The organism is uncultured Pontibacter sp. (genome assembly GCF_947499215.1).
Lineage (GTDB): Bacteria > Bacteroidota > Bacteroidia > Cytophagales > Hymenobacteraceae > Pontibacter.
Window position 1 is genome coordinate 518581 of the sequence record NZ_CANMNI010000001.1, and the last position, 115343, is coordinate 633923.

Here is a 115343-nt window from a genome sequence, read left to right on the forward strand (position 1 = left end):
TTCCGGAAACTACAAAATAGCGGTGGATGCGACCGGTACTTATGAAGTATCACAGGTTATACCCAAAATACAGGGAATAGAAATAACACAAACCTCCCCGGAGGCCAATCAACCACATTCAGTTACCATCTCCAAAGGTAAAACCACAGTACTAGGCCTAAACTTCGGCAACCAAGTTACCCTTTCCCCTCGCCTTTCTGTTAGCGTTTCCTCCACCCGCCGGCGCCGCTGCTTTGAGAGCACTACTACTGTTCGCTACAACAACTCCGGCTTTGCCGCTGCCCCGGACGCCAAAGTATACCTGCAGCTGCCCAAGGAGGTGGAACTTCTCTCGGCCGATAAACCCTATACCTTGCTGCCTGACGGCACCTACGAGTTTGCCGTAGGCGATCTGGCGGCCGGGCAGAGCGGTGTGATAATGATAGAGGACAAGGTAACATGCGGCGACGAGTCAGTACGCAACCGCACGGTCTGCACCCGCGCTTGGATCACGCCCTCCAACAACAAGCCAGTCACTCGGGTGGCGACCGTCACCATTACCGGCCAGTGCAACTACGATCTGGGCATGGTGCGCTTCGTTATCAAAAACACCGGCACTGCCAACATGGAGACCGCCGAGCTCTTTCGCAAATACATAGATGGGGACCTTGCTTCCATTGAGCAGTACAGACTGGCCGCCGGCGACAGCATCGTGCTGTGGGTGCCGACCAGCGGCATGACCGTCCGCTTGGAGGCCGACCAGCCCGACGGAAACGGCGACAACACCAAGGCCAGCGTAACAGTGGAAGCCTGCCGCACCTCCGCCACCCAATCCGGCTTCAGCACCGGCTTTGTCAGCACCCTGCCAACCGATGACGAGGAGGCCGAGGTATCAGAAGAGTGCATGTTGATTACCGACTCCTACGACCCGAATGATAAGCTGGTAACACCGGTGGGGCGTACTTCTGAAAACTACACCCCAACCAACACGGCGCTCAAGTACAAGATCCGCTTCCAGAACACGGGCACCGACGTGGCCTACCGCGTGGTGGTGGTTGACACCCTCTCCGAGCATCTCGACCTCTCCACGCTGCAGGTAGGCGCCACCTCGCACCCTTCCCGCTTCGAAGTGAGTGGCAAGGGACAGCCGGTGCTCACGTGGACCTTCGACAACATTATGCTGCCCGACTCCACGGCCGATGAGCCGGGCAGCCATGGCTACATACAGTTCAGCATCAAACCGAAGGCCGATTTGCCGGAGAAGACCTCTGTGGAGAACTTTGCCGACATCTTCTTCGACTTTAACTCCCCGATCCGCACCAATGTCACGATTAACCGCATCTACGACATGCCGCCGGTGATCAATGAGGCGGTGCGCATCAATCTGGAGGAGGTGCTGGCCACGCCTAGCATTACGGAGTTCTCCCCCGCCGCCGGCAGGTATGGCAGTGAGATCACCATCACGGGTAAGCGCTTCTCTGCTGTGGCCGCTGACAATAAGGTATACCTAAACGGAAAGGTCGCCACCGTGGTGACTGCCTCCCCGACAGAGCTGCGCGTGCTGGTGCCAGCCAACTCATCGACCGGTGAGCTAAAAGTGATCACGCCGGACGGTGGCGTTACGGCATCTGAAATGTTTGAGGTATACCATCCACCGATTTTCTCAGACTTTAGTCCGGTTGAAGGTAAAATAGGCACAACCGTTACCATTACCGGCGAGCACCTGCAGACTAACTTGATAGAGGATGTAAAACTAAACGGCTTGGACTGCGAGGTGCTCAGCGCTATCGCCACTTCCCTGACGGTGCGAGTACCGACAGGCGCAGAAACCGGCAGCTTCGAGCTGCGCACCAAGGGCGGAGAAGTGATGAGTGCCACGCCTTTTGTGGTGTGGCACCAGCCGATCATCAATTCCCTCAGCTCAGAAAATGCGATAGTGGGTGCGACGATCCATCTAAACGGTGCGCATTTTGCCAACGACAAGACACGCAACAAGGTGAAATTCGGACAAACGCTCGCCACCGTACTTGAGGCCACCCAACATCAGCTAACAGTGAAAGTGCCGGAAGGTGCCGAGTCTGGACAGATCAGTCTGGAAACGCCCGGCGGTATGGCTTGGAGTGCCACGACCTTCGAGGTGATTCCGGGCCCGAAGTTCACGGCCATGCAACCAGCCAAGGGCACGGTGGGCACGGTGGTGGAGCTCACGGGTGAGCACTTCGGCGTGCAGGGGCACCAGGACGTGATCCGCTTTAACGGAGAGCAGGCGCTCGTACTTGAAACCTCTGAAAACAGGTATAAGGTTCGCGTACCCCGTGGTGCCCAAACCGGTAAAGTGACGATTAGCGGCTATGGCGGCGTGGCTCAGAGCACCGCGGATTTCGTGGTGGAGGAACTGGCGCCTGCCGAGGCCATACAGGTATACCCTAATCCGAACAACGGCCAGTTTACAGTCAATCTGCGTCACGCCGACTTTGACGTGCAGCTAATCGAGGTATACGATGCGGTTGGCAAACGCCATCACCAAACGCACATCACGGGACCTCGGCCTGAAACGGTAGAGATTAATTTACCTTCCGCTAAATCAGGGCTGTACTTTCTGCAGATACAGACCGAACGCGGTTTGATCACCAAAAAACTGACTGTGATGTAACTTTCAGCCATTTATATTTTGCAAGGCGAAGCCGCTTATTCTATAGATTGAGCGGCTTCGCTTTTTCCTATTCATTATACCTGCCGCTAGTGAGACTTCCGGTACTGCCGCTCCGCCCGCTCTTTAATGCCAAGCAGCATCTTCCGCTCCATCATAAAATGAATCGGGTCGAACAGCAAAAAGACCAAGACGTTGTAGAGCAGGTTAAATTTACGTCCGTGCGAGCGAATGATGAATCGCGTATTATGGGCATCGATCGGTTGAAGCACAAAAGCACCCCAGCCTTCGAGCACGATGTAGTGGTTCTTCTCAAGTGCAACTACTTTCAGCAGCGTTTTGTCACCATACACCTTTTTAGAGCCAAGCCGTATCGTGTCGCCAGCCTTCAGGTGCTGCCACTCCGGCACAATTCGGTCGGCATTGTGGATGTCTGCCCGTACCAAGTTCTCCAGAAAGGAGTAACTGTAAAAGCCGGCTTTGTCTTGTCCGATCTGTACTAGCCAAGCCCACACCACCTCCACGGGCGCATGTATGGTAACAGCATGATTGGACGCGGCATATGCCATGATCTCATCACCAGGCAGGGGCTGCGCCGCCTCTGCATCGGTAGCTCCCCACTGCACGTACTGACGCCTGAATATCGCCAAAGCCGCCACATAGCCTAGTAGTGCGGCAACAGCCAACGTCCCTTTTCCCATCTTCCTCTTCGTCATAGCCATTTTTTAAATATTATCTGCATTCTGCTATCAACTTCCTGTGGCTACCGCAACACAGCCAAACAATTATTAAGACAGTTTTTTGTCTTTCTCCTACTACATACGTATAACTTATCAAATAATATTTATCAATATAGTAAACACACCTATTACGTAGTATCACGGCTACCCAAACGCACCCTTCATACTTCTTTATACAAAGTAGCTTCAGCTACTCCTGCTAGAAGTAGTCAGAAGACCCTTGATGTTAAGTTTTCCTAAAGATCTCCATTGCTATACTACTATTATGGAAAGAGAATTTGAAAACAAAGTAGCCATTGTAACCGGGGGAAGTTTCGGTATAGGCAGAGCCACGGCCATTATGTTCGCGCAACGGGGTGCCAAAGTGGCCATAGTAGATTGGGTGGAAGACCAAGAAGCTTTGAACGCTATCCAACAAGGTGGTGGTGAGGCGATTTTTATCAAATGTGATGTCTCCAAAGCCGGCAATGTACAGGCCATGGTCGAGAAGACGGTCACCACCTTTGGCAGACTGGACTATGCCTTCAACAATGCGGGTATAGAGGGTGAATCGGCTCCTACCCATGAGGGTACGGAGGAAAATTTTGAAAAAGTAATCGGCATCAACCTGAAAGGTGTCTGGTTGTGCATGAAATACCAGATTCCGCACATGCTTCGTCAGGGAAAGGGCGCTATTGTCAATTGCTCTTCCATAGCCGGCGTGATCGGCTTTCCGGGTATACCTGCCTATACCGCTTCGAAACACGGGGTGATCGGCCTCACCAAAACCGCTGCACTCGAATACGCCACCACAGGCATACGCGTTAATGCCGTTTGCCCCGGCGTGATCCAGACACCGATGATTGACCGGTTCATCGACAAAAATAAAACAACCAAAGAAGCCATGATCAGCGGTGAGCCTCTAGGCAGAGCAGGCACACCCGAGGAAATTGCGGAAGCCGCCCTCTGGCTCTGTTCCGATGCCTCCTCTTTCGTTACAGGCCATGCACTGTTGGCAGACGGCGGCTGGGTAGCAAGATGAATTAAGATTGAGGAATTAATCATTATCCAATAATAATTATTCATTAATAAAATGTCTGTAGCGCCGAACTTACCTGACTACACCTCTATTACTTCCGGCTTCAGTTGGGAGAAGGAAATGGAGAACCTAAGCGGTTTGCCAGACAGACGAGGACTGAACATCGCGCACGAGGCCATTGACCGGCATGCTGCGGAAGATCGGCGCGATCAGGTGGCCTTTCGCTTCATACACAAAGACCGGTCTACGACAGACTGTACTTATCAGGATTTTAAAGAACTGACTAACCGTTTTGCCAATTTGCTGAATGAACTCAATGTCAACAAAGGCGACAGGATGTTCTCTTTTCTAGGGCGTATACCTGAGCTTTACTTTTCCGCGCTGGGCGCGCTCAAAAAAGGGGCTGTTTTCTGTCCCTTGTTCAATGTATTCGGGCCCGAGCCCGTGTTCCAGCGACTGAGCCGCGGCAACGCTAAAGTGCTCGTCACAACCCAAGACCTATTCGAGAAAAAAGTACGCCAATTGCTGGAGCGCCTGCCGGAGTTACAGTACGTTCTGCTCACCGACATTGAAGAGGACGAAAGTGATAAAGTCCGCTCGCTGCCCCGTTTGATGGAAGACGCTTCGGACGAGTTCACCATCCCTCCTACCGACCCCGAAGATCCAGCTTTGCTGCACTTTACCAGCGGCACGACCGGTATGCCCAAAGGGGCGCTGCACGTGCACAAGGCCGTGCTGGTGCATTATGTCACGGGCAAATACGTGCTTGATTTTCACCCCGACGATGTGTACTGGTGCACCGCAGATCCGGGCTGGGTAACGGGCACTTCCTACGGCATCATTGCACCGCTCGTGAATGGGGTCACCAACATCGTGGATGAAGAGGAATTTGATGCCACCCGCTGGTATTCTATACTGGAAGAACAGAAAGTGAACATCTGGTATACCGCCCCCACAGGTATACGTCGGCTCATGCGCATGAACATCAACCCGCGGGAACAATTTAAGCTGGACAATTTACGGCTGATGCTGAGTGTGGGCGAACCGCTGCACGCTGAGGCCGTGGTATGGGGTGAGCAAAACTTCGGGATGCCTTTTCTGGACAACTGGTGGCAAACCGAAACCGGCGGTATCATGATCGCCAACTACAGGGCGATGCAAGTGCGACCGGGCTCCATGGGCAAACCATTGCCGGGTGTGGAGGCTGCCATAGCCGAAGTGGTAGACGATAGTTTCCGGATCATAGACGAACCTGATAAAGACGGACATTTGGTGCTGAAGCGGGGCTGGCCCTCGATGTTCCGCACCTACCTGCACGACGAGGAGCGCTACAACAAAAGCTTCCGTGGCGACTGGTACATGACCGGCGACTTGGCACGTCGCGATGCCGACGGTTACTACTGGTTTGTGGGTCGCGCCGATGACATCATCAAAACTTCCGGCCACATGGTGGGCCCATTTGAAGTGGAAAGCGCCTTGATGGAACACCCCTCCGTAGCCGAAGCCGCAGTGATAGGTAAGCCGGATCAGCTGATCGGGGAATTGGTGAAGGCCTTTATCGTGCTGAAACCCGACATAAAACCAGATGCGCAAGTTGAAATGGACATCAAAGCACATGCCCGACGAAAATTGGGTCCGGCTGTGGCTCCTAAAGAGATTTCCTTCATCGATAACCTGCCCAAAACCCGCAGCGGCAAGATTTTGAGGCGCTTGCTCAAAGCAAGAGAGTTGGGCTTGCCTGAAGGAGATTTGTCGACGTTGGAACAGCCGTAGACTGTTCCGAAATAAGTATTAGGAATTAGAAAAGAGTGGCAGGATAAAATACTGAGGTCAAAACTGTCCCCTTGAGGGGACCGCAGGGGTGTTTACACCTGTGAAGTTAAGTGTTGGGGATTTTGGCTCAAATATTAACACCCCTATTGACCTAAGGTCGCAAGTTTCGAACTACCGTTCTCACTTGTCCTCAAGGGGATATTTTTTAATACCAATGGTACTGTACATCCGAAAAGACTAAAGTTTGAAAAGTTGCTAGATAGCATATGGCAAGGTCGCTCAAACTATAATTGACCAACTAATAAACCAACAACTGCTGCAAACTATGAACCTCAATCCAGACCAAGTCAAGAAACTCCTTTCCCAGATGCTCTTAATCAGACGGTTTGAGGAGAAGGCGGCGGAGATGTATACCAAAGAAAAGATTAGGGGCTTTCTGCACCTCTACATCGGGGAGGAAGCCGTGGCGGTGGGTGTGCTGCAGGCTTTGCAGCCGGATGACAATGTGATGTGCACCTACCGAGAGCATGGGCACGCGCTGGTGCGGGGTATGGAGCCGGGGGTGATCATGGCGGAGATGTATGGCAAACTTGAAGGCTGCAGTCGCGGACGCGGCGGTTCGATGCACCTTTTCGATGCCAAAACGAAATTCTACGGCGGCAATGCGATCGTGGCGGGCCATTTGGCGATGGCTGTCGGCTTAGGATTGGCGGATAAGAAACTGCAGCGTAATCAGATTACCTGCTGTTTTTTCGGGGAGGGCGCCATGGCTGAGGGCGCCTTCCACGAAGCCATGAACCTAGCAGCGCTTTGGCAAGTGCCCGTGTTGTTTGTTTGCGAAAACAACCTCTACGCCATGGGCACCGCCCTGCGCTATACCCATGCCCAACAGGATTTAGAGAAAAAAGGAGCCGCTTATGGTATTGCCTCGTCCTCTGTTGACGGCATGGATCTGATGGCCGTGATGCAGGCGGCCAACGAGGCGGTTGATTCGATACGTCAAACCGGTCAGCCGCACTTTCTTGTCTGCAACACCTACCGTTTCCGAGCGCACTCCATGTTCGACGCCGAACTCTACCGCGAAAAGAAGGAGGTAGAAGAATGGAAGCAACGCGACCCGATTACAAGCTTTAAGGAGCTGTTGCTTCAGCAAAAAATGCTAAATGACGAGGACTACCAAGCCATAGAGAAACAGGTGCAACAGGAAGTAGAGCAAGCCGTGGCCTTTGCGGAAAGCTGCAGCTTTGAGCCTGTGGAAGAACTGTTGAAATATACCTATAGCGAAAAGGCGAACTAATGGCAGGTAACCTGATCACATACCGCGAGTGCATCAAACAGGCCATCCGGGAAGCCTTGCTGGCCGACGAGCGTGTGTTTATGATGGGCGAAGATGTGGGCCACTACGGGGGTGCTTTTGCCGTGAGCAAAAACCTGCTGCAGGAATTCGGACCGGAACGCATCATGGACACGCCTTTGTCGGAGGCCGGGTTCGTAGGCGCAGGTATAGGCGCTGCTTTAGGTGGCATGCGGCCTATTGTCGAGATCATGACCGTCAACTTCAGTCTGCTGGCCTTGGACCAGATCGCCAACAATGCCGCCACGCTACTGCACATGTCCGGCGGACAGTTCAACGTGCCGCTCGTCATCCGGATGAGCACGGGTATAGGCCGGCAGTTGGCGGCGCAGCACTCTCACAGCTGGGAGCCGCTGTTTGCGCATCTTCCGGGTTTGCGGATACTTTCTGCCGGTACGCACGAAGACGCCCGCCACATGCTCGCTCCTGCCCTCGCTGATCCGGACCCGGTCATTATCTTCGAGTATACCTCGCTGCTGAATATGGAAAAGGAATTGCCCGAGGATCTTACGGGTGTAGACATCCAAAAAGCCAAAGTGCGGCGCGAGGGTAAGGATATTTCTATTTTCACCTATGGTACCGGCGTGTACAAATCCCTGACGGCGGCGGAGGAGTTGGCGCAGGCAGGTATAGAGGTTGAGGTGGTGGATTTGCGTGTATTGCGCCCTTTAGATGAAGAGACGATTGTGGCTTCGGTTACGAAAACCAACCGGGCCTTTGTGGTGGAGGATGCCAGCAAATCGGTGAGCGTGTCGTCGGAGGTGAGCGCTCGAATCATGGAACGCTGCTTTTACGAACTCGACGCGCCCGTGCAGCGTCTATGCGGTGCAGAGGTGCCTATACCTTATCCCAAACATTTGGAGGATGCCTCGGTGCCACAGCCGGCGCAAATTGTTTCAGCTATCAAAACTCTGCTACAGCATGCTTGAGTATAAAATGCCCAGCCTTGGTGCCGACATGGAAAGCGGCTTCCTTAGAGAATGGCACGTGAAGCCCGGCGACCGCATCCGGAAAGGCGACATCATCGCCGAAGTCGAAACCCAAAAAGGCATCATCGAGATTGAGGTGTTTGAAGAGGGCATCATCGGTGAGCTGCTGGTGAACCTCGATGAACAGGTACCTGTGGGCCGGTCCATGGCCACGATCCTGACAGAAGAGGAGGCCGCCAGCGGAAAGGCCATACCTGCCGCTGGAGTTAAAGCCCCTATACCTGAAACAGCAGCGCAGGCTGTACCTGCAGAAGAGGGAGCACAAAGGGCTGAGGGACCTGCGATACCCGAGCACGCACCGGAATCGCATCATATTCGCGCTTCTCCCTTAGCCAAGCGCGTTGCTGCCGAAAAAGGAATTGATATTGCCACTGTACACGGCACCGGTCCCGAAGGCGCCATTACCCGTGATGATGTAGAGCATGCCATTGCAGCGCAGGCTGCGCCAGCAAAGGCTGCCCGGGAAGCTAAGGAAGAAGCACCAGCCAAACCTGCTATACCTAAGGAGAAGACCCCAACTCCGGCTACTATACCCGACACCAAGGCAGAAGTTGCCTCCCCTTCTATACCTGAACCAGCTGCACCTATACCTACTGCCAAAGCTTCTGCTTCTGCTGATACCATCCGTATGGCAGTGGCCGCCGCGATGGGCAAGTCGAACCGGGAGATACCGCATTACTATCTGGAGACAAAGATTGACATGAGCAAAGCCTTGGCTTGGCTCTCGGAAACAAACAAACAGCGTCCCGTGAAAGAGCGCCTGCTTCCTGCCGCCCTGCTGATCAAAGCGGTGGCGAAAGCGCTGAACGACATACCGGAGCTGAATGCGACATGGGAAAATGGCTTGCAGCGAAAAGAGCTAATTAACGTCGGCTATGTGGTGGCGCTTCGAACGGGGGGCATCATGGTGCCCACCATTCACGAAACCGACACTAAAACGCTGGACGAGATCATGCAGGCGCTAAACGACCTCATTCCGCGGGCCCGGGCCCTTCGGCTGCGAAGCTCCGAGCTCGCCGACTCCACCATCACGGTAACCAGTCTCGGAGAGGCCGGGGTCGAAGTGGTATACGGGGTGATTTATCCGCCACAGGTAGCGTTGGTAGGTTTTGGAGGCATCACCGAACAGCCTTGGTCCGAGAATGGCATGCTCACCGTACGGCCTATCCTCACGGCCACCCTCGCCGCCGACCACCGTGCCTCAGACGGCAGCACGGGCAGCAAATTCCTGACGGCCATCAAAAACTACTTACAACAACCCGACAAACTATGACATCAGAAGAAATCAAACAGACACTGCTGCAGCAACTAAAAGGGATAGCCCCGGACACAGAACCCGAACAGCTGCAGCCTGACGACAACATCCGACAAACCTTAGGTATAGACTCTTTCGATTACCTACAGTTTATGGTGGCGCTAGATGAAAAATTTGGCATACAAACGCCGGAGGAAGATTACGGGAAGATTCAGACGCTGCGGGAATTGACGGAGTATATCGAGGCAAACGTTAAGAATTAAAAGAAAGCCACGCAGAATTCAAACTACGTGGCTTTCAAACTTTAAAAACGTCTCATGACAATCACTCACGATTGACTGTCTTCTGGATGATTTATGGCGTCATAAAACACAGGGCTTAAAAAACGCAGGTTCTCTATTCTGCTGGCCTCACTATAAAACTTCTCGGGTTTAACTTCGGAGCTATTAGCAAGGGCGTTTAAGATCGTGTCAAGGATTTGGGTAAAGTTTGCTTCAAATTCGTCTGAGTTCATAGGTAAGTGGCTAAAAGTTTATCTATCAAAAAGATACAAATTTCACTTTAAAATAATTCGATTTTAGCAAAAAAAAGCGCCGTACATATCTGCACGGCGCTTTTGTATTTTAATTGCATCAAGAATCTATAGCTTCTTCAGACCTTTTTGCTCCTGCTTGCTTCCCTCTTTTACACTTACCGCTACACCACCGCCTGAGGCCAAGTGCTGCTTGAGTACGCTCTTCGAGTTCACCAGCACTTTGCGTACGGTATGCTTCTGTGGGTTTTTGTTCCAACTGGCATCTTTCGCATCAGCGTAGATTGTCGCAATGTAGGTTTTGCCTTTTGGCAGATAGTCAAAACGAACGTTGGCTGTGCGGGTGTTCTCATCGGTAATACCGCCTACATACCACTCATTTTTGCCTTTCGCTTTGCGGGCAATCGTTACATAGTCGCCCGGCTCGGCTTCCAATACCCACGTGTCGTCCCAGTCAAGCGCAACATTTTTTATGAACTGGAAAGCCTCCGGGAAGCGGGTATAGTTGTCCGGAATATCAGCGGCCATTTGCAGCGGGCTATACATAGTCACGTAGTAGGCCAGCTGCTTCACTAATGTGGTGTTCACACGCTGCTCTCCGCCGTGGTAGTACGACAGGTCCGTCTGGAAAATACCCGGTGTGTAATCCATTGGGCCACCCATCAGGCGGGTAAACGGCAGAATGGTAGCGTGGTCAGGGGCCAGACCGCCCATCGCCTCAAACTCAGTACCGCGTGCAGACTCCTGCGCCAGCCAGTTCGGGAAAGTACGGTGCAAACCTGTTGGGCGAACCGCCTCGTGGCTGTTGATCATGATCTTATACTTGGCCGCTGTTCTGGCTACGTGGTTGTAGTGGTTTACCATCCACTGTCCGTCGTGGTGCTCGCCGCGCGGGATGATCTTGCCCACATAGCCAGTCTTCACAGAATTGTAACCATGGTCCTGCATGAACTGAAATGCTTCGTGCAGACGCCGCTCATAGTTGGTGGCAGAGCCGGAGGTTTCGTGGTGCATCATCACGCGCACGCCTTTCGACTCAGCATATTTCTGCAACTCTTTCACATCAAAATCAGGGTATGAAGTTACGAAGTCAAATACTTCTTCTTTCCAGTTACCGAACCAGTCTTCCCAGCCTACGTTCCAACCTTCGATCAGCACGGCGTCAAAACCATGCTCCGCTGCGAAATCGATATGCTTTTTGGCATTCTCGTTTGTTGCGCCATGGCGTCCGTTCGGCGTCAGTTGCGAATGGTCATCGGTCAGTTTCACGTTCGTTTCCTTGCCGTAAGCCCAAGAGCTTTTGCCGGCTACGAAATACTCCCACCAGATACCGATGTACTTCACCGGCTTGATCCACGACACGTCTTCGTATTCAGTCGGTTCGTTCAGGTTGAGGATTAGTTTAGATTCTAGAATGTCGGTTGCTTTGTCGCTCACCACAATAGTTCTCCATGGGGTATGTGTCTCGGTTTGCAGGTAGCCTTTGTTACCTACGGCGTCCGGCGTTAGGTGAGAGCTAAACTTGAAGGTCTTCGGATCCACGTTCAGATGCATGGCCGGGTAGTTGAGCAAAGCAGCCTCGTGAATGTTAATGTACAGTCCATCAGATGATTTCATCATGGAAGGGGTCTGTACAGAAAGCGCTTTGATCGGGTGCTGGGCATGCACGTCGATGGTCGCTTTCTCCATCAGACTCGGAATCTGAGAAATCTGTGACGTGGTATAGGCATACTCATTGGTGTCGTAGTCGCCCGGAATCCAGAAAATCTTGTGATCGCCGGTTAAGTTAAACTCCGTATGTTCCTCTTTGATGATAAAGTACTTAAGTTCCTCCTGTTCCGGAAACTCATAGCGGAAGCCCAGTCCGTCGTTGAACAAACGGAAGCGAATGCGGATGTGGCGGTCTTTGTGCTCTTTTTGGTTCAGCGTCACCAGCAACTCATTGTAGTTGTTGCGAATGGTTTTTTGCTCGCCCCATACCGGCTCCCACGTGTCGTTCACCGTGTTCTGCTCAGTTTTAGCTACGGCAAAACCGTTCATCATCGAAGGTACGTCCTTCATCTCAAAACCCATTTTGCTTTGCTTGATCACCGGCTTCTTTTTGTAAGTCAGCTGGTAAGTGGGCACCCCGTTGGCGGCCAGTTCAAACTTCATGGTCAAGTTCTTGTCCGGGGAGGTGATGGTCTGCGCCTGCACTAGCACGGTGATCAGGAACAGGAAAAGGAAAAGGGATAGCCGCTGCGAGAAGCGACCGATCAGGTTAGCGTGTTGCTGCATAGTGTAGAAAAGTGACATGAGTGTGTTGGGTCGCTGATTGTACTCCAGAAGCCCGCCACGGGTTGTAAATCTTAAGACTGCAAATTACATTAAAAATCGCTTTCTTCCGCACCATCCTGTCTAACACGTGTCCCTATATGCCGTATACCTGTTCCGGACTACTTATTTAATTCCCTATGGAAATCATTCACGACGAAGAAGATACAAGATTTTATGCGCCGCTTGAGAGCGGTCAGGCGGAACTTACCTACTCCATTACGGATGAAGGCCACATGGACTTCGATCATACCTTTGTGCCTGAGAATTACCGTGGTCAGGGAGTGGCCGACAAACTGGTAAAAGCCGGACTAGAGCACGCCAAGTCGCAGAACTGCCAGATTATCCCCTCCTGCCCGGTAGTGGAAACATATGTGAAGCGCCACAAAGAATACGAAGATATCGTGTGCTGGAAGTAGGCTATACCTGTTGCTCTACTTTTTGGGGGCGGAGCATCAGCCAGAGGACCAAGCCGACGGGCCATACCATAAACAGCACCATCAGGGCCACCAGCCAAGGGGATTTTCCCCGGCGGCGGGCATCATAGTAGGACCAAATCACACTCCATACCACAAACACCAACAGCATCATACCGATCAGGATGCCGATCAACCCTAAACCTGTAAAAAAGGAAGTAAAACTGTGCTCCATATTTGTCAATGTCAATTACTTATAACGCACGCGCTATTGTCTGGTTGAGTTACAAGTATACCTGAAAATGACGCGAGTCGAAGATTCCGTACTAGACTTTTGCCGTCCCCACTCGCGCTATGGCTTATCCAACGAGGGTTCTGTCATACCCCGCCTCCACTTTCTCCCGTACATGAATCATTAATAAAGATAATACCGGCCAGAGGCCGTTTTGAAGACCAAACCAACAGACGATGAAAGACGCGCAGCAAAAATACCTGTGGTGGCAGGAAGGAGTTATTTACCAGATCTATCCCCGTTCTTATCAGGACAGCGACGGCGATGGCGTGGGCGACTTGCAAGGCATCATCCAACGACTCGATCACATCAAATCACTGGGTATAACCGCTATTTGGATATCCCCCATTTTCTCCTCTCCCATGGCCGATTTTGGCTACGACATTTCAGATTACTGCGGCATCCATCCGCTGTTTGGCACCATGGACGATTTCGATGAGCTCTTGCAGGCGGTGCACGACCGTGACATGAAGCTGATTCTGGACCTTGTGCCCAACCACACTTCCAATGAGCACCCGTGGTTTAAGGAGTCGCGCTCTTCTAAGGACAACCCGAAGCGCGACTGGTACATCTGGGAAGATGCCAACGAGGACGGCTCTGAGCCAAACAACTGGCTCAGCGTGTTCGGCGGCAGTGCATGGGAATGGGACGAGAAAACGGAACAATACTACTACCACGCCTTCTTGAAAGAACAACCCGATCTGAACTGGCGCAACCCGGAGGTGCAAGAGGCGATGATGGATGTCATGCGCTTCTGGCTAGACAAGGGCGTGGACGGTTTTCGGGTGGACGTGATGTGGCACATGATCAAAGACGACCAGCTGCGCGACAACCCTACCAATCCCGATTACAAATCGCACCAAGCCACCTACGAAAAGCTGATCCCGGCCTACTCCACTGACCAGCCCGAGGTGCACGACATTGTGCACATGATGCGCAAGGTGCTCGACAGCTACGACGAGCGAATGATGATCGGTGAGATCTACCTGCCCATACACAAGCTGATGACTTATTACGGAACGGACAAGAACGGGGCACACCTGCCTTTCAACTTCCTGTTGCTCTCCACAGATTGGGATGCTGATAAAATCGCCTCCAACATCAACCAGTACGAGGCTGCTTTGCCCGAAGGAGGATGGCCTAATTGGGTACTCGGAAACCATGACCAGTCGCGCATCTCCAGCCGCGTAGGTCAGGACCAAGCACGCGTGGCGGCCATGCTTTTGCTCACCTTACGCGGAACACCTACTATATATTATGGCGATGAGATTGGTATGCGTGACGTGCCTATACCTGAGGAAGAGGTACAGGACCCACAGGGCATCAACATGCCCGGTCTCAACCTGAGCCGTGACCCGCAGCGCACGCCCATGCAATGGGATGACAGCGAAAATGCCGGCTTCAGCAAAGCCAAACCATGGCTACCCCTGCCTGAAAACTACCGCCGGGTAAACATAAAAGTGGAGACTGATGATCACAGCTCTATGCTCGCACTTCATCAGCGCCTCATGACCCTGCGCCAGAAAGAAGATGCCCTTCGCATCGGAGACTACAAACCTTTGGAAGCGCAAAAACCATTGTTGGCCTACATGCGCTATACCTCCGAAACCCGCTTTCTGATACTGCTGAACCTGAGCCATAAGACATGCCACTTTAAGCCAGGGCATTTTCAGTTTGAAGGCACTATCGAGATTGATACACTGCCGGAACGGGAAGGCACTGAAGTGAAAAACCGGATAAGTTTGAGTGGCGATGAGGGAATGGTGATCAGACTGAGATAGCGCCATTTGCAGCACATGAAACAAGAAATAAGCTTTATCATTAGCCGTGATCTAGACAGACTAGCAGAAGAAATCCGGGCTTTTAAGCGGGAGGAGGACCTATGGAAAGTGACCGGTCATGTGACAAATCCGGCCGGTAACCTCTGCCTGCACTTGGTCGGCAACCTGAACACTTATGTAGGCGCTATACTTGGCGGGAGCGGTTACGTGCGGAACCGGGAAGCGGAATTTAGCCAAAAGAACATCCCCAAGGATGACTTGCTTCATCAAATACAGGAAGTGAAAGCGACAGTTACCTATACCTTAGAGAAGCTTTTGGAAAGACAGCTGCAAGGAGCTTACCCGCAACAAGTACTGGGTTATGAAATGACAACGGGCTTTTTTCTGCTCCATCTCTCAGGCCATTTAAACTACCACCTTGGACAGATTAATTACCTGCGGCGAGTGCTAACTTAGTTTCAAACACTTGCATAATTTCTCCATAGAACTATATCTAAAAATTAGGTTCTGTAAATTATGAACTAATGAAACTAAGTTATACCTTTGTGCCGTTATAGCTATAGAATTAAAAAAGCAAAGATATGAGTCTTAGCGAAAAACAGCGCGAACTGATCGAACAAATCGGGATTTATCATGAAAACAACGGCTTTCAACCGGCAGTAGCCCGGGTGGTGGGGCTGTTGCTAGTGTGCGATAAACCTGAACTCACTTTTGAGGAGATCAGCGAAGCGCTCAATATCAGCAAAAGCGCCACCAGTAATGCACTCAACATGCTCCTGAACACCGGACATATCGAGTACACTACTTTTTCTGGTGACCGCAAACGGTACTTCCGTATTAAATCCTCTAATTGGCGTGAGTTATTTGCCAAAAAGATGGAGGATCTGAGCCACCTTAATTCTCTTTTAAAACGGGTATTGGAAGTCAGAAAACGCGAGAACCCTGTTTATGACACGAAGCTAAATGACTTCATCAGCTTTTTGGATTATATGAAAGCGCAAATGCCCCGCCTGATTGAGGAGTGGGAAAAAAGTAAAGCCTAATTTTTTTAGTTAATAAGTTCACAATTTTCAGAACTAACTACTCATATCTAAACATAATAAACAAAGACGTGAAAATCAAATATTTAGTAGTCGGATTGGCCATGCTTTTTGTGCAACCGGTTGTGGCGCAGGAAAAGCCGGACGTGCAGACGCTGAGTCTGCAGGAGGCCATTACGTATGCGCTAGAGCATAGTGAGGACATGCAGAAAGCCTCCTATGACGAACTGAGCGCCAAATACATGGTGAAAGAGGCCAAGAGCAACGGTCTGCCGCAGGTGAATGGTTTTGGAAACTTCAACATGTACCCGGCCATACCGGTGCAGGTGATTCCCAACGTGTTTGAGGGCAAACCGGATGAGATGATTCCGGTGCAGTTCGGGACCAAGTACAATGCCTCAGCAGGTATACAGCTGTCCCAGCTGCTATTCAACCAATCTTACTTTGTAGGCCTGAAGGCAGCTAAAAGCAGCGAAGACCTATACCGTCTGCGCAAAACCATGACCGAGGAGGAAGTGATCTTCAACGTGAGCTCTTCCTACTTCCAGATTTTGCAGACGAAAGAGCAGTTCCAGATCATCAACGCCAACTTGGCCCGTCTGGAGCAGCTGGGTAAGATCCTGCAGTTGCAGTACGAAAACGACTTGGCCCGCAAGGTGGATGTGAACCGCATCAGTGTGAACAGAACGAATCTTCAGACGCAATTGCAAACCCTGACCAGCGCGCTGGATCAGCAGATGAATATTCTGAAGTTCTTCATGGGGATGCCGCTGGAAGAAGGTATCGCATTGACGGACGCCAGCATTATGCTCGACACGGGCGCCGCGGCTTTCAACAGCAGCAAGGATCTTGTGAAAGGGCAGACGCAACTGCAGTTGCTGACCAAACAGACAGAGCTGACCAATCTGCAGATGCAGAACATCAAGGCGGGCTACTACCCTACTCTGGCTGCCACAGGTACCTACCAGTCCAATGCCATGCGCAAGGAGTTCAACTTCTTTGACACTAACCAGCCTTGGTTCAGCACAGGAATCATCGGCCTGCAACTCAACATCCCGATTTTCGATGGCATGCGCAAGCACTCGCAGGTGAAACAGACAGAATATACCTTGAAGTCGCTGGAGGCTGATCGTCAGAAGCTGACGAAAAATTTGGAAGTGGCACTCGAAAACTCGGTGAGCCAGTTGCAGAACAGCTCAGCCGCCATTGCAGCACAAGAGGGCAATGTAGCCTTGGCACAGGAGGTATACGACACTACCAACGACCTGTACAAAGAAGGCATCTCACCGCTGACCGACCTGCTGGAGGCAGAGGTAAGCCTGCGCGAAGCCAAAACGAATCTAAACAACGAAATGCTGAAGTACCAGCTGGCCCAACTTGGCTACCTGAAAGCTACCGGCGACCTAAACACATTAATTAAATAAGCATCACAAAGAACAAAATGAAAAAGCTGATTTATATCGTAGTCGTTATCGTGATTTTGGGCGCTATAGGCTTTAAGCTGATGAGCAACAAAGAGCAAATGGCCGCCAATGCCGCCGTAGCCTCCATCAAAAGCGAAGCCATACCTGTTACCATTACTGAAGTAGCTTCCGCTAAACTAGACAAGTCGTTTACGGCACAAGGCAACTTCGCCCCGATCCAGAGCCTGACACTTCTATCTGAAACACAGGGCCAGATCAAAAGCGTGCTCAAGCGCAAAGGCGACAAAGTGAAAGCAGGCGAACTGCTAGCACAGGTAGAGAGCAACACCATGGCTGCTGACTTGGCCACCGCGCAGACTAACGCCGAGAAAGCCAAGCGGGACTTAGAGCGTTTCGAGAACCTGGCCGCCGGCGACGCGATCACCAAACGTCAGTTGGAGGATGCCCGCCTGAATGCCAAGTCTACGGAAGCGCAATTGGTAGCCGCTCGTCAGCGTCTGACTAAAACGCGTATCACGGCCCCTATCGGTGGCGAAATCAACGAGATCTATGTAGAAGTAGGTTCTTTCCTGAACCCGGGCACAAAGCTGTATGACATTGTGAACGTGGACAAGCTGAAGCTGAAAGTGAAAGCCTCTGAAAGTGAAGTACTGCTGATCAACAAAGGAGACAAAGTGAAAGTGAAAGCCGATGCCGGTGCCGGTCAGGAATATGAAGGTACAGTGACAGCCATTGCCGCACAGGCTGATGCAACTCTAAAGTTTGACGTGGAGGTGGAAGTGAAAAATGCAGCCAATAACAACCTGCGCGCCGGTATGTATGGCACCGCTTTCTTCGATGTAGCCGATCAGCGCGACGCCATGCTGTTGCCTCGTGAAGCGATCGTGGGTAGCATCCAGAACCCGCTTGTGTATGTCGTGAAAGACGGACAAGCCAGTCAGCGTCCGGTACGTGTAGGCGTGGTAACGCAGGACAAAGTAGAGATACTGGAAGGTGTGCAGCCAGGTGAGCAAGTGGTTCGTAGCGGCCAGATCAACCTACGTGAAGGCATGAAAGTAACGGTGCTGAAATAACAGACAAACTTCTTTCTCAAGAATATTTAGAAATGAACATAACCAAAATATCTATACAGCGCTCAACCTTGGTGGTAGTGGTCTTCACGGTCCTCACACTGCTGGGTGTTGCGAGTTATAGCGCACTAAACTACGAGCTTCTTCCGAAGTTCAACCCGCCGGTGCTGACCATCTCTACCATCTACCCGGGTGCCTCTCCTAATGAGGTAGAGAACTCAGTGACAAAAGAAATCGAGGAAGCCTTGTCGGCACTCGAAAACGTGAAAACGATGCGCGGCACCTCCCTAGAGAGTTTCTCCATTATTGTGGTGGAGCTGAACCAAGGGACCAACGTTGACTTGGCCCTGCAAGACGCGCAGCGAAAGATCAACACCATCCTAGCCAATTTGCCGGACAATGCGGAGTCGCCAACGCTCAACAAATTTGACCTCGACGACCTCCCGATTATCAAGATGGGTGCCACGGCCAACATGTCGCCGACAGAGTTCTATGACCTGATAGACAAAAAAATCAAGCCGGAGCTGTCGCGTATACCTGGTATGGCCGCCATCAAAATTTTGGGCGGTCAGGAGCGTGAGATCAAAGTGAACATCGACGCCAACAAACTGGAGGCTTACAACCTCTCTATCCTGCAGGTACAGCAGAAAATACGCAACTCCAACCTTGACTTCCCTACCGGAAAGATCAAGCAGGAAAGCGGACAGACACAGATCCGACTGGCTGGTAAGTTTGCGTCGCTGGACCAACTACGCGGACTGATCATACGAGAAGACCAAAATGGTATTGTGCGCCTTGCTGACGTGGCCGAAATACAGGATACGCAGAAAGATATTGAAGTACTAACCCGTGTAAATAGCAGTCCATCAGTGGGTATCACGATTCAGAAGCAGTCAGATGCCAATGCCGTAGAGGTAAGCCGTTTGACAAAAGAAGCCCTTGCTGACTTGGAGAAGACCTACGCTGATGTTGGGTTGAACTTCAACATCGCCAACGACTCTTCTGACTTTACGCTTGAAGCGGCCGATTCAGTACTGCATGACTTGATGATCGCAGTAATTCTGGTAGCGGTCGTGATGTTGCTGTTCCTGCACTCTTTCCGAAACGCGGTAATCGTGATGATCTCTATACCTGCGTCTTTGGTAGCGACCTTCATTTTCATGTACCTGTTTGGCTATTCACTGAATCTGATGTCCCTGCTGGCACTCTCGCTCGTGGTGGGTATTCTAGTGGATGACGCTATTGTGGTAATCGAAAACATTCACCGCCACATGGAGATGGGCAAAAAGCCGGCACAGGCCGCTTATGACGGTATCCGTGAAATCATGGCAACTGTTACGTCCATCACACTGGTAATTACGGTAGTGTTTATTCCGATTGCCCTTTCTTCGGGTCTGGTGTCAGACATTTTGCGTCAGTTTGCGGTGGTGGTGGCCGTTTCAACGATGATCTCGCTCTTCGTAGCCTTTACTCTGATTCCACTACTGGCCAGCCGCTTCTCCCGTTTGGAGCATATTTCGGATAAGAACATTTTCGGACGCTTCATCTTGGCTTTTGAGCGCTTCTTGGACCGCATCATCGACGGCTTCACGGCAGCACTGAAGTGGGCCTTTAACCACAAGTTTATAACGCTGGGCGTGACCATGATCTTGCTGGTTGCATCTTTTGCGCTAGTACCACTCGGCTTTATCGGTTCGGCCTTTATACCTGCCGGTGACCGTGGTGAGGTGAGCCTGCAGCTGGAGTTGCCAAAGAACGCGACTGTAGAGCAGACCAACTTTGCCACACGCCAGGTAGAGCAATACTTGGAGGCATTCCCGGAGGTATCGAAAGTATTTACCACAGTGGGAACTACCTCTTCGGCACAGCAGGGACAGAACACGGCATACAAAGCGGAAGTATCGGTAACACTGGTAGATGTGAAAGAACGTACCTTTAGCACCGACCAATTCAGTCGTCAGGCCAAAGCCGACATCGAGAGCAAACTGCCAAACGTGGAGGTGACGCCAGTGCCGGTAGGTCTTGTGGGTAACTCACAGGCCCCTATCCAGCTGATCATCTCGGGATCTAACTTGGACAGCGTAATGGCTTTCTCACAGCAAGTAATGGGCGTTGTAGAAGGTGTATCAGGTACAGCCGACGTGGAAATGTCAGTGGAAGGCGGTAACCCGGAGATTGAAGTCGTAGTGGATCGCGATAAAATGGCCAACGTAGGCCTGTCGCTGGAGAACGTGGGTGCAAGCATGCAGCTGGCCTTTAGTGGTAACTCCGATGTAACCTTCCGCTCCGGCACCGAAGATTACGATATCAACATCCGCCTCGATGAGTTCGACCGCCGCAACGTGACTGACATTGCCAACCTGTCATTCGTGAATAACACGGGTCAGTTGGTGCGTCTGGGTCAGTTTGCAGACATCCGCCAGTCTACTGGCCCATCGCAGCTGGAGCGTTACAACCGCGTGACTTCCGTGAACGTGAACTCACAGGTAATTGGTCGTCCGTCTGGTTCGATCGGTGCAGAGATTCAAGAGAAGCTGGCAGCAGTAGAAGCGCCAAAAGGTGTGAGCTATGAGTTCGGAGGCGACATGAAAAACCAGAGCGAAGGTTTCGGTACGCTGGGTATTGCTTTGCTGGCCTCGATCATCTTCGTGTACCTGATCATGGTGGCCCTGTACGACTCTTATGTATACCCACTGGTGGTACTGTTCTCTATACCGTTGGCCATCATCGGTGCCTTGCTGGCCTTGGCGCTAGCATCGCAATCCCTGAGCATCTTCTCGATACTGGGTATTATCATGATGATCGGTCTGGTAGCCAAAAACGCCATTATGGTGGTGGACTTTACCAACAAGCTGAAAGATGAAGGTGTGGAGGTGAAAGAAGCCTTGATCGAAGCGGTAAGAATTCGTTTCCGTCCGATCTTGATGACGACGCTGGCGATGGTGATCGGTATGTTGCCGATTGCCTTGGCAGGTGGCTCGGTGGCCGCGACCAAGAACGGTCTGGCATGGGCTTTGATTGGTGGTCTGAGCTCTTCCATGTTCCTGACGCTGATTGTGGTGCCAATCATCTACTATGGTTTTGACCGCATCTTGGCCAAGTTTGGACTGGATAAGAAAACGGTTATTCACCTCGAAGAGAAATCGCTGGAAGAACTGGAGCATGAAACCAGAGAGCTCGAAGAAAAGAAAATGGCGCATGAGTTTGCGCACTAAGATCTTGTTTTAATTTTCCTCTCCTCCTGCTTGGCTAAAAGGCAGGAGGAGTTCAGGGAAATGCGAGGTTCAATACTACCCTTTATTTTTAAGCATATGGCAGATCCTAGAACTACCTTGTACAAAGAGGTAATTAATCTGATAAGCAGATTAAAAGCAATCGCCCCCCATAAACTATCCGGTCCCAAAGGTCTTTGGGAAAATGGATTGGATATAGTTGACGTAGTGGATATTATACTAGCCGTGGAGAAAAGGTATAACGTCGTGATTCCGGACGAAATACCCGTGTATTCGATAGACGACTTGGTTAATTATCTGCAGCTAAGCACTGTCAGATAAGTAGAGTAATTTCCCATTAGATAAAAAAGGTGCCGGATTAAGTCCGGCACCTTTTTTTATGCACACGCACAAACCATGGTTCAGCCAAAAGCCTGCACACTAAAAGAGATCGAAGACAAGGGGAACGCTACAGGCGGTAACGGTCATAGTCTCGCCCGGATCGCTCCTTTTTTCCATACATGTAGTAAATGAAATAGCTTACCGCATAAATTGCCAGTACTGATAAGATGATCATCTTTTCCATATCCGTATTGCTTTTTAATTTTCATAAACTGTACGGAAATTTGCCGGCTTTCCCAGCTTTTCCCGCGGCCTAAACCCCAACTTTCTATTTCCCTTCACTCGGCTTATACCTATTTTTTCACCTTTTACGGGTAAAACATATACTTTCGCCAGTAAATTAATAATTTTTTTAGTAAATCTATACTTTTTTCAATCAAAAAAGCTAACCTTTATGATAAATCTAAGTTATTATATTAATATATAAACCATAATACTTCAGTCGATTGCCTGCCCCCTACTCTACCTGATACCCTTGCGTTTTGAGCGTCTTAACACGTCGATTTCACTAGTTAACAGAAGCCTATGCAAACTAAAACTCACGGGAAGCTATACCTGACTAGTGCTGCATTTCAGCAAGGGGAACGTATACCTACCCGTTATACCTGTGATGGTGAAAATATCAGCCCTCCCTTGGAAATAAGAAATCTCCCAAAGTATACAGAGAGTTTGGTGATTATTGTAGAGGATCCGGATGCGCCACGGGGTATCTGGACACACTGGCTGGTATGGAACGTGCCGCCCACGAACCTCATAGAAGAAGGAGAAGTACCCGGCATACAGGGCACAAACGACTTTGGCAAGTTACACTATGGGGGGCCATGTCCGCCGCAGGGCACGCACCACTATTATTTTAAAGTATACGCCCTCGATGTGATGCTCAATATAAAAGAGGGCACGGGCAAGCAGGGGCTACTTAGGGTAATAGGGCCGCATGTGCTGGCCACGGGCGAACTCATGGGCGTTTACAACCGCTACAACGTCATGATGGCGTAACAGGATGCCACTGCGCCATGTGGTTTGCATGAGTATGCAAGTAGGCGCCGGGCTTGTAGAACTTGTCATAGAAGGCCAAATCCAGATGGTGCGCCTGCAGATAGGTACAGATAAACAACGAAGGCACTGTACCCGGAAATTTCCCAAAGGTATCGAACACGTACTGCGCCTGCAGGGCCACACATTCCCGGAACTTCTCGTCATGCACTTGGGCGGCACCCCTCACTTTAGCCGCATCCCGCCACGGACCGGGTGTCTCTGGGTTAAACGGACCTCCTTTTCCAAATTTTCTGTCACACACCGCCTCCACGGCGGCGCGCATGTCCGGATAGTGCGGCGGACAGTAAGCCTCCATCACCCCTGTTAAGCCAGTAGGGTTCGGGTATGGCCACCGATCATCCGTATCGTAGCGAAAACCCAAGCCTTCTACACCCTCCACCCCACTCGCCCCCAGCACGCTAAAGGGGTCTATCCCATCATAAAGCCACCCTCCAAGCCCCATGGCCTGCAGCATGAGCGAGCCGGCGTAGCAGGAAGTTGACATTTCCACGGTCACCTCGGCCAGCGACAACTGCTCCACAAAAGTGATCGGCCACACATTGTTAATGTCCACCATGTCTTTGAAGCGCTCTATACCCGGTATAGCACTTTTGTTGATGTCATCAAAAAGCACGAGGCCGTTCTGTAGCATGTAACAAATCGCCAATAGCGTATGCTGCGCCAGATCCGCCACCGGAATCACTAGCAGCGTGCCCGGCTTGTTAGCTACCCACGTATTATGCGCTTCAACAAAGGGCACCTCGGCCGGAAGTTTCAATCGACCGTCCTGCAGTTTTCTGACGTGTTTTTGCATGGCCTGCACCACGGCATCCAGATCAACTGAGCCGTCTGCCGCTCTGTCAGCGGCGGCTGGCGCGTCCCGGTTGTCCAGCACGTACACACCCGTATCGTCCGTGAAAAAAGTCTTGGAGGTATGGAAGCCAGCCGCGGAAGGAAAAGTACGGCCACCGGCGGCGGCGGCATAGTTAGAAAGGTGGGGCGCATAGCGCTGCGCGCGGTATATCATGTTGTGCCAACCTGTATTACCCGCGCAAGCGGTTACTACCAGCATTTTCTCCAGCTCTGAAAGCGGCACCGGCTCATGTTGCGACTTGTAGGCAAACACGCCGTCGGGTATCTCGGCTCCCATAAAAAAGCGGCGGGACCGACGCCCCAACAGGGCTTCCACCAGTCCAACTTGTAACATATCCTGAAATCCGGGAGGTATAGTAGGTTCTGCCATGCGTTTAGCTAATTTACATCTCTGATAATTTTACTTAAACAACACCTAGTTGTTTGGCTATTAACTAGTTATAACACCGCTTTAGCAAAATACTCTATACCTGTCCACATACCGCTGTGGCTAATTTGCTGCGTTACTTTTAAATCCGGTTGAAGCAAACATATGCAGCCACCATAGCCATTAGTAAAAAATTCTATCCTTGTTAGCATTCTTCCGTAAAGGCTTACAGTAAACCCTATACACATATCGCATCAGCTAAACATATCGGAAAGACCATCGCCAAGGTCATACTGTGGTTTCTCGCCATTGTAGTGGGCCTATTATTATTGATTATCATCGCACTGCAGTTCCCGAAAGTGCAAAATTTTGCCGCCCAGAAAGGGGCCTCCTATTTGGAGGGCATGCTTGACACCCGGGTAGAAATAGGGCGCTTCAAAACCGACTGGCGCAATGCCCTTGTGCTGGAAGAGGTATACCTTGAAGATCAACAGCAGGATACGCTCTGGTATAGCCAGCGCTTGGGGGTGGACATCAAAATCTGGTCCTTGATCAGAGGGGAAGTAAACATCAGCAAAATAGACCTGCAACAGGCCACACTCAACCTGCACATCCGGCCAGACTCAACCTCAAATTTCGATTTTTTAGCCGAGGCTTTTGCCACCGACACTACCGCAGCCCAGCCCGCCGATACGACCTCGGCCATGAAGATCGAACTCGGACACATAAATCTTGAAAAGGTGTATGTCAACTTCAACGACGAGGCGGGCGGCAATCATATAAGGGCTCGGGTCGGGCAACTGACCACAACCATGGAGGAATTGAACCTCGAAGAGGAAATATACCGCCTTGATAACATAGAATTGCGCAATTCAGGCGTGAACTACGTGCAATCCAAACTACCCCCCGATGAAGAGTCTGAGCCAATTACCTTTGACTTTGGGTTGAACGGAGTAGACATAGAGAATTTCGCACTTAGCTACATCAGTATACCTGCCGATCAGCGCATCGAGCTGAAGCTTGGCAAAACGGAACTGGCTGTTAACGACATCGACCTGCCCAATGCCAACATCGACCTCCGCAGTCTGGATCTGCACGACTCCAAGGTGCTGTATGTGCAGGAGAAGTACAAACCCAGTGACTCACTAGCCGTGAATCCCGCTGAAACGGTGCGCAAGCTAGACGAATCGGTGGAGAAAACACAGGGGCAGCCCGTAAAATGGGTAGTCACCTTGGGTAAACTGAACGTCACGGACTTGGAGGCAGGCATGGACAATGCAGACGCCCCGCGACAGCCACGTGGCATGGATTACGACCATCTTAAGTTCAGCAACATCGAAATGGATGCAGAGGATATCCGGTATAGCCTCAACCGCATGGGCATGCAGCTCAACCAGCTTAAACTGGAAGAGCAAAGCGGCTTCCGTGTCAACAATTTTCAAGCGGCTATCACTCTCGACTCTACCCATGCACGCTTAGCCGACCTTGACCTGCAGACCGGGCATAGCCGCATCTCCAAGGACTTGGCCATGCGCTATACCTCTTGGGACGACCTCACCGACGACCTCGAGTCTGTTCGCTTGGAGCTCGACATCGACAATTCCCGCATCGGCATGCAGGATGTGCTGTTATTCGCGCCTGATCTGGCAGACAACCCATCGTTCAGAAAGATAGCCAAGTCCACGATTCAAGTAGATGGCCGGGCGCAGGGACGCATCGACAACCTCAATATCCAGCGCCTGCAAGTGGCCGGTCTGCAAGGCACTACCGTGGACGTAAGTGGCAACGTGCGCAATGCCATGGACCCTGACAGGCTGCGCCTTGACCTCGACATTAACCGCATGGTCACTACCCGCACCGACATACTGGCCCTCTCCCCTCCCGGCACCATCCCACCCGAGATTAGGATTCCGGCTAACCTGAGCATGACCGGCAGGTATAGCGGCAGTTTGGAGGACTTTGACTTGCGAGCCGATCTGCGCAGCACCTTTGGCAATCTGAACGCAGTTGTAGATATGCAGCCCGGACCGGCAGGATCAGAGCCGTTCCAAGCTACTGTCAAAACCACGGGCTTTGATCTTAAGCAGCTGTTTACAGAGGATTATGGTGTCGGCCGTGTTGCTTTCGAAGCTACCGCTAAAGGTACTGGCCTAAGCCCCGAAACCATGCGCGCCAATGTGCAGGCCCGAATTAGGGAAGCCACTTACAACAACTACGCTTACAACAACGTGGATGTTGATGCCCGTATTGACCGCAACCTGTACCATGTTGTGGCGAAAGCACGCGACGAAAACCTGAACTTCGACCTGAAGGGTGACTTTAACATGCGCGATCCAAACCGGGGCGTGTATGTGTTTGACTTGGACCTGAAAGGCGTAGACCTGAAAGCCCTCAACTTTTACGAGGAAGAGCTCGGCCTGCGCGGACAGTTGCGGGGTAATTTCGCAGGCAAGGACGCCAGCGACATCAGCGGCACGCTGGAGGGCGACAATGTCCTGCTACGCCATCAACAGGTATCCTACCCAGTCGACTCGCTCTACTTGGTGCTAAATCAGCAGGCTCCGGGAACGGAAGTCGAGCTGACCTCCAGCATACTGAATGCAGACATGCGTTTTGCAAACGATCTTAGCGAGCTGCCTACCGCATTGGCCAAGCATTTCTCCGCCTATTTCGATCTGCAGCCTGACCCGCCTTATCCGGCAAACCTGAACCTCGGCGATTTTGAGGTGGAACTGCAGGTACGGCGACCAGACATCATCGCCTCCTTTGTACCCGGCCTTGAGGAATTGCAGGTCAGAGGTCCGATCACAGCCAACTACGACGGGCAGAGCCAGCTATTCGAAATGGATGCCGATGTGGGTCAGCTCACCTATACAACGTATAATTTGCGGGATATTGACCTGCGGGTACGGGGCAATCGCGAACAGATGGGCTACCATGTGGGTGTAAACGAGATTCGCTCCCCTTCCCTACTCCTGAACAATGTGAGCCTCGACGGAGCGGCACGCGACAACGACCTGACCCTGCGCTTGGCGATGCTGGACAATGACAGCACAGCACAGTTTGTGATTGGGGGACTCCTCAACAGCCTAGGCACCGGCTACCGCTTCTCTTTCAACCCAGAGCAGCTGGTGATTAATGGGGAACCTTGGTCAGTGCCGGAGGACAACTACCTGCAATTCGACACCGATCTGCTGTACGCCAACAATATCCGGCTGGAGCGAAACGGCAACTACCTGCTGCTCAACAGCACGGGTCCGGTACGGCCGGAGGCGCCGCTACAGGTGGAGTTCGGCAATTTCGAGATCGGACATATCATGCAATCCTTCCAGCAGCAGGACAGCCTGCTGACCGGTGTGATCAACGGGACCGCCACCATTACCGACCTAATGGCTGGCAACCCAGGCTTCACCTCTGACCTGACCGTTAGCAACTTTGCCTATACCGGTATACCTGTGGGTGATATTGCCTTGAAGGCCAACAGTGCGGGCGGCAACCGCTACAACCTCGACTTGGCCCTTACGGGGAATGGGAACCAAGTGCAGGTCAATGGTTTTTATGAAGCGCAGCCCGATGCCAGCCTGCTCAACCTCGACGCCAACATCGCCAACCTGAACATCGCCTCTTTCGGAGGCTTTACGGCAGGCATGGTGGACGATTTGGCCGGAAGCGCCAAAGGCAAGCTGCGCATTACCGGCACACTCAATGAGCCGAACGTTCGGGGCAATCTGGACTTTAACCAAGCCCAGTTTAACCTGACCATGCTCAACTCGGTGTTTACCCTGCAGAATGAGCGACTCGACTTTACGGAGCAGGGAATCAGCATGCAGAATTTCACTATCACAGACTCTCTCGGGAATAACCTCGACATCAATGGCAATATCCTGACGCAGAATTATACCGACTATACCTTTGATCTGAAGGCCAACACCGAACGCTTTTTGGCGATGAACTCCACGGCAAAAGACAATGACCTGTTCTATGGCACTGTACAGCTAGCCGCTGATGCCACCATTACAGGCAGTATGCTGGAGCCTACCATCGACGTGCGCGCAACAGTGCTCGATAACTCTACCTTTACCACCGTTATCCCGGCTGACGATGTGGCCGCTGCGGAACGGGAGGGTGTGGTAGAGTTTGTGACGCTGAACGATTCCCTCAATGCCATCATAGGTAAAGCAATAGAACAAGCCACTACTACAGGCTTTGTCGGAGCCAATGTGGACGCCCAGATCACAGTGACCGACGCGACAACCATCACAATCATTATCGATCCGACTACGGGAGACAATCTGGTGGTGCGCGGCAGCGCCTCTCCGCTCTACATCGGCATCACCCCAAGTGGACAAATCAGCATGAGCGGGCGCTATGAGATTACTGAGGGCATGTATAGCATGGACTTCTACGACCTCGTATCGCGCGAACTTGAAATAGCGGAAGGCAGCTACATCAACTGGACCGGTGACCCTCTACTAGCTGATATGCAGATCTCTGCGATTTACAGAATACAAACCGCTCCCATGGAGCTGGTAATGGACCAGATTGGTAACTTGGAGCAGGCTGCTCAAAACCGCTACCGCACCCAGCTTCCGTTTGAAGTCTTTGTTAACCTCAATGGAGAAATGCTAAAGCCTGAAATCGGCTTTGACATACAACTGGAAGAGCAGCGCCGCGGCGCCTTGGACGGAACTGTGGAGAGCCGGCTGATCGCTTTGCGACAGAATGAGTCGGAGCTGAACAAACAGGTGTTCGCACTGCTCGTTCTAGGACGCTTTTTGGCACAGGACCCGCTAGCCAGTGCAGGCGGAGGCGGACTCGGATCAACAGCCCGTAACAGTTTGAGCCAAGTAATGTCCGACCAGCTCAACCAGTTAACCAACCGCTACGCCGGTGGGCTTGGCTTGGAGTTGGGCGTGAGCTCTTATGAAGATTACTCTTCAGGATCAGCTGAGGGCCGCACCGACTTAAATGTGGCCATGCGCCAGCAGTTCCTCGATGATAGACTGACCGTGCGCGTAGGTACCGATATCGGCTTGGAGGGGCAGCGGGAGCAGCAGCGCAACATGAGTGGCTTCGGTGGCGACGTGTCAGTGGAGTACTCCCTTACCAAAGACGGCATGCTCAGGGTGCGCGCTTTCCAGCGAAACCAGTACGAGGGCTTTTTGGAGGGTGATGTTAGAGCAACAGGTCTGGCCCTCATCTTTGTGCGCGACTACGACAATTTCTCTGACCTGTTCCGAAGTCTCGAACGCCGCGAGGCCCGCAAAGAAGAGCGCCGCATGCAGCAGGCCCTCGAACTAAACGAGCGAGAAAAACGCAAAGAGGAAGAAGAGGCCGAAGAAAAAGTAGAAGAAACAGTTAAAGAAGAATAAGCCAAATATGACAGCAGCTTTACGCTATACCCTATTCGCTTTGAGTCTGGCGCTGTGCTGGGTATTGCCCGGTTGCAGCAGCACCAAGACCGTGCCCGAGGGGGACGCCCTGTTTGCCGGATATGATGTAAAAATTAACGATGAGGGAGACAGCAGCAACCGCAGCGGCGATTTGCAAACCGAACTGAGCGCCACCGTACGGCCACAACCCAACGCGTCTATACTGGGCATGCGCCCTAAACTGTGGATCTACAACGCCTTCTACACCGATAAGGAAAAAGGCCTGAAGAATTGGATACAGAACAAGCTGGGAGAACCGCCCGTGTTGCTCTCGGAGGTGGATACATCCAGCATCAACGAAGTGATGCACGCACGCCTACACAACCGCGGCTATTTTTACAATACCGTGCAAAGCGACACCACTGTCAAAAAGAAAAAAGCGACTATATCTTGGACGGCCACCGTGCAGGAGCCATACCGCATCCGCAACATCGAGTACACCCGAAGCGACTCGCTGCCCATTCACGCTGAAATCAGTAAGATGCAGGAAAACTCCCTGCTGGTAAAAGGTGAGCCCTATGATTTAGATAAGATGATCGCTGAGCGCGCCCGCATAGACCAAGCGCTCAAAAACAGAGGCTACTTCTATTTCGCACCGAACATGCTTATTTTCAGCGCCGACACTACCGTGGGCAGCAAGGAAGTGGATGTGCTCCTGCGTCTCAAGCAAGATCTTCCCTCCCAAGCGCTGCGCCCTTATAAGATTGACAATATTTTCATTAACGCAAATTATACCCTCAACGACAGCCTCTCAGTAAGCGACACCCTGCGCTTCGATGCCTACAATTACATCCCGAACGAAAACTATGTGCGGGCCAAGCATGTGGTGCCGGGCCTTTTTGTAGCGAGGGACAGTGTGTACAGCCGGCGCAATCATTTGCTCACCGTAAGCAGACTGTCGGGCTTGAGCGCTTACAAATTCGTGAACCTGCAGTATGAACGTGATACTGCAAGAGACGACCGGCTCGATGCTTTTATCTACATGACGCCGGCTCTGAAGAAGTCTATTCGGGCGGAGGCGCAAATGGTGAGCAAATCAAACAACTTGGCGGGGCCGGGCGTAACAGTTTCGTTTCGCAACCGCAATGCGTTTAAAGGGTCCGAGATGCTCACCCTTGACCTGACGGGACGCTTCGAGAACCAAGTGGGTGGCCGTAGGGTTGTGAGCGGTGAGGAGGCAGGTTCGGAGAATCCGGTTGGATTGAACTCCTACGAATTGGGGGCACAGACAACCCTTACTTTCCCAAGGTTGGTGGCTCCTTTCAATCTGCCCAACCTACGCTCAGCGTTCGTGCCTAAAACCCGAATCACCTTAGGATACAACTTCCTCAACCGGGTACAGTTCTTTCAAATGAGCTCCTTCAACGCTTCCTATGGGTATAACTGGCGACCTAAACAAACTATCACCCATGACCTCACGCCGATCAACTTGCAGTACGTGCGCTTGGGCCGGCAGACAGAGGAGTTCGAAAACTTGCTGGAGGTTAATCCCTTTTTACGGAGTAGTTTTGAGGAGCAGTTTATTATAGGCTCTATCTATCAGCACACGTTCAGTACGCTGGCTCTCGAGAAGAAAACGCATCAGTTCTTTAATGCCACCACCCTCGATGTGTCGGGTAACCTGATTAGCGGGGTGCAAGCACTGTTGGGAAACGACAGCCGCGATGACGATGCGGATCCGCCCGTGCCACCGCGTACCATTGCGGGTCAGCCTTATAGCCAGTATACCCGCATTGACAACGACTTCCGCTACTACCTAAACTTCTCGGAGAAGAGTCAGCTGGCGACGCGCCTCTTAGCGGGTGTGGGCGTGCCCTACAGTAACTCTAGGACGATGCCTTATGTGAAGCAGTTCTCTATCGGCGGGCCCAATAGCATCCGGGCCTTCCGGGCGCGCAGCATCGGCCCGGGCACATACAATGTGCCGGATACCTTGGCTTTCTCTTTTTTCGACCAAGTGGGCGACATTAAGCTGGAGGCCAACGCCGAGTACCGTTTTCCTATTTTCGGCTTTTTCAGGGGGGCGGTGTTTGTGGACGCAGGTAATATCTGGCTGATAAACGAAACCTACGACCGCAATGGCAATCTGGAGAAACCTAAGTTCAAAGCCGGGAACCTGATCGAAGAACTGGCGGTAGGCACTGGATTCGGACTGCGCGTGGACATAGAGTTTTTCGTGATCAGGTTTGACTTAGGTATACCGGTACGGGTGCCCTACCTGCCACAAGGCGAACGCTTTGTTCTCAACGACTTTAAATTCCGTTTCAATCCCGAACCGGGGGAGCAAGGCGTGGTGCTGAACATCGCCATCGGCTACCCATTCTAGCACACGGGTATAGGGTTAAGAAGTTGCTCTACCCTATACCTGTAAAAGCCTGTAACCCATCCCCCGCTTATAGGATAGCCAATACATTTTCAGGTGGCCGGCCAAGAGCGGCTTTGTTGCCGTTCACCACAATGGGGCGCTCGATAAGAGAAGGGTTTTCGACCATGATCCGGATCCACTCATCATCCGTATGGCTTTTCCCCGCGAATTGGTCTTTGTATACCTGCTCCCCTTTCCGGATGAGCTGCTCAGGTTTTAGGTTGAGTTTAGAGAGCACATCTTTCAATTCTTCTGCAGAAGGCGTGTTTTTGAGATATTCAACCACTTCAACCGCTTGCCCCTGTTCTTGCAGCAGTTGCAGCGTCTGGCGGCTTTTGCTGCACCTGTTATTATGATAAATCCTAACCATTGCTTTGCTTTTGCTTTTTCCAAATATACGTAAAAGCAGGTATAGGCTAAACGCTGCCTTTGCGGCTATTTCGCCACAATTGCTTAACTTTGTGAAAGCTGCTCCATTAGCAGCCATTTTAGAAAGTAGCATCAACTATACCCTAACTGTTTAAACCAATGAAAAAAACGACCTTATTTGCAGCGCTAGTGGCTATGTTTGCCTTCGCGTCCTGCTCGTCTGACGGCAACCAAGAAACCGCTGAGTCAACTGAAGCACACGACCATGAACATCACGATGGTATGGCCCACGGAGACAATATGCCCACTGCCGGCACTGTGGTTGTGGAAACACCTACGTTCGACTCGGTAGCCGAGCCTATGCAGCGCAACCTCGCCCAGTTGTTGGATGAATACATTGTATTGAAGGACGCAATGGTGGAGTCGGATGCCGCCGCCGCTAAAGAGGCCGCCGACGCTGTGCTTACCTCCGCTAATGCGATGCCGGTAGCTGCGCTACAGGTACCTGAGCAGAAAGAATACGCTGAACAAAAGGTAGAAATGGTGCGTAAGAGCGCCGCTGCCATCGCCGGCACCAATGACCTTGCTGAGCAGCGCAACCAGCTCGAGGACCTGTCGGAGGCTGTGTTTTCGCTGACGAAGGCTTTTGGTGCAACCGATAAAAAAGTATACTACCAGCACTGCCCGATGGTAAACAATAACCAAGGCGCCTACTGGGTGAGCACCAATGCTGAAATTCGCAACCCATATTTCGGAAGCAGCATGCTTAAGTGCGGCAGCAACGAGGAAGTGGTGAACTAGTGATGAATTTAGGAGTTTGAAGGTTTAGAAATTCATATAAGCACTATACCTAGACTCAGCAGCTCTATAAATCAAAATCATATGTTACAAATGCCCGATCTTGTTAGATCGGGCATTTATACTTTTATACATCGCCTAAACGGAACTGCTCAACTCCAAAATTCTTAAACACCTAAATTCTATACATAACAATCAATCCAGTCGAGGATAATATGGATGACGAGCCCTAGTCCGACAAGCCTTGTTTTAGGGAAAAGAGCTAAGAATACGTAAAATGGGATGATCCAGTACTGGTGTAGCAAATGAAAACCCACGCTGCAGCGCCAAGGATCTAGAATGGGCCTCACAAGCAAATGATCGGCGTCTATGGCTAGACCAGCCAGCATGAGCAGCGAAGCCCGCATAAACTGCTCTCTGTAAAAAAGGGCTGCTACCAGTAAGGGCACTCCTACGTGCAGCAGCATGTGTATGGCAAATGATAATGTCATACAGCAGGGTACTCTTTCTGTTGACTGAGGGTTACTAGTATCAGCATAAGACGAGCACAAACAAAAAGCCCTCCGCAAGAAAATTGCGAAGGGCTTTTTGTACAGCTATGGAATTCACTATTTCAAGGCATCTAATAACATTCTGGACTTAACACGAAGTGCGAACCAGTCATAGGTATTTTTAAGCCGCTCAAAATTCAAACCCTCCACAATACCGTTTAAGCTTGTTTCATGAAGCGCTGAAGCCAGCACTTTATTTTCTATTTGAAAATTGTCGTACACAAGCCCCTCTTTGATAAAGGAGCATTCCACTTTTTTCTCTTTGTCTTTAATTACAAGGGTGTTGCTGTGGCGTAGGGCATTCTGGATTCTTTCGAGCTCTTTCATAGTCGTGCGTATGTGCTAATCGTTGTTAATAAATACCAAGATTAGTACAGCCTTCAACAACCAAAAGTTCAAACTAAATTATAATATTATTCTATTTTTAATTAAATATAACTCTTCTACCTCTGAATTATGTCATTATACCCACCATACTTATACATTTACCATGTAATTGAGCTATGTAAATGCCTTATGAAATGTCTTCCCTAAAAAGTCCTTCTGAGTCTTTCCTAGACAATAGCCATTGAAAAGCAGACGCATGGCTATTGAAGTAGGCAATTTGAATTTGGTTTTTTGTCATGCGCACTACCTGCTCTCCTATTTTCTCCACCACCACTTCTAAGAATAGATCGTCCGGTAGCACCAGCGCTATTTTTCGTAAACGTGTAGCGGACATGCGCTTGCCTAACAATTCTGCCGTCCACTTCTGATCTATCATGTTCGGCGAACTAAGGCGGGTAATGTCCGCTAGCCAGCATACTACACTGTTTACTTTTATAGCGTCATAGGTTTTCTTTAAAGATCTCCGATACTCTGCGCTGTCAACCGCTCTGAGCCATTGACTTTGAACCAAATTATACTCTGGATTCAGTTCGATATTAATATAGGGGGTGCTAGGCATATCTTTATAACAGTAAATTATTTACTGTTATATTCATAAACGTATCAAAATCGTGCCTCGTTTTGATTATTAAGTGGAGACTCCGATTTAACAGCCTTAACTCACTGTATTTCAATGTAAAAAAAATTAGTGCCTTATTTTTTTGAGCTGATATTATGCATTCACCAAGTTTTCAGACCCTTTAAGCTATAAAGTGATATCAGTCATTTTTTCATGGACAAAGCTGTTGTAGTTTTAAATTTCAACAACGTCATAACCAGCTTGTAATCATAAACATAGGGTCTTACCATGGAGAATTTAAAAAAAGCAGTATGTGAAGTTACAGGCTTAAAGGTAAAGCCTTCTGCAGCGAAGAAATATTTCTACAGAGTTTACAGTTACTTACTGTATCAAGACACAGCCGGACTTCTGGAAACGCTTGACTATCGCCAATCACTCGATAAAGATGAAAAGCAACATGAACGCTATTATGTGTTCCGCTACATGCTGCGCCTGCTCCGTGAGCGACACCCTAACCACTTTAGGACTTTGAATCCGATCTCAAACTGAGACAATCCCGCTTGTCCTAGCCGCTGAGTAGCAAATTCTCTTTCCTACTCTCCTCCCCTATAAATATTGTTCCCACCTCGAGCAACCGTTTGCCCCTCTTTCGCATCTATTCTATATCCACATCGTGCAAAAGGCCTGTGCTTACCATAGTATCCATTTCGTCCAGATTTCCAGTTACGCAAAAACATTCGTCGGAAATTTAGGGCAGTTGGCGGAGTAATTTGATTGATTCATATAATAAACTAAACAGTACCTTGCATTACAAAGTACTATACATTAGCTTTGCATCATTCAATTACCATACACGCTAACAAAATAATACTATGAAAAAGTTATTCTACTTATTCGCATTAACACTTATTACAACGCTCACAACCAATGCTTTAGCACAATCTGTGGGAATGCTAGCCGGAACGGTGATCGACGAGAAAGGCGAAGCCTTGGGCTTTGTCAACGTAGCGGTGCTCTCCGCTTCTTCCGATGCTGTTGTAACAGGCGCGATCGCTGAAATGGATGGAACCTTTCGCATCAAAACGCCGACGAAAGGCAGCTACAAACTGAAGGTAAGTGGCTTGGGCTACTTGCCGGTTGTCACGGAAGTGTTTGACGTATCCGGCACTGATTTTAGCAGGAACTTCGGCAAACTGCAGTTGCAGCCCGATGTGAAAACCCTAAAAGAAGTTACCGTGCAGGCCATGCGCCCCACAATTACCAACGATGCCGAAAAGATGGTAGTAAGTGTGGAAGGCACGGCACTGGCTACAGGCAGCACCGCTTACGAAGTATTGGAGAAATCTCCCGGCGTATGGATCGATCAGGACGGTAACATCTCCCTGAACGGCAAGCCCGGGGTGCAGGTCATGATCAATGGGAAGCAGTCTTTCCTTAATGGCAAACAGTTGCAGAACCTGCTGCAAGGTATGGCCGCTGAAAACCTGAAAGACTTGGAGATCATCACCAATCCATCCGCCCGCTACGATGCGGAGGGCTCCTCAGGCATTATCAATATCAACCTAAAAAAGAATGAAGCTTTTGGCATGAACGGCAATGTGTATGCCGGCTACCAGTATAACCGCCTCAGCACCTATACCTCTGGTTTCGACCTGAGCCACAAGCAGGGCAAGTGGAACACGACAGTTGGCGTGGATTTGTCCCGCCGCATGTCTTTCCGCGACATGGACATGGAGCGCATCTTTAACGACCCGGCAGGCAAAAGCTTCTTCGATCAAGAAGGCTACGAAGAACGCGAGCGCCTTAACTCCAGCCTTAGAATTGGCACGGACTACGATATAAACGACCGCCACAGTGTCGGCTTTATGAGCAACATGTTCTACTCTGCCAATGAAGGGATCTTTAACACCGCATCGAACCTGCGCCGCCCTATGGCAGCGGACAGCCGCTTCATAGATGCCACCAACGAGCATGAGAGCACTTATCGCAACGGTACTTTTAACCTCCACTACAACGGCAAACTCGACACCTTGGGCACCACCCTTACTGCAGATTTAGACTACGCCCGTATTACCGATGAAACAGACTTTGTTTTCAAGAATGATCAGTTCTTCCTGAGCGATGGTAAGCTGGCAAGTCAAGAGCACCTGACAAGCTATAACCCAGCAGGCTACGACATCCTATCTGCTAAAGTGGATTTCGGAAAGAAAATAGGTCAGCATGGCAAACTGGAGTTAGGTGCCAAAGGCAGCCATGTGGTATCAGACAACGAGCTGCTGTTCTATGAGGTAACCGACGGCCGTAAAACACTTGACCCGAAGCGCACCAATCACTTCATTTACACCGAAAATATCTTGGCTGGCTATGTAAACTACTCCACCAAAATTAATGACACTTGGAAAATCGTGACAGGCCTCCGTGCGGAGCAGACTTTTTCAGAGGGAGACTTAATTTCCCTAGAAGACCCAACCGAGCGCAGTTACCTTAACTTTTTCCCAAGCGTTTTCCTGCAGCAGAAGGTGAGCGACAACTACGAGGTGAGCTACAAGTATAGCCGCCGCATCAACCGCCCGTTCTACGGACAGCTGAACCCTTTTATCTTCTACCTCGACCCTTATACTTGGTCACAGGGCAATCCGGAACTGAAGCCGCAGTACACCAACTCGTTTGAGGTAACGCAGACCCTGAAGCAGCGCTACAACCTGATGATGGGCTACGCAGTAACCTCTGACTTTATCGGTGAGGTACCGGTATACAACAGCGAAGACAACACCACGGTGTTCAGCCAGCGCAATGTAAGTAATTATAAGAACGTGTATGGTACGCTGGTAGCGCCGGTGCAACTATCAGGCAAGTGGGAAATGAGCAACACGGCCACACTGGCCTACCAGCGATACACTCAGGAGGTGAAAACCGAAAACATTGTAAACGACCAAGTGTTCGTCATGCTGCAGTCTAATCAGAACATACAGTTGCCAAAAGATATCCGGCTCGAGTTGAACGCTGGTTTCCATGGCCCTGGTGTATATGGCCTGTATGAGATAAAAAGTCAGTGGTGGCTGGATGCCGGTGTGAAAAAGACTTTTATGGATGACCGCCTGACGCTTTCAGTAAATGCCACGGACATTTTCAAAACCCGCATGCTGAAAGTTAGAACCGAAATGGATGGCAACCTGAACTCGATCGTTCAGTACCAAGGCAACCAAAGCATACGTATTAATCTCCGCTACAATTTCGCTAAAGGCAAATCCTTTGAAGCCAAAAAGCGCAACATCAACCTAGAGGAAATCAACAGAACCGGAAACTAGTTAATTATACTTGTTAGCTTACTCAGCCCTCGCATCAACCTATGCGAGGGCTGTTTATTTTGAGGGCAGGTTTAAAGCATCTCACCTATCCTGAGGCGGACTTGTCACGTAGTAATACTTCCAATCAAAAGAAACACAATGCAAGACGCAACTACAGAACATAAAAAACTACGCATTGCAGCCGTAGGCGACATACATGTAAATGAGCAAGATGCAGGCAAGTGGGTTGATTTTTTCAAGCAAGTGTCAGAAGAGGCGGATGTGCTGCTGCTCTGCGGTGACCTGACCGATACCGGTCGTGAGAGCGAAGCAGAAGTGTTGGCCGAGGAATTAAGAGCCTGCTCTATACCTGTGTTAGCAGTACTAGGTAATCATGATTATGACCACGACCAAGTGAAGAAACTGCGCAAAATTTTTGCCCAGACCAACCTCAAGCTGCTCGACGGTGACTTTACGGTGATAGAAAATGTCGGTTTTGCAGGTGTCAAAGGCTATGGCGGCGGTTTCGATAATTACATGCTGGGCATGTTTGGCGAAAAACTGAACAAGGACTTCGTACAGGAAACAGTGACCGAAGCGCTAAAGCTCGATGCCGCACTGGCCCAGCTTGATAGCGAACAGAGTGACATGAAGAAGGTCGTGCTACTACACTATGCCCCGATCAGAGCCACCGTAGAGGGCGAGCCAGAAGCCATTCACCCCTTTCTTGGCTGCTCCCGCTTGGAAGAGCCGCTTAACCGACGCAGTGTGCTGGTTGCTTTTCATGGACATGCGCACGTGGGTGCACTAGAGGGCGAAACATCTACTGGTGTGAAGGTATACAATGTGTCCAAACCGGTGCTGCAGAAGGCTGGATATGATAAGCCCTTCTTTTTGTATGAGGTATAGGTATAAGCTTTCTTTCCAAAAAATGAATCACCTATAACCAGTCTAATGATAGGTTTTCAATTTATAAAAGCTACTGGAAATAAAACACTATTGCCGATGCAAGTAGCCAAAAGCTCCCTGCACCGGCATTAGTATTTTAGCCGATTTTAGAAATAAGGTCGGCTGTCCTACTTGAGTACCCTACTTCGTTGTCGTACCAGCCAACCACTTTCACCAATGTGCCGTTAGCCGATGTCATCTCAGCGTCTAAAATGCAGGAGTGTTTGTTGCCCACTATGTCGATGGATACGATCGGATCTTCTGTATACTCCATGATTCCTTTCAAAGTGCTGTCTGCGGCATCTTTCATAGCGGCGTTTATCTCCTCTTTGGTAGCAGGCTTCTTTAGGATACAAGTTAAATCTGTCAGCGAGCCGGCAGGTATAGGCACCCGTATGGCGGCACCGTCCAGCTTTCCTTTCAGGTGAGGCATGACCAGGCCAATGGCTTTGGCAGCACCGGTTGTGGTAGGTATAATGGAGTAGGCGGCAGCCCGGGCCCTTCGCAGGTCTTTGTGTGGCGCGTCCTGCAGGTTCTGGTCCGCGGTGTAGGCATGTATGGTAGTCATGTATCCTTTCTCGATACCGAAGGCATCGTCTAGCACTTTCGCCATAGGTGCCAGACAGTTTGAGGTACAGGACGCATTCGAGATAATCCTTTCGTCGCCTGTCAGAATGTGTTCATTCACACCCAAAACCACTGTTGGTATATTGCCTTTTGCAGGGGCCGAGATCACCACCTTTCTCGCGCCGGCTTCCAAGTGTCCGGAGGCGCCTGCCTCGTCTACAAAACGACCCGTGGATTCGAGTACCACGTCTATCCCTAATTTTTCCCATGGCAGGTTTCTGGGCTCCCGTTCCGCCGTTACGCCGATTTCCTGTCCATCTACGATCAAACCGTTTTCCGTGGCTTGCACTATGCCATTAAAGCGACCGTGCACGGAATCATACTTCAGCAAGTGAGCCAGTGTTTTGGTATCGGTTAGGTCGTTTATGGCCACCACCTCTACATTTTCTTTTCGCAGGAGCGCTTTGAAGGTGAGCCTACCGATACGGCCGAAGCCATTGATTGCAACTTTTATCTTCGCCATAGTTTTCAGGTTAATTTAAGTGTGTGGTTAATAATTTCAGTTCTAGAGTGTGCTTAACAACCCTACTTTAGTTATACTGCAAAACCGCTGGCGTAGACATATATTCACAAGGTTTTGGGATTCAATGGAATATTAGTACTTTTGCATCCTGAAATGTACGCCTTACTTTTACATAGCGTCCCTACTCCACCCTGATTCTTATTTTACCCATTCTGGGTAAAGAGTTATTCTATATCATTTTTTTCAATAAAGGTCCGTAAGGATCTGCCTTATTCTAAGCTTCATGGTTTCAGAAGAAATCCTGCGTAGACGCACGTTTGCCATTATCAGTCACCCCGATGCCGGTAAGACGACCCTTACTGAGAAACTACTCTTGTTCGGGGGAGCGATCAACACAGCGGGAGCTGTCAAGAGCAACAAAATCACTAAATCCGCCACTTCTGACTTTCTCGAGATCGAGAAACAGCGCGGTATATCCGTTGCCACGTCGGTGATGGGTTTTGATTATGCCGGGCACAAGATCAACATCCTGGACACACCAGGTCATAAGGACTTTGCAGAGGACACCTACCGCACGCTCTCGGCTGTGGACAGTGTGATTCTGGTAGTGGACTGCGTAAAAGGTGTGGAGGAACAGACCCGCAACCTAATGCAGGTATGCCGCATGCGCAACACGCCAGTGATCGTTTTCATCAACAAGATGGACCGTGAGGGTCGCGACCCCTACGAGTTGCTGGACGAACTGGAACGGGAGCTCAATATACACGTGCGGCCGCTGAGCTGGCCAATCGGAATGGGCTCTACTTTCAAAGGCGTATACAACCTGTATGATAAGGACCTTCGTCTTTTCACAGCCAACAAACAACAGCTTACCAAGGACGTCATCGCCATCGAGGACATTAATGGAACGGAGCTGGACGAGATCATTGGAAAGCAATCCGCTGACACCCTGCGTTCCGATGCCGATTTCCTGAACGAGTTTTACGAGGACTTCGATCTCGGTCTGTATAAGGAGGGTTACTTGGCACCCGTGTTTTTCGGCAGTGCCATCTATAACTTTGGCGTGGGCGAACTGCTCGACACCTTCGTTAAGATCGCTCCTTCGCCGCAAACGATTGAAGCGTCGCAGCGGGAAGTGCGGCCAGAGGAAAACGCGTTTACGGGCTTCATCTTTAAGATACACGCCAACCTTGACCCGAACCACCGCGACCGCATTGCTTTTTGCCGTATCTGCTCTGGCAAATTTGAGCGAAACAAACTCTATTACCACACAAGGTTAGACAAGCGAATCCGCTTCTCCAGCCCCACCAGTTTTATGGCCAACGAAAAAAGCCTAGTTGAAGAGGCTTGGCCCGGCGATGTGGTGGGTTTGTATGACACGGGATCTTTCAAGATTGGCGACACGCTCACGGAAGGAGAATTGTTGCAGTACAAAGGTATACCGAGCTTCTCTCCTGAAATCTTTAAGGAAGTGGTGAACAAAGACCCTTTCAAGACGAAACAGTTGGAGAAAGGTATACGCCAGCTCACCGACGAGGGCGTAGCGCAGCTGTTCATGCAACAGCCGGGTAGCCGCAAGATCATCGGAACGGTGGGCGAACTGCAGTTCGACGTGATCAAGTTCCGTCTGAAACAGGAGTACGGCGCTACCTGCGATCTTTACCCACTCAACTACTACAAGGCCTGTTGGATCACTTCTGACGACAAAGAGGCGCTGGCACGTTTCATCGCGATCAAAGGCAGCCACATCGCCTATGACAAAGATGATAACCCTGTGTTTTTTGCTGATACGTCATGGGTATTGCGCTCCGTGCAGGAGCACTATCCAAAGCTGAACTTCCACTTTACCTCCGACTTCAAATTCGAAGCGGCAAGGCAGGGATAAATGTACTAAGTGTGCCTAGCAGCTCAGAAAATAGAAGCGAATTGGTTTGTCCCTTGTGTAGCAAAATGCAACAAGCAAAGGAGGTGCAGGGACCGGAGAACCGGTTACTATACCTGTGCCAGCAATGCCAGCTTCTATTTTCTGCTAAGCAAGACTTCCCCTCTGCGGAACTGGAAAAAGCGCATTATATGCGACACGAGAACACGGTCAGCAATGCAGGCTATGTGCAATTTCTGAACAAAGCCATCGTGCCGGCTCTCCCCTTCCTGCATGCAGGTATGCGCGGGTTGGACTATGGCTGCGGGCCCGGTCCTTCGCTGTCAGTGTTGTTGCGAGAAAGGGGCTATGTTATGGATGATTATGACCCTTTCTTCTTTCCATATCTCAAAGAGGACCAAGTCTATGATTTTATTTTCTCAACCGAGTGCTTTGAGCATTTTTTTGATCCGGACGCTGAAATGCAGCGACTCAGCCTGCTACTTAAAACAGGTGGCTTTCTGATCGTGATGACGCAGCTTTGGCAAAACCTGAGCGAGCTGCCGACGTGGTACTATGCCAAAGACCCCACACATGTGGTCTTCTACCATCTACATACATTTGACTGGATCGCAAAGCATTATGGGTTTGAAGTAAAGTATACGGATAGTATCAGAGTAATTATTTTAAAAAAATTAGACTGAAGAGAAGCCTATGAAAGATTGATTTTACTTAAACCAAAGACCATTTTCAGTATACTACCTTATACACCTTATTCTATTTCCCAATACTAGAACACTTTTATGAATCAGAATTCATTACCCGATCAGAAAAGAATCAACGACGGGTTTTTCTCTCATGTCAAGACCGACTTACCTGCCGGTCTTGTTGTATTTCTCATTGCGCTTCCGCTTTGCCTTGGTATTTCACTAGCTTCAGGTGCGCCACTCTTCTCGGGCATCATCGCAGGTATAGTAGGCGGTATTGTGGTGGGTCTGCTAAGCGGCTCCAAGGTAAACGTGAGCGGACCGGCTGCCTCTGTGGCCTTAGTTGTACTTATGGCCATCCAGTCGCTGGGCTCTTTCCAAGCTGTGATGGTGGCCACCATCATCGCTGGTATTTTCCAAATCATACTGGGTTTCCTGCGAGCGGGCACCATCGCCTATTTCTTCCCTTCTTCCATGATCAAAGGCATTCTGGCCTCCATCGGCCTAATCTTGATCATCAACCAGATTCCGCACGCTTTCGGGTACGCGGGTAAGGAGTTGTTCGGCAGCATGGAAGACGGTCTGAGCGCTAATCTGTTTACAGGTATACTGGACCAGATCAGCTTGGGAGCCACCATCATCACGGTGCTCTCGCTTATCATTATCTTCGCATGGGACCAGCCGGCCCTCAAGCGCTATACATTCTTCAAATTTGTGCCTTCTGCCCTAATCGCTGTGATCGTGAGTGTGCTCCTGAACCAGCTCTTTGTGGCATATTTCCCGCATCTGGCGCTGAGTGGCAACCGTCTGGTGCAGCTTCCTGCGGCAGGTAGTCTGGGTGAGTTCTTCTCTTTCTTCACCTTCCCGGACTTCTCCCAAATCACCAATCCGGAGGTGTACACCGTGGCGCTTAGCATTGCCTTTATCGCCTCATTGGAGTCGCTGCTTAGCACCGAGGCCGGTGACAAACTGGACCCGTACAAGCGCAAATCCTCTACTAACCGCGAATTGAAGGCGCAAGGTATAGGTAACATTGTATCAGGTATGATTGGTGGTTTGCCAGTAACAGCTGTGATCGTGCGAACTTCTGCCAACGTATCATCAGGCGGCCGTACCCAATTGTCTACAATCACACACGGTACCGTGATGCTGATCTGTGTGATGGCCATTCCGCTTATTCTGAACATGATTCCACTGGCTTCGCTTTCTGCTGTTCTGTTTGTGGTAGGTTACAAACTGACTTCTATCTCCCTGTTCCGCAGCATGTGGAGATCGGGCAAGCGCCAGTTCGTACCGTTCTTTGTAACGATCGTGGCTGTTATGCTAACCGACCTGATCACGGGTATTATGGTTGGTGGTGCCGTGTCAGTGTTCATGATCCTGCGCGACAACTACCGCACACCGTTCTTTATCGACAAAAAAGCGCACCACGAAGGTGAACGCGTTGAACTGGTGCTGTCAGAAGAGGTGACATTCCTGAACAAGGCCAGCATTATGCTTACGCTGGACCACGTGGCTCCAAACTCCACGGTTGTGATTGATGCAAGCCGCTCTGTGAACATCGACGACGATGTGCTGGAGATTTTAGAAGAGTTTAAGGCAACGGCAGCTTACAAGAACATTCGTATAGAACAAATTGGCCTCGACAAGTTTTACCAGCAGCGTAAGCTGGCTTAATTTTAATACAATTTTTTGAGAACAATCCTATAAGAGAATCAGTATATAGAATCAGATTGATTTATGATACTGATGATAGGTTACGTTCCAATAAACTCAACTCCTACTCCCCCTTAAATGGCAGCATTTGCTGATGAAGGGGAGTAGGAGTTTTTTATAACTCCCCCTATCAATTCCCGTTTAGTCAACTTGTTCAGTTAGGTACAGGCCATACAAATTAATCTCTACCTTATTCTATCATATAAAAGCAATAAGCTGCTTCAAGACTTAGCCCTTACGAAAGGCTATAACTGCCTACTGCTCACCCTAACCCGAATACCATGAAGCTACTCTTCCAAAAGATCAAAAAACGCCTGGGGAAAATCGCAGGAAGATTTATATCGCACAAAATCAGGTATAGGCCGCAGAGCATTTATAAGATAAACGCTGACCTCGCGATAGCCAAGAGTCAGAATGAGGTGAAAGTATACCCTATTTACCCAGACCTTCGAACTACTTTAGATATTCCAGAAGAACTGTTTCAGGCTTGCTCCTCCTACTGGAAGCCGCAGCGGGAAGTCACTACGGACTATGTGGTAGTAGAAGCGCCCAATGGCAGAATCTATACGGACAACGAAAGCTGCGTGGCAATTATCAGCAAATACAACCACCTGATAGAAAATGTGTCCTTGAGTTTAAAAGACGGGAAAGTAACTGAGGCCGGGTATAGCAACATCTTTGAGCAGCGCTATTTCACGAGTCCCACCAAGTTTGACGGCACGGTGTTCTCCTTGCTGACTGGCGGAGCCGGTCTCAATAACATCTGCCATTGGTTCATAGACGTGTTGCCGCGCCTGCATTTGCTCAAAAAGAGTGGGCTATATGATAAAGTGGACTGGTTTCTGGTACCGAGCCTGCGCTATGGCTACCAACTCGAGACCCTGCGCCTGTTGGGTATACCGGATAGCAAGCTAATCGCCGGCGACAAGCACCCGCACCTTACAGCTGACTGCATTATTGCCTCCACGGCTCCGCGTGGCAACCACACGCTGGTGCCGCACTGGCTCTGCGACTACATACAAAGTTCCTTTGTGCCACTTGCCGGTGAAGACGAAGACGCGCAGCAAAACGTAAAACTGTACATCAGCCGAAGCGACTCCAAGTTGAGGCAGGTAGAGAACGAGGCGGAACTAGTGGAAGCCCTGAAGCCTTTTGGCTACCGCTCGGTTGTGTTGAGCCAGCTGTCTGTGCTAGAGCGAATCAAGCTATTTTCGAGGGCCAGCTCCGTCGTATCGGCTACGGGAGCCGGTCTGGTGAGCATGATGTTCTGCAAACCAGGCACTAAAGTGATTGAACTGTTCAATGAAGGCTTCGTGATCGAGCCCTTCTACGACATTGCCACCAAGATGGGAATGGACTACAGCTACATTATCTGCAAAAGCAACAGTCTGGTAAAAGACGCCGGCCAAGGACAGCATGAAAATCTGCGGGTGGAGCTTCCTGAACTGATTGCCCTGATTAGGGCGGACAAAAGGGCCAAACAAACGGTTCAGGTGCAACCGCGCCAAAACCTAAAGCTCAATTAATGCGCTATACCTAGCTGAGTTAGGGAGCATAATAAAGAAGAAGAGCATGGAAGAAGATAAAAAGAAATACTTAGAGGCTTTACGCAAGAACAACGGAAAGCTGGATGAAAGGGCCCTTGGCGAGAGCCTTGGCTTTACCAAAGAGTACACAGACGAGCTGATTGAGGGTCTGTTGTCAGAAGAGAAAATTGAGTACAGCTCCGACCAAAACAGTAGTTACAAAGTAAAGAAATAGCACCAAAACAGGCTATTGCCGCTTGTTTTAAATACAAATAAAGCCATTGGCTGACGGTATAACTACTACCGCGGCCAATGGCTTTTTACATTTAAAAGGAATCTTGGATTATACTTACAAATGAATATATTTGCATATCAGTAAAAGTACTTATACATCCAACCTATAAATTTTTATTAAATATGAGTGTTATGAAAGAATTCAAAGAGTTTGCCATGCGCGGTAACGTAATGGACCTCGCCATTGGTATTATCATTGGTGCGGCCTTCAGCGGCTTGGTTAATTCCGTTGTAAATGATTTGGTTATGCCCTTGGTGGGCAAGGCGATTGGCGACATGGACTTTTCGAACCTCTACGTGCCGCTTTCTGATGCCGTGCCGGAAGGTTTAGCGCTGGAAGAGGCCCGCAAACTGGGAGCCGTGTTCGCGTGGGGCAATTTTATAACAGTTCTGCTCAACTTTCTCATTCTGGCCTTCATCATCTTTCTGATCGTGAAAGGCATGAACCGCATGATGCGCAAAAAAGCCGCCGCCCCGGCCGTACCGCCTGCCCCTACCAAAGAAGAAGTGCTCCTCACCGAAATGCGCGACGCCCTGCGCACCATCGCGACGAAATAAGATAGGTTTCATTTGTAGGGACAGGTCGCGACCTGTCCCTAGGGCAGTTTCATACTCTATGGCTATCCCCTTGAGGACTACCTTCGAACTCCCGTTCTCGGTAGTCCTCAAGGGGAGAATTCGCAAGAATGAAACGGCCTTACGACCTGTCCCTACGAATTAACCTCCCGGTTATACCTGTCTTTCGGGTCGACTTCGGCGAGCTCCACAAGCAGCTGAGCTATATTGCGGGTGGTGGCTTCGAAAAAGGCTTTGCCTTTGGCGGGTGTGGCGGCGGTGGGGTTGCCGATGCCGGTATCGTCGCTTACCTGTGACCATAGACGCTCCGACCAAGCCCAGCCCTCCCGTATACCTGTTAGGCGCGATTTGTACTCCCAGCCCTCCCCTGCCTCGCTGAGCGGCAGCACTAAATCCGGGCGCAGGTGTTGCATGATGCTGGTCTCCATCTCATCGGCGTGGTCGCCGGGACTGTTGAAGAACACCTTGCGATCAGCGGCCAGAAACCAGTTGCAAGTGAGCAGGAACATATCCGGAAACTTAAGACCCAACTCTCGCAGCAGCGGCTTGAAATCGTTGCCACCATGGCTGTTAAGTACCAACAGCTTATGTATACCTTGCCGATTGAGTACTTCCACAATATCGCGCAGGATGGCCAGTTGCGTGCTTGGATTCAGATTGATGTCGAGGGTGATGTCTGCTTGGCCCGTATTGACACCAAAAGGGATCACTGGAAGCACCATCACCTTGGTATCCTTCTCCCACGCTAGCCTCGCGGCCTCAGCGGCCACTGACTCCGCCTCTATGTTATCGGTACCGTAAGGCAGGTGATAGTTGTGGGCCTCTGTAGCGCCCCAAGGCAGTATGGCGATTTCGACCTGCTGGTCTTTGATAGCCCTCCAGTTTGTTTCGGCAAGTATGTAAGGTCTCATAGATTGGCTATACGGGAATACCTTTATTCAGTAAGCCATGCTATCGCTTCTTCCACGTTGTCGAAACTGCGGTAGGTTATAGAACCTACCACCAAGGCTGCGGCATTGCTGGCAATAGTGTTGCGTTTCGGGTCGGGCGATTGCAGGCGGGCGAACTTCTGCAGCCGGGTGGTGGCCAACTCCAAGGCTAATTGGTTGATTACTTTGGCGTAGTCCTCCATCGGAATTGTTACAGCAGACTGACGGGTATTGGTTAGAATGCGCTTGATGTCGTAGTTCCTGACGGCATCCACGACCTCGTTGATGATGTACTGCACCTCGGGCAAGGTATAGTCATGCATGTTTGGCCACTCCAGAAACAGAATGTCTTGAGTGGGGTTATAGTCTAGTTTTAGAAACTTGTTAGGTATAAGCATGCGATAAACTAAGGTATAGGGGCTTTATAACACAGGCCACCACAAATTTAGGCATTGGGAGCTATCATCCCAACACCCACTCCCGCGCCGCGTCATATTCCTCAAACTCTTTAAAATTGAAGGGCATCTGGCTAGGGCTCATGTACTGGGACATGTTATCGAAGCTGATCCGTGCCGACACATCAGTGGCTTTTACGCGTGACATCTTTTCGAGCTTCATGCAATGCGGAAAAAATAGCGCCCCCCACTCCCGTGTGGTCCAGTTTTGATCGGCTACACGTACGACACGCGCTTGGCGATAATCGCCTAGCCAGCGTCTTACCTCGTAGTGCTTGAGTGCCTCCACGTATTGCAACAAGGCTGCTCGGTATTCCTTACTGGCAGCATAGGTATGCCAAGTTGCCTCTATCAGTTTATCGGCTTCGTGGTAAGTTAAAGTTATGCAGTCAGATTTGTATATTATCATTGGTAAAAAGCTATACTGTGGGCATGCGGGAAACGCTAAACGACACTATCGTTTCCATAAATAATGTATTCCGGATCAGCTGCCTGCTTATTTTGTCAAAGAATCGCAATTAACAGTTTCCGAGTTAAATTACAAAACCGCTTTTTAATTTTAGTATAAAAAAGTGAAATAACTAGGTAAAAACTTGTCTTGTTCTCCCTGCTAACTTATCTTTATCCGATTTTAATCTGAATAGTTTACCGCGCATACCTACATGATTCTCTTAGAAAACGGTGTATTACGATTGGAGTATGACCCCGCCACAGACATACTTCAGGTTCGCTATCCGGATTTAAATAGTTTTCTGCTGTCGGAGATCAAGCATAGTCTGAGGATTATGGCAGACACCATACGCAACTACGACGTGCGCAAACTCCTGCTCGACGCGAGCAATACCGCTATTGACGTAAGTGAAGATGAAAACCGCCAGCTGACCATAGAGCTCGCCTCCTTGCTGGCAAACACACGCCTGCTCAAAGTAGCCCGCGTGCAGCCTTTTGACGCGAAGAAGGAACTGCGGGCGCAGGAAAACATTGAAGCCGCGCGCCGCGCTGGTCTGCTGCCCTATGAAGTAGGAACGTTCACAAACCGAATGGAAGCCATTCACTGGCTGAAAAACTAATATAAAAACCCCATAAAACAAAACAGTCCCGGTCGTTCACCCCCGGGACTGTTTTCACTATAGCAAAATGCTCTAAAGGACTTTTGACATATATACGTAGCTATATAGAATTTGTTGTATCTAGTTGGAATTATTCTTTCGGGCAAATGTAGGTATAGTGGCGCTCCTGCACACGGCCGTCGCCGTAGGTGGTGAACTGTAACTCCACGTAGTCCCTGCTGTTGTACTCGGCTCCACGCGCATAAGATTCGGCGGCGATCACATTACCGGTTGCGTCCTTTACTGTTTTGGTCATCACGTTGTGCTCGTGCGGAAAACCGTCGCCGATGCGCTGCGCTCGATATGCAGGCAAGCCGCGCATATAGGTCTTTTTATCGTCGTAGGTCAGCACGGTTTCCTTGATTAGCTGCTGGGTGCTGTCATAGTTGCGCACCTTGGTTATCAGGCCGCTGGTGTAGGTATACTCATTAGAGGAATGGTACTCGAGGGCTCCATTCGCAGGTCTGTAGTGGCGCAGGGTAGTCAGCTCGCCAGCCGCGTTGTAGGCAAAATCGCTCTTTCTGTCGAGGGTGGCTTTCTGCTCGTGGTAGTTATAGGTATAGTAGGTGAAGCTCAGCAACTGGCCGGTTGTGCTATAGGTTTGGTCGTAATAGCCACTCAGTTCCCCATCATTGTCAAACCAATTTTCGCGCACCAGTAGACCTTTTTGGTCGTACTCGTAGGTGTCTTCCAACACCATGTTGCCGCTCGCGTAGTATTTAATGCCGGTCAGCTGGTTTTGCTCATCATAAACAAAGCGCTGCTCCAAGGTATAGGGCTCACCGTTGTGTGGCCGCGTGTGCTCCACAATGCGCTCAGGGAAACAGAAGAGTTCGGCGGGTTCCTCTGGTTTGTTTTCGTCGGCGTCTTTGGCGCATCCTACCAGTACCAGCAAGGCTAGCAAGTAAAGTAAACGTGTTTTCATGTAAGGGTGTAAAATAATTAGTTGAAATTGTGATACCAGATATAAGTCACTACAGAAAACCAATGCAGGCTTTGACTTCAGTCTAAGTTTTTGGTTTAAAACCTGTGTTACCAAAAATCCTTTGCTGTTGTAGGTATAGGTGCATTGGAGGCTTCTTTATGAAGTTTTCAAATCTTCAAATTAATGCCCCTACAGCTTATTCTTTAAATCCATCGCGTAGCTCTTTTGATCGCGCGTAACACACCGGACTATTATTTTCTGATGGCTCCTCATTTACGAAGGACTCTTTGAGCAGGTGCGGCGGCGAGAACAGTTTGTAGAGCTGCACCAGTTTCACATCGTCTTTCAGGTCGCGGTTGCGCAGGGCCTTCTCGCTTTCGCGCAGGTCGAAATAGGTATAGCTGATGCCCTCGATGAGGCTGGCGATGGCCGATGCGGCGATCTTTTTGTAGAAAAAGTTGGTATGGCTGCTGGCCTTTCGGCCCTCGCTCCAGTCGGTAAATTCCTTAAGCAGCAGGCTGTTTCTGTAAAACGCCCGGTCAAACTCCAAGGCATCAAACACAAACCACTCGTGCACATTGGTCACGATGAGGTGGCGCAGATCGTAGTTCTTGTGCTGCACCCGCTCCTGCAGGTAGAAGAGTAGCAGCTCGTGCATGGCCTTGTAGTTCAGGTTGTCGGTGCTGGGCATGTCGGCCCTGTTGCCGGGGCGCTTCACCTCCAGCAGTACGCCGGCGCTGCTGGAGGTGCTGTAGCCGGTATGGATCACAAGATCGGTCTGTCCCTTGGTACTGATGCCGTAACCGCTGTAAAAAGCCGATTTCAGGAAATCACGCAAGTGGTTTTTGGCGTGCTCATCCGTCTCGTTCGTGTTAATTCTGTCGAGCAATGTGCGCAGCGCCACTTTGAAACGCTCCATATCGGAACTTGACGTTTCCATTCGCAGGTAAGCCTTGTTTAGGGCCTGCCGTGGTCGTAGTTTATTGTACTGCATGTAATGCTCGATTTCTTACATACAAGGTACAGAAAGTACCCCGAATAACGAACAGTTCACAGTCGAACAGTTTAATAATTATGTATTGTTATATAGCAAAATTATATATAAAATTATATTTCAAATTACTATAACCATATTACAACCCATTCCGTAATGTTAAAATCTAATTCTTATAACAACCTATAAATTATTGGTATCATATCAATTTCGGTAAGAAACCCTGTCTGAGACGGTGAGTGACGATTACGACAGGGAATGATGTTGCCAAACAGAGCGGGTCTGTCTGCACAGGTCATCCAGATTGTGTTTTAACTATTACTAACTATAAAACCTTTACCATGACTAACAAACTATTTACCCGCAACAACCTGCTCCTTGCAGCGGCTTTTGCCTTTATTGGCTTAACAGGCTGTAATCCAGAAGAAGACATGAGCCCTGATGGAGAATTAAGCGCTGCTGAAACAAACGCAGCAGTGACTGAAGCAGCATCAAACGTAAAGTACCGAGGCAATCACTACATCGTATTATCAAACACAGAAACACTTCCTGCAGGTTTAGAAAACCAACTGACTGCTGTGAATGGCAAGATGACGAACAGGTGGTCAGAAGCAGGGGTGGCTACTGTGTATTCAGAAGAGCCGGATTTTATTGCCAAAGCTTCTAGAATACAGGGCGTACGGTCCGTTGTTCGCGACCTAGAAATTCAGTGGATCAATCCCGAAACCCGAAAAGTGATCGCAGACGAACAATTCGGGAACCCACCACATAGTGGAGACAATGACACAAGATTTGACTTACAATGGGGACATGCCGCAATAAGTGCATCTGCAGCATGGAACACAGGCGTGAGAGGGAAAAATGTGAAAGTAGCCGTACTAGACACCGGTTTTGACATGGACCACCCCGATTTGGCTCCAAACATAATCCAGAGTGCCAGCATAAGTTTAGTGCCTGGGGAACCGGTAGATTACATATACCCCGATCCGTTTAGCCATGGTACCCATACTGCTGGAACAATAGCAGCGGCTGACAACGGTTATGGTATTATCGGTGTAGCACCCGAGGCGAAGCTTATCCTAGTTAAAGTGCTTAGTGATGTTTCAGGCTCAGGTGCATTTTCATGGATCATGGCTGGCATCGTGCACGCAACGCATGAAGGCGCCGATGTTATAAACATGAGTTTGGGCGCCTCGTTACTTCGTAATGGCTGGTACACGAATGACAATGGCACCCCGGATGACCCTACTGATGATTATCTCGAAAAAGGAGATACTAAAGGCATCCAAGAACTCTTAATCGCTTTGGACCGGGTAACCAAGTATGCCAACAAAAATGGTGTAACAGTAATCGCCTCTGCTGGTAATGATGCTAACAATGGCAACAAAGATGGTTCTTTGATGCATGTGCCATCCGCATCCTCTCATGTCATTTCCATTTCTGCCACAGCTCCCCGCGGTTGGGCTTTGAACCCGTATAGTGTTTTCATGGACAACCTAGCTTCCTATTCCAACTACGGCACATCAGACATACATTTTGCGGCGCCTGGTGGTGACTTTATGTTCGCCTATGATGAAAAAGGCTTTGATATAGTCACAGTGGGGCCAACCACCCACTATGCTTATGTTTTTGACTACGTGTATAGCACAGGTAGTAGTCATACTCCTGGTGCAGGAGCTTTCTATTGGTCCGCTGGCACTAGCATGGCCTCCCCGCATGCGGCAGGTGTTGCAGCGCTCATCATCAGTAAAAACGGCGGCGGTATGGACCCTACTCAAGTGCTAGCCAAAATGCGCGCCACAGCCGACGATTTAGGCAAGTCGGGCCGCGACCCTCACTACGGTTATGGTCGCCTGAACGCCCATCGTGCCGTCACAGAATAAAACCACTCGGTTTCCAAACAAAAAGCCGGAATGCGCAGCGCATTCCGGCTTTTTGTTTAATGCTTAACTGCAATTTTAACTGAATTTTAATACAAACCCCAACTCAATATTATCCATAATACGCCAAGAACGCATAAGTACCGGAGGGCTAACAACAGAGAAATGCTCAAGTGCGCATAACACAGGATATTTGGACATTAAACAGCCAACTTACTACAATTACAATAATTTCTGCAAAAAAAAGGGGCAATTGAACCCATATTACTTTTTTACAATTACATTCAGGAAGTTTTTAGTCATACCACCTGCATGAATGTAAATTTTACGCAAGACACAGGGCTGGCCCTTACGCCAGATTTTTACAGCTCCATTGTACGCCACGGTTCCGAACTGATTACAGTTCTGAGTTGGGAGGGCATCTATCAATATGCATCCGATTCGATAAGCACTATCTTAGGTTTTGATCGCGAGGAGTTGCTCGGTACAGATGTGATGCACCACATGCACCCAGATGACCTTGCGACTGTGCGAGAGGAACTTTACAAGCTTACGTATGGCGGTGTGAAACAGATAGCCCTGTCCCCCTTCCGGTATAGGGCTAAAAATGGGGATTGGCACTGGCTCAGCTGTGTGGCAACTAACATGCTCGACAACCCCCATGTGCAGGGCATCGTGACAAACTCCCGTGACGTTACCTCCAATATGGAAGCGCTGCAGCATAAAAAAGAAAGTCAGGCCTACTACAAAGCGCTCTTCTTCAACAACCCCGACCTTGTTGCCACGCTCAATCTGAATGGACAGATAGAGGCCTGCAACGAAGCGGTTATAACCCTCACTGGTTACTCCCGCAAAGATGATGCAAACCGTCATTTCACGGATTATGTACTGCAAGAGTACCTTCCGGTCGCTTATGGGGCTTTTGAGAAGGCGCTTCAGGGAGAGTCATGCACCTTTGAAATCTGTATAAACACGCTGGAGGGATACAAGCGCCACCTGACCGCCACGCTTGTACCCGTGATACTGGAAGGCCGCGTACGCGCTCTGCAGTGCCTTGCCAAAGACACCACCAGCGAGAAAGAGGCCCATATGCTGGTGCAGACGCAAGCCCAGAAGCTGCACAACATTCTCGAAAGCATGACCGAGGGATTTTTCGCACTTGACAGTGATTGGCGATACAGTTTTGGAAACAAAGTTTTCGCTAAATTTCTCAATCGCAACCTCGAAGATCTCATGCAGCGCCACATTTGGGAGGAGTATCCGTGGTTACTAGACACACTCTTCTACCAGAAATGCTCCGAGGTCGCCGCTACCCGCAAACCTGTGGTGTTTGATGAAACCATGTGCGACATGAAAGTGACATTACGCTTTTCCCTTAATCCTTTCGAGGGTGGCATCTTGGTGTCCTTTGTCGACATAACGGAGCAGATAGCCGCACAGGAGGAGCTTCGCAAGCTCTCGCTTGTGGCTAGCAAGACAACAAATGGTGTCATCATCACAAACAACGATGCTCGGATCGAATGGGTGAACGAAGCCTTTACAAAAGTTACGGGCTATACCTTGGAAGAAATAAAAGGGCACCGGCCAAGCGAGTTTCTGGCCTCTCCCGACACCGACCCAAATGAGATCATTTGGATAAGGGAGCAGCTGACAAAAGGCATTCCGATGCGCAAAGAGCAGCGTGGTTACAAAAAAAACGGGGACCTTATATGGTCTGACATCACCATTTCGCCTATCTCCAACGACAAGGGAGAAGTGATAAAGCACGTATACATCCACACCGACATAACAGAGCGCAAGCTTGACCAAGAGCAGCTGCTGAAAGCGACCGAGCACTTATACCTGCAAAACCAAGACCTGCAGCAGTTCAACTACATTGTGTCGCATAACCTGCGGGCTCCCGTTGCCAATCTGGTTGGCCTCTCCACCATGCTGCAGAAACTGGAACCAAACGGCCCCCGCTTTGAGTTGGGCCTTCAGAACTTAGAGAAATCGGCACGCCGCCTTGATGACGTGATCAGTGACTTGAACAAGATCTTGGCGGTCCGCGCCGCGAATGTAGATGAAGCCCGTGAACTGGTGCGTGTGCCGGAAGTGGCAGCCGAAGTGATACAAAGTCTGCAGCACCTGCTGGATCAAGCTGGCGGAAGCATACAGCTCGATCTCTCGGACGAAGATATGCTTTGGGCGAGCCGCGCCTACGTCTACAGCATTCTGCATAACCTGATTACTAATGCCATTAAATATAAATCTGGGCTGCGTGAACTACTTATTGAGCTCACTAGCGTAAGGGATAAGTACGGTCTGCGTCTGCAGGTGCGAGACAATGGAAGCGGCATGGATTTGAACGTGGTAAGACCGCGCCTTTTTCAGCTTTACAGACGTTTCCATGCAGGCCCCGAAGGAAAAGGGATAGGTCTATATCTTGTAAAAATGCAGGTAGGCGCTATTGGAGGAAAAATTGAAGTGGACAGCCAACCTGAGGCTGGTACCATCTTCACCATTCAATTTGATCAGGCTGCTTATGGTCAACAAGGTATACATAATTGATGACGACGACATCAGCCTCTTTCTCTCATCTTTAGTGCTGGAGGAGTCCGGCTTTGCTGCCAAGGTCCTTACCTATACCTCTGCCGACTCCGCGCTGCGGCAGCTGTCTGATTCCAACCACACAGATTTGCCGGAGGTGATTCTGCTTGACCTGAACATGCCGGGTAAAAACGGATGGGACTTTTTAGAGACCCTGCGCCAGTGTGAACAAAAATTCCAAGGCAGAACCAGCATCTTCATCCTGACCTCTTCCATTGCGGCCAGTGACAAGGCTCGCTCTAAAAACTACCGTCTGGTGCAGGGCTTTCTGCACAAGCCCCTCGACGACGAAAGTTTAGATTTTATCCGGCAGGCACACAGGGCATCGAATCGTTGAGTCTATCTATTACTCCAGCAAAGGCAGTCTGATGGTAAAGGAGGTGCCCTCATGCTCCTTGCTGTGCACTGAGATTCTGCCCCCTTGCAACTTCACCAGATCGTACACAATAGACAGCCCGAGACCACGCGACTCTTCTCCGTTCAGCCCTCTCCTGCCCACATTTTTATGCCTTTCAAAAAGTCCTGCCTGCATGTGCGCTGGTATACCTATGCCATCATCCTGATGCTCCACTACTACTTCCTCTCCTTCTAGGTATGCACGAATAGAGATATGGCCCTGAGGAGGCGTGAACTTTATAGAGTTTGAGATGAGGTTATTGAGAACCTGCGAGAACTTGATCTGATCTAGAGGCATTACCAAGGGTTCATCCGGGAGGTCTAGCACAATGGACTGCTTCACTACCTTTCCTTTTCGATAAAACTCCGCGACGTTGCGTATCTGCTCATTCAGGTCTACCCGGGTCTTGTTAACGTATGTCTCCGTTGATCGCAAATGCTCCTCGTTAAGCAGGTCGTTGATGAGGTCGGTGCAAGACACACAAGCCTTTTCAATGATATCGGTATAGGTGTTGATATCTTCATGGCGCTGGTCCTGCCAGTCTTTGCGGAGCAGTCCGGCCACGCTTTTCACGACAGCCAAAGGTCCTCGTAAGTCATGCGACACCATCTCGAGCACACTGTTCTTTCGCTGCCCGAACTCAGCCAGATAGTCCAGAAACTCGCGTTGCTTAGTCACATCCTCTGCCATGCCGGCTAGAGCTACCACCGTACCATTTTTGTCCTGTATCGGGTATACATCATAGTGCACAAAGCGTTGGCGCTTCCCCTGCTTCACGCTGATGGTTTCCTCCACTTGGTCACCCTTCAGCAGTTTATGCCAGCAGCGCAGTACGGCCGGCCGGTCTTCTTCCTCCACCGTGTCGAGCAGGCGCAGTGGCTCTTTTTCTACTTCATGCTTGTCCAATGTCCAGATGTCGTAGAAGGCTTTTGAAAGGTATTCGAATCGTTGTTGTGAGAGACTGTACTGAAAAAGTACTTTGTTGCTTTGTCTGCCTATCTGCTCAATGGTGTTTGAATCGCTCATCATAAAAAATGAATTGTGCTCGCGCGCACTGTAATTACGCAAGGCCGCTGCGGATGTTAACAGCCAAGTATGCCGTTTGGCCTTTTCATGCTATATTCGTGTCATGTTACACTGCTACCCACTAACAGACAACAACTTACTGAACCGGGGTCGATTTTGGGCCGCCCTGCTTGTGGTGACTTGTCTGTGGGGAGCCCTGCCGGTGGAGGCACAGCAAAAAGAGGTACGGCACGAGGAGCAGCTATGGCTCGGCTATATGAACAGCACCCGCGTGTCGGAGCACTTTTCCATCTGGAATGATTTTCATTACATACCAAACGGTTTTGGTGTGGCGCGCACCGGCCTGACCAAGCACTTCCCGCACCGCATAGATCTGACGGCAGGCTATGCGCATGTGAGGCTTCCGGTGTCCGACGAACTCCGCAGGCGGGAGCACCGCCCTTGGGGGCAGGTGGTCATTCCTACGCCACTGGGCGGCCATTTTGCCTTGCAGCACCGCCTGCGTTGGGACCTTCGCTACCGTCAGCGGGTGGCGGACGGCGAAATCGCATCGGGCTATACCTTTAATCACCGGGCGCGATTGCAAACGATCCTCCGTCGCAACTTCCCTGACTTGGCTATGGGTGAGCTTGTCCCGAGTCTGGTGCTGGCCAACGAGCTGATGGTAAATCTAGGACGGGAAGTTGTCGCTCCGTTTGACCAGAACAGGGTCTCGCTGATGGCCGCGGCCCGCTACAGGGCTCTTATGCTGCAGGCTGGCTATATGAACCGCTATGTGCAGTCCACCAAAGCCGGCCGCTTCACAAGTAACCATACGTTGGTTTTCTGGCTGTTTCACAACATTGACCTCAGAAGCAAAGAGCCTAAGCCCCAAAACTAGCAGGCAAGACCTGTCAGGAAGTTCATTCAAAAACTAATTTTTAAGGTTGCCCCGTGCTGCTCGTAGCCGAGTGTCATATCCACTTTAGGCTTTGAAGCGTAGCGTACCGTGCCGTTGTAGGCATAGATGGCTTGTTGTTCGCGTTTGAGCACAGCACCTGTAAAAGGGAGGCTTACAACAACCAGTGCGGCCCCGATACCAGCAGCAGCCCAGCTCGGAGACCCACCTGTTACGTAAGTGCCAACGGCCAGACCGAGTGAGGCAGCCCCCGCATAACGTAGTACTTTACCGGGAAAAATATTACGATGGCTTTTTTTGATTATGCGCTCAGCTGCTGGATCGCTTTCAAGAACGTACAACAGTTCGTTTTTACTTATTTCACGACCATCGAGATAATAAGCAAAACCTAAACCCTTCTTTTGTACAACAATCTCATCAGGACTCTGAGCATACGATTGGTTGAGCAGGCCGGCAATAACCAGCACTACAAGCATTAAGTAAGTTTTCATAAGTATAGATTAGGAGCGTGTAAAACATGACTAAATATATTCAATTAATTTAATATACAATAACTCCCTCTCTAATTTTTTGCACTATATTCAACCTACTTCACAAACAGGGAGCATTCAGTATCAATTATTTAGTACAATAAAAAAGCAGCATAGGTTACACCTATGCTGCTTTCTATTTTTGCACTGATCTTATTTTAGCCGAGCTTCGACTCTAATTCTTCGGCTTCCAGCATCAGCGATTCCCACTTTTGGTTAGTGGTCTCTAGCTCTTTTTGCACCACTTCAAACTTCTGTGAAGTCTCCTGTAGCAGGTTGGGGTTGCCGTATACCTTGGGGTCTGCCAATTGTGTTTCGTAACCTGCCAGTTCCTGCTCGAGGCGTTGCACCTGCTTCTCCACTTCGCTGAGCTGCCGGTTCACCTGCTTGAGCTGGTTGTTGAGCGCATTGAATTCCGAATTGTCGCGGCGTGGCTTTGGCTCCTCTTTTTTGGCGGCAGGTACCGCAGCGGCGGCCTCTTTCTTCTGCTCTTTCTCGCGCTTCTCCTGAAAAGCCTCATACTCATGGTAAGTGCCCGGATATTCCTTCAGCTGATAATCTTCGATGTACCAGATTTTGGTGGCCACGTTCTCCACAAAGTAGCGGTCGTGCGAAATAATGATGAAAGTACCCTCATACTGCTCCAACGCTTGGATTAGTATGTTAACCGACTGCATGTCCAAGTGGTTAGTCGGTTCATCGAGCATGAGAAAATTGGCTTCCGAGATCAGCGTCTTGGCCAGCGCCACACGGCTCTTCTCCCCCCCTGACAGCACTTTTATCTTTTTGAAAACTTGATCGCCCGTGAAAAGGAAGGAGCCCAGCAGCGTGCGCAGTTCCATCTCCGTTTTGCCAGAACCGGCCTGCTGCAGTTCCTGCAACATTTCATTCTCCACAGAAAGCGCCTCTAGTTGGTGCTGTGCATAAAACGACATGATCACATTATGCCCCAGTTCGCGCTTGCCCTGTATTGGTTCGGTGCCGGCAATAATGCGCAGCAGCGTGGACTTTCCCTTGCCATTGCCACCGATCAGCGCGATTTTGTCGCCTCGCTCTACATGCACGTTGGTATCCCGGAAAATCATCTTGTCGCCATAGCTCTTGCTCATGTGCTCGAGTCGCAGAATATGTCGACCGGGCTGGACGTTAAACTTAAAGCTGAAGTTCACCTTGGCGGCGTCAGGGGCCACGTCCTCGATGCGCTCCATGCGTTCGAGCTGCTTCATGCGGCTTTGCGCCTGTTTGGCTTTGGTGGCTTTGGCCTTAAAGCGCTCGATAAAACGCTCCGTCTGTCGTATGTGTGCTTGTTGGTTTTCGAAGGCACCTTTTTGGATCTCATTGCGCATCGCCTTCTCTTCTACATAAAAACTGTAGCTGCCTGGGTACACATTGAGTTTGGCGCCTGATACCTCCACCGTGATGTTGGTTGTCTTATCGAGAAACTCCCGGTCGTGTGACACGATTACTACGGCTCCCTCAAAACGGTCTAGGTAAGACTCGAGCCACTTGATGGAAGGTAAGTCAAGGTGGTTGGTCGGTTCGTCGAGCAGCAGCAGCGATGGTTTCTGCAAGAGAATCTTGGCCAGCATGACGCGCATACGCCAGCCACCCGAAAAGGAAGCCAAAGGCTTCTGCAGTTCCTCGGTTGTGAAGCCAAGGCCCTCGAGAATGGCTTCTGCCTCGGCCTGCATGGTATAGCCACCCAGCGCCTCAAAGCGCTCTTGCAAGGTGGCCAGCCTGTCTACCAAGTTGTCATGGAAGTTATTCTCAAACTCTACCAGAACTTGGTCAATCTCTTTCTGCAAAGATATGGCCTCGTCAAAAGCCTGCATGGCCACCGACAGAATGCTCTCATGCGTTTCATAGCTCAGCAAGTCTTGGTTCAGGAAACCAATCGTGGTCTCCTTGCCCATCTGAATGCTGCCGCCATCTGGCTTATATTCTCCCACAATGATGCGCAGCAGCGTAGACTTGCCCGTGCCATTCAGACCGATCAGGCCGATCTTGTCCTTTGGCTTGATGTGCAGATTGGCATCCTCGTACATGGGACGGCTGCCGAAGTGGAAACTGAGGTTATTGATAGAGATCATACGGTTCGGAAAGCTAAAACACAAAGGTACTTAATTTGGGATACATCGCCACACTGCACGCTAAAGCGCACGCAAACAGACCAAAGTCAGTGTCTTACGTACAAAATAAATCAGATTACCCTGCCGGGGCGGTTAAAGAACATTGTCAGGTGTAAACATTCTCGACAGGGCCCCGTTTTATAGTTTTATGCTTTTGAAAATTGCATGTACGTGACGTGAGAACAGCAATAAAAACTGACCTTTTATGATCGCAGTTACTTCCCTGCTCGACCAATCCCATTCTAAGCGTGTGGATGAACTGACTGAGTTGTTGGACAAGAAATTTGGCCTCAACGAAGTGAAGATGACACCCTATCCACACCTTACCCTACTGACCGCAGAAATTCCGGACATGGAGGAGCTCCAGCAATACCTCGACCAGACAAGCCGGGAGACGGAGCCTTTTACCATCCGTACCACTGGTCTCGGCGTATTTCCGGGAGAGAAGCCAGTCATCTACATACCGGTGCTGCGCACCAACATGCTCAACCAGCTCCATGCCCGCCTGCACCGCGATATTTCGGAGATGAGCAGTGAAATGGGCATCTATTACAATCCCAACATGTGGTTGCCGCACATCTCACTGGCCCTAGGCGATACTACCCCCGAACTGTTGGGACCCGTGCTGACTTTTCTTTCTAATTACAACTTTAACTGGGAGATCAGGATCGACAACCTGACCATTCTACAAAAATGTGGTGACTACTACCTGAAGGAGGACGAGTATACCTTCAGTCGCAAAGAACTCACCATTTAGCAGAGCAAGTCTTTTAGCACGCTAAGCCCTATCTTTTAAATATACCACAGAAGTTCCGGTATTATAGTCCTAAGGAGGTCTATACGGGCTTTTCTATGCTCAGAAACAGGCAAAGTCTTATTTTAATATTATTTTAATGAGCTATTGTGAAAATTTTTTCAACCCCTTAAAAAACTGAACCGTATTCTTTGATTGACTTCAAGCCATAAAAATCCTTAAAATTTCCACCAGTACGACTTTAAAACAAACAAAAAACATGGAAGAGAAAGAAAACAAGCAAGGTCAATCCAACAAAGTAGATGAGAACAGCAAAGACAGACAGTTAGAGCACTTCCGCGAAGATGGCCAAGGCGAGTACATGACCACTGACCAAGGCGTCAGGATCAACCACACGGATGACTCCCTAAAAGCGGGCCAACGTGGGCCGACCCTGATGGAGGACTTTCACTTCCGTGAGAAGATGACCCACTTTGACCATGAGTCTATACCTGAGCGCGTGGTGCATGCCCGAGGCTCAGCGGCTCACGGTTACTTTCAGCCTTATGACGACACACTCAAGCAATTCACTAAAGCCAAGTTCTTAACTAACCCCGGCTCCAAGACGCCCGTATTCGTGCGCTTCTCGACAGTGGTGGGCTCACGCGGCTCTGCCGACACCGTACGCGACGTAAGGGGTTTTGCCACGAAGTTCTATACCGAAGAGGGTAACTACGACTTGGTGGGCAATAACATGCCACCTTTCTTTATACAGGATGGGATTAAGTTCCCGGATCTCGTGCACGCCATCAAGCCGATGCCGGACAATGAGATGCCACAGGCCTCCGCCGCACACGATACCTTTTGGGATTTCGCCTCACTGATGCCCGAAACAACGCACATGCTGATGTGGGTGTTGTCTGACAGGGCCATCCCACGCAGCTTCCGCATGATGCAGGGCTTCGGCGTGCACACCTTCCGTTTTATAAACGAGGCAGGCAAAGCTACTTTTGTGAAATTCCACTGGCGACCAAAGCTGGGCACGCACTCCTTGGTTTGGGACGAGGCACAGAAACTAGCCGGTAAAGACCCCGACTGGTTGCGCCGTGACCTGTGGGAGGCAATCGAAATGGGCGACTATCCAGAGTTTGAATTGTCTGTACAATTGATTCCGGAAGAGGACGAATTTAAATATGACTTTGACCTGCTGGATGCCACCAAACTTGTTCCTGAAGAACTGGTGCCGTTACGCAAAGTCGGTAAGATGGTACTAAACCGCAATCCGGACAACTTCTTCTCCGAAACAGAGCAGGTAGCTTTCCACCCGGGTAATTTGGTGCCGGGCATCGACGTGACCAACGACCCGCTGCTGCAGGGGCGTCTCTTCTCCTACATTGACACGCAGATAAACCGTTTCAGCAGCGCCAACTTTGCAGAAGTGCCGATTAACCGTCCGGTGGCCCCAGTGCACAATCACCACGGCGCCGGCTTTATGCGCATGGGCATCGGCAAAGGCAAGGTAAACTACTGGCCAAACTCACTCGGCCATGGTTGCCCGATGATGGCCCCTGAGAACATGGGAGGCTATGTGCACCACATGGAGAAAGTGGATGGCCACAAGATCCGGGCACGCAGCGAGAGTTTCAATGACCACTACAGCCAAGCCACCTTATTTTGGAACTCACTGACTGAGCCTGAGAAAGAACACTTGGTATCGGCCGCTCACTTCGAACTGGGTAAAGTAGAGAGTAAAGATGTTCGCAGAAGACAAGTTGCCAACTTCTACAAAGTAGATCCGCAGTTTGCCGCCTTGGTGGCTGCCGGCATAGGCATTGAGATGCCAATAGACGAGGACTCTGAACCGACTGGCAACTTTGTAGAAGATGACGCTTCTCAAAAAATCAGCAAAGGTAAGTCTGTGAAAGAGTCAACTGCCATTAGCATGGAGAAAAACAAAATCGAAACAGCCAAATCCAGAAGAGTGGCTATTTTGATCGAGGACGGTTTTGACTACAACGAGGTGATGCAGGTGAAGGAAGCCTTGGAGGCTGCCGGCGCCCACGCCAAGATCATATCGAAGCTGCTCGGCAAACGTATTTCCAGCACCGGACAGGAAATTGAAGTAGATAAGCACCATGTTTCGGCCGGCTCTATCATGTTTGACGCGGTGTACATTCCGGACGGTGAGAAGAGCGTGCGCAAGATGATGCAGTTCGGTGATGCGCTCCATTTTGTAAGTGAGGCATTCAAGCACTGCAAACCGATTGCCACCTCCGGTTTCGGTATCAATATGCTAGAGAAGGCTTTCGTAGTAGGTGTTAACTTCGCCGACAAAGACTCTGGTAAAGTGGTGTCACATACCGGAGTGGTAACAGCTGGTAGCGATGCTGACGCCGGTAATTTTGCCGACAAGTTCATTGAAGCGATCAAGAAGCACCGCCACTGGGATCGTGAGCGCAACATGACACCTGCATAAGCATTTAATGTTTGTTATTGATTGTTTGTTTGGAGCAAAGGCCGCGATTTTCGCGGCTTTTGCTTTTTATACCTCCTCCTAGCTTCATCCTTTTGAAGAGGGCCCCTACCCCAAAAACAGGAGGGGAACAGCGGACAATTGTTATCCCCTGCTCTTCCCGAGAGGTAAGGCCATTAGGTTCTGCCGAAAACTATCCCCTTGAGGACAAGTGAGAATTTGCTAAAACTTAACATCCCCCTGCCCCCTTCGAAGGGGGACTTAGGCCGTTGTCATGCTTGGTTGCCAAGCTTAATATGCGTTATTACTACTTCTCCCATTTTCCTTATCTTTACAATCATCCTAAAAGCAAATGAACCCATACGCCTATACCTTAAAAACAACAGCCTTTGCCTTATCTCTCACATTGTTGGGAGCTTGCAGCAAAGGTCCAGCGACGAGCTCCTATACCTTGCCTGTCGAAACAGGCGTGTCGCGCGAACTAGCGGAGCACCGAAACAAGACGCTGCGCAACGTGCAGTATGACATACAACTGCAACTGCCAGCGAGCAAAACGGCGCCTATCCCTGCTTCTGAAGTCATCTCGTTTGACTTAAGCGACATGAGCCAGCCCCTGCAGATTGACTTCAAAGAAAAGCAGGAAAACCTACAACTGGTGAAAGTGAACGGCAAGGAGATTCCGCTACTGTTTGAGAAGGAGCACATTGTCATCGCACCAAAGCACTTGAAGGTTGGTCGAAACGAAGTGCAGATCGACTTCACTGCCGGTAACCTCTCGCTCAACCGCAATGAGGACTTCCTGTATACCTTGCTGGTGCCGGACCGCGCCCGCACAGTTTTTCCCTCCTTCGATCAACCCGATTTGAAAGCGGTGTTCAAACTTTCGCTCACGTTGCCGCAAAACTGGAAAGCACTGGCCAATGCTCCGCTGCAAGATTCTGTGATGAATGGCAATACCAAGACCTATAACTACCAGCCATCCGATACGATTCCGACTTATCTGTTCTCTTTTGTTGCTGGGGATTTCAATAAACTGAGCAACAGTGAGGGCGGCCGTACAATGCATTTCTATCATCGCGAAACGGACCCGGATAAACTTAAGTTAAGCGTGGATCCGATCTTCAGCATCCACCGTGATGCACTGGCTTTCATGGAGGAGTATACCCAGATCCCCTACCCTTTCAAGAAGTTCGACTTTGTGGCTATACCTGACTTCCAGTACGGCGGTATGGAGCATGTCGGCGCGATCGACTACAAGGCCTCTACCCTCTTCTTGGACGAAGGATCTACCAAAGACCAGCTGGTGGCCCGCTCTAACCTGATCGCGCACGAGACGGCGCATATGTGGTTTGGCGACCTCGTGACCATGCGCTGGTTCAATGACGTCTGGATGAAAGAGGTGTTCGCCAATTTCATGGCAGACAAAATCTCGAAGACGACGGTAAAAGACAGTAACTACGACCTCAAATTTCTGATCGACCACTTCCCAGCGGCTTACAGTATAGACCGCACCGCAGGCGCTAATCCGATTCGTCAGGACCTCGCGAACCTGCAGGATGCCGGTACCCTCTACGGACACATCATCTACCACAAAGCCCCCATAATGATGCGGCAGTTGGAGCGATTGATGGGTGAGAAAGCCTTTCAAGAAGGGCTACGGGTATACCTGAAGAAATATGCCTTCGGTAACGCCACTTGGCCACAGCTGATCGAAATACTGGATGCCCGCACTCCCACCGATCTGCAGACTTGGAATCAGGTATGGGTGAACGAGCCGGGCCGGCCCGTTTTCGACTATGACCTACAAGTGGAGGATGGCAAGATCAGCTCCTTCACGATTAACCAAAAAGCCGAAGACGGATCGGACCGTCTCTGGCCGCAGCTTTTTGAAGTGGCACTGGTTTACCAAGACAGCGTGCAGGAGTTCACCGTGAACATGGACAAAGCACAAGTGGAACTGACGGATGCAATTGGAAAACGTATGCCGCTTACGGTGCTGTTTAACTCTTCCGGACAAGGCTATGGCGTGTTTCCGCTGGATCTGAGGAATGGGGGCAGTATAAGCCAAAAGCTCCAAAACCCTGTAATGCGCGCTGCCACTTATATCAACCTCTACGAGAACATGCTCAACGGCAGGACGGTAACGCCTGACCTTTTGCTGCCCATTGCGCTGCTTGAGTCAGGTATGGAAACAGATGAACTCAACCTGAAGCTATTGACGGGCTACCTGAGCGATACCTACTGGAGGTATACAATGCCTGCCAAAAGAACAGAAATAGCGCCTGCCTTTGAGAAAAACCTGTGGGAAGCCATGGAAAAGCAAAAGTCCGGCAACGCCAAAAAGCTACTGTTCAAGACCTACCAGAGCATCGCCCTGACCAAAGAAGCGCAGAACCGTTTGCATCAGGTATGGGAAGCACAGAAGGCACCGGCGGGCATTACCCTCACTGAGGACGATTATACCTCGCTTGCCCTCTCCTTGGCCGTGCGCGACTATCCTAATTCGGAAGGTATACTAAAGCAACAGCTGTCACGCATCAAAAACCCGGACCGCCAGAAGCGCCTGCAGTTTCTGATGCCGGCATTGTCTGGCGATGAGCAGGTGCGAGACGCTTTTTTCGCCTCGCTGAAGGACCGCAGCAACCGCGACAAAGAAGCTTGGGTGGCGTCGGCTCTCTCCTATTTGCACCATCCCTTGCGCGCCGCTGCTTCGGAGAAGTACCTACAGCAGAGTTTGGAACTAGTGGAAGAGATACAGCTAACAGGTGACATTTTCTTCCCGACAAATTGGCTGCAGTCAACCTTCGGGTATTACCAGACGCCAACAGCTGCTGCTACCATACGCGCTTTCTTGGATGCTCACCCCGATTACAACCCGAAGTTGAAGGGCAAGATTTTGCAAGCCGCCGACCATGTGTTCAGAGCTGAAAAACTACTGAGGGGCGCACAAACAAATTAAGCCCCCCTGTACCACAATTTAAAACTGAAGCCGGCCAGATTCCTACTTTATGTGGAATCTGGCCGGCTTCAGTTTTATGGGGGTAATACTGGATTCTTAACTAATTGAAGTTGACTTTCTTTTTGAGGAAGTGCTTAGGTCTATTATGTACTCAATGGCACCGATCATGATAAGGGTATAGCCGAGCAACTCAACAGACTCCTCACTAATACGTGTGATTTCGTACATGTATTTTTCCTCTCCCATTAGCGCAAGCCAAATATCCTCCAAGCCGTAAAGTCTGCTGAATATAAAGACAGAAAGCATCCCCGCGATTACAATACCAAAGGCTTTTGTGCGGATGAATCCGTCCAGCTGTCTCCAGAAGAACTCTTTCTTTTTATATACCAGAAAAGCCGTTACAATGGCGAGGGAATAGGCTAGCACTTTCCATGTGTGCCGGGCTACGTGCGCATCCAAAAAAGCATCAAACTCCCGGATCAGTGACATGCCGAAAAGTCCGCCTAAGAGCAGACCGACAACAGCCTGATTCGGGAAAAAGCGCACGCTGAGGTAAAATATGAGAGTCGACACAAGTAAGAAAACCTCTTGTGCATACTCTGTGTAAGACTGCTCCGAGAACTGGCGACTAATACGATGAGCATCTAACAGAATAATCTCAGTCAGAGTGAACAACAACAGGCTGTATAAAGCAACCCTGAATCCCATGAGCAGCACAGGTTTACGAAAATCGCTGTCTACAGCACCATGCCCCTCCTCCTTTCTTAACGTAACTCTACTTTTCATTGTGCTCATCCCAAAACATTTTTAAGTTGAATGCTTTACTCATTTATACAGTATTTTATATTTTTTGATAATAAAATGATACATAAGTTTTAAAATGAAAAGACTAACTGCGTTAACAGTTAGCCTCTTCATTCAAGTTTTAAGCTGAAATCCTTTGTTGGAGATTACATATCCAGCACCAATGCAAAAATTAGCGGCGCTACAATTGTGGCATCAGACTCGATCATAAACTTCGGTGTGTCTTTGCCGAGCTTACCCCATGTGATTTTCTCGTTTGGCACAGCACCCGAGTACGAACCATAGCTGGTGGTGGAGTCAGATATCTGGGCGAAGTAGCCCCAAAGCGGCACACCATCGCGCTGTAAGTCTTGGTGCAGCATCGGCACTACGCAGATCGGGAAGTCACCGGCAATACCGCCACCTATCTGGAAGAAACCGATTGTGGACTCTTCTTTCGCAGTGTTCGTATACCACTCCGCCAGCTCCATCATGTACTGTATACCCGTCTTCACGGTATGCACATTTTTGATGTCGCCGCTGATCACGTGACCGGCGTAGATGTTACCCAAGGTGGAATCTTCCCAGCCCGGGCAAATGATCGGCAAATTCTTTTTGGCCGCTTCCAGCATCCAGCTGTTCTTCGGGTCGATCTGGTAGTATTGCTCCAAATCGCCGCTCAACAGAATCTGGTAGAAGAACTCATGCGGGAAATACGCCTCTCCGGCTTTGTCAGCCTTCTCCCAATATTTAAGCACCGTATGCTCCAAACGGCGCATGGCCTCCTCTTCAGGTATACAGGTATCGGTTACGCGGTTGAGGTGGCGGCTCAGCAGCTCCTCCTCATCGGCGGCAGAAAGCTCGCGGTAATGCGGCACGCGCTCATAAAAATCGTGCGCCACCAAGTTGAAGATATCTTCTTCGAGGTTGGCACCTGTACAGGAAATGGCGTGGATCTTATCCTGACGGATCATCTCGGCGAGAATGATACCCATCTCGGCCGTAGACATGGCACCAGCCAAGGTCACAAGCATTTTACCTCCGTTATTGAGGTGTGTCTTATATCCTTCGGCAGCGTCTATCACAGAGGCCGCGTTGAAGTGTTTGTAGTGTTTTTTTAGAAATTCTGATACGTTCATAGTTGTTTCATAAAGCCAGCCAATCCTTGGATTGGGCTAGGTTGTGGCAAGTTAAGACATATTTTGTTAATCGTTTATCGTTATTCGTTGATCAGTGCCATAAAGTTTATTTTCCATTACAGCAGCATGCTTCAGGTATAAAACACATGCACGATTTGGACAGGTCGCGACCTGTCCCTACCATAAATCGATAACTGATAAATGTTTACTGTTTACTATAAACTGCCCTACTTTGCCGGTTTTTCGATCACTAGATTGTGGTTGGTGTAAATGCAGATGTCGGCGGCGATGGTGAGGCTCTCACGGACCATCTCTTCTGCTGACAAATGCGGGGCGTGCTTTTTGAGGGCAAGGGCTGCTGCGTGGGCAAACATACTGCCCGAGCCGATGGCCGCAATCTGGTTGTCAGGCTCGAGCACGTCGCCGGTGCCCGAAATGATCAGCAACTCCTCTTTGTTGGCCACCACCATCATGGCCTCAAGTTTGCGCAGGTACTGGTCTTTGCGCCAGTCCTTGGCCAGTTCGATGGCGGCGCGCTTCATGTTGCTCTGGTAAGCGTTCAGTTTCTCTTCGAAACGCTCCAACAAGGTAAAGGCATCAGCGGTGGAGCCTGCAAAGCCGGTCACGATTTTGCCGTCGAGCAGCTTGCGGATTTTTTTAACATTGCTCTTGGCGATGTGCTTGTCCATGGTGGCTTGCCCGTCGGCGCCTACGCACACTTCTCCGTTGTGGTATATACCTACTACTGTAGTCGATCTTATTTTTGCCATTGCTATGTGTTGGTTTATATCTCTTGCTTTAGCTACGGCAATCGCAAACAAAAAGCCAAAGGTATAGCAGCCGACAAATTGTCGGGTTAAGTCACCAAAGCGCTACCCCTGCTACCTGCCAACGGAAAGCGCCTGCCAAAACATGCCGCCTTTTGCTATCTTTGCCTTACGATTAGATACTCAGCTTCAAAATACATACGATATGAGCAAAGCAAATTGGGTGACCGTAAAAGAATACGAGGACATCACCTACAAAAAGTCAAACGGCGTGGCACGCATCGCCTTTAACCGGCCAAACGTACGCAACGCCTTCCGTCCGAAAACAGTGGCCGAACTGTTCGAGGCCTTCTTGGATGCCCGTGAAGACACCTCCATCGGTGTGGTGTTGTTCTCGGCTGAGGGGCCTTCTACGAAAGACGGGGTATACTCCTTCTGCAGCGGCGGCGACCAGAACGCCCGTGGCCACCAAGGCTATGTAGACGAAGCAGGTATGCCGCGCCTGAACATTTTGGAAGTACAGCGCCTGATCCGCTTTATGCCGAAGGTGGTGATTGCGGTTGTGCCGGGTTGGGCCGTGGGTGGCGGACACTCGCTGCATGTGGTATGCGACCTCACGCTGGCCAGCAAGGAGCACGCGATCTTCAAACAAACCGATGCCGATGTGACAAGCTTCGATGGTGGTTATGGATCGGCTTACTTAGCTAAGATGGTAGGTCAGAAACGTGCCCGCGAGATTTTCTTCTTGGGCAGAAACTACTCCGCACAGGATGCCTATGACATGGGTATGGTAAATGCCGTTATTCCGCATGACGAATTGGAAAACACCGCTTACGAGTGGGCACAGGAGATTCTGGCCAAGTCCCCTACTTCTATCAAGATGCTCAAGTTCGCCTTCAACCTCACCGACGACGGCATGGTAGGCCAGCAGGTGTTCGCCGGAGAAGCCACCCGCCTCGCCTATATGACGGAAGAGGCTAAAGAAGGTCGCAACGCCTTCTTAGAGAAACGAAAGCCGGACTTCTCTGACATTAAGTGGATTCCGTAAGTATAGCCTTCAGGTATAGAATAGTAAAGCCGCTCTGTAATGGAGCGGCTTTTTTGTTGTCATGCACTATGGCAACTCCGGTTAAATGCAATTTACTTATCAAATAAGGTTCAGCATCACTGGGATAATTAAGCAGCCAAGGTTAAAGCATTGATTTTCAAAACGATTAAACGTATATATTCGGGTAAATCGTTTATAAACGGATATATACATTTAAAAAATGCATATAAAACCACTCTAATGCCTCCTAAGAGGCATTAACTAATCTATTATACATTAAAATTTTATAATTTCAGTTAGTAGTGAGGGCGCGAATCATCTTGCTCTAACAGCTAACTGGTTCATGAGATGAATCAAAGGCAATTGCCTTAATATTTAGTTAAACTATATGGCGCTTTCAGAATATTCTGCTATCTTCAATAAATGGAGTATTTCACCTTATAGACGCTATTATGCACCTTTTGGGCAAAGCTGAAACAGTTTTAAGAGAGAATTACACCTTCGCACATAGTGCCAATAACCGTATGTTCCCGCTTTCGAGGTAGTTAGGGTTAATAAAAACTATTAAGAAATCACCTTCCAATTAAATGAAATGTATCTTAACATTATTAATTCTAACATCCCTACTCTTTAGTTGTAAGGGTCCTGAAGCACAACAGAACTGTTTAAAGGAAAATATTAACGCACTAAAAGATACAGCTGAATATAACTCCATTAGAAGCGCTGCCAAAGACACAGTTACAGATTGGATTGATAAAAATGTTCAATTCTACGGACATCTTGATAGAGAATCCAAATGGCAGATAGATAGTGCAGTCTTTTTCAATGAAGACAATAGCAGGGCTTTACTACTTTTGTTAGAAGTGTATACTACACCTGATTCTAAAATGGACTTTGTAAATATGCTGGCCGCAGAGAAAAAGAATGGTAGCTGGTATTTTTACACTCAAGGCTTTCCTTCAATAGCATTTGACAGGAGCAATAACAAAAATCAACCTTACACATTTAACCAGCTGTCAATGGTTTCAAGAGAAGAACTTATGCTTGGCGGCTATTACAAGTGGAAGTCCTGTAATGTCAACTATGATTATGTAAATGATTGGTTCAACGAACCTTTGGAAAAATATCATCAAGAGTATCTTAAAAGAAGAAATAAAAACTAAAAGAATTAATACCCCTAACCACACCCATAAGCCAGCTACGCCACCTTATGGCCAAGTCCGTTGGCCGTGATTGTGAATTTACGAATTTTAAAGTGGCGCGGCTTTCAGGCATTTTAGGGCTGGGCGGCATCAAAGGCCACTAAAGCCGGGCAACGATCAGAAAAAGAGCCAAAGGAAGAAATGGAGTTTCTGACTGGAAGTCTTGCTTCGGCGAAGCCGGGAGAAAGCTAGGGCTTTCGGACGGGGGCGTCCAGGCAAGACTTTGGTGGGGCGAAGTTATAGTTGAAAAACGACAAAGTCAAGAGCATAACTTCGGTGAGGTGGCTCTTTTACAGAGAGTTGCCCGCAATAGAGAGGCCAATGATTAGATGGTCTTTCTTTAGATGGTGGCCAGCCCGGAGCCTGACGCCTGTGGCAACGTCGCTAATACCCCGCTATTAACGGCATTGCCGCCGGCTAAAGCGCCACTTAGAAGTTGATTTTTAATAGGTGTAAATCTTCCCAACCATCCGGGTTGTTTTTCCCCTATTTTTACATCGCAGTACCGGGAGAAAAAAGGGAAAAACAACCCCGGCCAACACCGCCCATAAGACACTGAATCAAGTCAGACAAGCTTCACCGTCTTATGGCCTTTTTCGTTGGGTGGTACTATAAATTATAGAAATTGAAGGTTACTAAAGAAATAAACCAGTCAGGTCAGCTAACTTACAATTGTTCATGCTGTGGTATGGAGCTTAGCAGCCTGCCGTTGACCTTTGGCAGCGACTACCCTGAATATTATTTTACAGTACCAGAAGAAGAAAGAGAAAGAAGAGTAGAAAAAACCGAAAGCCTTTGTGTGGTTGACGAAGAACACTTCTTTGTGCGTGGTCGGTTGACTATACCTATAAATGACTATGAAGAAGACTTAATCTTCAACGTCTGGACTAGTCTAAGCGAAGAAAACTTCATCAGAACAAATGAATTGTGGAATGACGCTGACAGAGTGAATGAGCCTCCATACTTTGGTTGGCTACAAACATACGTTCCTACCTACGACGACACTCTGAACATAAAAACTGAAGTAATCACACAGGAAGTAGGAATCATACCTAGAGTAGTCGTGACAGAAGAAAACAGCCCTCTCGCTCTTGACCAAGCAAACGGGATAACTTTGGAAAAAGCATTGTCAATTGTTACTGAAATTATACCTGACTTGCATCAGGAAACGAACAAAGAATAGCAACACCCAACAAGGTGCAGCACTTAGGCTAAGCTACGCTTCGTCCATCAACTGCACAAGACGTTGTAGGTCATTAAAATAATGAAAAATTTAATAATAAGTATTTCTCTTTTCTTAGTGGCAACTTTGATTCTATCCTACAGATTTTGGGGATACCCTGATAAATTAGTTGAAAAATATGGTATTATCAGAGACTACTCTTTTACAATTGATTCTGATGGTCGTGGTGGTAAAAATTATCAGTACTTGTTTAGTTTGAATAGGGATGGTAGCCAATACAGAATACCAGCTAAGTTTGTAGATGATTTTAACAAGGAGAGTTTTGAGCAACAAGTTAAAATTGGCGACACAGTAACGTTATTAATAGACCAATTACCAAATAGTCTTAATGGAGACATCACTGTGTATGAATTACGCTCTGGCACTGAATCCTTTTTAAGTGCTAAAGAAGCAACTAAGACAGATAAACTGGAAAAAAATATTGCAATACCTTTCTTCTTTGTACTCTTCAGTCTAATTGGCTTACTAAACTACAGGAAGTATAAAAACAAAAAATAACACCCTACAACAAGGTTCATACAAAACCTTTGCTACACGGCAGGCTTTGTATGCACGAGCACGTTAAGGCGATATTTATAAAGAAATTATTCAAAGTATAAACATGAACAACAACGATATTTTACGCCGGCTCCGCTATACATTTGATTTCAACGACTCTAAGCTGATGGAGCTTTTTAAGTCTGGGGGGAGCAGGTAACCCGTGCAGGAATCATCGAGTGGATGAAAAAGGAAGATGAGCCCGGGTTTAAGGAAATGAGCGACCTGCACCTAGCTGCTTTTCTTAATGGTTTTATAAACGAGAAACGCGGCAAGAAGGAAAGCGAGCAACCTAAGCCCGAAAATAAACTGAATAATAACATGATACTTCGTAAGCTCAAAATTGCCCTGAACCTGATAGACGAGGACATCCTGGATATTCTGGAACTGGTAAAATTCCGTTTAAGCAAGCACGAACTCAGCGCCTTTTTTCGCAAACCTGACCACCAGCATTACCGCCCGCTTCAAGACCAGATTCTGCGCAACTTCCTGCACGGCTTGCAACTAAAGCACCAACCCGAATCAGGGAAATAAGATTGTTTTAAAACCCGCATAATGCATGTAACTTAGTAGAACACTCTGTTTCGGGCTGGCTTTAGTATAGAAGAATATTTCCTCCATTACAACTAAAATAAACCAGGCGCCTTTCGAGCTGCTATCCAAGGCATTGCCTTAAGATTAAGTTACTACTTTGGCGACTCCCCTAAGTTCTGACTCGGACTCCAAGACGGCTACAATTTGGAAGAAGTAATGAGCATTAAGCAAAAAGAGCTGGAAACAATTAAGAACTTTGAGAAAATGCAGCCTAACCCTGCTCAGCCGTAACCCTTGCTACGCTTCAGGCTTCGGCTGCACCATCCCGTCAAACGAGATCATATATGTAAATCTAATAACTCAAGTCAGTTGTGTGTAAGCAAAAAACAAAACCTGAATGGCAGATCATATACTAACAACCAAACTTGGAAAGGTTGAATATAGCTTATTTGGTATTGGGCAACCTATTTTATTTATTCATGGCGGCCATTCAAATTCTTGTGAGGGATTAGCTACAAAAGGATTCGACCTAAAAAAATATCAGCTCATTATTCCATCACGACCGGGTTATGGAAATACACTTCTTGATGATCATAAAACACCTAGAAAAGCTGCTGATCTTTTAATAGCATTAATTGACGAAATCAGTATAGATGAAATTGTTGTCTATGGGATCTCTGCCGGTGGTCTTACAGCTATTGAGTTGGCCGCAAACTATCCGGAACGAGTAAAAAAGCTTGTTTTGGCATCTGCTATATCTAAAAAATGGCTTAATAGAGATGATAAGATTTATAGAAAGGCTCAGATAATCTTCAATCCAAAGTATCAAAAATGGACTTGGAGTATGGTACGGATCTTTTCAAGATTACTTCCAAATCTTATTGGCAAGAGCTTTCATCCACAGTTTTCAAAAAAACCTTACCCAATTATTGAATCAAATGACGTGCAAGAGTTAATCCATGCATTAAAGAAATACGATTCAGGTGAAGGATTTGTAAATGACTTGGAACAAACGATTGATGAAAGTACCTTAGAAAGAATCGAATGCCCAACCCTAATTATTCACAGTGAATATGATAACAGTGTCCCTTTCGAACATGCTATTAATGCTCGAGATAAAATTAAGGGTTCTGTCCTTGAATGTCTAACCAATGAGTGGGGTCATCTATTTTGGATAGGGAGAGACTCTGATGATTCGATTAAAAAAACATTATACTTTATAGAAGGATAATGGCTGCACACAAAGGCACGATCAGGGTATCGGTGATATAGTGATACTTCAGACATCAAAGTAAATTAAAACTAAACTGCAACCGGAAATTGATATGGTTATTAGCACCTAACATGCAGTATGCTAATTGAAATCCGTTAAATTAACCCGATGAAAAGCTGTATAATAATATTTTGCCTCCTTCTGTGTCATCATGTATCCGGGCAAAGTAGAGAAGCTTTTGAGTTTAATAAAATCTATTCCTACGCTTTGCAGGAAGATGTAGGCAAAATTATCTCGGTGTTAGATACTATACCTGATGAAGCTTTAACAGAAGAACAGAGGAAGATAAAAGAAAAGTATTTTCACCGCTTTAAGTATCAGGATGAGCAGGTCGACCACAACACAAATGACACAATTCTAATTAGTCTGTTGCAGGTGTATCATACTTATTGGAGAAAGACTTTGCTGGACAAGCGCAATAAGGAGCAATACGACAAAGAACTCAAAGACAGCGTGATGGCTTTTCTCAGATCACACAACTATAAGCCCAGCTCAGTCTCCCAACCAGACATTGCTAGCAACTTTGGACAGCATTTAAAGGACTTCCTAAAACAGCAGAATTATTACGCTGCCACTGGTAAGACAGGCGGCCTATTTGATCTGTTTATATGGCCGAAGGAAGACACCACAACCTACCAAGTGAAACTGCCTGAGACAGAAGTCAAAGCTACCATCATTTTCATTGACAGTACAGTCACGATGGGATGGCAAGAATACGCCACCTTTGGCAAGTACTATGCAGGTGGATGGGCTACCAAGGAGTTTCACTACAGTGTCAGGAAAGCATATGACACAAATAGCGAAAACTTTAAGGTAAGCTACTTGACGCATGAAGCCCAGCATTTTGCTGATTATAAAACCTACCCCCTACTTACAGGCGCTGACTTGGAGTATAGGGCTAAGCTAACAGAATTGGTTTTCGCACGCGAAACACTTTATAATTTGATTCAGACTTTTATTAGAAACGCTAATAAAGAAGGGAGAAACTCCCATGCTTTTGCAAACTATGCTGTTATCAGAGACCTATCATGTGAGATTTTTAAAAAAAACTTTGTCTCAGATATAGAGCAGTGGAAAAAGGTCTCGTCATCAAAAATTAGCAAGTCGAGTGAAAGGCTCCTAAAACAGCACTCTAAAGCACTAAAGAAAGCTGGACCGGATGCGGTGACCGAGCTTATAAACTGATCTAAAGTTAAAGTTTTTGGAATAGTTTATCAGCTAACCATAGCTAAATGTCATTTCGCTTTATTCAAAATGTAGATTGATTGTGATGGTAAATTTTATGCTGGCCTATCTGCTCAAATCCTGAACATACCGCTACTTCATAACAAAAGGAAAGCTGATAAGCTGTATCTAATCACATCCTAATTTCGTAAATTTTTCTAAGAAAGTTACAATTTAAGATTCCTTGCTCTTATTGTGACTCGTTTATTACTTTGAAACTAAAACCGAAGACAAAATGAGAAAAGTTTATTTTTCAGTGCTAGCGATCTTAATGTTGGTTGCTTGCAGTGAATCCGAAAGGGCAACAGAGCAACAGGCAGCAGGCAATCAAACTCCTACCACTCATACTGCAGTAGACACGGCAAAGGCCAGACAGGACCTGAACGCATTGGCTGACGAGATACACAACTTGTTTAAGAAGAAAGACATTGCCTTCGTTGACAAGCACATGGCCAAAGATGGTATTTATCTGGGTACAGATCCGAATGAAATATTGAACTTCAACGACTTCAGAGCTTATCAGGAACAGATGCTCGGTGACACTGCAGTCCGAATTCCAGATTATAAAATCGAACGTCGGGAAATAGTAATTAACGGTGCATCCGCCGTCATTATTGATCAGTACTTTTTCCCAGATCTGAGCGAAAAAATGATGATAAGAAACATCAGCCATGCGCGGCATGAGGATGGCAGATGGATGGTAGACATGTTTTCTTGGAATTTTATTCCTAGAAACGAAGATGTTGAGAAAATAAATAAGGCACTTTAGGCAAATAATGCTTTATTTTACTACGGGCCCAACCATTTATAATCACGCAATCACAAAGCCTAGTACATAACGGCCAACTCCGTTTAACAGCAATTATTGACATAACTCTTTTAATTAAAAATCTAAACACCAACGAACATAATCAAACCTTAAACAAACTTGCATGATTACATCACTACTGACGTTCATTCTTTTTTTAAATTTAAACAGCACGCCTCCCGGCACAAAGCAGGTAAAAAACTACCATGTTGACACAACCGAAATCTTGAATATCCATTGGTTAGAGTATATCCATCATAGAGAAAACGAAATAGGGACTGCTGACAGACACAAACTCCTTCCCGATAGTGCCAACACTTGGTATAGAAAGTCTGAAAATCATTTTAAGCCTATTGTGCTAATAAGCTACGAGCAAGCTCTTGACTATTGTGCTTGGCGCTCTAAAGTTGTAAGTAAAAAACTAGGCAAGAATGTGACCTACCGGTTACCGACAGCAAGCGAATGGACGGCTATAGCGGAAGAAATCATCAAGACGGATCTGAAGCAACAGGAGAAGAATCTGGCCAAAACCAAAAAGGCAGTCAGCAAAATCACAGGGCAGTATTTTCTGATTGACAGCAGGAAACAGGAAAAATCAAATAATAGTATCTATAACCTGTTCGATAATGTGTCTGAAATGACCGCAGAAAAAGGCGTGTCGATGGGTGCAAACAATCATCAACTGTTCGACTTAAAGGAAAATGCCAACCGCACCATTTCCTATGATGGGCCTAGCCCATACTTGGGTTTTAGATGCATCGTTGAAATTGAAGAATAGTATAAACTTATACCATCACCATGCACCCACAAGTAAACGACTACATCAACACCTCCGAAAAACATAAAGAAACCCTCGAAGCACTCCGCCAGCTCGTGCACGACACAGTACCTAGCGTAACTGAGGAGTTTAAATGGAGTCGCCCTGTTTTCCGCTCTGATAAAGATTTCGCGTACCTTAAAACGGCCAAGGCCTATATTACTCTCGGCTTCTTTCAGTTCAATAAGCTCAACGACCCAAAGGGCTTGCTGGAGGGAACTGGCAAGGACATGCGCCATATTAAGATCAAAAACGTGCAGGACATCGACCACGAACTCCTGACTGCGTGGTTTAAAGCCGCAGCGGTATAGCCAAACCAGTCCGCAAACGTATACCCGACCTATGAAAACCGAGAAAGAGAAAATGCTAGCGGGGGAATTGTACGACGCGCTGGACAAGCAACTATCCGAGGAGCGCCTGCAAGCGCGCCTGCTTTTGAAAGAACTCAACGACAGCCGCGAAGATCAGGAAGAAGAACGCTACCGTATCTTAAAAGCACTGATCCCGAATGCAGGAGCAGGACTATGGCTGCAGCCTCCCTTCTATTGCGACTATGGCTACAACATGGTCGTGGGCGAAAAAGTGTTCTTCAACTTCAACTGTGTGGTGCTCGACGTAGCAGAAGTACGCATTGGCAGCCGGACACTGTTCGGACCCAATGTGCAGGTATACACAGCCACGCACCCTATGGATCATCGGGAACGCGCCTCCGGTCTGGAGTATGCCAAGCCCATCCAAATCGGCGAAGACGTCTGGGTAGGCGGAAGTGCTGTTATCTGCCCCGGCATCAGCATTGGGGATCGCAGCGTGATTGGTGCGGGCAGCGTGGTCACCAAAGACATACCTGCCGATGTGTTTGCAGCGGGCAACCCGTGCCGGGTTATCCGTGAGTTAGAAAAGGAGTAAGCTATGCCCGGCTGGCACAAACTACCCGGCAGCCTATATAGGCATCAAAGTCATTAAACAAAAAAGCCGGACTTATCGCCCGGCTTTTTCTGTATCACAACCTTCTGGAACTAGTTGTTGATTTTAATATCTACTTTCTTAGTTTTAAGAGATCCGCCTTCAGGGCCCAATTCAAGGGACGTCCCCTTTTCCTGCTCCATAACTACTTTGGTAGCTGGCGTGGCTGCCGACTTTTCTACTTCCACAACTTTTACTGTTTCTGTTTCTACAACTTTTACCTGTTCTTCTTGTGGTTGTTTATTACAGCCAAATGTGAACGTCAGGGCAAGCGCACTCAATAAATAAATGAATTTCATATAATGAAAATCTGGAACTGGTGATGGCAAACAAAAATAGCTGATCTTTAAAACCCTTATGATTTACGGAAAAGCACTTTCTTACCTATCACAGTGTACGGGCTTTAGACGGAAGTGGCTAAGTAATATCAATATATATAAATTACACAATAGCAAGGCGTCCCATTGCATCCCTCACCTCACCCTAAATAATCAAAGCAAAGGGCCTCCCCGTTTCCGAGGAGGCCCTTTGCCATGTTCATATTGAAAATTACTTATACCAATATTCTCACCGGATTCTCGAGCAGGTTCTTGAAGGTCTGCAGGAAAGCGGAACCTACGGCGCCGTCTACTACACGGTGGTCGCACGAAAGTGTTACTTTCATCACGTTGCCGATTCTGATCTGACCGTCGCGCACAACAGGTGTTTGCTTGATGCCACCCACAGCCATGATGCAGGCATCTGGCGGGTTGATGATGGCCGTAAACTCTTCGATGCCGAACATGCCCAAGTTGGAGATAGTAAACGTGTTACCTTCCCAGTCAGACGGTTGCAGCTTCTTGCTCTTCGCTTTGCCACCCAGATCTTTCACTTCAGACGCGATAGTTGAAAGCGACTTGTAGTCGGCGTTGCGCACCACAGGCACCAGAAGACCCTCTTCTACCGCCACAGCCACACCGATGTTGATGTGCTTGTTGTAACGGATCTTGTCGCCCAGCCACGAGGAGTTCACGGCAGGGTGCTGACGAAGCGCTGCAGCGGCCGCCTTGATCACCAAGTCGTTAAACGATACTTTCACCGGAGACACTTCGTTGATCGACACACGGGCTTCCATAGCCTTGTCCATGTCGATCTCCATGGTCAGGTAGAAGTGCGGTGCCGTGAACTTGCTTTCAGCCAAACGGCGGGCAATCACTTTGCGCATCTGAGACACGTTCACTTCTTCGTAAGAATCAGATGGCGCGCCCGGTATAGCCTGTGCAGCCGGAGCGGCGGCAGGAGCTTTGGCTGCTTCTTTCTGCGGCGCTTCAGATGGTTTGAAGTTCTCCACGTCACGCAGTACTATACGTCCACCCTCACCCGATCCTTTGATCTGGCTCAGATTAAAGCCTTTATCTTTGGCTACTTTCTTAGCAAGCGGCGAAGCTTTGATGCGGCCGTTTCCATCGGCGGAAACTTGCTCTGTTTCGCCGGCCGGCACTTTAGTTTCTTCTACTTTATCAGAGGTAACTTTGTCAACACCAGCTTCGATTGCCTCATCCGTCTGCGCGTTTTCTTGGCGTTCCTGCTTATCAGAGCCTTCAGCTTCCAAAAGCGCCTTATAGTCAGCACCTTCTTCACCGATAATGGCGATAACTGCATCAATAGCAACTGAATCGCCTTCATTAACGCCAGTATAAAGCAGCGTACCGTCTTCGTAAGACTCAAGCTCCATGGTCGCCTTATCAGTCTCCACTTCGGCCAGCACGTCGCCTGCGCTCACTTTGTCGCCTACTCTCTTCAGCCACGAAACGAGTACACCTTCTGTCATGGTGTCGCTCATCTTTGGCATTCGGATCACGTTTGCCTTGATGCTGGAAGTGTCCACGGAGGTTTTAGCGGCAGGGGCATCAGCCTTAGCCGAAGCAGCCTCTTTCTTTTCTTCTTTCTTCTCCTCCTGCTTAGGTGCTTCCTTTTTCTCCTCTTTAGGCTCTTCTTTGGCAGCTGGCTTCTTACCGTTTCCGGCACCGTCCAGCAGGTCAGAAATGTCTTCGCCTTCCTTGCCAATGATCGCTATTACAGCATCTACCGGTACAGAATCGCCTTTCTGCGGACCAATGTGCAACAGGGTGCCATCTTCGTAGGATTCCAGTTCCATGGTCGCCTTGTCGGTTTCCACCTCGGCCAGAATGTCACCGGCGCTTACCTTGTCACCTACTTTCTTAAGCCAAGATGCAATCACCCCCTCCGTCATCGTGTCGCTCATCTTAGGCATTCGTATCACTTCAGCCATAATTATCGTCTTATTTGTTCGCCTATTTCGTCTAATCAATAAGGCCCAAAATTAGACCTAAAAATATTTTATTCAAACTATACCCCCTATTTTGTTGCGGCTGGTAATTTATACCTGCACATCCTGCAAATGGGCCACGTCACAGTACCTCTTCACAGTGAACATGCTACCTGTATAATCGAGTTGGTAGAGGCACAGATTCTGGTGCTCAAACTGGTCCATACAACGCAGCGGGTAGCGTAGCAACTGGCTCAGTAAAATGCGCATGGCGCGGCCGTGCATACAGATCAGCACGGTTTCCTCTTCCGGACGACTCAGGATCAGGTCCACCACGGGCCTCTGCCGGGCAGCCACCAGATCGGGGCTCTCCCCTCCTTCTATGCACAGGCTGGTCTCGCCTTCGGTCCACGTCTGCAACATGCGGTGATAGTAGGCATCCTCCTCGGGTGTGATGCGCGTGCCTTCGCGCGTACCCCAATTAATCTCGTTGAGCCCGGCATGGCGCTCGTGCGGTATGCCTCTGTCGATGAACCCCTGCACCGACTCTATACTGCGTTGCAGCGTAGAGGTGTATACCTTATCGAAAGATACATGCTGGTACTTCTCAAAAAAAGCGGCTGCCTGTCTGCGGCCCAAGTCATTGAGCGACGCATCCACACCACTGCCCTGCACGATGCCTTGCAGGTTAAAATCGGTCTGTCCGTGGCGGATCAGGTATATTTTCTTAATACTCAAAATTCTTCTACTTTTGCCTCTTTACCAATACGAGAATGCGAAGTTAGCATTCAAAGCCTATACAAAATGGATTCTACGTTAGAAAAGCTGCGGAAGTGGAGTAAAAACACAATGGTGGAACACCTCGGCATCGAATTGACCTCTTACAGCGAGGGTGTGCTGCTCGGTAAAATGCCGGTGGACCGCCGCACCCACCAGCCGATGGGGTTGCTTCACGGTGGCGCCTCTGTGGCCTTGGCCGAAACGCTGGGCAGTATCGGGGCAGCGCTATCGGTGGATCTAAGCCAGAAAGCCTGTGTGGGACTGGAGATAAATGCCAACCACATCCGCAGCGTGCGCGAAGGCTGGGTATACGGCGAGGCCAAGGCTTTGCACAAAGGCCGCAGCACACAGGTATGGGAAATCAAGATCTCATCTGAGACTGGCGATCTGGTATGCCTCAGCCGCATGACCGTAGCCGTAATAGACAAGAAATAAAGCATGAAACAGGCAGCTGGCATAGCAGAAGAAAACACGCAAGGCTATACCTTGGAGCAGGTGCTGTCGGCGGCACTAAGCCAGCAGCAGGCCATTGCCGTCTGGCGACTGCCTTTGCAAACAGAAGTGCAGGCCTGCATCGCCTTTGCGCCGCAAACAACCGCCGCTATACCTGAGCTGGAGCCCAGCCCGGCAGGTTTTCTGTTCTGCCCCTTTGTGACGGACGGTGCTGAAAGCAATATTTTCCTCAAAGCAGACATCAGCTACAATTCGTTTACCCGGCAGCTCAGCACTGCCCCCGATGCGCCTACGGAAAAAGTGAGCCTTTTTATAGAAGCGATAGCGCAGGTGGAAAACGGGAAACCTGCGGCATGGTCTACACCTGCTAACCCAGCCCGCCATACAGACCGCAACGAAGAAACCTTTATAGCAGCTGTAAGTCTGGCTGTGGATGTGATCCGGGCGGAAGCGATGGAAAAGGTGGTGCTCTCGCGGATCAACACCTCGCCCCTCCCCGATGCATTCAGTCTGCACAAGGCCTTTGAGAAAATGCAATCGTCCTATCCCAATGCTTTTGTGTCGCTGGTGGCTATACCCGGCGTGGGTACTTGGCTAGGCGCCTCGCCAGAGATACTGGTGAGCGTGGACCAGCAGCAGGTGTTCAAAACCGTGGCGCTGGCAGGCACGCAGCCCGCCTGCGAAGACGGCTCCACGGCCAACGCGATCTGGCGACAGAAAGAGATCGAGGAGCAGGGTATGGTAGAACGCTATGTGCTGAGTTGTTTCAAAAAGCTGCGTTTGCGCGAGTACTCCGAAGTGGGTCCGCGCACCGTGATCGCCGGCAACCTGATGCACCTGCGCACCGATTTTAAAGTAGATCTGAAGGAGGTAGACTTCCCGACTTTAGGCACCGACATGCTGCGCCTCTTACACCCCACCTCTGCCGTCTGCGGACTGCCCAAAGAACCGGCGCTACGGTTTATACTCGATCACGAAGGCTACGACCGCAGCTACTACAGCGGATTTTTAGGCCCTGTGAACAGCATAGCCGGCACGCACCTTTTCGTGAATCTGCGCTGTATGCAGCTGTTAGAGCACGAAGCCGTACTATACGCGGGAGCCGGCATCACCGGCGAGTCCTCCCCCGAAAAAGAATGGCAGGAAACACAGCATAAACTTCAAACGATGGGCAAAATCCTGTCTGATTTTTAATTCACTCATTCACTCATTATGGTACTTCAGCCCGTTGTCAATATAGCCGAGATATGTGCCCGCAAAGGGGTGGTAAATGTGGTGTTGTCGCCGGGGTCGCGTTGTGCGCCATTGACCATTGCCTTTGCCCGCCACCCGAAGCTGACAGTGCGCACGGTGAGTGATGAACGGGCGGCGGCTTTCATTGCCCTCGGTATGGCCCAGACGACAGGCAGGCCGACGGTACTGGTTTGCACTTCGGGCACGGCGGCGCTCAATTATGCGCCAGCTGTGGCAGAAGCCTACTTCCTGCAAGTGCCCTTGCTAGTGCTCACTGCCGATCGTCCGCCTGAGTGGATCGACCAACTCGACGGGCAGACCATTCGGCAGCAGCAGGTATACGGACAGCACATCAAACGCAGCTTCGACTTCCCGGTGGCCCTCGAGCACCCGGATGCTGTGTGGCACACGGAGCGTATGGTGTCTGAGGCCTTGAACGAAGCGGTAGCTTTTCCGCCCGGGCCGGTGCATATCAACGTGCCACTGCGTGAGCCTTTCTATCCAGCCGATGGAGAAGCTTTGCAGTATGACGAGCAGGTGAAAGTGATCGAAGAAGACCACAATCCCTACGAACTCAGCCAAATGCAGGCACTTAAGTTTGAGCAGGAAATGCTCTACTACAAGCGTGTACTGATTGTGGCCGGTCAGGAAAATCATGACCCAAAGCTACTGCAATCCCTCCAGACGTTCATAAGTTCGACAGGCGCCGTGGCAGTGGGTGACATCATCAGCAACACACAGCAACTCCCCGGCGTAGTGCGCCATCACGACGCCATACTGGCCTGCCCTGATCCGGAGAAGATGCAGGCCTTGCAACCAGATCTGCTGATCACCTTTGGCAAATCAATTATCTCCAAAAGCCTGAAGCTATACCTGCGCCAGTACAAGCCCAAGGCGCACTGGCACATACAACCAGCCGGACAGGTAGCAGATACGTTTCAGTCGCTTACCCGCATCATCCGCTGCACGCCCGGCAGCTTCTTTCGCAGCATGGCCGGCTGCACCCGCGAAGACTCTGGCTACATCAAAGCTTGGGCTAGTATAGAAATTAAGGCGGGTAATTTTTTAAAGGAGTTTAGCACAGTTGCACCCTACAGCGAACTGACTGCTATTAGCCGTGTTCTGAAGACTCTGCCTAAACAGAGCAACCTGCACCTCGCCAATAGCATGGCCGTACGCTATGCGAATATATTGGCTTTGCAGCCGCAGCAGGACGTGCAGGTATACGCCAACCGCGGTACCAGCGGCATCGACGGCAGCACCAGTACAACCGTGGGTTGCGCTCTGAGCAGCAAGCGCATCACCACCCTGCTCACCGGCGACATGGCCTTCTTTTACGATCGCAACGGACTTTGGCACAACTATCTGTCGGCCAACCTGCGCATTGTTATCATAAACAACCACGCTGGCGGCATTTTCAGACTGATTGAAGGCCCGAAGCGACAGCCGGAGTTAGAGGAGTATTTTGAAACCCGTCAACAGCTGGACGCACGTAACACGGCACTTGACTTTGGGCTAAACTACACCGCCTGTCAGTCATTGGAAGAACTGGAGCAAATCCTACCCGCCTTTTTCGCCCCTGATGCCGGGGCAGGTATATTGGAGATCTTCACCAATAGCAAGTCAAATGCTGCCGAGTTTGCGGCTTATAAACAGGCGCTGCTGAAGGCTTTGTAAGGTATAAGAATAGAAAAAATACGCATCCGCGTGCTCCTTTTGAGGACAACACCCTTTATTTCTATACAACTTGTCTTTGTACCGCTTGTATGAAATCCGGTTTATGATTGTCCATTTAGCTGTATAATTCGTTTAAACAATTGTATACCAATTTCTTAAACCTAAAATCTTACAGCCATGAACTTAACGCAAGACATGCACCGGATCGAGCACTGGGCTGATGCACACCATCCGGTTTGGGTAGATTTTGTGCGCATGGCACTCGGTATCTTTTTATTCGTAAAAGGTGTCATGTTTATTCAGGATACGGAGGCACTGCAAAGCATCATGCGCAACAGCCAGTTTCAATGGGTATCACTCGGAATAGCACACTATGTGGCTTTCGTTCATCTGGTAGGTGGCTTATTGATCGCGATGGGCCTGATCACGAGAGTAGCTATTCTTTTTCAACTCCCCATTCTGTTGGGCGCTGTGTTATTCATTAATCCGCAGCGGGGCTTCTACTCTGAGAACACGGAACTTTGGTCTTCCATCATTGTCCTGCTTTTACTCGTCTTCTTTTTGGTATGGGGCTCAGGCAGACTGTCAATTGACCACCTCATCCGCAAACCTCAGAAAGACTGGCTCTACTAACTTATTCATTTATTTTACATGGCGCAGCAGCTGTCTAGTAAGTTGCTGCTATGCCCCTCTTTATCTGTTAAGGCACATTTCGCAACAAATAATCAGATTTTAAATTAACGTGTTATAACGTTTAAATAGTAGTTTTGTGCGTATACACGAAGCGCAAGTTCCGAAGGCGGAGCGCACCCAAATAAACTATTGAAAAATGCTGTGGCAGGCAGTCCAAAGCCTCCTGTCACACAACACTGATATTTACATGACGCAACGGTTCCTGACCCTGAACGGGAAGAAATTCTATTATGACGAAATAGCCGCCTATTCTTTCCGGAACAGCATTCCGCTGAACGGCTACGAAGCCAAGACCCTCGAATTTTGCCGCGACTGGCTAACCGGGGTGCAGGAATTTCCGATACAGACATCCGGCTCCACGGGTACACCCAAACTGATCACGCTATCGCGCCGCCAAATGGAAATAAGCGCCCGCCGCACCGTGCAGTTATTGGGACTGCAGCCCAATGAGCGCATGCTGATATGCCTTAACACAGAGTATATTGCCGGCATGATGATGCTAGTGCGCGGTCTGTTGACGGAGATGCAAATGACAGTGGTGGAGCCCGTTGGAAATCCCCTAGCCCTAGTGCCTGAAGGAGAACAGTATGATTTCTCCTCCTTTGTGCCGATGCAGTTACAGACCATCCTGCAGGAAAGCCCGCAGGCCGTAGAGCAGCTGAACCACATGAAGGCCATATTGGTAGGCGGAGCACCCGTCGGATTTTCACTTCAACGCGAACTGCAGCGACTGCAAGTGCCCACATACCATACCTATGGCATGACCGAAACAGCCTCGCACATCGCCCTGCGCCTGCTCAACGGTCCCGATGCCGCCGAATATTATGAAACCATAGAGGGCGTTACAATCGGACAGGATAACCGGGGTTGCCTTACCATCAAAGCCGATATTACGGAAAACGAAACGCTGGTTACTAATGACATTGTGGAGATCCTCACACCTACCCGCTTCCGCTGGATAGGGCGCGCGGACAATACCATCAACACAGGGGGCGTGAAAGTGCAGACAGAGGTGGTAGAGGTCGCTGTATCAGAGGCGCTGGCCGAGCTGGAGCAGGCACCACGCTTCTTTGTGGCCTCCCAGCCAGATGAATTGCTAGGGGAGAAGGTGATTCTGGTACTGGAGGGCAAGCAACTGCCTGAGGAAGCCGAACAGCAGGTAATGGAGAAAATGCGCGGTCTTTTGCGCAAGTTTGAAATGCCAAAAGACATTTACTACAGCCCGGCTTTCTCTGAAACGGGAACCGGCAAAGTGTCCCGATTACGAACGATGCAGAAACTCGGATTGGAGACAGATTAAAACAGGTATAGCAAGATCGCGTAGTAGGGTAAAACAAACCACTTTACTATGCGATTCATATATTCCCTTTCACTTCTTATATTGACCGCTCTGGCACTGCAAGGCTGCAGTGGCGGACTATTTACTTCCAGAGCCCCTGTGACCCTCACCGAAGCGTGGGCCACTGACAATACCCTGCGTACCCCGGAGTCTGTGGTATACGACCGTGAGCGCAACGTGCTCTACGTCTCTAACATCAACCAAAGTAGCAAAGATCGTAAAGATGGCGATGGCTTTATCTCGCGCCTCAGCCCTAATGGCGATATTGAACAATTGTACTGGGTTTCAGGCCTGAATGATCCCAAAGGGATGGCCCTGCAAAACAACATACTCTATGTGGCCGATATGGATGAGATTATTGCCATTGCCACCCAAACTGGCGCCGTACTTGCACGCCACAAAGCAGACAAGTCCCAAATGCTCAATGACGTGACCGTTGACAATGCCGGCAATGTATATGTGTCTGATTCACGACAGGGCGCTATTTACCTTTTCAGAAACGGCCGGGTCACTCACTGGCTCGACACGAAGCGCGAACGTCCCAACGGTCTGCTCTATGACAACAACCGCATAATCGTGGCATCCTTCAACTCAGGTGCTGTGCGATTTTTGGATACTGAGCGAAAAGAATTCACGGACTGGACAGACAAGATTCCATCGGCAGACGGTATAGCGAGGGTAGGTGCGGATGGTTACATGGTAAGTAACTGGAACGGCGAGATTTACTATGTGAACAATGCCGGCAAAAATTGGAAAGTGCTTGACACCAAAAGCCAAAAGATCAACACGGCTGATATTTTTTATGATGAGCAGAACCAACTGCTGTACGTTCCCACCTTCTATGACAACCGCGTGATAGCTTATCGGGTGGCATTCTAAAAATTGCACTGATTTTTTAGAATTATTTTACGTCTTATAAAATTTGGCCCAGATTATGTATATATCCCAGTATACGTAACTGTACTGGAGATAAATTATGAAGATGAAACAAACGTACTTACTGGCCGGTGCAATGCTGCTGGCTGGTTTTAGCGCCACGGCACAGGAAAGTTCAACCCAGCTCCCTGTAGAACAAGAACAACTTGATTCAACTAAATCCGACACGCTCGCCCGTATGGAAACCCTGTCGGGCATATTTCTGAACCCCACCAAAAAAGGCACTTTTGTGCTGGACTTTTCTCAGGAACTGAAGGAAGACGCCAAACTAGAAATAAAAAACAAGGCGGGTAAAACTGTTTACCAGAAACCAGTGAGCATTGCCAAAAACCAAAAGGCTTGGAAATTCGACTTGGGTAAACTTCGCCCGGATGTTTATTTGGTGGAAGTAAAGACCTCAGACACGACTTACTGGACTAAGTTCAAGATCGGGAAGTAAGTTTACAAAAAGATCTATACCTCAAAAAGAGCGGGCCCTTGCAGATATTTTGCAAGGGCCCGCTCTTTTTGTATTTACCTAAACCCTATACCTGACTCCATTGCTGCACCACATGATATAGCAGCGAAGCGGCGAGTTTGGCAGTGCGGCTATCTACATCCAGTGCCGGATTAAGTTCTACTACATCCAAGGTGAGTAGTTTGCCACTGCTGATGATTTCCTGCAGCAGAATCAGTGCAATCTCTGGGTGTATACCCAAAGCAGCCGGGGCACTCACGCCCGGCGCATAGGCCGCCGCAAAAACATCCAAATCGATGCTCACATACAGCACATCCACAAGCGCCATGAACTGCTGCAACTTCTCGCGCAATGCTTCATAATTATATACCTGCATGGCGGGAGCGAGCACATAATCACCCCCATATTCCTTTGCGGTGTTAAAGAGCTTTTGCGTGTTGCCGTACTGCTGTATACCTAGGCACAAGTAATTGAACTCCCGGTTGTCTTCTATCAAATCGTCGGCGATTTGCAGAAAAGGCGTGCCGGAACTGGGTTGTTTCTCGTAGCTGCGGAGGTCGAAGTGGGCGTCGAAATTAATGATACCCAACTGCTTATCAGCAGGCAGCGCTTGCTTTACGCCCAAAAAGTGACCATAAGCTGTTTCGTGTCCGCCGCCGAGGATGATGGTTTTATAGGTGTTGGTCAGCAAGGCATGTACCTTTTTCCCGAGCTGCTTCTGCGCCTCTTCTAGGTTTTGGTTAGTGCAGTACACATCGCCGGCGTCGAACAAAGCGGTGTCATCCTCCAAGTGCCATGCAAACGAAGCCATGGCCTGTCGTAAGGCTGCCGGCCCTTGCACGGCTCCTTCCCTCCCCTGATTCCGCCGTACGCCTTCGTCGCAGCAGAAACCCAGAAATGCAATGGCTTGGTCCGCATTAGCAGGTTCGGCTCCCTCACTTAGGTTGAGGAGTTTTATACCTTGATGCCAACGCTTGCCTTCTTCACCATCTGTAGCGTCTACTCTGCCTTTCCAAGTGCCGGGTTCTGTGGGTTTGTACATGGGGGTTGAATGGTTGATGGTTGAGTTGTAAAATAGTTTATCTGGGAATGATTGCCACTTCGCTGATTATCTCGAGGGACACATCGTGCGAGCGTTTTCGTTAGCGCTAAAAACTATACCTCCTTACCCTGCTTCCATACCTTGCTTGGCTTCAGTTTGCCTTGCTGGTAAAGAATTTCCCTGTAATTATCAGTCCGGAAGGCTATCAGATCGGCCAGTTGGCCTTTTGCAATTGTTCCCCGATCAGACAGGTTGAGTGCTTTGGCTGCACGAATGGTTATACCTGCCAGTGTTTCGGCAGAGGTCAGTTTTTCGGCTGCTCCGAGCAAAGCAGCTTGCAGCAATAGATCACCCATTGGCGCAGAGCCCGGATTCCAGTCGGTTGCGATGGCGAGACAGAGGCCTCCGTCAAGCATTTTCCGAGCCGGGGCATAGTGCATTCCCAAACCTAGCGAGGCACCAGGCAAAACCACGGCGACCACACCTGCGTTTCGCATCAATTCTATTTCTTCGTCACCGCTAGCCTCTAAGTGATCGGCACTCACGGCCCCAATTTCTGCCGCAATGCGACTGCCGCCTGTGCTAAACTGATCAGCATGGACTGTAATATCAAAGCCCATCTCTTTGGCGGCCGATAGGTACTCCAGCGAGTTTTCTTCGTTAAAGGCCGTATCTTCAATAAAAATATCCACCCGATTGGCCAGTCCCTGCTCCTTTATCTGTGGCAACAGCTGTGTTACCACTTCCTGCAGGTATAGCCGCGAGTCAGTGTGCTCCGGTGGACGCATGTGAGCAGCCAGACAGGTAGGTATAAGCTCCAACGCATGGTGTTTGTTTACGAGCTTAATTGCCTCCAGCATTTTCAGTTCCTCTTCGGTGGTCAGGCCATAGCCACTTTTTACTTCGCAGGTGGTCACGCCTTCTGCCAAATGGCGGTCACAGCGCTTCTTGAGAAGATCCACTAACTCTACCATACTGGCTTCGCGGGTTTTGCGCACGCTGTCTAGTATACCTCCCCCGTTGCGGGCAATCTCCAGATATGATTTCCCGGCAACCCGCATGGCGTAGTCGTTAGCACGAGAACCGGCGAAGCAGATGTGAGTGTGGGCATCTATCAGGCCGGGCAAAAGCACCATGGGCTCTTCTATTTTCTGCAAGGGATAGCCCTCTTCCTGCGTGATTTTCAGCAGTTTGTCGTACTGCTCTACCAATATAATGTGGCCATCATGTACCAGTACGCCGGCATTTTCGATCAACTCAAGTTCTTCATCCTCAATCGGTCCAGCCTCCGGTAGTCCGTCCATCGTTACTAGCTGTTTAAAGGGGCCGATTAGGGTATGGTTGTTTTCCTGTTCCATAGTTTTAAAATGCAGCAGTTATACCTACTGGTTATACGTTTTCTTCCCCTTAGCACGCTGTTAGGTTCTTTTGAAATATCCAACAGAAGGTGAGACACAAACCTCCCCTTGTGGACATTGAGAACATGAGTCAGAAACTTGCAAGAGTCGTTCACTGAGGGGTGTTAATATCTGCCAAATAACTTTAGCTACCTGCTATGCACCTCTATTGACCGTTGCTCGCAATCCTATAGTTCCCGCTTTAAGCTGACCTCAAGGGGATACTTCTTTTTTAGAAACTAACAGTCCTACCCAAAAAGCAGGATAGGGCTGTTAGATTAGTTTACAAGTTCAATCCAAATTTCTCGGCGTTGGCCTGTGCGGTTTCATAACCTGCATCGGCGTGACGGAAGATGCCCAAGGCCGGGTCGTTGTGCAGCACGCGACTCAGGCAGCGGTCGGCACGCTCGGTACCGTCTGCCAGAATCACCATACCGGCATGCTGTGAGTAACCAATCCCCACACCACCGCCATGGTGGAAGGAAACCCATGTAGCACCGCCCGCCGTGTTCGACATCAGGTTGAGCAGTGGCCAGTCCGACACCGCGTCGGAGCCGTCGAGCATGCCCTCGGTTTCGCGGTAAGGAGAGGCCACAGAACCGCAGTCAAGATGGTCGCGGCCTATCACGATAGGTGCTTTTACTTTTCCCTCACGCACGAGCTGGTTGAACATGAGACCTGCTTTTTCGCGCTCACCCATACCCAGCCAGCAAATGCGGCATGGCAGTCCTTGGAATGCGACTTTCTCCTCGGCCTCGTCCAGCCATTTGATCATGTGCGTGTTCTCCGGGAAAAGCTGTTTTAGGGCCTCATCGGTTACACGGATATCCTCCGGATCACCGGAAAGCGCCGCCCAACGGAAAGGTCCTTTGCCTTCGCAGAAAAGCGGGCGCATGTACTCCGGCACAAAGCCCGGTATGTTGAAGGCATTCGGCTCACCTCCCTGTTGTGCAAACTCGCGCAGGTTGTTGCCATAGTCGAAGGTGCGGCTGCCGCGGCGTTGCAACTCCAGCATAAAGTGCACGTGGCGGGCCATACTCTTAAGCGAGCGGGCTTTGTATTCCTGCGGATCGCTTTCGCGCAGTGCCTTGGCTTCCTCCAGTGTCAGACCGTTTGGCACATAGCCGTTGATCGGGTCGTGGGCAGAGGTTTGGTCAGTGAGGATTTCCGGGGTGATATTATCATTGATCAGCTTCTCCAGCACATCGCCTATATCGCCTACCAGACCGATTGAAATGGCCTCGCCTTTTTCCTTAGCTTCAAGCGCCCATCGCTTAGCCTCTTCGTAGTCATAGGTCATCTTGTCGATGTAGCGGGTTTCGAGACGCTTTTTGATGCGCTCCGGATCCACATCCACGCCCAAGAAAGTTGCGCCTGCGATGGTGGCGGCCAGCGGCTGCGCTCCGCCCATACCGCCAAGACCGCCCGTTACGAGCAGTTTGTGGCGCAGGTCGTCGTCGAAGTGGATTCTACCGCAGGCCGCAAATGTTTCGTAAGTACCCTGCAGGATGCCCTGCGTACCGATATAGATCCAGCTGCCGGCTGTCATCTGTCCGTACATCATCAAGCCACGGGCACGGAGTTCGTTGAAGTGCTCCCAAGTCGCCCAATGCGGTACAAGGTTGGAGTTGGCAATCAGCACACGCGGCGCCTCGGCATGCGTACGCACTTTGCCCACCGGTTTGCCCGACTGCACGAGTAGACTCTCGTCTTCTTCCAGATTCAGCAGCACTTCGATTATCTTCTGAGCATCGGCCACTGTGCGGGCCGCCTGACCTATACCACCGTATACCACAAGTCGGCTCGGGTCCTCGGCTACCTCGTCGGTGAGGTTGTTGAGAAACATGCGCAGAGCAGCCTCGCACTGCCAGTTTCTGGCGTTCAGTACAGGTCCGGTTGGTGGAATATAAGTCGGGTGGTTGGCGTATTTCTGGATAAACTCGCTCACAGACAGGCCAGAGCGTTTCACAGTTTCAGGGGCAGTTGCGTTATTCATAGGGGCTATAGTCAAATATTTCTGTTCAATATTCTTAAAAAAAGAGCAAAAAGGATAGAAAAATCATGCTTAATTTCAGCCCCATACCCATTGTCTCACCATTGTCTGAACAACAGTTCTTATGTTTCATATTCCCCTCAACACCCTCCGCGCCCAGTTCGGCGACATCGACATCTACCTGTTCGACCAGTTACTGAAAGGCCGCATCCAGAAAGGTATGCAGCTGCTGGACGCCGGTTGCGGTGCAGGCCGGAATATTGCCTATCTAATGCAGGCCGGTGTGCAGGTCTACGGGGCGGATATTTCGGCAGAAGCGATCGAGAAAACGCGAGAGCTGGCAGCAGAACTCGCTCCTACCCTCCCGGCCAAAAATTTTGTTGTAACTGATCTGGATGCCTTGCCATTTCAGGATGATAAATATGACGTGGTGCTGTGCAGTGCCGTGCTGCATTTTGCCCGAAGTGAGGAACATTTCAAGGGCATAGTACAAGAACTCTGGCGTGTACTCAAACCGGGCGGCATGCTCTTCGCCCGTTTAAGCACCACCATCGGATTGGAAAATAAACTGCAGCAAGTGGATGGCCGGTTTTACCGGATGTCGCACGGGCCGGTATGGTTTCTGGCAAATGAAAAGCTGGTTGTGGAATTGGAAAAGGAGTTAAGGTTAGAAAGGCTGGAGCCATTGAAGACAGTGTTGGTGGAACAGGAACGAGCGATGACGACGTGGATAGTAAAAAAAGCCCCCTCCTGTTATTAGGAGGGGGTTGGGAAGGTTACTTCTCACTCAACAAGCCCATTGACTTTACCAGATTGACAAACTCAATCCGATAACCTTCTTCATCTTTCCCTCGGGCGTTCTTCGCCAGTTCCAATACCATCGGGAATGAGGCATTGCCTTTATGCTCAGAATCACGGAGTAGCATACCGCAGGCAGCCACAGCTGCTGAGAAGCGGAAGTTATCGGAGGTCTGGGTGGCAGGTATAGCCTGACCGCTTACTGTGGTGGTCATCAACCTGCTCGTCTCACCGTCCGGCTCTTTGTAGCGAAGCTTCATGGTCAGCATTTCATCTGTTCTTTTAGCTTTCGGGTCGATACTTGTCTTCTGGTACTTTAGTGCATCCACGCTTCCCGCCTGCGATTCAGATTCAGCTCCAACAGGCACAATTTCATAAAGGGCGGTGACGGTGTGACCAGAGCCCATGTCGCCGGCGTCTTTCTTGTCGTCATTGAACTCTTCGTTGGCCAGTGCCCGGTTTTCGTAGCCGATCAGGCGATAGGCTTTTACTTTGACAGGGTTGAACTCGAGTTGCAATTTCACGTCTTTGGCAATGGTGAAGAGCGTACCGCCGAACTCGTTCACAAACACTTTCTGCGCTTCCCGGATGTTGTCGATGTAGGCGTAGTTACCGTTCCCTTTGTTGGCTAGTTGCTCCATGCGGGAGTCTTTAAAGTTGCCGGTGCCGAATCCCAACACAGTCAGAAACACGCCGGTTTCCCGCTTCCTCTCGATCAGGCGCTGCAGTTCACTGTCGCTGCTCACACCTATGTTGAAGTCACCGTCCGATGCCAGGATCACACGGTTGTTGCCGCCTTTTACAAAGTTATCTTCCGCTACTTTGTAGGCTAAATTTATACCTGCCCCACCAGCCGTTGAACCGCCTGCTTCAAGCTTATCCAGGGCTTCGATAATCTTCTTCTTTTCTTTTCCGGATGTGGAGGGCAGCACCAGTCCCGCCGCGCCGGCATAGACTACCATGGACACCTGATCCTGCGGACGTAGCTCATCCACTAACAGCTTGAGCCCGGCTTTTACAAGTGGCAGTTTGTCAGGCGAGAACATGGAGCCGGATACATCTATCAGGAACACCAGATTAGATGCCGGCAATTGATCCGTGGGAACACGCTTGCCCTGCAAGCCGATGTGCAGCAGTTGGTTGTTCTTGTTCCAAGGACAGGCTGAAAGTTCTGTTATCACCGAGAATGGCTCATCACCGGTTGGCTGCGGATAGTCGTAATTAAAATAGTTGACCATCTCCTCAATTCGTACAGCATCGGCAGGCGGGCGCTGGCCCTGATTCAGGAAGCGGCGCACATTGCTGTAAGAGGCGTTATCCACGTCGATGGAGAAAGTGGAAAGGGGATTTTTCTGAGCATCTAGAAAAGAATTTTCTTTGATGAAGTCGTAGTTCTCGGTATTGTGCACCAGCGGAGCCGCATCAAAGACAGGCGCTGGCACATATACTTCGCTATCCATATGTTTTCTTCCAGAGAAAACACCTGCAACTCTTCCTGCCAGTGCCCGGGGTAGACTTTGTTCTACCACAATCACTTCGTGCAGTTGCCGATTATCCAGCTGCAGTTTCACATCTAATACTTCCTGCTTTCCTACTTTTATTTCCTGTGTCATGTAGCCGATGAATCGGAACACCAGCACGGCATTGTCATTAGGTATAGACAGACTGTATTTGCCGTGTTGGTCGGTAGAGGTGCCTTTGGAGGTGCCTTTGATTAGGATGCTCACGCCGGGCAGCGGACTGCCATCGGCAACATCTGTAACAGTGCCGGTGATGGTACGGCTTTGAGCAGTTGCAGTCAGCCCGAACAGCAGCAGGGCGAAAAGCAGGAAGAGGTTCTTTTTCATGGCTATTATGTTTTGGTTTCCGACATGATGCCACCTCCACAGGCTTTCCATAAAATTTTCAGAATATTTTTCTTTTCTTTAGAAAATCATTCCCGGCACATGCTCCCTTTCTTCATCAAGCTCTTCACTAACGCCAAGCCGCCTCCCGACGATCAGGAGTTGGTGCGCTTGTATAAGGAGACGGGCGATCTGGAGCATTTGGGAGAATTGTTTCAGCGCCATTCCAAACTCGTATACCTTGTCTGCCAGAAATACCTGCAGGACCCAGAGGAAAGTAAAGATGCTACCATGCAGCTGTTTGAGCATGTTTCGAAAGCACTTCTGCAGCACGAGGTCAGCAATTTCAAAAGTTGGCTGCACGTGACCACCCGGAACTATTGTCTGATGCAGCTGCGGGCCAACAAGCACAAAAAATCGGTGCCGCTTTCGGATAATGCCCCGCCTGTTATGGAAAACCCGGAGCCCTTGCATCCTACTCACGCAGAGGAATCTGAGAAAATGGAACAGGCTTTGCACGCGGCTTTGAAGGAGCTGCCACCGCAACAGCGGGAGTGCGTGGAGCTGTTTTATCTGCAGCAAAAGAGTTACAAAGAGATCAGCGCCCTCACAGGTTGCGATTTGAATAAAGTGAAAAGCTACATCCAGAACGGAAAGCGAAACCTGAAAATAATCATGGAGAAAAACCATGCAGCCAGATAAGCAACATATCTTATGGGAACAGGGCGACCACCCTTCCTTGGAACTGCTGGAGCAGTACCATGAAGGCACTTTGCCCGAAGCCCTACACCACCAGTTGGAGCGCCACCTGCTAGACTGCGACCTGTGCTCGGATGTGTTGGAGGGACTGACTGTATCGGATGCCGCCCAAACCGAAGAACATGTGCGGGACATCAACCGCCATATTACCGCCAAAACCCGCCGACAGCAGCGCAAGCCGGTGCCGCTATACCTCACTGATTGGAAAGTAGCTGCAGTGTTGGCCATGGTGTTGCTTTCCACGATCGTTGTGTTCTATTACAACTACCAGCAAGTAAGCGAACAGCAAGGTATAGCCGCACAGCAGGAAAAAGCGATTCAGGAGGCGATGGATCTGGGCGAGAAAGCAGAGGAGTCAGCTATACCTGAAACCATAGCGGATGCCAAACCAGACACGGTTCGTCCAGCTACGATAGCAGCTGTCACAAAACCCAGAAGGCTTCGTACACCACGTGCTCGTACAAGTTCGCCTGTTCGCGAAGCAGAAGCCTTACTAGCAGATGATATTGAAGAGGTAGAAGTTGAAATTGATGCAGCTGATCTCACGGAATCTATACCTGAACGAATCGTAACAGCACAACCTGATAAATTGGCTGAGGTGACGGTACCGCCACCTCCTCAGCGTAACACACTGCAACCTGAAAGCACCTACGTGGCTAAGGCTTTGCAAGCAAGAGTAGCGGGAGTGCAGGTACAAAGAAGCAAAGAACTTGGGCCGAATCAGGTACAGGGGAAAGTGATTGATCAGGATGGTACTCCGCTGCCGGGTGTTTCTGTTGTGGTGAAAGGCACGACACAGGGCGTAGCAACCGATAAACAGGGCAATTTCGTGCTGACCTTGCCTAATGAGAAGGCAACTTTGGTTTTTCGGTTCATTGGCTATCAAACAAGAGAAACAGGAGTATACGCTGGTACCGATCCGATCACCATGGATTTGGCCTTAGATACAAAGTCTTTGAGCGAAGTAGTCGTCACCCGGCAATACAGCTCCAATCCTGCTCCTGTTGTATCGGCTAAACCAGCAACTGGCAGCAGAGCCTATCGAAAATATCTGGAGGAAAACCTGCGCTATACTCCAGACATGGCAAAAGGCCGTGTGGTGGTGCGGGCAACGGTAACGACAAGCGGATCACTTGAGAATCTGGAAGTAGTTCGTAGTCTTTGCACAGCATGTGACGACGAAGCCATGCGCCTTGTGGCACAGGGTCCAAAGTGGGAACCCGCTACGCAGGATGGGCACAAAATAGAGCAGCGGGTAAGGATCGTCGTGCGCTTCAGGCCTAAAAAATCAAAAAAATGAAAGACTTGGTAAGATCAGAATGGGAAGCGCTCTGCCGCAGCTATACCTCAGACGAGTCGTTAATCAGGCAGCTGTGGGATGAACTGGAAAAGGCTTATACCGCTAAAGACAGACATTACCACAACCTCAAGCATATCGCCTACATGTTGGAACTAGCCGATAGGTATGAGTTGGAGTCGCCACGACAGGACCTGTTGTACTTCGCCATTTTTTACCATGACATCGTGTATAAAGCGACCCGGTCAGATAACGAAGAAAAAAGTGCCGCAATCGCTGCAGAGCGCCTGCACCGGCTCGGTATACCTGAGGCCGACCTACTGCTTTTGAAAGAAATGATCATCGCCACAAAAGCACATCTTACACATACCGATGAACTAGTCAACTTGCTGCTCGATTTAGACCTCGCCATACTGGGGGCAGACGCAGAGCGCTATGACAGGTATAGCCAAGGTGTGCGAAAAGAGTACAGTATTTATCCTGACCTGATCTACAAACCCGGCAGACGTAAGGTGCTGCAGCATTTCCTTTCGCAAGATCACATCTACAAGACTCCAGCATTTCAGGAGGCTTTCGATGAAAAAGCGAGAGCGAATCTGAAACGTGAGTTAGAAAAATACAGCTGAAAAAAAAAGCCCCTTCTGTAAGTAGAAGGGGCTTTTTAATGGAGCGATCGTCCTCACTAGTGACTTGCTGTCATGTCCCATAGCGTTTCTGGAAGAAGCCCTTATTTAGAAGAATTGTCCCCTTGAGGGGACTGCAGGGGTGTAAAGCTACGGAGCGGATCTCTTTTCCAGCAAAAACTGGTGAATCTGCAGGTGTAAACACCCCTATAATCCCCTCAAGGGGATAGTTTAGTACTACGATTGGTGCTGTTCATCCCAAAAAGGCCGAATCTTAAAAAGATATGGAACAAAATAAGGCGAGAACGCCCCGAATCAAGTCCGGGATCTTCGACTCGCGCCATATGTACTATTCCTGTTGTAAGCTTACAAACTCGCCATATCGATCACAAACCTATACTTCACATCGCTACGGAGCATGCGTTCGTAGGCATCGTTGATATCTTCCATTTTAATCAGCTCGATGTCAGCAGTGATGTCGTGTTCAGCGCAGAAGTCCAACATTTCCTGTGTCTCCGGTATACCGCCGATCATAGAGCCAACCAATCGTTTACGACGCGCGATCAAGCTAAACCCTGCTACTGTCGAAGGCTCGGGTGGCGCTCCCAACAGAATCATGGTACCGTCTCTTTTCAGCATGGACAGGTATAAGTTATAGTCATGCGGAGCGGATACGGTGTCAATGATAAAATCAAATGAATTGCGCAGCTGCTTGAGCGTGGCATCATCTTTCGTCACTGCGAATTTGTGGGCTCCCAAGTCCAGCGCATCCTGTTTCTTGTTTGGTGAGGTGCTCAGCACCGTAACATCAGCACCTTTGGCAGCGGCGATTTTTACGGCCATGTGGCCCAGTCCGCCGAGTCCTACAATACCTACCCGGTGCCCCTCGCCTATCTTCCACTGCATGATGGGCGAATAGGTGGTGATGCCAGCGCAAAGCAAGGGAGCAGTTTTGGCCAAATCCAGCTTCTCGGATACTTTTAAGGTATAGTTTTCGTCCACCACAATTTGGCTCGAATAGCCACCGTAGGTGATGGTCTTGTTATCGCGTTCGTAGCTGTTGTAGGTGCCCACATTGTGCACTTCGCAATACTGCTCCAAGCCCTCTTTGCAGCTGTCACAGGTACGGCAGGAGTCCACAAAGCAGCCCACCCCGGCGAGGTCGCCTTCCTTGAATTTCTTAACGGCAGACCCTACTTTGCTCACCACGCCCACAATTTCGTGACCGGGCACCATCGGGTACATGGCACCGCCCCATTCGTCGCGGATCTGGTGCAGGTCGGAGTGGCACACGCCACAGTATTTGATATCGATCAGCACGTCATGCTCCCCCACCTCGCGGCGCTCCAGACTGAAAGGCCCGAGCGGACTGGTAGGATCGAATGCGGCATAAGCTTTTGCTTGAATCATAGATTTAAGTTAAGAATTAATAATCAGGAATTGTAAGGTATAACCGGCGCCCCTTCAATTAGATTTTTAAAAACAGATTTTTTTATCGGTCAGGTGAAAGAGGTACACTTGCGTCTCATTTCTAAGTTTGAATTCCAAATTTGTAATTTGGCGTAGCGCTTATTACACATTACAACCTGTTCATAAAAAAATTGGCTGGGACTCCTCTTACATCCGGCTTAACGGCGAATATACCGCCGCTCTGGGGATATTTCTGCAACAGGTCATTGTCCAAGCCGTCGCGGGCGGTGGTTATGTAGAGGGTGTCGAGTCGTTCTCCGCCGAAGGCACAGGAGGTAGTATGTGGTGCTGGTACGTTCACTTTATGCAGCATCTCCCCAGTTTCCGGATCCCAGCAGCCTACGCCGCTTCCACCGTAAAGCGCTATCCATAAATTACCGTGCTCGTCAATGGTCATGCCATCAGGTTTGCCCTCCCAATCAGGTATAGACAAAACTTCTCGCTCCTTTCGAATGGCTCCGGTTTCTTGGTCGTAAGCGAAGGCCTGCACCTTGCGTGTAGGCGTATCAATAAGGTACATGGTTTTATGGTCGGCCGTCCAGACGATGCCATTGGAAACAGAGAGATTGTCGAGCACCTGCTTGATGCTGCCGTCCTGCTCCATCCGGTAAAGTACCGCCGCCCCCTCCCTCGAGTCGAGTGCCATGGTACCTACCCAAAACCTACCGGCAGGGTCGCATTTACCGTCATTGAACCGGATGTCGTCCACTTTAATGGGGTTTACAACACTTTTCAATTCTCCGGTTTCTGTGTCAATAAAGTGAATACCGTTCTGCAGAGCGACCAGTGCCCCGCCATTTACCACAGGAACTACAGTGCCCACCCGTTCCTCAACGGGCCATACCTTGTCCTCTTCGGTGGCAGGGTCATAGAGATGCAGCATACGCCCTTCGATGTCTACCCAGTACAGGCGTTTTTCGGCAGGGTGCCAGATGGCACCTTCACCCAGCGTTGCCTTGGCGTCGAGCACCAATGCTGCCTCCATTTCACTGTAGTTTTTGGCTTTCCTCATAAAGGTATGGCTAGCTTTAGGTTCAGGTATAAAAAACTGTCCCTATACCTGCTCGGGTATAGGGACAGCCTGTATCATCAGACTATTTGCGTAGTGAGAGGATGTACCGCGCCATTTCCTTGGCGTCCCCTTCGCTTACGTTCGGATGTGGCGGCATCGGGATCTGGCCCCACACACCGGCACCACCCTGAATGATCTTCCCGGCAAGGTAGTCCACGTTCTTGTCATTGAATTCGTACTTTTGGGCTACCTCCTCATAAGACGGCCCTACTACTTTCTGGTCTACCTTATGACAGGCCAAACAGTCCGATCCGGCGATCAGCTTTTCGCCTTTGACATACTTTGCTGACAAGACCTCTTTTTGTTCTCCGGCCTCACTGCCTGTACCCGGTCCGGTTGGTGTGCCGGCTGGCGTGGTCTGCACATCCTGTGTGGCTCCCCCCTCAGGTGGTGTGGTGGCCGGGCGAGGCGGCTGTGGCCGCGAAGCCACTGCCGTGGTGTCTGGCTGATAATCCCGGTCGTAATAACGCTCATACTCTGACTTCTGCTCATTGCCACAGGCGGTCAGCAGCGCAAAGGCTGAAATAGCCATCAGTATCTTTTTCATAGTTGGGGTTTTTGTTTGTTCTAATTGCTGCGCTTAAAGTATGCTGTTTGTGCGTATTTGAAGCGCTTAGAGAATATGTACTGACCTGAGCGCTTAAAGTTTTCCGTTTTGCAGTGGAGCGTATCCTTATATACTTCCAGCTATATTTTCCGGTTTCTATTTTTGAAATGTGTAACTTAAGCCTTCATACCCTACGACAAGCTATACCTTACATCATGATTTCAACCAGTAAAAACTGCTTTCTGCTTTTGCTCCTGCTGTCATTCATAACTTATGGCAGCACACTCGCCCAGAACCTTCCCAGCATTTCCTCCAAAACCGCGGGAATGAAGAAATTTTCAGGCTTTTACCCCTTCTATTGGGACGAGCAAAACGGCAAAATATGGCTCGAGGTTGACAAGTTTGAGCAGGATTTCCTGTATGTGAACTCACTGCCGGGCGGATTGGGCTCCAACGACATTGGGCTCGACAGAGGACAGCTGGGTGGACAGCGTATCGTTTCATTTAAAAGAGTCGGCCCCAAAGTACTGCTCGTGCAGCCTAACCTGCGCTACAGGGCTATTACGGACAATCAAAATGAGGCCCGTGCCGTGGAGGAGTCTTTTGCCCAATCGGTGATCTGGGGCTTTAAAGCAGAAGCTACCGAGGGGCAGAAAGTTTTGGTCGACGCTACGGACTTTCTCCTGCGCGACGCACACGATGCGATCGGCAGTATCAGGCGCGCGGGCCAAGGCACCTACCGCCTCGATGCCAGCCGCTCGGCGCTATACCTGCCACGCACCAAGAACTTCCCTAAGAACACGGAGTTTGAATCGACCCTCACTTTTACGAGTGACAACGGCGGGTTTACTGTGCGCAGCGTAGCACCAGACGAACAGGCTGTTACCCTGCGCCAGCACCACTCTTTTATTCAACTGCCCGACAACAACTACACCCCACGCGAGGCTGATCCCCGAGCTGGTTTTTTTGGCATCTCCTACTATGACTACGCCACGCCGGTAAACGAAAGCATTGAGAAGCGCTACATCGCCCGTCACCGATTGCAAAAGAAGAATCCCACTGCCAAGGTATCGGAAGCTGTTAAACCGATTATATATTACGTCGATAATGGGGCTCCGGAGCCAATCCGCTCTGCTTTGCTGGACGGCGCCCGCTGGTGGAATCAGGCATTTGAGGCGGCCGGGTATAAGGATGCCTTTCGGGTAGAGGTACTACCTGACACCGCCGACCCGATGGACGTGCGCTACAATATGATACAATGGGTGCACCGCAGTACCCGCGGCTGGTCGTATGGTGCTTCTGTTATCGATCCGCGCACAGGCGAGATTATCAAAGGCCATGTCTCACTGGGGTCCCTCCGTGTGCGACAGGATTACCTGATTGCGGAGGGATTGCTTGCTCCTTATGAGGATGGGAAACCTGCCAGCAGTGCCATGATGGAAATGGCGTTGGCCCGCATCAGGCAGTTGTCGGCGCACGAACTGGGCCATACGCTGGGCATCATGCACAATTACGACGCCAACAACAATGCTTCTGTGATGGATTATCCGCACCCGCAAGTGAAGCTGGACCGGGCTGGAAAACTTGATCTGACGAATGCCTACGGCACTGCCATAGGTGAATGGGATAAGCTGGCAGTGGCCTATGGTTACCAAGATTTTCCGAAAGGTACCAACGAAAAGAAAGCGCTGGATGAATTGCTGGCACAGGGCCGCTCTCGCGGTCTGACCTTTATCTCAGACTCGGACGCCCGTTCACCCGGTGGCGCGCACCCAACGGCACACCTGTGGGACAATGGCACCAATGCACCAGACGAGCTGCTTCGCGTGCTCGAGGTACGCCAAAAAGCCCTGCAGAACTTCTCTGAAAAGAACATAAAGCCGAACTCCCCCATGAGCACCTTGGAGAACGTGCTGGTACCAATTTACAACTTCCACCGCTACCAAACAGAAGCCGCCGTCAAACTGATCGGTGGCATGCGCTATACCTACGCCCTGCGCGGTGATAAGCAGCTCGTAACCGAAGTGCTCGACAAAAGGGAGCAACAAAAAGCCCTCGATGCCATGCTCAAGACAATCTCGCCGGAGGTGCTCACCCTGCCGGAGAACATCATCTCCCTGATACCGCCGCGTGTTCCGGGCTTTAGTAATAACCGAGAGCTTTTCTCGAAACGCACCGGTCTCACTTTCGATCCGCTGGCTGCTGCAGAGGCCTCGGCTGATTTTTCACTTTCGTTTTTGCTGCACCCGGAGCGAGCATCCCGTTTGGTAGAGTTTGGCGCGCGCCATAACACCCTTGCTTTGCAGGATGTCACAAGGCAGCTCATAGACCAGACGTGGAAAAGCCGACGCCAGAACGGGTTAGCCGCACAGGTGCAGTTGCAAACCGAACAGGTTGTGCTGACGCACCTGATGGCTTTGGCGCAAAACGAAAATGCTTCTTTTCAGGCCCGAGCCGTTGCCGCCAGCGCCTTAGCTGACATTAAACAGCACGCCACCAGCCAAGCCAAGCGCACCCGCGATGACGGGTATAAAGCGCACCTTGATTTTGCGCTGGCGAGAATCGAAAATCCAGAAGAGATCAAACCAACCAAAGCGCTTGACTTGCCACCGGGAGCCCCGATTGGGGATGGCGTTTTTGGCTGTAACTAGAGTGCCCTTTGCAAGATAAAACAGTCCGCCCCTGCCAGATCAGTTCTGGCAGGGGCGGACTGTTTTTATACTTTCTGGCTGTACTGTTGCTACATATCAGACCCAATCATATCCTGTAGATCAATGTTATCTACGTAAGGCGCCAGCACGGCCATTGCATTTGATGTGCGTTTAAAAGTGCTGACCACCTCGGCTTCGCTTCCTCTCCATACTTCTACAAAGATATTTCCCAAGGTATAAAGTGTGACGGTATACTCGTTGAATTTGCGCTGCGCAATCAGGGTGCCGCCTTTGTGCAGGGCTTCTTGCTGACTCCGAAACGGGAGCCTCTCAAGCATTGAATATTCTTGCATCAGAATAGTGTCGGGTGATGGTTTATACGTAAACAGGCGCAGGGTCACTTTTGATTCAAAACAGACAACAAGATGGAGTACACTTACCAAGGCGATAGAATCGCTAGACACATGCAAAGCCCCTATGTCGGAAAAGCCTGCAAAGCTATTCGGCAGGATGGCAAATGCATCCGGGGTCGTAACGCCAACATGCTCGTCGAGTTTGAGGACGGCAGCAAGCAGGTTATACCTGCCCGCATGCTGCGAAAGATTAAATAAATAATGCCAAGTCTGTAATCAAGTGAAAAACCTGTTGATAGGATTTGTGATACATTAAAATATAAAGGAGTCGGTTCAGTCCTTTACCTGATGATGGTGACAGTCCCTTTTAAAGTGCCAGCGCAGTCGTGTGAGGCAACCCAATGATAGACAGCCTCCGGAAGGCCAGTTCCACTCCAGTCGTTAGTATAGTGACTGCTTTCGTACACTTTGCCTCCCCACCTATTGTATACCTGAAGTTTAGCACCCGCCAAAGCAGGGTCAAGCGCAAAGAATTCGTTTTTACCGTCTCCATTCGGCGTAATCACATTGTAGGTTTTGAAGGCGCTGCCCGAGACAGATTTCTTAGCGGCGCAGGGGTCGAATTTCATCAGAAAACCATTTGTTTCACCTCTGGTATTCCAGCTGATGTGTTCGGCATTGAGAGGTCCCCAGAATTGCCCGGAGATGTAAAAGGCGCCGTTTCGTTCAAACGTAATATTGGATATATATCCCCCGGCATTGAAGTGAATGCGCTCTCCCGGGTTTCCTGCTGCATCGAACTGCTGCAAAAAGGGTTGGAAGACCCAGGCCCCTGCTACGACAAAACCTCCGGAGGGCAGCAGCTTTAACTCCCATCCCAAATCATGTCCCTCACTTCCCAAGCTCTTGGCCCAGTTTACGGTGCCATTTTCAGCAAGATTGGCCAGAAAAATATCCGCGGGTACTCCCGGTGATTCAACTATACCTGTTTCTTCTAGTATGATGCCGCCAAAATCAACACGTCCCTTAAACCAGCCTGTCAGGTATATACTTTTTGTTTTGGGCTCAACTTCCAGACTCATTCCAGTACTGCTCAACCTATCAATGGAATTGTTAAAACCCTTGAGCCAGACCGGGCGGCCTTGCTTGTCTAACTTTGCCACAAAAATGTCATCCCAAGAATCAGGCAGAGTGGCAATGCCGAGTTGTCCCATTTTGAATGTACCGGTGTATGCTCCCGTCAGGTATACATTCCCGGCCTCATCCAACTCTACTTCTCGGGGATAGACGCTGCCATCGTGGGTTGACCTATACGACCACATCACTTGTCCTGTCGAAGAAATTTTGACCAAGATTAGATCGCTCCCCCTCGGGTTTTGACTAGTATAAATTTGATTCTCGAGCTGAACTGCACCCCAGAATTGCACCGGCAATACAACCTCCCCCTCGGAGCTTGCGGTGAGCACGCCCATTACCCTTGCTTCAGCGTAACGATTTTTCGTCAGTACACCTTTGGACCAAAGCAACTTCCCGTTGGTATCAAACTTACCGATAAAGGTATTCCAGATACCTTCGCCCTCCAATACGACTTTACCATCTATTACTAGTTCTTTTATAAACCCTCCGGCCACGTATAGGTTGCCAAATTTATCTGCCGCCACACCAACATCGCCCCCGGATTGTGGACCACCCAATGCTTTGGCCCAGAGCACCTGCCCCGCTGGGTTTGCCTTGTACATAAACATGTCTGTACTCTCAATACTGGTAAGCCTGTGGTCACCAATGGTGATGGTTCCCTCAAAATGTCCCACCGAAATGATGTTGCCGTCTTTATCAACGATGTGACTTTCGATACTATTCATTCCCGTTGATCCGATCTGATGCCCCCACTGTATCTGCGCATGCAGGTTTAGCGAAAAGAGCCAAAATAAAAGCAGTAGTAAAAGTTTATTCATGTATGCGTATTAAGTTTGTTTAGGCCTGTTTTAAATATGCAGCCATTTATTCTGTTAACCGTTGTCTGACAATTGATCTGCGGAGTATAAATGCTCAAATAACCATTCTTCTTCGCGCGTAAAAGGAGCGATAGATTTCGACCAGAAGAAAAAACAAAGTACCCGCTGTTATGGCAATAACCGGCTTGGTTAAGGCTCCGTCCTGATCAACTACTATTCCTATGAAGGCGAGGAAGAGAAGATCGAACAGAAACGTATGGCTTACTGGATTGAGAGGAAACTTATAGTGCTTTTTTCTGTGGGTAAATAGTAACACCAGCATGTGCATGCCAAAGTATATCCCATACAAAACCGGCATGATGATAAGCATATACATGACAGAAGCTTCAGCCGAAGTCCTAGACGTAACTTTATTATCCCACTCCATAAAAATAAATAGGAGAACCTCACTTACTGTAAAGATAGGTATGTGCCATAGCAGGCTTCTTAGGTATCTATTATCCACGCTCTCGTTATATTCAGAATGAGCAATATAAGTTAATTTTTAGATCTTTATATTCTGTGATCAGAAAATACATGTAGCCCAATCTTCTTTCTAAACATAAGATAAATGTAGGATTTTGGCGAGTTGGATATTTACTTGCAGTTATATTAAATACATCCTCTCACTGAGCATCAATTATTGTGAAAGCAGGAAGCATCTCTTTTAAAGAAACATTTTTTATCGGGTTAATGCTATTTGCCATCTTCTTTGGCGCTGGCAACCTTATTTTTCCTTTGTCACTGGGTCAGGCTGCTGGCACTGAACTTATACCGGCCATTATCGGCTTTTTGATGACGGGCGTGGGCCTTCCTTTGTTAGGCGTCATTGCAATCGGCATGTCCAAGAATGAAGATGTACAGTCTATCTCGGCTAAGGTGCATCCCCTGTTCGGGCTCTTGTTCCCGGTGGTGATCTACCTAACTATCGGGCCCTTGTTTGCTGTGCCGCGAACCGGCACGGTTTCCTATGAAATTGGCATCGCACCTTTACTGTCTGAAGGACTGAAAACGTCTGGCTGGGGCATGCTGCTGTACTCTGTGGTTTTCTTCACCGTCACTTACTTCTTGGCATTAAACCCCGGAAAGGTCGTGGACCGCATCGGCAAAATGCTTACACCTGTGCTGCTGGTTATTCTCACAGCCTTATTGGTTCAAAATATTGTTTCTCCCCTAGGCGAGATAACAGCTCCGTTGGCGGCATACGAGGCTGCTCCGTTCTTCAAGGGATTTCAGGAGGGTTACCTGACCATGGATACCATCGGTTCCTTCGTGTTTGGTTTGATCGTAATCAACGCTATACGCTCTAAGGGTGTGGACAGCCCGAAGCAAATTGCCAAGGTATGCACCACAGCTGGCCTGATAGCGGCAGCCGGCCTTGGCTTGGTGTATGTCGGACTGGCTTACTCAGGCGCTACGAGTGTTCAGGCGATCGGGCATCTGGAAAACGGAGGCCTGATCATCAGCCAGATCTCTAATCTGCAGTTTGGGCTGTCAGGCAGCCTGATCCTCAGTGTTGCCATTACCTTTGCTTGCCTCACGACCAGCATTGGTCTGATCGTGGCTTGCTCCAGCTATTTTAACAAGCTTCGCCCTTCAATTTCTTACAAAAAGTACGTATTGGGACTGACGCTGGTGAGCGCCCTTATCTCAAATGTAGGTCTGACGCAGATCATCTCTTTCTCTATACCTGTACTGGTGGCGATTTACCCGATCGTGATCGTCCTGATTACCCTGACCTTGTTTGGCTCCCTACTCCGCAATAGAAATGCTATTTATACTTGGTCGGTGCTGTTGACGGGTATAGTGAGTATCGTAGAGGGCTTAGGAGCTGCAGGATTTGAGCTGGGCATTAGTGACGTGTTCGCAAGGTATCTTCCGCTGTATAGCCTTGGTATGGGCTGGATTGTGCCGGCGCTGGTAGGTTGCGTAATTGGCTTTGTCCTTTCCATGCGGCAGGCATCCTACGTGCTTGAAAACGAATAGCCCTTTTTGGATTGAGTGGCTTAGCATTTTTCTGTTGATTTAAAGAAGTAGGTAAAGCTATATTTTCCCGTAATTTTGCTTCTTCTTAAAGGATTGGCGTAAATAAGTGTGCTGACAACAGGTTACACGAACGCCTCGAACAACATGGAACCAAAAAGACTAAATAAATTCATCAGCGACTCGGGCTTCTGCTCCCGTCGCGATGCAGACGAACTGATAGAACAAGGCCGCGTGACGGTGAACGGAAAGACCCCAACCGACCCCGGCATGAAAGTGACCCCAAAGGACAAGGTGCGCATCGATGACGAGATGCTGCGTGTGAAACAGGAACAGCCCGTATACCTGATCTTCAATAAACCGGCCAACATGTCGGCCACCTCCGATATGCAGGTACGCGACAATGTGGTGCGGGCCATCAATTTTCCGGCTACGTTGGAGCCAACGGCCATGCTGGAGCGTGAGGCCGAGGGCATCATTTTCCTGAGCAATGACGGTGATTTCGTGCGTGGCGTGAAGCGTGCCGACAACAAGTTTGAGAAAGAGTATGTAGTGTCTGTCGACAAGACGATCACCGCTGACTTCCTGCAGAAAATAAGCGGTGGCGGTGCTCCCGTACCGGGCGAAGAGCGGCTAAACAACTCCGTATCTAAAGAAACTCAGACGCGCTTTCGCATTACTTTGAAGCCGGGCACTGACCACTACCTGAAGCGTATGTGCGAGAGCCTTGGGTATAAGGTAGTGCACCTGCAGCGCGTAGGCTTTGGTGAGTTTAAGCTGGCAAAATTGCCATCCGGTCACTGGCGCGTGCTGACGCCACAGGAAGTAAACAGTCTGACAAGCCTGATACCCGGGGGCAAGGGAACATCTAGCCGCAAAACTTCTGAAAGTAGCTACGACAGACCGCAACGAGGCGAACGCGCTGGAGCAAGAAGTGAGCGCCCCGGAGCACGAGGTGGCGCTGGCAGTGGACCATCAAGAGGCGGTGCCTCGGGTGCGAATGCCAGAAGTGGCGCGGGCCAAGGTCCGGCAAGAGGCAGCAGACCGGGATCATCAGTTAAAGGAAGCGATGGTGCCAGAAGGACAAGAGCTTCGGGTGATGACGCTAGAAGAACAAGCTCTTCCAGAGAAGGTGACGAAACCAGAAGAACTAGTTCATACAGAGACGGTGCCGGCAGTCCGGGCAAGAGCTCGCGAGGCGGTAATTTTAAAGGCTCCCCAAAATCAGCCCCCGGAAGAAGCTCAGCCCCGAAAAGTGGCGGCAAGCGTGGTGATGCTCCCAAAGGAGGTGGACCGAAGCGCGGCAGATAATGACTGATCGCTAATAAACTAGCTGATACTATAGCTAAAAAGCTCTCTTTCCCAGTCAGGAAAGAGAGCTTTTTTTATGATGTACCTTCAACATGAACTGCTTTCACCTCACTTCGCTCCTGTTCTTTATCCAGCATAGATATACCGGTTTCGCACAGTGCTTTGAGCATGATCAGGTGTCGGGCCCAGTGGAAATTGCAAGTGGCGTATACCTCGTCCTCTGACTGATAACCGCTTTGTTTGAAATCCAGACAGGTATAATCGCCTCTGCGGGATAAGTGGAAAGATATGCGTGTACCTGTCCAAGCGTCATTCACGTTCAGACACTCCCACTCCACCGAAGTTGGCGGGTTTAGGGCTGTCACCTTCATCCTGTTAGTGCCGTGCCCCTCCATATGGAATTCATTTACGAAACCAACTTCCGGTTTCACGTTGCAATCAGCAATCCACCACTTCGATAGCCCCTGCTGGGTAGTTATAGCCTCAAAAACGGTATGTTCGTCGGCCTGAATCAATACTTGATGGTATATAGTTGCCATGAAGCGAAGGTACAAACTCTATAATTCTTATCCTTCCCAATTTCCCATCTTCCCCATCTGGTAATCACGGAAAGCTTCGCGGATTTCCTCTTCGGTATTCATCACGAACGGTCCGTGTGATACTACCGGCTCGTTGAACGGATGGGCATGGCCGAAAAGGATGTAGGCATCCTCGGTCGCTTCGACTTTCACTTCCTTGCCTTCATTCCCAAACTCCACTAGGGTGAGTTTGTCAGCCAACTGGCCATTTACCTTGACAGCGCCGCGCACCACGTAGAAAAAGATGTTGCGCTCCGACGGGATGTTATAGACGAATTCACCACCTTTTTGCATCTCAATGCTCACGATGTGGATGTCACTCAGGTTCTGGATAGGTGCCTGCACCTCACCCCAACTGCCGGAGATCACGTTGACACGCACGTTGCCGTTGTCCAGTTCCACTACTGGTATCTTGTCTTTCTGCAAACCAATGTACTTTGGAGCGGCCATTTTATGCTGGGCAGGCAGATTGAACCAAAGCTGCAGAATCTCGAGCGGCCCTCCCTCCTTTTTGAATTTATCAGATGATACCTCCGCATGGATCAGTCCGCTGCCGGCCGTCATCCACTGCACGCCTCCGGCTTCAATGATATCCTTGCCACCGCCTGTATCTTGGTGCATGATGTCGCCATCCAGAATAAAGGTCAGCGTTTCGAAACCACGGTGCGGGTGCGGACCGAAAGGCAGTCCCCTATTGCCGGGCTTATATACCTGCGGACCATGGTGGTTCAGAAAGAGGAAAGGATCAATGTATTCCACTTCGCGTGTTGGTATAGCCCGGTAAGTCACCAGATCATCAATAGGCGCGTGCACCGCTTTATGTAACTTTTTTATCTTTCGCATATGGTTATCTTTTGATCGCTTGCAAAATAATGTATATACATTAATTACCCTAACCCCTACCTGATTGTTTCAGAACACACTATACTTCAGTTATAAGCAGAACTATCCCCTCAAGGGGATAATTTGCAGCGTGCCATATTCAACCGTCCTTCATTAAGTCTGAACTTAAGGTCTCACCTACTGGTGATAACTTTCTACACTCCTAAGCTGCACACCAACTTACTTAACATAAAAATCCCACCGTTTCCTGATAGAATTGGGTGGGATTTTCACGCTACACTGATACTCAGGTATACGGAAACTTAACTGATTAAGCCGCCTTCTCCTTTTTCAGCATTTTGAGCAAAGCTTCTGCCGCCGGTTCCGAAGAGGCGGGGTTCTGACCGGTGATCAGCAAACCGTCTGTGACCACGTAGGGCTGCCAGTCGTCAGCTTTGGAGTAGATGCCGCCCAGTTCCTGATAACGGTCCTCCACCAGAAAAGGCACCACATTGGTCAACTGCACAGCCTCCTCCTCGGTGTTGGTAAAGCCTGCCACTTTTTTGCCTTTCACGAGTGGCTCACCGTCCGCGCCTTTGGCCTGCATCAAGGCGGCTGGCCCATGGCAAACGGCCGCAACCGGTTTCTGCTGTTTGGCAAAAGACTCAATTAAACGGATGGAGTCTTTGTCGCTGGCAAGATCCCATAGCGGACCATGCCCTCCCGGAAAGAAGACAGCATCGTAGTCATCGGCTTTTACTTCGGTCAGTTTTTTGGTGCGGGAGAGTTTGTGCTGCAGGTCGTCGTCTTCGTAAAAGCGCCTTGTGGCCTCCGTCTGCGCGTCTTTTTCCGTGCTTTTCGGATCAATCGGAGGCTGACCTCCTTTCGGGGAGGCAAGGTCCACTTTCACGCCGGCATCAGCGAGTGTATAATAAGGAGCGGCAAACTCCTCTACCCAGAAACCGGTCTTCTTGCCGGTGTCGCCCAATTGGTCGTGTGAGGTCAATACAAATAATACTTTCATAGCTTTTAATATTTAGATGGTTTTAGAGTCAATCCTTTTAACCCGATTTAAGCAGGCAATGTTTTAGTTGAACAGTTCGGAGGAGAGGTAGCGGTCTCCCCGGTCGCAGATAATGCAGACCACCACACCCTCTTCGAGTTCGGAGATCAGTCGGGTTGCCGCCGCGACAGCCCCGCCGCTACTCATACCCGCAAACACCCCTTCTTCCCGGGCTAGTCGGCGGGTCATGGCGGTTGCCTCTTGCTGTGAGACATCCAGTATGCGGTCGACCCGCTCCCGCTCGAAAATTTTGGGTAGGTAGGCCTGTGGCCAGCGCCGGATGCCGGGAATCTGAGAGCCCTCCACAGGCTGTGTGCCCACGATCTCCACAGCCGGGTTTTGCTCTTTCAGGTAACGCGACACCCCCATGATGGTGCCCGTCGTGCCCATGGCTGACACAAAATGCGTCACCGTTCCCTCTGTGTCGCGCCAGATCTCAGGGCCGGTACCGCGGTAGTGGGCTCCGTAGTTGTCCGGGTTGCCAAACTGGTTGAGCACGAGGTAGCCGCCTTTCGCCTCTTTGTCGCGCACATAGTCTATGGCCGCCTCCATGGAGCCCTCGGCAGGGGTTAGGGTTACCTTGGCGCCATAGGCTTCCATGGTTTTTACCCGTTCCGGCGTGGCACTGGCGGGCATCACCAACTCGATCTCCACCCCAAACAACTGCGCGATCATGGCCAAGGCTATACCTGTATTTCCGCTGGTTGCCTCGATCAGCTTCGTGCCTTTGGTAAGTTCGCCTCGGTCCAGCGCCCCTTTGATCATACCGTGAGCCGCGCGGTCCTTCACACTGCCGCCGGGGTTGTTGCCCTCCAGTTTGGCCAATAATTTCACCTTCGGGTTCGGGGAAATGTTTCTTAGTTCTACCAAAGGTGTGTTGCCAATAAAATCCAGTAGCGTCCGTGTTGTCATGTTTGTCTTTGTGTGCATCTGTATACCTAGTACGTGCTAATTGCCAGAATGGAATTGCCTTCTAGGCCAGAGGATAATGAATCAGGCATAAAAATGCTACCGCATCGATTTGTGAGATGGTTCGGGAAGGTCACCTCTACCCCACTACCATGGGATTATGCTCCTCCAAAAAGAAAATGGAGTGCCCCCTACCAGTTGCAATCTATACCGCGCAGGTATACGAATTAACCATGTTATATCGCTGCAAACTTTAACTCCTAAACTCTCCAACTCCCCAACTCCTAAACTCCAAATCTCTTATCTTTGTAGTCATGCCCATCCGCAAGATCATCCACATCGACATGGACGCCTTTTTTGCTTCCGTGGAGCAGCGCGACAACCCGGAGCTGCGCGGTAAGCCCGTGGCCGTGGGTGGTTCGCGGGCGCGGGGTGTGGTGGCGGCGGCCAGTTACGAGGCCCGCAGGTATGGCGTGCACTCTGCCCTCGCCTCCAAGATCGCGGCACAGCGTTGTCCGCAGTTGATCTTTGTGAAGCCCCGTTTTGAGGTATACAGCGCCGTATCGCGGCAAATCCGCGAGATCTTCTACTCCTATACCGATCTGGTAGAGCCCCTTTCTCTGGACGAGGCCTACCTCGACGTGACCGAAAACAAGATCGGTATGCCCTCGGCCACCATCATTGCCAACGAAATCAGAGCCAAAATTCAGGAGGAAACGGGGCTGACCGCCTCGGCTGGGGTGTCTTTCAATAAGTTTCTGGCCAAGATTGCCTCTGACATGAACAAGCCCAATGGCTTCACGCTGATCACGCCGGACAAAGCCGAGGAGGTGGTGGCTGCACTGGCCATCGAGAAATTCTATGGCATCGGGAAAGTAACGGCTGCCAAATTACAGAGCATGGGCATTCTCACCGGAGCCGATCTGCGGGAGAAATCAGAAGAGGAACTGGTGCGGCACTTTGGCAAAACGGGACGCTATTACTACCGCATCGCCCGCGCACAGGACGAGCGGGAGGTACAGCCGCACCGCATCCGGAAGTCCATCGGCTCGGAGCGCACCTTTGAGGTAGACCTGACGGAGGAGGAAGTGATGCTGGCAGAACTCGAAAGGCTGGCAAAGGAAGTGGCCCACGACATGGAGCGACTGCAGACCACAGCCAAGACCATCACGGTCAAGATCAAGTACTTCGACTTTAACCAGACCACCCGCAGCAAAACCTTTCTGGGCGAGATCAAGTCGGCCGATGCTATTTTTACGATCGCCCGTGACCTGTTGCGTACGCCCCAGTTACCGGCATACCCGGTTAGGCTGCTAGGTATAACGGCCTCCTCCCTTCTCTACCAACACGACAAAATGGAAGGCTACCAGCTCACCTTGGAGTTTTAGCTTGTCTTATTTTCTGGCAGCATGCTTTTTGGCCAGCACCCAACTTTCGCGGTCACCATCCGCCTCCGGAGAAGTCTCCAATAGTTCTAAATAGTAGCTCTTTGCCTTTTGCTTGTCTTTGGCTCTTTCAGCGGAGAGGGCCGCCCCGTAGAGACTGTTATATCTTTTGGGCGACACCTTCAGGCTTGCTTCATAAGCCAGCATGGCTTCCGCAGGCTTTTTGCTCAGCAAAAGCATATCGCCCAGCAGTTCTCTGGCCGGCAAAAC

At 49.8% G+C, this 115343-nt stretch carries 100 protein-coding genes and 1 pseudogene (2 of these 101 only partly in view); 63 read left to right on the top strand and 38 right to left on the bottom strand.

The window, feature by feature from the left end:
* Nucleotides 1–2632, top strand: partial view of an IPT/TIG domain-containing protein gene (locus Q1A04_RS02270; RefSeq protein ID WP_299700615.1) — the 3' portion only. The gene continues 1775 nt to the left of window position 1, outside the view; the window shows 2632 of its 4407 coding nt (coding positions 1776–4407); the start codon falls outside the window, past its left edge; the stop codon is at nucleotides 2630–2632.
* Between the two features lie 86 nt (nucleotides 2633–2718).
* Here the strand turns inward: Q1A04_RS02270 and Q1A04_RS02275 are convergent, their stop codons facing one another.
* Nucleotides 2719–3345 (bottom strand): hypothetical protein, encoded by a 627-nt coding sequence (locus Q1A04_RS02275; RefSeq protein WP_299700618.1) that lies wholly within the window; start codon nucleotides 3343–3345, stop codon nucleotides 2719–2721.
* Nucleotides 3346–3634: 289 nt separating this feature from the next.
* Between Q1A04_RS02275 and Q1A04_RS02280 the strand changes: the two genes are divergently transcribed.
* The 6 genes from Q1A04_RS02280 to Q1A04_RS02305 all read left to right on the top strand — a co-directional run bounded on the left by Q1A04_RS02280 (nucleotide 3635) and on the right by Q1A04_RS02305 (nucleotide 10021).
* The gene (locus Q1A04_RS02280) at nucleotides 3635–4390 is read left to right on the top strand and encodes an SDR family oxidoreductase (protein ID WP_299700621.1); all 756 of its coding nucleotides are present in this window, start codon (nucleotides 3635–3637) and stop codon (nucleotides 4388–4390) included.
* 51 nt (nucleotides 4391–4441) lie between these two features.
* Entirely contained in the window at nucleotides 4442–6160 is a 1719-nt protein-coding gene (gene acsA / locus Q1A04_RS02285; RefSeq protein ID WP_299700624.1) for an acetate--CoA ligase, read from the top strand.
* 325 nt (nucleotides 6161–6485) lie between these two features.
* Nucleotides 6486–7457 carry a pyruvate dehydrogenase (acetyl-transferring) E1 component subunit alpha gene (gene pdhA, locus Q1A04_RS02290; RefSeq protein ID WP_299700626.1) on the top strand — a complete coding sequence of 324 codons (972 nt, stop codon included), beginning with the start codon at nucleotides 6486–6488 and terminating at the stop codon, nucleotides 7455–7457.
* A complete protein-coding gene (locus Q1A04_RS02295; protein WP_299700629.1) occupies nucleotides 7457–8443 on the top strand; it encodes a pyruvate dehydrogenase complex E1 component subunit beta in 987 nt (328 codons plus the stop codon). Before pdhA ends, Q1A04_RS02295 begins: the two co-directional genes overlap by 1 nt.
* Nucleotides 8436–9776: a dihydrolipoamide acetyltransferase family protein gene (locus Q1A04_RS02300; RefSeq protein ID WP_299700632.1), complete on the top strand. Its 1341-nt coding sequence runs from the start codon at nucleotides 8436–8438 to the stop codon at nucleotides 9774–9776. The genes Q1A04_RS02295 and Q1A04_RS02300 overlap by 8 nt, the downstream gene beginning before the upstream one ends.
* Nucleotides 9773–10021, top strand: coding sequence for an acyl carrier protein (locus Q1A04_RS02305; protein WP_299700635.1), 249 nt, complete (start codon nucleotides 9773–9775; stop codon nucleotides 10019–10021). The genes Q1A04_RS02300 and Q1A04_RS02305 overlap by 4 nt, the downstream gene beginning before the upstream one ends.
* 65 nt (nucleotides 10022–10086) lie before the next feature.
* Here the strand turns inward: Q1A04_RS02305 and Q1A04_RS02310 are convergent, their stop codons facing one another.
* Both Q1A04_RS02310 and Q1A04_RS02315 read right to left on the bottom strand, forming a co-directional pair.
* On the bottom strand, nucleotides 10087–10272 hold the full coding sequence (locus Q1A04_RS02310; RefSeq protein ID WP_299700638.1) for a hypothetical protein: 186 nt from the start codon (nucleotides 10270–10272) through the stop codon (nucleotides 10087–10089).
* Between the two features lie 126 nt (nucleotides 10273–10398).
* A complete protein-coding gene (locus Q1A04_RS02315) occupies nucleotides 10399–12567 on the bottom strand; it encodes a glycoside hydrolase family 97 protein (RefSeq protein ID WP_299700640.1) in 2169 nt (722 codons plus the stop codon).
* Nucleotides 12568–12743: 176 nt separating this feature from the next.
* Between Q1A04_RS02315 and Q1A04_RS02320 the strand changes: the two genes are divergently transcribed.
* A complete protein-coding gene (locus Q1A04_RS02320) occupies nucleotides 12744–13022 on the top strand; it encodes a GNAT family N-acetyltransferase (protein ID WP_299700643.1) in 279 nt (92 codons plus the stop codon).
* A gap of 1 nt (nucleotide 13023) precedes the next feature.
* On the opposite strand, the gene Q1A04_RS02325 is transcribed toward Q1A04_RS02320, so the two are convergent.
* A complete protein-coding gene (locus Q1A04_RS02325; protein ID WP_299700645.1) occupies nucleotides 13024–13254 on the bottom strand; it encodes a hypothetical protein in 231 nt (76 codons plus the stop codon).
* A 233-nt stretch (nucleotides 13255–13487) separates the two neighbouring features.
* On the opposite strand from Q1A04_RS02325, the gene Q1A04_RS02330 reads away from it, so the two are divergent.
* From Q1A04_RS02330 to Q1A04_RS02365, 8 genes are all read left to right on the top strand, one after another.
* Nucleotides 13488–15092 (top strand): alpha-amylase family glycosyl hydrolase, encoded by a 1605-nt coding sequence (locus Q1A04_RS02330; RefSeq protein ID WP_299700648.1) that lies wholly within the window; start codon nucleotides 13488–13490, stop codon nucleotides 15090–15092.
* A gap of 15 nt (nucleotides 15093–15107) precedes the next feature.
* The gene (locus Q1A04_RS02335; protein ID WP_299700651.1) at nucleotides 15108–15548 is read left to right on the top strand and encodes a DinB family protein; all 441 of its coding nucleotides are present in this window, start codon (nucleotides 15108–15110) and stop codon (nucleotides 15546–15548) included.
* 125 nt (nucleotides 15549–15673) lie between these two features.
* The gene (locus Q1A04_RS02340; protein WP_299700653.1) at nucleotides 15674–16135 is read left to right on the top strand and encodes a MarR family transcriptional regulator; all 462 of its coding nucleotides are present in this window, start codon (nucleotides 15674–15676) and stop codon (nucleotides 16133–16135) included.
* Between the two features lie 68 nt (nucleotides 16136–16203).
* Nucleotides 16204–17556 (top strand): TolC family protein, encoded by a 1353-nt coding sequence (locus Q1A04_RS02345; RefSeq protein WP_299700656.1) that lies wholly within the window; start codon nucleotides 16204–16206, stop codon nucleotides 17554–17556.
* Nucleotides 17557–17573: 17 nt separating this feature from the next.
* Nucleotides 17574–18629 carry an efflux RND transporter periplasmic adaptor subunit gene (locus Q1A04_RS02350; protein ID WP_299700658.1) on the top strand — a complete coding sequence of 352 codons (1056 nt, stop codon included), beginning with the start codon at nucleotides 17574–17576 and terminating at the stop codon, nucleotides 18627–18629.
* A gap of 32 nt (nucleotides 18630–18661) precedes the next feature.
* Nucleotides 18662–21841 carry an efflux RND transporter permease subunit gene (locus Q1A04_RS02355; RefSeq protein WP_299700661.1) on the top strand — a complete coding sequence of 1060 codons (3180 nt, stop codon included), beginning with the start codon at nucleotides 18662–18664 and terminating at the stop codon, nucleotides 21839–21841.
* 96 nt (nucleotides 21842–21937) lie between these two features.
* A complete protein-coding gene (locus tag Q1A04_RS02360; protein WP_299700664.1) occupies nucleotides 21938–22180 on the top strand; it encodes an acyl carrier protein in 243 nt (80 codons plus the stop codon).
* A 585-nt stretch (nucleotides 22181–22765) separates the two neighbouring features.
* The gene (locus tag Q1A04_RS02365; protein WP_299700667.1) at nucleotides 22766–23236 is read left to right on the top strand and encodes a YbhB/YbcL family Raf kinase inhibitor-like protein; all 471 of its coding nucleotides are present in this window, start codon (nucleotides 22766–22768) and stop codon (nucleotides 23234–23236) included.
* Here the strand turns inward: Q1A04_RS02365 and Q1A04_RS02370 are convergent.
* Nucleotides 23223–24518, bottom strand: a complete 1296-nt coding sequence (locus Q1A04_RS02370; protein ID WP_299700670.1) for a hypothetical protein — start codon at nucleotides 24516–24518, stop codon at nucleotides 23223–23225. The genes Q1A04_RS02365 and Q1A04_RS02370 overlap by 14 nt on opposite strands.
* Nucleotides 24519–24793: 275 nt before the next feature.
* Between Q1A04_RS02370 and Q1A04_RS02375 the strand changes: the two genes are divergently transcribed.
* Complete coding sequence (locus Q1A04_RS02375) at nucleotides 24794–29887, top strand: translocation/assembly module TamB domain-containing protein (RefSeq protein WP_299703622.1); 5094 nt, start codon at nucleotides 24794–24796, stop codon at nucleotides 29885–29887.
* A gap of 7 nt (nucleotides 29888–29894) precedes the next feature.
* The gene (locus tag Q1A04_RS02380) at nucleotides 29895–32273 is read left to right on the top strand and encodes a BamA/TamA family outer membrane protein (protein ID WP_299700673.1); all 2379 of its coding nucleotides are present in this window, start codon (nucleotides 29895–29897) and stop codon (nucleotides 32271–32273) included.
* 67 nt (nucleotides 32274–32340) lie between these two features.
* Here Q1A04_RS02380 and arsC read toward each other — a convergent pair whose 3' ends face one another.
* Nucleotides 32341–32682, bottom strand: a complete 342-nt coding sequence (gene arsC / locus Q1A04_RS02385; RefSeq protein WP_299700676.1) for an arsenate reductase (glutaredoxin) — start codon at nucleotides 32680–32682, stop codon at nucleotides 32341–32343.
* A gap of 158 nt (nucleotides 32683–32840) precedes the next feature.
* On the opposite strand from arsC, the gene Q1A04_RS02390 reads away from it, so the two are divergent.
* Entirely contained in the window at nucleotides 32841–33482 is a 642-nt protein-coding gene (locus Q1A04_RS02390) for a DUF3347 domain-containing protein (protein WP_299700679.1), read from the top strand.
* A 179-nt stretch (nucleotides 33483–33661) separates the two neighbouring features.
* Here Q1A04_RS02390 and Q1A04_RS02395 read toward each other — a convergent pair whose 3' ends face one another.
* From Q1A04_RS02395 to Q1A04_RS02405, 3 genes are all read right to left on the bottom strand, one after another.
* Nucleotides 33662–33970: a DUF6122 family protein gene (locus tag Q1A04_RS02395; RefSeq protein WP_299700682.1), complete on the bottom strand. Its 309-nt coding sequence runs from the start codon at nucleotides 33968–33970 to the stop codon at nucleotides 33662–33664.
* Between the two features lie 117 nt (nucleotides 33971–34087).
* A complete protein-coding gene (locus tag Q1A04_RS02400; protein ID WP_299700684.1) occupies nucleotides 34088–34357 on the bottom strand; it encodes a hypothetical protein in 270 nt (89 codons plus the stop codon).
* Between the two features lie 187 nt (nucleotides 34358–34544).
* Nucleotides 34545–34976, bottom strand: coding sequence for an STAS/SEC14 domain-containing protein (locus tag Q1A04_RS02405; protein WP_299700686.1), 432 nt, complete (start codon nucleotides 34974–34976; stop codon nucleotides 34545–34547).
* Between the two features lie 288 nt (nucleotides 34977–35264).
* Here Q1A04_RS02405 and Q1A04_RS02410 point away from each other — a divergent pair, with 288 nt between their 5' ends.
* From Q1A04_RS02410 to Q1A04_RS02420, 3 genes are all read left to right on the top strand, one after another.
* Nucleotides 35265–35525 carry a hypothetical protein gene (locus tag Q1A04_RS02410; protein ID WP_299700688.1) on the top strand — a complete coding sequence of 87 codons (261 nt, stop codon included), beginning with the start codon at nucleotides 35265–35267 and terminating at the stop codon, nucleotides 35523–35525.
* A 323-nt stretch (nucleotides 35526–35848) separates the two neighbouring features.
* Nucleotides 35849–38284, top strand: coding sequence for an outer membrane beta-barrel family protein (locus tag Q1A04_RS02415; protein ID WP_299700690.1), 2436 nt, complete (start codon nucleotides 35849–35851; stop codon nucleotides 38282–38284).
* Nucleotides 38285–38422: 138 nt separating this feature from the next.
* The gene (locus Q1A04_RS02420; protein ID WP_299700693.1) at nucleotides 38423–39172 is read left to right on the top strand and encodes a metallophosphoesterase; all 750 of its coding nucleotides are present in this window, start codon (nucleotides 38423–38425) and stop codon (nucleotides 39170–39172) included.
* A gap of 136 nt (nucleotides 39173–39308) precedes the next feature.
* On the opposite strand, the gene gap is transcribed toward Q1A04_RS02420, so the two are convergent.
* Nucleotides 39309–40301, bottom strand: a complete 993-nt coding sequence (gene gap, locus Q1A04_RS02425; RefSeq protein ID WP_299700696.1) for a type I glyceraldehyde-3-phosphate dehydrogenase — start codon at nucleotides 40299–40301, stop codon at nucleotides 39309–39311.
* Nucleotides 40302–40584: 283 nt separating this feature from the next.
* Here gap and Q1A04_RS02430 point away from each other — a divergent pair, with 283 nt between their 5' ends.
* The 6 genes from Q1A04_RS02430 to mscL all read left to right on the top strand — a co-directional run bounded on the left by Q1A04_RS02430 (nucleotide 40585) and on the right by mscL (nucleotide 46963).
* Nucleotides 40585–42186, top strand: a complete 1602-nt coding sequence (locus Q1A04_RS02430) for a peptide chain release factor 3 (RefSeq protein WP_299700699.1) — start codon at nucleotides 40585–40587, stop codon at nucleotides 42184–42186.
* 65 nt (nucleotides 42187–42251) lie between these two features.
* The gene (locus Q1A04_RS02435; protein ID WP_299700701.1) at nucleotides 42252–42866 is read left to right on the top strand and encodes a class I SAM-dependent methyltransferase; all 615 of its coding nucleotides are present in this window, start codon (nucleotides 42252–42254) and stop codon (nucleotides 42864–42866) included.
* Between the two features lie 99 nt (nucleotides 42867–42965).
* A complete protein-coding gene (locus Q1A04_RS02440; protein WP_299700704.1) occupies nucleotides 42966–44546 on the top strand; it encodes a SulP family inorganic anion transporter in 1581 nt (526 codons plus the stop codon).
* A 320-nt stretch (nucleotides 44547–44866) separates the two neighbouring features.
* Nucleotides 44867–46111, top strand: coding sequence for a glycosyltransferase family 61 protein (locus Q1A04_RS02445; protein ID WP_299700707.1), 1245 nt, complete (start codon nucleotides 44867–44869; stop codon nucleotides 46109–46111).
* Between the two features lie 46 nt (nucleotides 46112–46157).
* Nucleotides 46158–46346, top strand: a complete 189-nt coding sequence (locus Q1A04_RS02450) for a hypothetical protein (RefSeq protein WP_299700710.1) — start codon at nucleotides 46158–46160, stop codon at nucleotides 46344–46346.
* A gap of 182 nt (nucleotides 46347–46528) precedes the next feature.
* Nucleotides 46529–46963, top strand: coding sequence for a large conductance mechanosensitive channel protein MscL (gene mscL / locus Q1A04_RS02455; protein ID WP_299700712.1), 435 nt, complete (start codon nucleotides 46529–46531; stop codon nucleotides 46961–46963).
* Between the two features lie 152 nt (nucleotides 46964–47115).
* Here mscL and Q1A04_RS02460 read toward each other — a convergent pair whose 3' ends face one another.
* The 3 genes from Q1A04_RS02460 to Q1A04_RS02470 form a co-directional block, all read right to left on the bottom strand.
* Nucleotides 47116–47892, bottom strand: coding sequence for a creatininase family protein (locus Q1A04_RS02460; protein WP_299700715.1), 777 nt, complete (start codon nucleotides 47890–47892; stop codon nucleotides 47116–47118).
* Nucleotides 47893–47915: 23 nt separating this feature from the next.
* Entirely contained in the window at nucleotides 47916–48308 is a 393-nt protein-coding gene (locus Q1A04_RS02465) for a hypothetical protein (protein WP_299700718.1), read from the bottom strand.
* A 64-nt stretch (nucleotides 48309–48372) separates the two neighbouring features.
* Nucleotides 48373–48774, bottom strand: a complete 402-nt coding sequence (locus Q1A04_RS02470; RefSeq protein ID WP_299700721.1) for a hypothetical protein — start codon at nucleotides 48772–48774, stop codon at nucleotides 48373–48375.
* A 253-nt stretch (nucleotides 48775–49027) separates the two neighbouring features.
* Here Q1A04_RS02470 and Q1A04_RS02475 point away from each other — a divergent pair, with 253 nt between their 5' ends.
* Complete coding sequence (locus tag Q1A04_RS02475; RefSeq protein ID WP_299700724.1) at nucleotides 49028–49435, top strand: hypothetical protein; 408 nt, start codon at nucleotides 49028–49030, stop codon at nucleotides 49433–49435.
* Between the two features lie 130 nt (nucleotides 49436–49565).
* Here the strand turns inward: Q1A04_RS02475 and Q1A04_RS02480 are convergent, their stop codons facing one another.
* Entirely contained in the window at nucleotides 49566–50399 is an 834-nt protein-coding gene (locus Q1A04_RS02480) for a hypothetical protein (RefSeq protein WP_299700726.1), read from the bottom strand.
* Between the two features lie 196 nt (nucleotides 50400–50595).
* Entirely contained in the window at nucleotides 50596–51339 is a 744-nt protein-coding gene (locus Q1A04_RS02485) for a hypothetical protein (protein WP_299700729.1), read from the bottom strand.
* 530 nt (nucleotides 51340–51869) lie between these two features.
* Here Q1A04_RS02485 and Q1A04_RS02490 point away from each other — a divergent pair.
* The 3 genes from Q1A04_RS02490 to Q1A04_RS02500 all read left to right on the top strand — a co-directional run bounded on the left by Q1A04_RS02490 (nucleotide 51870) and on the right by Q1A04_RS02500 (nucleotide 56199).
* Entirely contained in the window at nucleotides 51870–53276 is a 1407-nt protein-coding gene (locus tag Q1A04_RS02490) for a S8 family serine peptidase (protein WP_299700732.1), read from the top strand.
* A gap of 309 nt (nucleotides 53277–53585) precedes the next feature.
* On the top strand, nucleotides 53586–55823 hold the full coding sequence (locus tag Q1A04_RS02495; RefSeq protein WP_299700735.1) for a PAS domain S-box protein: 2238 nt from the start codon (nucleotides 53586–53588) through the stop codon (nucleotides 55821–55823).
* Nucleotides 55783–56199, top strand: a complete 417-nt coding sequence (locus Q1A04_RS02500) for a response regulator (RefSeq protein ID WP_299700738.1) — start codon at nucleotides 55783–55785, stop codon at nucleotides 56197–56199. Before Q1A04_RS02495 ends, Q1A04_RS02500 begins: the two co-directional genes overlap by 41 nt.
* Nucleotides 56200–56208: 9 nt before the next feature.
* Here Q1A04_RS02500 and Q1A04_RS02505 read toward each other — a convergent pair whose 3' ends face one another.
* On the bottom strand, nucleotides 56209–57288 hold the full coding sequence (locus Q1A04_RS02505) for a PAS domain-containing sensor histidine kinase (RefSeq protein WP_299700741.1): 1080 nt from the start codon (nucleotides 57286–57288) through the stop codon (nucleotides 56209–56211).
* Nucleotides 57289–57388: 100 nt separating this feature from the next.
* On the opposite strand from Q1A04_RS02505, the gene Q1A04_RS02510 reads away from it, so the two are divergent.
* Nucleotides 57389–58165, top strand: a complete 777-nt coding sequence (locus Q1A04_RS02510; RefSeq protein ID WP_299700744.1) for a DUF2490 domain-containing protein — start codon at nucleotides 57389–57391, stop codon at nucleotides 58163–58165.
* A 26-nt stretch (nucleotides 58166–58191) separates the two neighbouring features.
* On the opposite strand, the gene Q1A04_RS02515 is transcribed toward Q1A04_RS02510, so the two are convergent.
* On the bottom strand, nucleotides 58192–58674 hold the full coding sequence (locus Q1A04_RS02515) for a hypothetical protein (RefSeq protein ID WP_299700747.1): 483 nt from the start codon (nucleotides 58672–58674) through the stop codon (nucleotides 58192–58194).
* Nucleotides 58675–58871: 197 nt separating this feature from the next.
* Nucleotides 58872–60803, bottom strand: coding sequence for a ribosomal protection-like ABC-F family protein (gene abc-f / locus Q1A04_RS02520; protein WP_299700750.1), 1932 nt, complete (start codon nucleotides 60801–60803; stop codon nucleotides 58872–58874).
* Between the two features lie 244 nt (nucleotides 60804–61047).
* On the opposite strand from abc-f, the gene Q1A04_RS02525 reads away from it, so the two are divergent.
* From Q1A04_RS02525 to Q1A04_RS02535, 3 genes are all read left to right on the top strand, one after another.
* On the top strand, nucleotides 61048–61599 hold the full coding sequence (locus tag Q1A04_RS02525; RefSeq protein WP_299700753.1) for a 2'-5' RNA ligase family protein: 552 nt from the start codon (nucleotides 61048–61050) through the stop codon (nucleotides 61597–61599).
* A gap of 256 nt (nucleotides 61600–61855) precedes the next feature.
* A complete protein-coding gene (locus Q1A04_RS02530) occupies nucleotides 61856–64051 on the top strand; it encodes a catalase (protein ID WP_299700756.1) in 2196 nt (731 codons plus the stop codon).
* 349 nt (nucleotides 64052–64400) lie between these two features.
* A complete protein-coding gene (locus Q1A04_RS02535; RefSeq protein ID WP_299700759.1) occupies nucleotides 64401–67007 on the top strand; it encodes a M1 family aminopeptidase in 2607 nt (868 codons plus the stop codon).
* A gap of 96 nt (nucleotides 67008–67103) precedes the next feature.
* Here the strand turns inward: Q1A04_RS02535 and Q1A04_RS02540 are convergent, their stop codons facing one another.
* From Q1A04_RS02540 to hslV, 3 genes are all read right to left on the bottom strand, one after another.
* Nucleotides 67104–67793, bottom strand: coding sequence for a hypothetical protein (locus Q1A04_RS02540; protein WP_299700762.1), 690 nt, complete (start codon nucleotides 67791–67793; stop codon nucleotides 67104–67106).
* A gap of 164 nt (nucleotides 67794–67957) precedes the next feature.
* On the bottom strand, nucleotides 67958–68929 hold the full coding sequence (locus tag Q1A04_RS02545) for a deoxyhypusine synthase family protein (RefSeq protein WP_299700765.1): 972 nt from the start codon (nucleotides 68927–68929) through the stop codon (nucleotides 67958–67960).
* Nucleotides 68930–69156: 227 nt separating this feature from the next.
* Nucleotides 69157–69699: an ATP-dependent protease subunit HslV gene (gene hslV / locus Q1A04_RS02550; RefSeq protein WP_299700768.1), complete on the bottom strand. Its 543-nt coding sequence runs from the start codon at nucleotides 69697–69699 to the stop codon at nucleotides 69157–69159.
* A gap of 142 nt (nucleotides 69700–69841) precedes the next feature.
* On the opposite strand from hslV, the gene Q1A04_RS02555 reads away from it, so the two are divergent.
* From Q1A04_RS02555 to Q1A04_RS02605, 11 genes and pseudogenes are all read left to right on the top strand, one after another.
* The gene (locus Q1A04_RS02555) at nucleotides 69842–70744 is read left to right on the top strand and encodes a 1,4-dihydroxy-2-naphthoyl-CoA synthase (protein WP_299700771.1); all 903 of its coding nucleotides are present in this window, start codon (nucleotides 69842–69844) and stop codon (nucleotides 70742–70744) included.
* 587 nt (nucleotides 70745–71331) lie between these two features.
* The gene (locus Q1A04_RS02560) at nucleotides 71332–71907 is read left to right on the top strand and encodes a hypothetical protein (protein ID WP_299700774.1); all 576 of its coding nucleotides are present in this window, start codon (nucleotides 71332–71334) and stop codon (nucleotides 71905–71907) included.
* A gap of 664 nt (nucleotides 71908–72571) precedes the next feature.
* Nucleotides 72572–73129 carry a DUF2199 domain-containing protein gene (locus Q1A04_RS02565; RefSeq protein ID WP_299700777.1) on the top strand — a complete coding sequence of 186 codons (558 nt, stop codon included), beginning with the start codon at nucleotides 72572–72574 and terminating at the stop codon, nucleotides 73127–73129.
* 81 nt (nucleotides 73130–73210) lie between these two features.
* Nucleotides 73211–73687, top strand: coding sequence for a hypothetical protein (locus tag Q1A04_RS02570; RefSeq protein ID WP_299700780.1), 477 nt, complete (start codon nucleotides 73211–73213; stop codon nucleotides 73685–73687).
* A gap of 103 nt (nucleotides 73688–73790) precedes the next feature.
* A pseudogene (locus Q1A04_RS02575) lies at nucleotides 73791–74260 on the top strand (DUF1456 family protein).
* Nucleotides 74261–74657: 397 nt separating this feature from the next.
* Nucleotides 74658–75491, top strand: coding sequence for an alpha/beta hydrolase (locus Q1A04_RS02580; protein ID WP_299700784.1), 834 nt, complete (start codon nucleotides 74658–74660; stop codon nucleotides 75489–75491).
* Nucleotides 75492–75740: 249 nt separating this feature from the next.
* Nucleotides 75741–76718: a hypothetical protein gene (locus Q1A04_RS02585; RefSeq protein ID WP_299700787.1), complete on the top strand. Its 978-nt coding sequence runs from the start codon at nucleotides 75741–75743 to the stop codon at nucleotides 76716–76718.
* A 274-nt stretch (nucleotides 76719–76992) separates the two neighbouring features.
* On the top strand, nucleotides 76993–77526 hold the full coding sequence (locus tag Q1A04_RS02590) for a nuclear transport factor 2 family protein (protein ID WP_299700790.1): 534 nt from the start codon (nucleotides 76993–76995) through the stop codon (nucleotides 77524–77526).
* Between the two features lie 163 nt (nucleotides 77527–77689).
* The gene (locus tag Q1A04_RS02595) at nucleotides 77690–78343 is read left to right on the top strand and encodes an SUMF1/EgtB/PvdO family nonheme iron enzyme (protein ID WP_299700793.1); all 654 of its coding nucleotides are present in this window, start codon (nucleotides 77690–77692) and stop codon (nucleotides 78341–78343) included.
* A 20-nt stretch (nucleotides 78344–78363) separates the two neighbouring features.
* A complete protein-coding gene (locus Q1A04_RS02600) occupies nucleotides 78364–78693 on the top strand; it encodes a DUF1801 domain-containing protein (protein WP_299700796.1) in 330 nt (109 codons plus the stop codon).
* Between the two features lie 31 nt (nucleotides 78694–78724).
* Nucleotides 78725–79288, top strand: coding sequence for a sugar O-acetyltransferase (locus Q1A04_RS02605; RefSeq protein WP_299700799.1), 564 nt, complete (start codon nucleotides 78725–78727; stop codon nucleotides 79286–79288).
* 110 nt (nucleotides 79289–79398) lie between these two features.
* Here Q1A04_RS02605 and Q1A04_RS02610 read toward each other — a convergent pair whose 3' ends face one another.
* From Q1A04_RS02610 to Q1A04_RS02620, 3 genes are all read right to left on the bottom strand, one after another.
* The gene (locus tag Q1A04_RS02610; RefSeq protein ID WP_299700802.1) at nucleotides 79399–79644 is read right to left on the bottom strand and encodes a hypothetical protein; all 246 of its coding nucleotides are present in this window, start codon (nucleotides 79642–79644) and stop codon (nucleotides 79399–79401) included.
* A 254-nt stretch (nucleotides 79645–79898) separates the two neighbouring features.
* Complete coding sequence (locus Q1A04_RS02615) at nucleotides 79899–81617, bottom strand: pyruvate dehydrogenase complex dihydrolipoamide acetyltransferase (protein ID WP_299700805.1); 1719 nt, start codon at nucleotides 81615–81617, stop codon at nucleotides 79899–79901.
* 108 nt (nucleotides 81618–81725) lie between these two features.
* Entirely contained in the window at nucleotides 81726–82352 is a 627-nt protein-coding gene (locus Q1A04_RS02620; protein WP_299700808.1) for a histidine phosphatase family protein, read from the bottom strand.
* 66 nt (nucleotides 82353–82418) lie between these two features.
* Between Q1A04_RS02620 and Q1A04_RS02625 the strand changes: the two genes are divergently transcribed.
* The 7 genes from Q1A04_RS02625 (at nucleotide 82419) to Q1A04_RS02655 (ending at nucleotide 89164) form a co-directional block, all read left to right on the top strand.
* Entirely contained in the window at nucleotides 82419–82829 is a 411-nt protein-coding gene (locus Q1A04_RS02625; protein WP_299700811.1) for a hotdog fold thioesterase, read from the top strand.
* A gap of 3 nt (nucleotides 82830–82832) precedes the next feature.
* A complete protein-coding gene (locus tag Q1A04_RS02630) occupies nucleotides 82833–84041 on the top strand; it encodes an isochorismate synthase (protein ID WP_299700814.1) in 1209 nt (402 codons plus the stop codon).
* Nucleotides 84042–84059: 18 nt separating this feature from the next.
* Nucleotides 84060–85757 carry a 2-succinyl-5-enolpyruvyl-6-hydroxy-3-cyclohexene-1-carboxylic-acid synthase gene (menD, locus tag Q1A04_RS02635; protein WP_299700816.1) on the top strand — a complete coding sequence of 566 codons (1698 nt, stop codon included), beginning with the start codon at nucleotides 84060–84062 and terminating at the stop codon, nucleotides 85755–85757.
* Nucleotides 85758–85934: 177 nt separating this feature from the next.
* The gene (locus Q1A04_RS02640) at nucleotides 85935–86390 is read left to right on the top strand and encodes a DoxX family protein (protein ID WP_299700819.1); all 456 of its coding nucleotides are present in this window, start codon (nucleotides 85935–85937) and stop codon (nucleotides 86388–86390) included.
* Between the two features lie 247 nt (nucleotides 86391–86637).
* Nucleotides 86638–87750 carry an AMP-binding protein gene (locus Q1A04_RS02645; protein WP_299700821.1) on the top strand — a complete coding sequence of 371 codons (1113 nt, stop codon included), beginning with the start codon at nucleotides 86638–86640 and terminating at the stop codon, nucleotides 87748–87750.
* 48 nt (nucleotides 87751–87798) lie between these two features.
* Nucleotides 87799–88668: an SMP-30/gluconolactonase/LRE family protein gene (locus tag Q1A04_RS02650; protein WP_299700824.1), complete on the top strand. Its 870-nt coding sequence runs from the start codon at nucleotides 87799–87801 to the stop codon at nucleotides 88666–88668.
* A gap of 97 nt (nucleotides 88669–88765) precedes the next feature.
* Nucleotides 88766–89164, top strand: a complete 399-nt coding sequence (locus Q1A04_RS02655; protein WP_299700827.1) for a T9SS type A sorting domain-containing protein — start codon at nucleotides 88766–88768, stop codon at nucleotides 89162–89164.
* Between the two features lie 85 nt (nucleotides 89165–89249).
* Here the strand turns inward: Q1A04_RS02655 and hutG are convergent, their stop codons facing one another.
* The 3 genes from hutG to hutU form a co-directional block, all read right to left on the bottom strand.
* Nucleotides 89250–90224, bottom strand: coding sequence for a formimidoylglutamase (gene hutG / locus Q1A04_RS02660; RefSeq protein WP_299700829.1), 975 nt, complete (start codon nucleotides 90222–90224; stop codon nucleotides 89250–89252).
* A 113-nt stretch (nucleotides 90225–90337) separates the two neighbouring features.
* Entirely contained in the window at nucleotides 90338–91582 is a 1245-nt protein-coding gene (gene hutI, locus Q1A04_RS02665; RefSeq protein ID WP_299700831.1) for an imidazolonepropionase, read from the bottom strand.
* A gap of 322 nt (nucleotides 91583–91904) precedes the next feature.
* Nucleotides 91905–93617, bottom strand: a complete 1713-nt coding sequence (gene hutU, locus Q1A04_RS02670) for a urocanate hydratase (RefSeq protein ID WP_299700834.1) — start codon at nucleotides 93615–93617, stop codon at nucleotides 91905–91907.
* Nucleotides 93618–93738: 121 nt separating this feature from the next.
* Between hutU and Q1A04_RS02675 the strand changes: the two genes are divergently transcribed.
* Complete coding sequence (locus Q1A04_RS02675) at nucleotides 93739–94374, top strand: bifunctional 2-polyprenyl-6-hydroxyphenol methylase/3-demethylubiquinol 3-O-methyltransferase UbiG (RefSeq protein WP_299700837.1); 636 nt, start codon at nucleotides 93739–93741, stop codon at nucleotides 94372–94374.
* 16 nt (nucleotides 94375–94390) lie between these two features.
* Here Q1A04_RS02675 and Q1A04_RS02680 read toward each other — a convergent pair whose 3' ends face one another.
* Nucleotides 94391–96259, bottom strand: a complete 1869-nt coding sequence (locus tag Q1A04_RS02680; RefSeq protein ID WP_299700840.1) for a von Willebrand factor type A domain-containing protein — start codon at nucleotides 96257–96259, stop codon at nucleotides 94391–94393.
* 99 nt (nucleotides 96260–96358) lie between these two features.
* On the opposite strand from Q1A04_RS02680, the gene Q1A04_RS02685 reads away from it, so the two are divergent.
* From Q1A04_RS02685 to Q1A04_RS02695, 3 genes are read left to right on the top strand one after another with little or no spacing between them, the layout of a single operon-like run.
* Nucleotides 96359–96958 (top strand): sigma-70 family RNA polymerase sigma factor, encoded by a 600-nt coding sequence (locus tag Q1A04_RS02685; RefSeq protein ID WP_299700843.1) that lies wholly within the window; start codon nucleotides 96359–96361, stop codon nucleotides 96956–96958.
* Nucleotides 96945–98315, top strand: coding sequence for a TonB family protein (locus tag Q1A04_RS02690; RefSeq protein WP_299700846.1), 1371 nt, complete (start codon nucleotides 96945–96947; stop codon nucleotides 98313–98315). Before Q1A04_RS02685 ends, Q1A04_RS02690 begins: the two co-directional genes overlap by 14 nt.
* Nucleotides 98312–98938, top strand: a complete 627-nt coding sequence (locus Q1A04_RS02695; protein ID WP_299700849.1) for a hypothetical protein — start codon at nucleotides 98312–98314, stop codon at nucleotides 98936–98938. Before Q1A04_RS02690 ends, Q1A04_RS02695 begins: the two co-directional genes overlap by 4 nt.
* Before the next feature lie 363 nt (nucleotides 98939–99301).
* Here the strand turns inward: Q1A04_RS02695 and Q1A04_RS02700 are convergent, their stop codons facing one another.
* The 3 genes from Q1A04_RS02700 to Q1A04_RS02710 all read right to left on the bottom strand — a co-directional run bounded on the left by Q1A04_RS02700 (nucleotide 99302) and on the right by Q1A04_RS02710 (nucleotide 102024).
* On the bottom strand, nucleotides 99302–100345 hold the full coding sequence (locus Q1A04_RS02700; protein WP_299700852.1) for an NAD(P)-dependent alcohol dehydrogenase: 1044 nt from the start codon (nucleotides 100343–100345) through the stop codon (nucleotides 99302–99304).
* A gap of 169 nt (nucleotides 100346–100514) precedes the next feature.
* On the bottom strand, nucleotides 100515–101417 hold the full coding sequence (locus tag Q1A04_RS02705; RefSeq protein ID WP_299700855.1) for an SMP-30/gluconolactonase/LRE family protein: 903 nt from the start codon (nucleotides 101415–101417) through the stop codon (nucleotides 100515–100517).
* An 82-nt stretch (nucleotides 101418–101499) separates the two neighbouring features.
* Nucleotides 101500–102024, bottom strand: coding sequence for a c-type cytochrome (locus Q1A04_RS02710; protein ID WP_299700859.1), 525 nt, complete (start codon nucleotides 102022–102024; stop codon nucleotides 101500–101502).
* A gap of 326 nt (nucleotides 102025–102350) precedes the next feature.
* Here Q1A04_RS02710 and Q1A04_RS02715 point away from each other — a divergent pair, with 326 nt between their 5' ends.
* Nucleotides 102351–104675: a zinc-dependent metalloprotease gene (locus tag Q1A04_RS02715; protein ID WP_299700862.1), complete on the top strand. Its 2325-nt coding sequence runs from the start codon at nucleotides 102351–102353 to the stop codon at nucleotides 104673–104675.
* Nucleotides 104676–104764: 89 nt separating this feature from the next.
* Here Q1A04_RS02715 and Q1A04_RS02720 read toward each other — a convergent pair whose 3' ends face one another.
* Complete coding sequence (locus Q1A04_RS02720; protein WP_299700865.1) at nucleotides 104765–105013, bottom strand: hypothetical protein; 249 nt, start codon at nucleotides 105011–105013, stop codon at nucleotides 104765–104767.
* A gap of 87 nt (nucleotides 105014–105100) precedes the next feature.
* On the opposite strand from Q1A04_RS02720, the gene Q1A04_RS02725 reads away from it, so the two are divergent.
* Nucleotides 105101–105286 (top strand): hypothetical protein, encoded by a 186-nt coding sequence (locus Q1A04_RS02725; RefSeq protein WP_299700868.1) that lies wholly within the window; start codon nucleotides 105101–105103, stop codon nucleotides 105284–105286.
* Nucleotides 105287–105369: 83 nt separating this feature from the next.
* Here the strand turns inward: Q1A04_RS02725 and Q1A04_RS02730 are convergent, their stop codons facing one another.
* Nucleotides 105370–106983, bottom strand: coding sequence for a gliding motility-associated C-terminal domain-containing protein (locus Q1A04_RS02730; RefSeq protein WP_299700870.1), 1614 nt, complete (start codon nucleotides 106981–106983; stop codon nucleotides 105370–105372).
* Between the two features lie 684 nt (nucleotides 106984–107667).
* Between Q1A04_RS02730 and brnQ the strand changes: the two genes are divergently transcribed.
* Both brnQ and Q1A04_RS02740 read left to right on the top strand, forming a co-directional pair.
* A complete protein-coding gene (gene brnQ / locus Q1A04_RS02735; RefSeq protein ID WP_299700873.1) occupies nucleotides 107668–109008 on the top strand; it encodes a branched-chain amino acid transport system II carrier protein in 1341 nt (446 codons plus the stop codon).
* 144 nt (nucleotides 109009–109152) lie between these two features.
* Nucleotides 109153–110316 carry a S4 domain-containing protein gene (locus Q1A04_RS02740; RefSeq protein WP_299700876.1) on the top strand — a complete coding sequence of 388 codons (1164 nt, stop codon included), beginning with the start codon at nucleotides 109153–109155 and terminating at the stop codon, nucleotides 110314–110316.
* Between the two features lie 74 nt (nucleotides 110317–110390).
* Here Q1A04_RS02740 and Q1A04_RS02745 read toward each other — a convergent pair whose 3' ends face one another.
* From Q1A04_RS02745 to cysM, 4 genes are all read right to left on the bottom strand, one after another.
* The gene (locus Q1A04_RS02745; RefSeq protein ID WP_299700878.1) at nucleotides 110391–110855 is read right to left on the bottom strand and encodes an SRPBCC domain-containing protein; all 465 of its coding nucleotides are present in this window, start codon (nucleotides 110853–110855) and stop codon (nucleotides 110391–110393) included.
* Between the two features lie 27 nt (nucleotides 110856–110882).
* On the bottom strand, nucleotides 110883–111737 hold the full coding sequence (locus Q1A04_RS02750; RefSeq protein ID WP_299700879.1) for a pirin family protein: 855 nt from the start codon (nucleotides 111735–111737) through the stop codon (nucleotides 110883–110885).
* Nucleotides 111738–112047: 310 nt separating this feature from the next.
* On the bottom strand, nucleotides 112048–112740 hold the full coding sequence (locus tag Q1A04_RS02755; protein ID WP_299700881.1) for a type 1 glutamine amidotransferase domain-containing protein: 693 nt from the start codon (nucleotides 112738–112740) through the stop codon (nucleotides 112048–112050).
* 63 nt (nucleotides 112741–112803) lie between these two features.
* The gene (gene cysM / locus Q1A04_RS02760) at nucleotides 112804–113709 is read right to left on the bottom strand and encodes a cysteine synthase CysM (RefSeq protein WP_299700884.1); all 906 of its coding nucleotides are present in this window, start codon (nucleotides 113707–113709) and stop codon (nucleotides 112804–112806) included.
* A gap of 293 nt (nucleotides 113710–114002) precedes the next feature.
* Between cysM and dinB the strand changes: the two genes are divergently transcribed.
* A complete protein-coding gene (gene dinB / locus Q1A04_RS02765) occupies nucleotides 114003–115076 on the top strand; it encodes a DNA polymerase IV (protein WP_299700887.1) in 1074 nt (357 codons plus the stop codon).
* A 6-nt stretch (nucleotides 115077–115082) separates the two neighbouring features.
* Here dinB and Q1A04_RS02770 read toward each other — a convergent pair whose 3' ends face one another.
* Nucleotides 115083–115343 carry the final stretch of a hypothetical protein gene (locus tag Q1A04_RS02770; protein ID WP_299700890.1) on the bottom strand. Its footprint extends 1356 nt past the window's final position, so 261 of the gene's 1617 nt are visible here — the last part of the coding sequence; its start codon lies beyond the right edge, outside the window — the gene reads right to left on this strand; the stop codon is at nucleotides 115083–115085.

Coding starts and splice junctions, on each gene's coding strand:
- Q1A04_RS02540 (WP_299700762.1), bottom strand. CDS start 67,793: ATGAAAAGTAGAGTTACGTTAAGAAAGGAGGAGGGGCATGGTGCTGTA.
- acsA (WP_299700624.1), top strand. CDS start 4,442: ATGTCTGTAGCGCCGAACTTACCTGACTACACCTCTATTACTTCCGGC.
- hutG (WP_299700829.1), bottom strand. CDS start 90,224: ATGTACAAACCCACAGAACCCGGCACTTGGAAAGGCAGAGTAGACGCT.
- Q1A04_RS02350 (WP_299700658.1), top strand. CDS start 17,574: ATGAAAAAGCTGATTTATATCGTAGTCGTTATCGTGATTTTGGGCGCT.
- Q1A04_RS02605 (WP_299700799.1), top strand. CDS start 78,725: ATGAAAACCGAGAAAGAGAAAATGCTAGCGGGGGAATTGTACGACGCG.
- Q1A04_RS02710 (WP_299700859.1), bottom strand. CDS start 102,024: ATGAAAAAGATACTGATGGCTATTTCAGCCTTTGCGCTGCTGACCGCC.
- Q1A04_RS02485 (WP_299700729.1), bottom strand. CDS start 51,339: ATGGAAACGTCAAGTTCCGATATGGAGCGTTTCAAAGTGGCGCTGCGC.
- Q1A04_RS02470 (WP_299700721.1), bottom strand. CDS start 48,774: ATGATAATATACAAATCTGACTGCATAACTTTAACTTACCACGAAGCC.
- Q1A04_RS02370 (WP_299700670.1), bottom strand. CDS start 24,518: ATGGCAGAACCTACTATACCTCCCGGATTTCAGGATATGTTACAAGTT.
- Q1A04_RS02695 (WP_299700849.1), top strand. CDS start 98,312: ATGAAAGACTTGGTAAGATCAGAATGGGAAGCGCTCTGCCGCAGCTAT.
- Q1A04_RS02725 (WP_299700868.1), top strand. CDS start 105,101: ATGGAGTACACTTACCAAGGCGATAGAATCGCTAGACACATGCAAAGC.
- Q1A04_RS02355 (WP_299700661.1), top strand. CDS start 18,662: ATGAACATAACCAAAATATCTATACAGCGCTCAACCTTGGTGGTAGTG.
- Q1A04_RS02360 (WP_299700664.1), top strand. CDS start 21,938: ATGGCAGATCCTAGAACTACCTTGTACAAAGAGGTAATTAATCTGATA.
- Q1A04_RS02685 (WP_299700843.1), top strand. CDS start 96,359: ATGCTCCCTTTCTTCATCAAGCTCTTCACTAACGCCAAGCCGCCTCCC.
- Q1A04_RS02460 (WP_299700715.1), bottom strand. CDS start 47,892: ATGAGACCTTACATACTTGCCGAAACAAACTGGAGGGCTATCAAAGAC.
- hutU (WP_299700834.1), bottom strand. CDS start 93,617: ATGAATAACGCAACTGCCCCTGAAACTGTGAAACGCTCTGGCCTGTCT.
- Q1A04_RS02755 (WP_299700881.1), bottom strand. CDS start 112,740: ATGAAAGTATTATTTGTATTGACCTCACACGACCAATTGGGCGACACC.
- Q1A04_RS02675 (WP_299700837.1), top strand. CDS start 93,739: ATGTTTCATATTCCCCTCAACACCCTCCGCGCCCAGTTCGGCGACATC.
- Q1A04_RS02525 (WP_299700753.1), top strand. CDS start 61,048: ATGATCGCAGTTACTTCCCTGCTCGACCAATCCCATTCTAAGCGTGTG.
- Q1A04_RS02300 (WP_299700632.1), top strand. CDS start 8,436: ATGCTTGAGTATAAAATGCCCAGCCTTGGTGCCGACATGGAAAGCGGC.
- Q1A04_RS02595 (WP_299700793.1), top strand. CDS start 77,690: ATGATTACATCACTACTGACGTTCATTCTTTTTTTAAATTTAAACAGC.
- Q1A04_RS02495 (WP_299700735.1), top strand. CDS start 53,586: ATGAATGTAAATTTTACGCAAGACACAGGGCTGGCCCTTACGCCAGAT.
- Q1A04_RS02330 (WP_299700648.1), top strand. CDS start 13,488: ATGAAAGACGCGCAGCAAAAATACCTGTGGTGGCAGGAAGGAGTTATT.
- gap (WP_299700696.1), bottom strand. CDS start 40,301: ATGGCGAAGATAAAAGTTGCAATCAATGGCTTCGGCCGTATCGGTAGG.
- Q1A04_RS02640 (WP_299700819.1), top strand. CDS start 85,935: ATGAACTTAACGCAAGACATGCACCGGATCGAGCACTGGGCTGATGCA.
- Q1A04_RS02310 (WP_299700638.1), bottom strand. CDS start 10,272: ATGAACTCAGACGAATTTGAAGCAAACTTTACCCAAATCCTTGACACG.
- mscL (WP_299700712.1), top strand. CDS start 46,529: ATGAGTGTTATGAAAGAATTCAAAGAGTTTGCCATGCGCGGTAACGTA.
- Q1A04_RS02325 (WP_299700645.1), bottom strand. CDS start 13,254: ATGGAGCACAGTTTTACTTCCTTTTTTACAGGTTTAGGGTTGATCGGC.
- Q1A04_RS02445 (WP_299700707.1), top strand. CDS start 44,867: ATGAAGCTACTCTTCCAAAAGATCAAAAAACGCCTGGGGAAAATCGCA.
- Q1A04_RS02395 (WP_299700682.1), bottom strand. CDS start 33,970: ATGACATTATCATTTGCCATACACATGCTGCTGCACGTAGGAGTGCCC.
- Q1A04_RS02390 (WP_299700679.1), top strand. CDS start 32,841: ATGAAAAAAACGACCTTATTTGCAGCGCTAGTGGCTATGTTTGCCTTC.
- Q1A04_RS02320 (WP_299700643.1), top strand. CDS start 12,744: ATGGAAATCATTCACGACGAAGAAGATACAAGATTTTATGCGCCGCTT.
- Q1A04_RS02410 (WP_299700688.1), top strand. CDS start 35,265: ATGGAGAATTTAAAAAAAGCAGTATGTGAAGTTACAGGCTTAAAGGTA.
- Q1A04_RS02510 (WP_299700744.1), top strand. CDS start 57,389: ATGTTACACTGCTACCCACTAACAGACAACAACTTACTGAACCGGGGT.
- Q1A04_RS02365 (WP_299700667.1), top strand. CDS start 22,766: ATGCAAACTAAAACTCACGGGAAGCTATACCTGACTAGTGCTGCATTT.
- Q1A04_RS02380 (WP_299700673.1), top strand. CDS start 29,895: ATGACAGCAGCTTTACGCTATACCCTATTCGCTTTGAGTCTGGCGCTG.
- Q1A04_RS02420 (WP_299700693.1), top strand. CDS start 38,423: ATGCAAGACGCAACTACAGAACATAAAAAACTACGCATTGCAGCCGTA.
- Q1A04_RS02680 (WP_299700840.1), bottom strand. CDS start 96,259: ATGAAAAAGAACCTCTTCCTGCTTTTCGCCCTGCTGCTGTTCGGGCTG.
- Q1A04_RS02335 (WP_299700651.1), top strand. CDS start 15,108: ATGAAACAAGAAATAAGCTTTATCATTAGCCGTGATCTAGACAGACTA.
- Q1A04_RS02430 (WP_299700699.1), top strand. CDS start 40,585: ATGGTTTCAGAAGAAATCCTGCGTAGACGCACGTTTGCCATTATCAGT.
- Q1A04_RS02745 (WP_299700878.1), bottom strand. CDS start 110,855: ATGGCAACTATATACCATCAAGTATTGATTCAGGCCGACGAACATACC.
- Q1A04_RS02545 (WP_299700765.1), bottom strand. CDS start 68,929: ATGAACGTATCAGAATTTCTAAAAAAACACTACAAACACTTCAACGCG.
- Q1A04_RS02645 (WP_299700821.1), top strand. CDS start 86,638: ATGACGCAACGGTTCCTGACCCTGAACGGGAAGAAATTCTATTATGAC.
- Q1A04_RS02610 (WP_299700802.1), bottom strand. CDS start 79,644: ATGAAATTCATTTATTTATTGAGTGCGCTTGCCCTGACGTTCACATTT.
- Q1A04_RS02480 (WP_299700726.1), bottom strand. CDS start 50,399: ATGAAAACACGTTTACTTTACTTGCTAGCCTTGCTGGTACTGGTAGGA.
- Q1A04_RS02465 (WP_299700718.1), bottom strand. CDS start 48,308: ATGCTTATACCTAACAAGTTTCTAAAACTAGACTATAACCCCACTCAA.
- Q1A04_RS02305 (WP_299700635.1), top strand. CDS start 9,773: ATGACATCAGAAGAAATCAAACAGACACTGCTGCAGCAACTAAAAGGG.
- Q1A04_RS02475 (WP_299700724.1), top strand. CDS start 49,028: ATGATTCTCTTAGAAAACGGTGTATTACGATTGGAGTATGACCCCGCC.
- Q1A04_RS02505 (WP_299700741.1), bottom strand. CDS start 57,288: ATGATGAGCGATTCAAACACCATTGAGCAGATAGGCAGACAAAGCAAC.
- Q1A04_RS02730 (WP_299700870.1), bottom strand. CDS start 106,983: ATGAATAAACTTTTACTACTGCTTTTATTTTGGCTCTTTTCGCTAAAC.
- Q1A04_RS02740 (WP_299700876.1), top strand. CDS start 109,153: ATGGAACCAAAAAGACTAAATAAATTCATCAGCGACTCGGGCTTCTGC.
- Q1A04_RS02535 (WP_299700759.1), top strand. CDS start 64,401: ATGAACCCATACGCCTATACCTTAAAAACAACAGCCTTTGCCTTATCT.
- Q1A04_RS02600 (WP_299700796.1), top strand. CDS start 78,364: ATGCACCCACAAGTAAACGACTACATCAACACCTCCGAAAAACATAAA.
- abc-f (WP_299700750.1), bottom strand. CDS start 60,803: ATGATCTCTATCAATAACCTCAGTTTCCACTTCGGCAGCCGTCCCATG.
- Q1A04_RS02435 (WP_299700701.1), top strand. CDS start 42,252: ATGCAACAAGCAAAGGAGGTGCAGGGACCGGAGAACCGGTTACTATAC.
- Q1A04_RS02440 (WP_299700704.1), top strand. CDS start 42,966: ATGAATCAGAATTCATTACCCGATCAGAAAAGAATCAACGACGGGTTT.
- Q1A04_RS02615 (WP_299700805.1), bottom strand. CDS start 81,617: ATGGCTGAAGTGATACGAATGCCTAAGATGAGCGACACGATGACGGAG.
- Q1A04_RS02590 (WP_299700790.1), top strand. CDS start 76,993: ATGAGAAAAGTTTATTTTTCAGTGCTAGCGATCTTAATGTTGGTTGCT.
- Q1A04_RS02275 (WP_299700618.1), bottom strand. CDS start 3,345: ATGACGAAGAGGAAGATGGGAAAAGGGACGTTGGCTGTTGCCGCACTA.
- Q1A04_RS02280 (WP_299700621.1), top strand. CDS start 3,635: ATGGAAAGAGAATTTGAAAACAAAGTAGCCATTGTAACCGGGGGAAGT.
- Q1A04_RS02295 (WP_299700629.1), top strand. CDS start 7,457: ATGGCAGGTAACCTGATCACATACCGCGAGTGCATCAAACAGGCCATC.
- Q1A04_RS02750 (WP_299700879.1), bottom strand. CDS start 111,737: ATGCGAAAGATAAAAAAGTTACATAAAGCGGTGCACGCGCCTATTGAT.
- hutI (WP_299700831.1), bottom strand. CDS start 91,582: ATGGAACAGGAAAACAACCATACCCTAATCGGCCCCTTTAAACAGCTA.
- menD (WP_299700816.1), top strand. CDS start 84,060: ATGGTACTTCAGCCCGTTGTCAATATAGCCGAGATATGTGCCCGCAAA.
- Q1A04_RS02530 (WP_299700756.1), top strand. CDS start 61,856: ATGGAAGAGAAAGAAAACAAGCAAGGTCAATCCAACAAAGTAGATGAG.
- arsC (WP_299700676.1), bottom strand. CDS start 32,682: ATGGTTAGGATTTATCATAATAACAGGTGCAGCAAAAGCCGCCAGACG.
- Q1A04_RS02705 (WP_299700855.1), bottom strand. CDS start 101,417: ATGAGGAAAGCCAAAAACTACAGTGAAATGGAGGCAGCATTGGTGCTC.
- Q1A04_RS02720 (WP_299700865.1), bottom strand. CDS start 105,013: ATGCTTGAGAGGCTCCCGTTTCGGAGTCAGCAAGAAGCCCTGCACAAA.
- dinB (WP_299700887.1), top strand. CDS start 114,003: ATGCCCATCCGCAAGATCATCCACATCGACATGGACGCCTTTTTTGCT.
- Q1A04_RS02715 (WP_299700862.1), top strand. CDS start 102,351: ATGAAGAAATTTTCAGGCTTTTACCCCTTCTATTGGGACGAGCAAAAC.
- pdhA (WP_299700626.1), top strand. CDS start 6,486: ATGAACCTCAATCCAGACCAAGTCAAGAAACTCCTTTCCCAGATGCTC.
- Q1A04_RS02650 (WP_299700824.1), top strand. CDS start 87,799: ATGCGATTCATATATTCCCTTTCACTTCTTATATTGACCGCTCTGGCA.
- Q1A04_RS02400 (WP_299700684.1), bottom strand. CDS start 34,357: ATGAAAGAGCTCGAAAGAATCCAGAATGCCCTACGCCACAGCAACACC.
- Q1A04_RS02570 (WP_299700780.1), top strand. CDS start 73,211: ATGAAAAATTTAATAATAAGTATTTCTCTTTTCTTAGTGGCAACTTTG.
- Q1A04_RS02560 (WP_299700774.1), top strand. CDS start 71,332: ATGAAATGTATCTTAACATTATTAATTCTAACATCCCTACTCTTTAGT.
- Q1A04_RS02690 (WP_299700846.1), top strand. CDS start 96,945: ATGCAGCCAGATAAGCAACATATCTTATGGGAACAGGGCGACCACCCT.
- cysM (WP_299700884.1), bottom strand. CDS start 113,709: ATGCACACAAAGACAAACATGACAACACGGACGCTACTGGATTTTATT.
- hslV (WP_299700768.1), bottom strand. CDS start 69,699: ATGGCAAAAATAAGATCGACTACAGTAGTAGGTATATACCACAACGGA.
- Q1A04_RS02515 (WP_299700747.1), bottom strand. CDS start 58,674: ATGAAAACTTACTTAATGCTTGTAGTGCTGGTTATTGCCGGCCTGCTC.
- Q1A04_RS02450 (WP_299700710.1), top strand. CDS start 46,158: ATGGAAGAAGATAAAAAGAAATACTTAGAGGCTTTACGCAAGAACAAC.
- Q1A04_RS02315 (WP_299700640.1), bottom strand. CDS start 12,567: ATGCAGCAACACGCTAACCTGATCGGTCGCTTCTCGCAGCGGCTATCC.
- Q1A04_RS02630 (WP_299700814.1), top strand. CDS start 82,833: ATGAAACAGGCAGCTGGCATAGCAGAAGAAAACACGCAAGGCTATACC.
- Q1A04_RS02655 (WP_299700827.1), top strand. CDS start 88,766: ATGAAGATGAAACAAACGTACTTACTGGCCGGTGCAATGCTGCTGGCT.
- Q1A04_RS02700 (WP_299700852.1), bottom strand. CDS start 100,345: ATGATTCAAGCAAAAGCTTATGCCGCATTCGATCCTACCAGTCCGCTC.
- Q1A04_RS02625 (WP_299700811.1), top strand. CDS start 82,419: ATGGATTCTACGTTAGAAAAGCTGCGGAAGTGGAGTAAAAACACAATG.
- Q1A04_RS02405 (WP_299700686.1), bottom strand. CDS start 34,976: ATGCCTAGCACCCCCTATATTAATATCGAACTGAATCCAGAGTATAAT.
- Q1A04_RS02415 (WP_299700690.1), top strand. CDS start 35,849: ATGAAAAAGTTATTCTACTTATTCGCATTAACACTTATTACAACGCTC.
- Q1A04_RS02580 (WP_299700784.1), top strand. CDS start 74,658: ATGGCAGATCATATACTAACAACCAAACTTGGAAAGGTTGAATATAGC.
- Q1A04_RS02340 (WP_299700653.1), top strand. CDS start 15,674: ATGAGTCTTAGCGAAAAACAGCGCGAACTGATCGAACAAATCGGGATT.
- Q1A04_RS02555 (WP_299700771.1), top strand. CDS start 69,842: ATGCCGCCTTTTGCTATCTTTGCCTTACGATTAGATACTCAGCTTCAA.